The 115343-nt window shown below is 43.4% G+C and carries 92 protein-coding genes and 2 pseudogenes (2 of these 94 running past the window's edge); 77 read left to right on the forward strand and 17 right to left on the reverse strand.

Annotation, left to right across the window (positions count from 1 at the left end):
• From SCB77_RS14345 to SCB77_RS14360, 4 genes are all read left to right on the forward strand, one after another.
• A protein-coding gene (locus tag SCB77_RS14345; protein WP_320182699.1) for a SusC/RagA family TonB-linked outer membrane protein crosses the window boundary here: on the forward strand, positions 1–3075 show its 3' portion. It extends 102 nt beyond the left edge of the window; only the last 3075 of its 3177 coding nucleotides appear in the window; its start codon lies off the left edge, out of view; the stop codon is at positions 3073–3075.
• 5 nt (positions 3076–3080) lie between these two features.
• Positions 3081–4655 (forward strand): SusD/RagB family nutrient-binding outer membrane lipoprotein, encoded by a 1575-nt coding sequence (locus SCB77_RS14350; protein ID WP_320182700.1) that lies wholly within the window; start codon positions 3081–3083, stop codon positions 4653–4655.
• 1809 nt (positions 4656–6464) lie between these two features.
• Positions 6465–9416 (forward strand): SusC/RagA family TonB-linked outer membrane protein, encoded by a 2952-nt coding sequence (locus tag SCB77_RS14355; RefSeq protein WP_320182701.1) that lies wholly within the window; start codon positions 6465–6467, stop codon positions 9414–9416.
• 19 nt (positions 9417–9435) lie between these two features.
• Positions 9436–10914 (forward strand): RagB/SusD family nutrient uptake outer membrane protein, encoded by a 1479-nt coding sequence (locus SCB77_RS14360; protein ID WP_320182702.1) that lies wholly within the window; start codon positions 9436–9438, stop codon positions 10912–10914.
• Positions 10915–11196: 282 nt separating this feature from the next.
• Here SCB77_RS14360 and SCB77_RS14365 read toward each other — a convergent pair whose 3' ends face one another.
• Positions 11197–11664: a hypothetical protein gene (locus SCB77_RS14365; RefSeq protein ID WP_320182703.1), complete on the reverse strand. Its 468-nt coding sequence runs from the start codon at positions 11662–11664 to the stop codon at positions 11197–11199.
• A gap of 66 nt (positions 11665–11730) precedes the next feature.
• Here SCB77_RS14365 and SCB77_RS14370 point away from each other — a divergent pair.
• The 7 genes and pseudogenes from SCB77_RS14370 to SCB77_RS14395 all read left to right on the forward strand — a co-directional run.
• Positions 11731–12099 (forward strand): annotated as a pseudogene (locus SCB77_RS14370) (SusD/RagB family nutrient-binding outer membrane lipoprotein); the annotation flags it as partial.
• Between the two features lie 76 nt (positions 12100–12175).
• Positions 12176–13060: a DUF1735 domain-containing protein gene (locus SCB77_RS14375; RefSeq protein WP_320182704.1), complete on the forward strand. Its 885-nt coding sequence runs from the start codon at positions 12176–12178 to the stop codon at positions 13058–13060.
• A gap of 180 nt (positions 13061–13240) precedes the next feature.
• Complete coding sequence (locus tag SCB77_RS14380) at positions 13241–13585, forward strand: hypothetical protein (RefSeq protein ID WP_320182705.1); 345 nt, start codon at positions 13241–13243, stop codon at positions 13583–13585.
• 848 nt (positions 13586–14433) lie between these two features.
• Complete coding sequence (locus tag SCB77_RS14385) at positions 14434–17544, forward strand: SusC/RagA family TonB-linked outer membrane protein (protein WP_320182706.1); 3111 nt, start codon at positions 14434–14436, stop codon at positions 17542–17544.
• 25 nt (positions 17545–17569) lie between these two features.
• Positions 17570–19174 carry a RagB/SusD family nutrient uptake outer membrane protein gene (locus SCB77_RS14390; RefSeq protein ID WP_320182707.1) on the forward strand — a complete coding sequence of 535 codons (1605 nt, stop codon included), beginning with the start codon at positions 17570–17572 and terminating at the stop codon, positions 19172–19174.
• A gap of 650 nt (positions 19175–19824) precedes the next feature.
• The gene (locus SCB77_RS23160) at positions 19825–19944 is read left to right on the forward strand and encodes a RagB/SusD family nutrient uptake outer membrane protein (protein ID WP_380935716.1); all 120 of its coding nucleotides are present in this window, start codon (positions 19825–19827) and stop codon (positions 19942–19944) included.
• A 251-nt stretch (positions 19945–20195) separates the two neighbouring features.
• Positions 20196–21533: a serine protease gene (locus tag SCB77_RS14395; protein ID WP_320182708.1), complete on the forward strand. Its 1338-nt coding sequence runs from the start codon at positions 20196–20198 to the stop codon at positions 21531–21533.
• Positions 21534–21736: 203 nt separating this feature from the next.
• Here SCB77_RS14395 and SCB77_RS14400 read toward each other — a convergent pair whose 3' ends face one another.
• A complete protein-coding gene (locus tag SCB77_RS14400; RefSeq protein WP_320182709.1) occupies positions 21737–22396 on the reverse strand; it encodes a hypothetical protein in 660 nt (219 codons plus the stop codon).
• A gap of 284 nt (positions 22397–22680) precedes the next feature.
• Between SCB77_RS14400 and SCB77_RS14405 the strand changes: the two genes are divergently transcribed.
• From SCB77_RS14405 to SCB77_RS14445, 9 genes are all read left to right on the forward strand, one after another.
• Positions 22681–25488 carry a TonB-dependent receptor gene (locus SCB77_RS14405; protein WP_320182710.1) on the forward strand — a complete coding sequence of 936 codons (2808 nt, stop codon included), beginning with the start codon at positions 22681–22683 and terminating at the stop codon, positions 25486–25488.
• Between the two features lie 77 nt (positions 25489–25565).
• Entirely contained in the window at positions 25566–26648 is a 1083-nt protein-coding gene (locus tag SCB77_RS14410) for a phytase (protein ID WP_320182711.1), read from the forward strand.
• 227 nt (positions 26649–26875) lie between these two features.
• A complete protein-coding gene (locus SCB77_RS14415; RefSeq protein WP_320182712.1) occupies positions 26876–27415 on the forward strand; it encodes an RNA polymerase sigma factor in 540 nt (179 codons plus the stop codon).
• A 55-nt stretch (positions 27416–27470) separates the two neighbouring features.
• Positions 27471–28616 carry a FecR family protein gene (locus SCB77_RS14420; protein ID WP_320182713.1) on the forward strand — a complete coding sequence of 382 codons (1146 nt, stop codon included), beginning with the start codon at positions 27471–27473 and terminating at the stop codon, positions 28614–28616.
• Between the two features lie 192 nt (positions 28617–28808).
• Positions 28809–32420 (forward strand): SusC/RagA family TonB-linked outer membrane protein, encoded by a 3612-nt coding sequence (locus tag SCB77_RS14425; RefSeq protein ID WP_320182714.1) that lies wholly within the window; start codon positions 28809–28811, stop codon positions 32418–32420.
• 23 nt (positions 32421–32443) lie between these two features.
• Positions 32444–34033: a RagB/SusD family nutrient uptake outer membrane protein gene (locus SCB77_RS14430; protein ID WP_320182715.1), complete on the forward strand. Its 1590-nt coding sequence runs from the start codon at positions 32444–32446 to the stop codon at positions 34031–34033.
• 13 nt (positions 34034–34046) lie between these two features.
• Positions 34047–34937 carry a zinc-binding metallopeptidase gene (locus SCB77_RS14435; protein WP_320182716.1) on the forward strand — a complete coding sequence of 297 codons (891 nt, stop codon included), beginning with the start codon at positions 34047–34049 and terminating at the stop codon, positions 34935–34937.
• Positions 34938–34943: 6 nt separating this feature from the next.
• Positions 34944–36248, forward strand: coding sequence for a DUF4302 domain-containing protein (locus tag SCB77_RS14440; RefSeq protein WP_320182717.1), 1305 nt, complete (start codon positions 34944–34946; stop codon positions 36246–36248).
• Positions 36249–36395: 147 nt separating this feature from the next.
• Positions 36396–36692: a hypothetical protein gene (locus SCB77_RS14445; protein WP_320182718.1), complete on the forward strand. Its 297-nt coding sequence runs from the start codon at positions 36396–36398 to the stop codon at positions 36690–36692.
• Between the two features lie 383 nt (positions 36693–37075).
• Here SCB77_RS14445 and SCB77_RS14450 read toward each other — a convergent pair whose 3' ends face one another.
• On the reverse strand, positions 37076–38026 hold the full coding sequence (locus SCB77_RS14450; RefSeq protein WP_320182719.1) for a hypothetical protein: 951 nt from the start codon (positions 38024–38026) through the stop codon (positions 37076–37078).
• A gap of 371 nt (positions 38027–38397) precedes the next feature.
• Here SCB77_RS14450 and SCB77_RS14455 point away from each other — a divergent pair, with 371 nt between their 5' ends.
• From SCB77_RS14455 to SCB77_RS14465, 3 genes are all read left to right on the forward strand, one after another.
• Positions 38398–38631: a PLDc N-terminal domain-containing protein gene (locus SCB77_RS14455; RefSeq protein WP_320182720.1), complete on the forward strand. Its 234-nt coding sequence runs from the start codon at positions 38398–38400 to the stop codon at positions 38629–38631.
• A gap of 48 nt (positions 38632–38679) precedes the next feature.
• Positions 38680–38976 (forward strand): hypothetical protein, encoded by a 297-nt coding sequence (locus tag SCB77_RS14460; RefSeq protein ID WP_320182721.1) that lies wholly within the window; start codon positions 38680–38682, stop codon positions 38974–38976.
• Between the two features lie 235 nt (positions 38977–39211).
• Positions 39212–40366 (forward strand): glycoside hydrolase family 130 protein, encoded by a 1155-nt coding sequence (locus SCB77_RS14465; RefSeq protein ID WP_320182722.1) that lies wholly within the window; start codon positions 39212–39214, stop codon positions 40364–40366.
• A 21-nt stretch (positions 40367–40387) separates the two neighbouring features.
• On the opposite strand, the gene SCB77_RS14470 is transcribed toward SCB77_RS14465, so the two are convergent.
• Positions 40388–41449 carry an Mrp/NBP35 family ATP-binding protein gene (locus tag SCB77_RS14470; protein ID WP_320182723.1) on the reverse strand — a complete coding sequence of 354 codons (1062 nt, stop codon included), beginning with the start codon at positions 41447–41449 and terminating at the stop codon, positions 40388–40390.
• A gap of 156 nt (positions 41450–41605) precedes the next feature.
• Here SCB77_RS14470 and SCB77_RS14475 point away from each other — a divergent pair, with 156 nt between their 5' ends.
• From SCB77_RS14475 to hpt, 3 genes are read left to right on the forward strand one after another with little or no spacing between them, the layout of a single operon-like run.
• Entirely contained in the window at positions 41606–42241 is a 636-nt protein-coding gene (locus SCB77_RS14475) for a hypothetical protein (protein WP_320182724.1), read from the forward strand.
• Positions 42190–44268 carry a transglycosylase domain-containing protein gene (locus tag SCB77_RS14480; RefSeq protein ID WP_320182725.1) on the forward strand — a complete coding sequence of 693 codons (2079 nt, stop codon included), beginning with the start codon at positions 42190–42192 and terminating at the stop codon, positions 44266–44268. The genes SCB77_RS14475 and SCB77_RS14480 overlap by 52 nt, the downstream gene beginning before the upstream one ends.
• A 1-nt stretch (position 44269) precedes the next feature.
• Positions 44270–44818, forward strand: a complete 549-nt coding sequence (hpt, locus tag SCB77_RS14485; RefSeq protein WP_320182726.1) for a hypoxanthine phosphoribosyltransferase — start codon at positions 44270–44272, stop codon at positions 44816–44818.
• Between the two features lie 28 nt (positions 44819–44846).
• Here the strand turns inward: hpt and SCB77_RS14490 are convergent, their stop codons facing one another.
• Together SCB77_RS14490 and SCB77_RS14495 are read right to left on the reverse strand one after the other, a co-directional pair.
• A complete protein-coding gene (locus SCB77_RS14490) occupies positions 44847–47729 on the reverse strand; it encodes a PD-(D/E)XK nuclease family protein (protein WP_320182727.1) in 2883 nt (960 codons plus the stop codon).
• A 62-nt stretch (positions 47730–47791) separates the two neighbouring features.
• Complete coding sequence (locus SCB77_RS14495) at positions 47792–51172, reverse strand: UvrD-helicase domain-containing protein (RefSeq protein ID WP_320182728.1); 3381 nt, start codon at positions 51170–51172, stop codon at positions 47792–47794.
• Positions 51173–51431: 259 nt separating this feature from the next.
• Here SCB77_RS14495 and SCB77_RS14500 point away from each other — a divergent pair, with 259 nt between their 5' ends.
• The 5 genes from SCB77_RS14500 to SCB77_RS14520 all read left to right on the forward strand — a co-directional run bounded on the left by SCB77_RS14500 (position 51432) and on the right by SCB77_RS14520 (position 58936).
• Complete coding sequence (locus tag SCB77_RS14500; protein WP_320182729.1) at positions 51432–51650, forward strand: hypothetical protein; 219 nt, start codon at positions 51432–51434, stop codon at positions 51648–51650.
• 27 nt (positions 51651–51677) lie between these two features.
• Entirely contained in the window at positions 51678–54296 is a 2619-nt protein-coding gene (locus tag SCB77_RS14505) for a leucine-rich repeat domain-containing protein (RefSeq protein WP_320182730.1), read from the forward strand.
• A gap of 221 nt (positions 54297–54517) precedes the next feature.
• On the forward strand, positions 54518–55048 hold the full coding sequence (locus SCB77_RS14510) for a 30S ribosomal protein S16 (protein WP_320182731.1): 531 nt from the start codon (positions 54518–54520) through the stop codon (positions 55046–55048).
• 83 nt (positions 55049–55131) lie between these two features.
• Entirely contained in the window at positions 55132–55665 is a 534-nt protein-coding gene (rimM, locus tag SCB77_RS14515; protein WP_320182732.1) for a ribosome maturation factor RimM, read from the forward strand.
• A gap of 256 nt (positions 55666–55921) precedes the next feature.
• Entirely contained in the window at positions 55922–58936 is a 3015-nt protein-coding gene (locus SCB77_RS14520; RefSeq protein WP_320182733.1) for a glycosyltransferase family 117 protein, read from the forward strand.
• Positions 58937–59003: 67 nt separating this feature from the next.
• Here SCB77_RS14520 and SCB77_RS14525 read toward each other — a convergent pair whose 3' ends face one another.
• A complete protein-coding gene (locus tag SCB77_RS14525) occupies positions 59004–60674 on the reverse strand; it encodes a glutamine--tRNA ligase/YqeY domain fusion protein (RefSeq protein WP_320182734.1) in 1671 nt (556 codons plus the stop codon).
• Positions 60675–60902: 228 nt separating this feature from the next.
• On the opposite strand from SCB77_RS14525, the gene SCB77_RS14530 reads away from it, so the two are divergent.
• A complete protein-coding gene (locus tag SCB77_RS14530; protein WP_320182735.1) occupies positions 60903–62186 on the forward strand; it encodes an FAD-dependent oxidoreductase in 1284 nt (427 codons plus the stop codon).
• Positions 62187–62225: 39 nt separating this feature from the next.
• Here SCB77_RS14530 and SCB77_RS14535 read toward each other — a convergent pair whose 3' ends face one another.
• From SCB77_RS14535 to SCB77_RS14545, 3 genes are all read right to left on the reverse strand, one after another.
• Positions 62226–62873: a carbonic anhydrase gene (locus SCB77_RS14535; RefSeq protein WP_320182736.1), complete on the reverse strand. Its 648-nt coding sequence runs from the start codon at positions 62871–62873 to the stop codon at positions 62226–62228.
• 69 nt (positions 62874–62942) lie between these two features.
• A complete protein-coding gene (locus tag SCB77_RS14540; protein WP_320182737.1) occupies positions 62943–64478 on the reverse strand; it encodes a SulP family inorganic anion transporter in 1536 nt (511 codons plus the stop codon).
• A gap of 97 nt (positions 64479–64575) precedes the next feature.
• The gene (locus tag SCB77_RS14545; RefSeq protein WP_320182738.1) at positions 64576–64860 is read right to left on the reverse strand and encodes a hypothetical protein; all 285 of its coding nucleotides are present in this window, start codon (positions 64858–64860) and stop codon (positions 64576–64578) included.
• A gap of 327 nt (positions 64861–65187) precedes the next feature.
• Between SCB77_RS14545 and SCB77_RS14550 the strand changes: the two genes are divergently transcribed.
• The 5 genes from SCB77_RS14550 to SCB77_RS14570 all read left to right on the forward strand — a co-directional run bounded on the left by SCB77_RS14550 (position 65188) and on the right by SCB77_RS14570 (position 69718).
• A complete protein-coding gene (locus SCB77_RS14550; RefSeq protein ID WP_320182739.1) occupies positions 65188–65673 on the forward strand; it encodes a mobile mystery protein A in 486 nt (161 codons plus the stop codon).
• Positions 65670–66257: a mobile mystery protein B gene (locus SCB77_RS14555; RefSeq protein ID WP_320182740.1), complete on the forward strand. Its 588-nt coding sequence runs from the start codon at positions 65670–65672 to the stop codon at positions 66255–66257. The genes SCB77_RS14550 and SCB77_RS14555 overlap by 4 nt, the downstream gene beginning before the upstream one ends.
• A gap of 150 nt (positions 66258–66407) precedes the next feature.
• A complete protein-coding gene (locus SCB77_RS14560) occupies positions 66408–67964 on the forward strand; it encodes a helicase HerA-like domain-containing protein (RefSeq protein WP_320182741.1) in 1557 nt (518 codons plus the stop codon).
• A 57-nt stretch (positions 67965–68021) separates the two neighbouring features.
• A complete protein-coding gene (locus tag SCB77_RS14565) occupies positions 68022–68936 on the forward strand; it encodes a nucleotidyltransferase family protein (protein WP_320186627.1) in 915 nt (304 codons plus the stop codon).
• Positions 68937–69019: 83 nt separating this feature from the next.
• Positions 69020–69718: a TIGR02117 family protein gene (locus SCB77_RS14570; protein WP_320182742.1), complete on the forward strand. Its 699-nt coding sequence runs from the start codon at positions 69020–69022 to the stop codon at positions 69716–69718.
• Between the two features lie 54 nt (positions 69719–69772).
• On the opposite strand, the gene dnaK is transcribed toward SCB77_RS14570, so the two are convergent.
• Positions 69773–71680 (reverse strand): molecular chaperone DnaK, encoded by a 1908-nt coding sequence (gene dnaK / locus SCB77_RS14575; RefSeq protein ID WP_320182743.1) that lies wholly within the window; start codon positions 71678–71680, stop codon positions 69773–69775.
• 223 nt (positions 71681–71903) lie between these two features.
• Between dnaK and SCB77_RS14580 the strand changes: the two genes are divergently transcribed.
• On the forward strand, positions 71904–72455 hold the full coding sequence (locus SCB77_RS14580) for a thioredoxin family protein (protein ID WP_320182744.1): 552 nt from the start codon (positions 71904–71906) through the stop codon (positions 72453–72455).
• 2 nt (positions 72456–72457) lie between these two features.
• Positions 72458–72823 (forward strand): MmcQ/YjbR family DNA-binding protein, encoded by a 366-nt coding sequence (locus SCB77_RS14585; RefSeq protein ID WP_320182745.1) that lies wholly within the window; start codon positions 72458–72460, stop codon positions 72821–72823.
• A 47-nt stretch (positions 72824–72870) separates the two neighbouring features.
• Here SCB77_RS14585 and SCB77_RS14590 read toward each other — a convergent pair whose 3' ends face one another.
• The 4 genes from SCB77_RS14590 to SCB77_RS14605 form a co-directional block, all read right to left on the reverse strand.
• Complete coding sequence (locus SCB77_RS14590; RefSeq protein WP_320182746.1) at positions 72871–73779, reverse strand: GLPGLI family protein; 909 nt, start codon at positions 73777–73779, stop codon at positions 72871–72873.
• On the reverse strand, positions 73772–76447 hold the full coding sequence (locus SCB77_RS14595) for a TonB-dependent receptor (RefSeq protein ID WP_320182747.1): 2676 nt from the start codon (positions 76445–76447) through the stop codon (positions 73772–73774). Before SCB77_RS14595 ends, SCB77_RS14590 begins: the two co-directional genes overlap by 8 nt.
• Before the next feature lie 199 nt (positions 76448–76646).
• Positions 76647–78077 carry a pyruvate kinase gene (gene pyk, locus SCB77_RS14600; RefSeq protein ID WP_320182748.1) on the reverse strand — a complete coding sequence of 477 codons (1431 nt, stop codon included), beginning with the start codon at positions 78075–78077 and terminating at the stop codon, positions 76647–76649.
• 129 nt (positions 78078–78206) lie between these two features.
• On the reverse strand, positions 78207–78713 hold the full coding sequence (locus SCB77_RS14605) for an IPExxxVDY family protein (RefSeq protein ID WP_320182749.1): 507 nt from the start codon (positions 78711–78713) through the stop codon (positions 78207–78209).
• A 260-nt stretch (positions 78714–78973) separates the two neighbouring features.
• Here SCB77_RS14605 and SCB77_RS14610 point away from each other — a divergent pair, with 260 nt between their 5' ends.
• The 11 genes and pseudogenes from SCB77_RS14610 to SCB77_RS23170 all read left to right on the forward strand — a co-directional run bounded on the left by SCB77_RS14610 (position 78974) and on the right by SCB77_RS23170 (position 90900).
• Positions 78974–79213 (forward strand): acyl carrier protein, encoded by a 240-nt coding sequence (locus SCB77_RS14610; RefSeq protein WP_189626650.1) that lies wholly within the window; start codon positions 78974–78976, stop codon positions 79211–79213.
• Positions 79214–79235: 22 nt separating this feature from the next.
• Positions 79236–80489, forward strand: coding sequence for a beta-ketoacyl-ACP synthase II (gene fabF / locus SCB77_RS14615; protein WP_320182750.1), 1254 nt, complete (start codon positions 79236–79238; stop codon positions 80487–80489).
• 80 nt (positions 80490–80569) lie between these two features.
• Entirely contained in the window at positions 80570–81322 is a 753-nt protein-coding gene (rnc, locus tag SCB77_RS14620) for a ribonuclease III (protein WP_320182751.1), read from the forward strand.
• A 42-nt stretch (positions 81323–81364) separates the two neighbouring features.
• Positions 81365–82753 (forward strand): histidine--tRNA ligase, encoded by a 1389-nt coding sequence (gene hisS / locus SCB77_RS14625; RefSeq protein ID WP_320182752.1) that lies wholly within the window; start codon positions 81365–81367, stop codon positions 82751–82753.
• 146 nt (positions 82754–82899) lie between these two features.
• A complete protein-coding gene (gene pdhA, locus SCB77_RS14630) occupies positions 82900–83895 on the forward strand; it encodes a pyruvate dehydrogenase (acetyl-transferring) E1 component subunit alpha (protein ID WP_320182753.1) in 996 nt (331 codons plus the stop codon).
• Between the two features lie 45 nt (positions 83896–83940).
• Complete coding sequence (locus SCB77_RS14635) at positions 83941–85578, forward strand: 2-oxo acid dehydrogenase subunit E2 (RefSeq protein WP_320182754.1); 1638 nt, start codon at positions 83941–83943, stop codon at positions 85576–85578.
• A gap of 196 nt (positions 85579–85774) precedes the next feature.
• On the forward strand, positions 85775–86962 hold the full coding sequence (locus SCB77_RS14640; protein ID WP_320182755.1) for a serine hydrolase domain-containing protein: 1188 nt from the start codon (positions 85775–85777) through the stop codon (positions 86960–86962).
• Between the two features lie 15 nt (positions 86963–86977).
• A complete protein-coding gene (locus SCB77_RS14645; protein WP_320182756.1) occupies positions 86978–87337 on the forward strand; it encodes a CoA-binding protein in 360 nt (119 codons plus the stop codon).
• Between the two features lie 173 nt (positions 87338–87510).
• A complete protein-coding gene (locus SCB77_RS14650; RefSeq protein WP_320182757.1) occupies positions 87511–88752 on the forward strand; it encodes a glycoside hydrolase family 88 protein in 1242 nt (413 codons plus the stop codon).
• Between the two features lie 715 nt (positions 88753–89467).
• Positions 89468–90489: pseudogene (locus SCB77_RS23165) on the forward strand (glycosyl hydrolase family 95 catalytic domain-containing protein); the annotation flags it as partial.
• 84 nt (positions 90490–90573) lie between these two features.
• On the forward strand, positions 90574–90900 hold the full coding sequence (locus SCB77_RS23170; protein WP_380935774.1) for a glycoside hydrolase family 95-like protein: 327 nt from the start codon (positions 90574–90576) through the stop codon (positions 90898–90900).
• Positions 90901–90926: 26 nt separating this feature from the next.
• Here SCB77_RS23170 and SCB77_RS14665 read toward each other — a convergent pair whose 3' ends face one another.
• Positions 90927–94784: a hybrid sensor histidine kinase/response regulator transcription factor gene (locus SCB77_RS14665; protein ID WP_320182760.1), complete on the reverse strand. Its 3858-nt coding sequence runs from the start codon at positions 94782–94784 to the stop codon at positions 90927–90929.
• A 203-nt stretch (positions 94785–94987) separates the two neighbouring features.
• Between SCB77_RS14665 and SCB77_RS14670 the strand changes: the two genes are divergently transcribed.
• From SCB77_RS14670 to SCB77_RS14690, 5 genes are read left to right on the forward strand one after another with little or no spacing between them, the layout of a single operon-like run.
• Positions 94988–98272, forward strand: coding sequence for a SusC/RagA family TonB-linked outer membrane protein (locus SCB77_RS14670; protein WP_320182761.1), 3285 nt, complete (start codon positions 94988–94990; stop codon positions 98270–98272).
• A 17-nt stretch (positions 98273–98289) separates the two neighbouring features.
• Positions 98290–100035 (forward strand): RagB/SusD family nutrient uptake outer membrane protein, encoded by a 1746-nt coding sequence (locus SCB77_RS14675; RefSeq protein WP_320182762.1) that lies wholly within the window; start codon positions 98290–98292, stop codon positions 100033–100035.
• Positions 100023–102008 carry a heparinase II/III domain-containing protein gene (locus SCB77_RS14680; protein WP_320182763.1) on the forward strand — a complete coding sequence of 662 codons (1986 nt, stop codon included), beginning with the start codon at positions 100023–100025 and terminating at the stop codon, positions 102006–102008. The genes SCB77_RS14675 and SCB77_RS14680 overlap by 13 nt, the downstream gene beginning before the upstream one ends.
• 8 nt (positions 102009–102016) lie before the next feature.
• Positions 102017–103285, forward strand: a complete 1269-nt coding sequence (locus tag SCB77_RS14685) for a DUF2264 domain-containing protein (RefSeq protein WP_320182764.1) — start codon at positions 102017–102019, stop codon at positions 103283–103285.
• Positions 103286–103302: 17 nt separating this feature from the next.
• The gene (locus tag SCB77_RS14690; RefSeq protein WP_320182765.1) at positions 103303–104559 is read left to right on the forward strand and encodes a glycoside hydrolase family 88 protein; all 1257 of its coding nucleotides are present in this window, start codon (positions 103303–103305) and stop codon (positions 104557–104559) included.
• Between the two features lie 321 nt (positions 104560–104880).
• Here the strand turns inward: SCB77_RS14690 and SCB77_RS14695 are convergent, their stop codons facing one another.
• Positions 104881–105075, reverse strand: a complete 195-nt coding sequence (locus SCB77_RS14695) for a hypothetical protein (protein ID WP_320182766.1) — start codon at positions 105073–105075, stop codon at positions 104881–104883.
• Positions 105076–105144: 69 nt separating this feature from the next.
• Between SCB77_RS14695 and SCB77_RS14700 the strand changes: the two genes are divergently transcribed.
• The 22 genes from SCB77_RS14700 to secY form a co-directional block, all read left to right on the forward strand.
• Entirely contained in the window at positions 105145–105315 is a 171-nt protein-coding gene (locus SCB77_RS14700; protein ID WP_320182767.1) for a hypothetical protein, read from the forward strand.
• 183 nt (positions 105316–105498) lie between these two features.
• Positions 105499–106116: a 50S ribosomal protein L3 gene (gene rplC / locus SCB77_RS14705; RefSeq protein WP_320182768.1), complete on the forward strand. Its 618-nt coding sequence runs from the start codon at positions 105499–105501 to the stop codon at positions 106114–106116.
• Positions 106117–106121: 5 nt separating this feature from the next.
• Positions 106122–106751 carry a 50S ribosomal protein L4 gene (rplD, locus tag SCB77_RS14710; RefSeq protein ID WP_320182769.1) on the forward strand — a complete coding sequence of 210 codons (630 nt, stop codon included), beginning with the start codon at positions 106122–106124 and terminating at the stop codon, positions 106749–106751.
• 1 nt (position 106752) lies between these two features.
• Positions 106753–107043: a 50S ribosomal protein L23 gene (rplW, locus tag SCB77_RS14715; RefSeq protein WP_320182770.1), complete on the forward strand. Its 291-nt coding sequence runs from the start codon at positions 106753–106755 to the stop codon at positions 107041–107043.
• A gap of 6 nt (positions 107044–107049) precedes the next feature.
• On the forward strand, positions 107050–107877 hold the full coding sequence (gene rplB, locus SCB77_RS14720; protein ID WP_320182771.1) for a 50S ribosomal protein L2: 828 nt from the start codon (positions 107050–107052) through the stop codon (positions 107875–107877).
• Positions 107877–108143, forward strand: a complete 267-nt coding sequence (gene rpsS, locus SCB77_RS14725) for a 30S ribosomal protein S19 (RefSeq protein ID WP_037498931.1) — start codon at positions 107877–107879, stop codon at positions 108141–108143. Before rplB ends, rpsS begins: the two co-directional genes overlap by 1 nt.
• A 7-nt stretch (positions 108144–108150) precedes the next feature.
• Positions 108151–108582: a 50S ribosomal protein L22 gene (gene rplV, locus SCB77_RS14730; protein WP_320182772.1), complete on the forward strand. Its 432-nt coding sequence runs from the start codon at positions 108151–108153 to the stop codon at positions 108580–108582.
• Between the two features lie 11 nt (positions 108583–108593).
• Positions 108594–109391, forward strand: coding sequence for a 30S ribosomal protein S3 (rpsC, locus tag SCB77_RS14735; RefSeq protein WP_320182773.1), 798 nt, complete (start codon positions 108594–108596; stop codon positions 109389–109391).
• A gap of 58 nt (positions 109392–109449) precedes the next feature.
• Positions 109450–109872, forward strand: a complete 423-nt coding sequence (rplP, locus tag SCB77_RS14740; protein WP_320182774.1) for a 50S ribosomal protein L16 — start codon at positions 109450–109452, stop codon at positions 109870–109872.
• A gap of 94 nt (positions 109873–109966) precedes the next feature.
• A complete protein-coding gene (rpmC, locus tag SCB77_RS14745; RefSeq protein ID WP_320182775.1) occupies positions 109967–110188 on the forward strand; it encodes a 50S ribosomal protein L29 in 222 nt (73 codons plus the stop codon).
• A gap of 14 nt (positions 110189–110202) precedes the next feature.
• On the forward strand, positions 110203–110457 hold the full coding sequence (gene rpsQ / locus SCB77_RS14750; protein ID WP_037498947.1) for a 30S ribosomal protein S17: 255 nt from the start codon (positions 110203–110205) through the stop codon (positions 110455–110457).
• On the forward strand, positions 110457–110825 hold the full coding sequence (rplN, locus tag SCB77_RS14755) for a 50S ribosomal protein L14 (RefSeq protein WP_037498951.1): 369 nt from the start codon (positions 110457–110459) through the stop codon (positions 110823–110825). The genes rpsQ and rplN overlap by 1 nt, the downstream gene beginning before the upstream one ends.
• A gap of 2 nt (positions 110826–110827) precedes the next feature.
• Positions 110828–111169, forward strand: coding sequence for a 50S ribosomal protein L24 (rplX, locus tag SCB77_RS14760; protein ID WP_380935744.1), 342 nt, complete (start codon positions 110828–110830; stop codon positions 111167–111169).
• Positions 111169–111738: a 50S ribosomal protein L5 gene (rplE, locus tag SCB77_RS14765; protein ID WP_320182776.1), complete on the forward strand. Its 570-nt coding sequence runs from the start codon at positions 111169–111171 to the stop codon at positions 111736–111738. Before rplX ends, rplE begins: the two co-directional genes overlap by 1 nt.
• Positions 111731–112000: a 30S ribosomal protein S14 gene (gene rpsN / locus SCB77_RS14770; RefSeq protein ID WP_093100399.1), complete on the forward strand. Its 270-nt coding sequence runs from the start codon at positions 111731–111733 to the stop codon at positions 111998–112000. The genes rplE and rpsN overlap by 8 nt, the downstream gene beginning before the upstream one ends.
• Positions 112001–112141: 141 nt before the next feature.
• The gene (gene rpsH, locus SCB77_RS14775) at positions 112142–112540 is read left to right on the forward strand and encodes a 30S ribosomal protein S8 (RefSeq protein WP_320182777.1); all 399 of its coding nucleotides are present in this window, start codon (positions 112142–112144) and stop codon (positions 112538–112540) included.
• Positions 112541–112563: 23 nt separating this feature from the next.
• Positions 112564–113118: a 50S ribosomal protein L6 gene (gene rplF, locus SCB77_RS14780; RefSeq protein ID WP_320182778.1), complete on the forward strand. Its 555-nt coding sequence runs from the start codon at positions 112564–112566 to the stop codon at positions 113116–113118.
• A 5-nt stretch (positions 113119–113123) separates the two neighbouring features.
• Positions 113124–113477 (forward strand): 50S ribosomal protein L18, encoded by a 354-nt coding sequence (rplR, locus tag SCB77_RS14785; RefSeq protein WP_189626670.1) that lies wholly within the window; start codon positions 113124–113126, stop codon positions 113475–113477.
• Between the two features lie 11 nt (positions 113478–113488).
• Complete coding sequence (gene rpsE, locus SCB77_RS14790; protein ID WP_380935747.1) at positions 113489–114007, forward strand: 30S ribosomal protein S5; 519 nt, start codon at positions 113489–113491, stop codon at positions 114005–114007.
• A gap of 5 nt (positions 114008–114012) precedes the next feature.
• On the forward strand, positions 114013–114192 hold the full coding sequence (rpmD, locus tag SCB77_RS14795; RefSeq protein ID WP_021071227.1) for a 50S ribosomal protein L30: 180 nt from the start codon (positions 114013–114015) through the stop codon (positions 114190–114192).
• A 111-nt stretch (positions 114193–114303) separates the two neighbouring features.
• Positions 114304–114750, forward strand: coding sequence for a 50S ribosomal protein L15 (rplO, locus tag SCB77_RS14800; protein WP_320182779.1), 447 nt, complete (start codon positions 114304–114306; stop codon positions 114748–114750).
• Between the two features lie 6 nt (positions 114751–114756).
• Positions 114757–115343: the start of a preprotein translocase subunit SecY gene (gene secY, locus SCB77_RS14805; RefSeq protein WP_320182780.1), read on the forward strand. The gene runs 757 nt beyond the window's last position; 587 of the gene's 1344 nt are visible here — the first part of the coding sequence; its start codon is at positions 114757–114759; its stop codon lies off the right edge, out of view.

A 115343-nucleotide genomic window follows, 5' to 3' on the forward strand; every position in this document is an offset into this window, starting at 1 on the left:
GATGGGGCGCCTGTCGGCGGTGTTTCTGTGGCCATCGTTGGAACATCGTCAGCTACACAGACAAATTCGGACGGAAGTTATTCAATCTCTGTAGCAGATGGTGCTACTTTATCTTTTAGCTATATAGGCTATGTTAGCCAAAGAATTTTAGTTGGCGCGCAAAGCGTAGTAAATGTTGAGTTGGTGAATGAATCCGAGGCATTGGACGAGGTCGTTGTAACTGCACTTGGTATCTCGAAAGAAAAGAGAGCACTTAGTTATGCGACTCAGGAAGTGAAGGCTGACAAGTTGACACAAGCTGCAAATAGCAACTTAGCAACTGCTATTCAAGGTAAGGTTTCTGGCGTGGAGGTAACTCCTTCTTCTGGTATGCCAGGAGCGTCTGCGAAAATTACTATTCGTGGATCTCGATCATTTACTGGAAATAATACGCCTTTATATGTAGTCGATGGCATGCCTATATCATCTACTTCTGATGTTTCTACCGGTAACTCTGTCACAGGCTCTGATTATTCATCGCGTGGCTTGGATATCGATCCAAATGATATTGAAAGCATAAATATCCTAAAAGGTCAGGCTGCCTCGGCTTTGTATGGTATGCGTGCGACCAATGGGGTTATCATTATCACAACTAAAAGTGGTAAAGGTGCTGGAAAAGGTAAGGCACAAATCACCTATAATTCCAATGTGTCTTTTGATAAAGTAGCCGTACTTCCAGATTTCCAAAATACCTATGCTCAAGGTGTAAATGGAGGATTTAATCCTACAGCTTCCACGTCATGGGGACCGCTTATTAGTGATTTAAGTAAAGATCCTACCTATGGTGGCGAAACTCAAAATGCCTACACTGATCAATTTGGTCTAAAACCTGGTCAGTACTACGTTAGGCAACGTGCTTTGGCAGGTCTTGATCCTTGGGCTACTCCCCAGTCCTATGACAATGCAAAAGAGTTTTTTGATGTAGGAACTACTTATAATAACTCTTTGAACGTGATTCAAGGTTTCGATATTGGTAGCTATACCTTGTCCTTAGGTTCTACAAATGCAAATGGAATTGTTCCTTCTACTGGTTTAGATCGTTATACGGCAAAATTGGCATCTGAAGTTAATCTTTCAGATAAGTGGAAGACAGGATTTTCAGGGAATTACGTGAACTCTAAAATTACTAAGCAAACCGGTGCGAACAATGGTATTATAGCTACGCTTTATGGCGCTCCAGCATCCTATGACCTTAAAGGAATACCATCACACATAGAAGGAGATCCTTTTACGCAGAATACTTATCGCGGAACAACGGGTTTCGACGGAGCTTATTGGGCTGTCGACAACAACGTTTTCTCTGAAGCGACTCAACGTTTTTTTGGAAGTGGTTATACCCAATATTCTACGCAGCTTGCTGACAACCAAAAGTTAACATTGAAATACCAATTAGGTGTCGATTCATATACGTCAAATTACACCGATCTTTGGGGATACGGCCATGCAAACGGACGAGGTTCTGTCGAAAATTACCACTATTCTGTGACGGAATTGAACTCCTTGGGAACGGCCATGTATAATTGGGAAATTAACGACGATTTAGTGTTCGATGCTTTGATCGGTAACGAAATTGTTAATAGAAATCGTAGACAAGATTATGCCTATGGAGCTAATTTTAATTTTGCAGGATATAATAATATCAATAATGCGTCTACCTATACCGCTAGCCAAAGTTTGAGAGATACCCGTACTTTTGGTACGTTTGCCAATCTATCTCTTGCATTTAGAAATATGTTGTTTTTAAACGCAACGGGTCGTAATGATATTGTTTCTTCTATGCCGAGGGGGAACAGATCTTTCTATTATCCATCTATTTCCGCCGGTTTTGTTTTTACAGAACTTGAGAGCGTTAGAAATAGTATTTTAACGTTTGGTAAGTTGCGTGCTTCTTATGCTGAAGTAGGTCAAGCCGGCGATTATTACGAATCTTATTACGCTACACCTACCTATGGAGGCGGGTTTTCCAGCGGCACCCCAATTATTTATCCTATTGGGTCCACGGTTGCTTTCACTCCATACGATATCCTTTATGATCCGAATTTGAGACCACAGAATACGCAGTCTTATGAAATCGGAACAGATTTGACGTTTTATAATGGTTTAATTGATTTGAACTATACATTTTCTAGACAGAACGTGAAAGATCAAATTTTTCAAGTACCATTAGGGGGATCATCCGGGTACACAAGCCTCATGACGAATGGTGGACGTATTCATACTAATGCGCATGAGTTAACCCTAAATGTTTCTCCATTTAGAGGAGAGGAATTCAAGTGGACGTTTGGATTTAATTTCTCAAAAATTGATAATTACGTGGACGAATTAGCGGATGGTGTCGAAAGTATTTTCTTGGGAGGATTTACTGAACCGCAAATTCGCGCAGGTATCGGAGCTAAATTCCCTGTGATTTATGGTGTTTCTTATTTGAGAAATGATGCAGGCCAAATCGTGGTCGACGAAAACGGCTTACCACAAGCTGGTGAAGAAAAAGTAATAGGTACGGTTGCGCCAGATTTTTTACTTGGCTTTAATACAAATTTAGAATACAAAAAAATTAGATTATCTGCGGTCTTAGATTGGAAGCAAGGTGGACAGATGTATCACGGTACAGCTGGTATTCTTGACTACTATGGTGTGACGCAAAAGTCAGCGGATTTTAGAACAAGTGAGGGGTTTTTGTTTGAAGAGGCAGCTGTGAAAGAAGTTAGTCCGGGAGTATACGCTGATAATGATATACTTATTGATGGAGCCGATGCATTTACATATTTTAATGCTAAAAATGGTATCTCCGAATCTTCTGTGTTTGGCACATCGTTCGTTAAATTGAGAGAGGTGGCAATAGGCTATCCTGTGTATTCCGGTTCTAAATTTAAGGTAGATTTGAATGCTTTTGCTAGAAATATTATCCTTTGGTCAGAATTAAAGGGATATGATCCAGAGGTTTCGCAAGGTAACACGAATATGTCTGGTGCGTTTGAACGTTTTTCGTTACCGGGAACATCTAGTTACGGTTTAGGTGTCAATATTAAATTCTAAGAGAAATGAAATTTAAATTAAATACGATAAAATTTTTAGCCATTGGGTTGTTAACGCTTCCTGTCGTTATCCAATCTTGCTCTGAGGACAGAATGGACGAGATTAATAAAAATGTTAACAATCCCGACGATGTCCAGGCTAAATTTATACTTGCAGACGTTATAACAAGGACTGCATTTAGCAATGTGGGTGGAGATTTTAACACCTATATTTCTTCTTATGTTGAGCATGAGGTTGGTACACATAATCAATTGTGGGACGCCGAACATCGAGTGAATCAGCCCTCGTTGGCGTCTACTTTTAATAATACGTGGGGAAACCTCTACACGACCTTGCGGGATGCTAAAATTATCATAGAGAAATGCTCTGAAGGCGGTCCTCAAAGTGGGAATAATGCAACTTTGGGTATGGGACAAGTGCTCGCAGCCTACAATTTGGCATTACTTACTGATATGTTCGGTGACGTTCCTTTCAGCGAGGCTTTTAATCCCTTTGAAAATAAGACACCGAAGCTAGATAAGCAAGAGGAGTTGTATACCCAAGTAGTTGCTTATTTAGATGCTGCAATCGAAAATCTTCCAAAGGGAGATACACATGGCTCGGGTAATGCGGCTAGCCATGATCTATTGTTCGGCGGTAATGTAAGTCGATGGATTAAATTTGCGTATGGACTTAAGGCGCGTTACGCGATGCGGTTGTTAAATGTCACATCTAATCGTTCGGCTGCATTAGAAAATGTAATCGACTTTGTAGATCAGTCATTTGCAAGCGCTACCGAAGCGGCTTCTTTTAATGTATACGATGCGCAAAATCTTAACCCTCTTTTTGATTTTCAATGGTCAAGAGATGGTTTGGCCGCTAGTCGTAGCTTAGGTAATAAATTGATTGAAAGAAATGATCCTCGCTTACGTAGGAACTTTACAAATCCAGATTGGTCTCAAGTTGGTAATATAGCTACTGGCAATGCGAATTATAATCTTCTCGCGCCCAATGGTGAAAATGATCAAATTCAATATTTCTATTTGACATCCACATTTGTATTTTCGCAAACTGCTTCTACTCAATTGTTGAGCTACCACGAATTAATGTTTTTAAAAGCAGAAGCAATGCAACGTCTAGGCCAATCTGTTTCGCAGATAGAGCCGGTTCTTAAAGCAGCAGTGGTTGCTGCTATTGCAAATTCAGAAGCTTCTGTTGAAGCTGCATTTGTTGCTCCAACTGTGGCCGCATATGGTGGAGTTACCGAAACAACGGCTGATATTACGGGCGAAGAAGCTGGTCAGTATTTTGATACTTCGGTGAAGCCTTTGTTTACAGCAAATCCTTTAAAGGAAATTGAAATACAAAAATATTTGGCATTTTCAGGCGCTTCAGGCGAATCTCCAGAAATTTATAATGATATCCGTCGCTGGAAAGCCTTAGGTGAATCCCATATTGTTTTAGAGAATACGAAAAGATTCCCATTACGATTACCTTATGGTAACTCTGAAACTACTACGAACCCGAATGTTCAAGCAGCATACGGCGACGGGCGGTATGTTTATTCAGAAAACGTTTGGTGGGCAGGCGGAACTAGATAAGTTTTCCTAATATTCACTACAATATTTCCGAGAGTTTTTTGGACGTGGATATTCACGTTCTTCAATAGAATAGATCCCAGAAGTTTTTGAAATCTTTTGGGGTCTTTTTTTTACTAGCTTTTTCACTGTTCCGTTTGCAAAGTTTCATTCTGAGCTATACTATCTTTAAAGTTTTCAACCCAGGTTTAACTTTATGTATTTTTGCAGATTTTTGTTTGACTCTTCAAAAATTACATATGTTTTTTCGTTGGTAATAACGTCTATACGAAAAGAGAAGAAGGTATTGGCACCTAAGTTTCGTTAGTTTATTTCAGATGTGTATCTGCGGTTAAATCTTAAGTTGGATTTTAAGATGTAGAGCGCCCAGCGGTTTTGTAAATGTGATGCGTAAGTATCATTGCCATTAATCATCCAATTGAAGCCTTAGCTTTATTTACCAATATCAACGCGCTATCCCTCATTCGCTTCACAAACTATGTTAACTTGGTTTGCGTTGAAGGTACTGATTTTGTAACGAATTTTAGTTTGTGCAATTATGCAATGTGGAATTTATATGAGGTTTTTTCGACATTCGCAACAGCTGGTGTTCCTAATTTTTTCTGCATCACAGGCCTATGCCGATTTCTACATTGATTCTTAAGGGTGAAAAAATAAACATTAAGTAAGTTGTCTTCTAGGAAGCGAAGATGTGGAAGTGCTGCACATAAATACTTGAGAAATTGTTAGTCGCACGTCTGAAAGGATTGATTGCAGCGGGTGATGGCGCCGATACTTAAATTTGGCGTACGTTCGGTTTAAGTAGCAAAAAAAGAGACATATCAGAGGGGGGATCGTATTGTGGGTAAAGAACTGCTTACGGCTAGCAACTGATTCCTTGTTGCTGATCGAGAAATCGTGATCGAATGCACTAGTTTTGATCACAACTTTTTTAGTTCATTTTAAATTGTAAAAGAAGAGCATTTTGTCTAATGCAAACTTAATATTATTCCTTTTTTGGTTTTTCGCTGGCTATTTTGTTTGGAACCGATAAATTCTAGCTTGATCTATTGCATTTATGTAAGTTTATACTTCTGATCAGTCTCAGGGTTCAGGTTTTCTCTGATGCTTCTGCTGTTAATGAATTAGCTGCTGTTTCCAGATATGTTTTTTTCAGTTTTTCCCTTTCTGGTTAACACTTATCTTGAATATTCTTCGCGATGAGTTAATTGTTTTTTATTATTACAAATGTAAGCCGCATTTCGGCGTTAATTTTATTTTACAGTTCCAGTTATTTCCCTTTTTTTCATTTCGTAAAAAAAGGCTTTTTATGCCCTTAAAGTGCTATTAATGGTATAAAACTTTATTATTCAAATATCTTTGTATTTAATTTAGTAAATTTTATTTTGATTTTGTTGTTTTTGCATTTATATTAGCAAACGTAAATGTTAACGAGTGTTAAAATTCACAGACTACTAACTAGAAATTTGAAAAGCTCCCTTAGACAAGGAGTCTTTATTAACTAAACAACAAACAACGATGAAACAAAATTTACTAACTAAAATCTGTGCCCTGCTGCACTAACAAAAGAAGCTAGATCATTTAAGGTTCAATTCTCGGGCTAGGCGACGATGTATACAAGTGTTCACTTTTTAATCATTCTTGCTTTTCATTGTTTTTCTATTTCTTATACCTGCTTTTTACTGGGTTTGGATGACTATGCTCTTTTTTTGATATCTATTTCAATCTCTATTGAAACTAGCTATTCCAGCGCTAAACATTGCAACTAACAAATCCCGAAAGGGAATTATCTAACTAAACAACAATAATCAAATGAAACAAAAATTACTCAGTATTCTTTTTGTGCTGACCTGCTTCGTAGGGGTTTCGTTCGCACAAAATCGGCAAGTGAGTGGGAAAATTACTTCTGCAACGGACGGGAGTCCTATTTCTGGCGCAACGGTATTATTAAAAGGTACATCGACCGGTACACAAACTGATGTCAATGGAGAGTTTATTATTTACGCACCGGAGGGAGCTACATTAATTGTGCGAAACATCGGACATATAGAAAAATTGGTTTCGGCAAACTCAACTGTTTTAAATATTTCGTTAGTGTCTAATGAGGCCGCACTCGATGAAGTTGTTGTCGTGGGGTATGGCTCAGGTACAAATTTATCAACAACGGTTGGATCAGTAGCCCGTGTTTCTTCTAAGGATATAGAAGGCCGTCCTACAGCGAATGCACTTGAAGCGCTTCAGGGTAAAGTTCCTGGCTTGCAGGTGTTCACCTCTAGTGGAGAGCCTTCTGCTACCCAATCCGTTCGCTTGCATGGCGTCGGGTCCTTAGGTGCTAGCTCAACACCATTGTATGTGTTAGATGGGGTTCCGGTATCGCCTAATTCGATAGTTTCCATGAATCCCAGCGATTATGAAAGTATAACCGTGCTGAAGGATGCGTCAGCAACATCAATTTACGGTGCTCGGGCCGCAAATGGTGTTATTTACTTTACTTCAAAAAAGGGTAAGAGAGGCGAAAAGGCAACTATTTCGTTACGCTCGCAAATGGGGTGGTCGAATCTGGCTACAACGAAAGCACAGGAAAATTTTATGAATGCAGATGAGCTATTGAATTTTTGGCTGGAAACAGGCTATCGTACGCAGGCTCAGGTAGATAAGCTTCGCGAAGATTATCCAAATGACACAAAGTGGTATAAATATTACACCAAAGAAGACGCTCCGATGCAGCAACATGATCTGAGTATTTCGGGAGGTTCTGATAAAACAACATATTTCCTTTCATCAAGTTATTTTGATCAAGAGGGGTTGATGTATAGATCTAATTTTGACCGGGTAACATTAAGAAGTAATATCGATTCACGCCTTAATGACTGGATGCGTGTGGGTTTAAATTTATCAGGAGGCTATGATGTACGCGAACTAAATGGTTGGGGGGCAAATAGTACAAATGGAGGTATCGCTTTATTGGCGCCGCCATTTTATACACCGTTTGATGAGAACGGGAATGAGTATTACGACAAGCAGATTCCGGGCTGGGCACGTTGGTCTCCGCGTTATCTAGCGGATAAGAATCCTGCTGACCGAAAAAGAAAGCAATTTAATCCTACAGGCTATGTCGAGGTAAAGCCAATTAACGGCTTGTCGTTAAAGATTCAAGGAGGTATGGATTATACAGGAGATAGATATAGCTACAGAAGACTCCCTTCCTATGGATCTAATTTAGGAAATGGCGAAGGAGGAGAAGAGTCCGATGAACAGTTAATGCGTACAATTCAAAATACAGTAGAGTACAGATTCTCGGTATCTGAAAAGCATAATCTTGCATTTTTGGCCGGTCACGAATATGTTGACTATACCCGTGAGATATTCAGTGCGTCCTCTACAGGAATGACTGATGACCGATTGATTTTGTTACCAGCTGGGCCTAACAATCGTAATGTAGGACAGTCAAAGGTGGAATACGCATTTAACTCATATTTTGGCAGAGGTAGTTATAATTTCGATAATAAATATTTCTTTGACGCAACAATACGACAAGACGCCTCTTCAAGATTTGGTGTAAATAATCAAACTGCAACGTTTTGGTCACTTGGTGGTATGTGGAATGCTAAATCAGAAGAGTTTCTCAATGATGTCGAGTGGGTCAACGATTTTAAAGTAAGAGCAAGTATTGGTACATCAGGTAATTCGGAAATTGGTAATTACAATAGCTTGTCTACTGTAGGTACATCGATCTATAATGGTGAGACAGCTTGGGGCGTCGGTGCTCCTGGTAATCCTAGCTTAAGTTGGGAATCACAGCGTAAATTGACTATTGGATTCGCTACAACATTGTTTAGTAAAGTGAACTTTGATCTAGAATATTATCATAGAACTACTGATAATATGTTGGTGTCTGTACCACATCCGTACACTACGGGATTTAGTGACATTACTAAAAATGTCGGTTCGTTACAGAATCAAGGTTTTGACTTATCTTTGAGCGTGGATGTTTTGTCAGGTAACGATTATTTCTTTACCCCTTATATTAATTTAAACTATAATAAGGAGAAAGTGACAGATCTGTTTCAAAACAAGGATTATTGGATAGTACCTAATACCGGTGTTTCTTGGTCAGTTGGGCAACCTGTAATGTATTTTTATCCTATTGTTGCAGGTGTCAATCCAGAGACGGGATTGCAACAATGGTTCGTGCCAGGAGAAGATATAGCACAGACAAATAAAGATCCAGAAAACGTCACTTCCGTATTTAATGCTTCAAACCTCCAGCAGAATACGGGAATTAGACGGTATCCACCATTTAACGGAGGATTTGGTTTTGCCTCTGGTTACAAAGGATTTTCCGTAGATGCATTTTTTGCTTTTTCCCAAGGAAAATACCTGATCAACAATGACCGCTATTTCTATGAAAATCCGTATAACTTTGCAGGATTTAATCAATCGCGTGATGTGTTAGATTACTGGAAAGAACCAGGAGACGTGGCTAGATTTCCGAAGTACGGACAAATTAATCAGTTTGACTCAGGTTTGATTGAAGATGCTTCGTTTTTGAGGTTGAAAACGTTGACGATATCTTACCAACTACCGAAACGTATCCTTGATAGATCTAAGTTTTTTACAGGAGCACGTATTTTTTACACAGGTCGTAACTTATTTACTGCAACCAAATATTTAGGTCCGGATCCAGAGGTTGACAGCAACTTGACTTTAGGGGTGAATCCCAACACTAAACAATCTATGTTTGGTCTAGAAATTCAGTTTTAATCATTAAAAATAGAGTAAGATGAAATTTAAATATATAAAATCTTTAATCGCAATCTCAGTGCTGTCTGTCGCATCCTGTGATGTAGAAAGATTTCCCTTCGATGCAATAGAGTCTGGGCAGTCATTTGGAAGTGTGAGTGATGCAGGAAACTGGAGTAATCGTTTGTATGTGCAGATGCGTGGTAATGTATACGGTCTGTTAACCTATTCCCAAGATGTACAGGCAGACCAGCTTAATGCTACGTCCGATTACGGTAACCGAAACGGTGGGCCACATCGTTGGAGCTTTTTGGCTGACGACTATACAATTCGTGATGTGTGGCAATGGCAATACAACGCCTTGACGAACATAAATACCATGTTAGCCGGGTTTGAAACCATTACCCCGGCCAATGCAGAGGAGGAAGCTGAACTGAATTTGTACAAAGGGGAAGCACATTTTGCGCGTGCTTTTTATTACCACAATTTGGTCGTAAGGTTCGGGAAAATGTATGATCCAAATACTGCCACTTCAGATTTGGGAGTTCCGTTAGTGTTAATTCAGGATCTCGACGGAAATCCGGCACGCGCTACCGTAAAGGAGGTCTACGATCAGGTTTTAGCTGACATAGGAGAAGCCAAAAGCAAGCTTCAAGGCGTTACAGGAACTGCTGGTTCAATCAGATTTACCATTGACGCTGTCTTAGCGCTAGAAGCAAGGGTGAAGTTGTATATGCAAGATTGGGCAGGAGCAAAAACTGCGGCAGAGACTTTAATTAACTCAGGCAAATACCCACTTTATTCTACTGCAGATAATGTGAAGAATATGTGGCATAGAGACCTTACGGGTGAAGATATTTTGAATCTTGCTGTAAGTGCACCAAATGAACTGCCTAATACTAATTCTATTTATTTAGGCTATAACGCGGCGCAGGATTTCTTTGTGCCGGATTTTATTCCCTCAAAGTGGGTAGTAGACAGCTATGCGGACAACGACTATCGGAAAAATGCATATTTCCTAAAAGACGACCTGTACATATTAGGCTCTTTAAGATCTGGTTATTGGATGGTGAACAAATACCCCGGAAATCCGAGCCTTTTCACGTCCAACGTAACCAATTACGCGCATAAGCCTAAAGTATTTCGTATTGGAGAGTCTTATTTGATTGCTGCAGAAGCAAGTTTTAACGCTGGAAATGAGGCTGACGCGATCAAACATCTGAATGCTTTAAGAGTTTCTCGCGGACTTTCATCTGTAAATCTTTCGGGAACAGCACTTTTTGATGCAATTAAGTTGGAAAGAACTAAGGAACTAGCATTTGAAGGCTTTAGATTAGATGACTTAAGACGTTGGAAAGAAGGATTTACAAGACGGGATCCGCAGACTACGGAGTTTATACAAACTGGACCGGAGTTTAACACAAAATCAGTTACTGCGAACGATCCTAAATTTACTTGGGGTATTCCTGAGAGGGATAGAACGGTAAATCCAAATATTGTTCAGAACACGGGCTGGTAATCTTTTTCGATTTGCTGACAACTGTTGGTTGACAGGGAAAGCACTTTGAATGAGAATGATTAAATAACCAAAGTAAAGAAAGGGGCAAAAAACATTTGTTTTTTGCCCCTTTTTCGTGTGCCAAGTATGGGTAATAACTCTAGGATTTAGGTCTCGAGTATAGCATTGCCATTGTAAATGTTAGCCGAAAGCAAGAGGACATTGTAACGTAGAATCTGATTCAAGTGGGAGGCTGACTCCCGATCTGACGTACATAAACTAAATTTATGGCGTAGGATGCAGCTACCTCCCAAACCCTGCGGTCAACTGCGCGTAAAAACCGCGCACACGATCGGCAGGCGCTCCTGTTGTCTGCGCGTCAGCAACCTGCCAGTTGCCCGCGTTTAGACCATGTTTATAGCCTATGCGAAAGAAAGGTAGGTAGAGGTTACGCTCTTGGATGTGCCGCTTGAAGGCTATCCCCGCATCAGCCACGGCGCCCTGCTGATCCATCCGTATGCGTTTAGCTCTTGTTTGGAGGAAGTCGTCAAAGGTTCCCGACATATCCTGTTGAACAACATGAACACGCGTATCTTGGTAGTCTATCCCTATTTCGGGAGCAGTAACGATAGATCCGAAGGTCAGGGCATTTTTTGATAGATAAAACGTATATAGTTTTGTCGAAAATCGTTGTCTGAAAAATCGCTTGAAATAGTTTGCTGCATACCGATGATTAACGGCTTGTGCGATAGGCGAGGCCAATGCCTCCACTCATCAAGAAGGCTTCCTGTTTGTTTAGATTATGTGCCTGAAGTCGGGTGTTGAGGTTGGACAACAGAAGGTCCGATAACTGTATATCAGCAAGGAATACGCTTGTCTTTTGAGCAATGGGGTTATACACTATCGGCAGGCTATTTAGCACAGTCGAATGTTGTTCTAGTGGTTGGTGAAGCTGCAAATACAACAAAGATAGCGCGTCAACGATACCTTGCGCATTATCCAGATGGAAGAATGGGATGGAACATTTATAGAGAAACAGGCGTGCCTGCCCTTACTCTTGCACCAGAAGCTGCAGCCGGATCAACTATTCCAAGAAGATTTAGGCATACAACGACAGAATATTCGACAAATCCTAGTGTGAACGAGGATGTAGCACGTCTAACTGGAGGAGATCAAATGTCGTCTAAAATATGGTGGGACCAATAAGATTATACTAACATGAAAAATAGATTAATACAATAATTTGTTCGCCCTAGTACTCGTTAGTACAATGGTGTCCTGTGTGAAGGATTCATTCGATGGAGAAGAAGTTGGCGATCGTGGGACGACTTTTTTGAAAACACCAGATGGTGAGTTCGTGGTGCATTGGTTGTCTCCATTCGATGATGTGCAAAAGGTAAGTCTTTTTACCTTGTTTAAAGATGCACACAATGCTACGGAGTTGAATAGCTCTAATACAGTTAAAGTGGTTCTCGCTCCAAATTTGATTGAAGACTACAATGATGAACACGGAACTGATTTAATGCCGTTGCCAGCAGATTTTTATACGGTGGCGCAGGAAAATGGTGTATCTTTTTCGGGATCGGAGTTCTCTTTGCAATTCGGGGGAGGAACATTGTATTCCACACCGGCAGTAAATTTGGATGGTTCGAAATGGACCAACATATCGCAAAAATATGCGTTAGCTTTTGTGATAACAGATTTAGGTAACATCGTTGCAAGTTCGTCTTTAAATGATACGGTAATTGTTCAGTTAGGGTTGAAAAATCAATGGGATGGGATTTACTCGGTTGAGGATGGTAATGTGCAACGTTATTCTGCCCCAGGTACACCGACTGTTGGCGATGCGCTGAACGGAAGCTTGGCCGGTAATCCAGATGTAACACTTTCAACGGTTAGCGATAACACGGTAGAAATTTCAGGTCTGACATGGGCTGGTGGTACTTCAGGAATTGGTGGTATAAACAACTTGAGAGCGACTATCAATCCTGAAACTAATCAGGTAACTATGTTTGCTTTAGGAAATGCTACACTAGCCAATACAGCTGGTCTTGACAATGTGTATGATCCCGAAACGCAGACGTTTACACTGAATTTCGATTGGAATCCTACAGGTGCTAAACGCGAAGTGACAAATCTTGTCTTGAAATATAAAGGCTCAAGATAGTTTTATCGCGAAGACGCAATAAATTACTAATTTACAGGTGGCATATTTCATGTTTCTGTAGAGAGGTCCCCACTGATTTGGGGACCTCTTTTGTTTGATGGATAGTATAGGAAAGGCTATGCGGGAGGGCTCGCTTTTGGTGACGAATTTATCCATCCCATTAACAAGTTTGATTACCAGATGTATACCCCTTGGCAGCCCATTGGATCTAGCGCAGGAGTCACAGGGAACTCTAATCTATTGAGCTTTTCGCAAAATGGACATAGATTCGTTGTGCTTCTGGGTACCTCTCCCGGTGGCTTTGTAACAAGTTTCGATAGTGGTAAGTATTGGGATGACCTAGATAAAGGACAGTTAAATCCAATTAGATCTTACTTTACTTTGGTTGGGGGCGATGCCAACGGCATAATAACGATAACAGGTAAATTCATGATCAATCATAATGCTCCGTTTGGCGTTTCGATATTCGCGGTAGATGCGCCGGAAGTAGGAGGCGATCTTATTCCAATAGTTGGAATTGAATAATGCTGATTCGATTTTAACCAACAGAGATAGTAAAACTAATAATAAAAGGGCTTTCGAATCATCATTTCGTAAGCCCTTTGTCTTTTGATATTTAGTAATCTCTTTTCATTTCCCCGCCGTTTTCCTGTAGATTTGGCTTGCCAGCTTCATCCGGTAGTTCTATTATTTACATAAAATCTGACAGCTATTGCATTATAGGGGGTAATCATTGCTGAATTAACTGATTTATAGATAAGTTTAAGGCAGATGTTACAAATGTCTAAATAACCTTTGTCATAATTCGGTTACGTGATTTTGTATGGTGTGGAAAATATTTCTTTTTCTTATAACCTTTCCATTATTTATATTGATGCGAATTACGCCTACGGCTTATGTTTTATGTGTTAATGTAATTTGAATTATCTCCTTATGTTTTTTGCTTTAATTTTTATTGGTTAGTTTTTTCTTTATCATAAACTTTGTTTTCTATTTTTTAGAATTTATATTGCTAGAAATATGCATATCCCAAAGGTTAAGTGTGCTCTATTGTTAACTTTTGGTAGTCTGGTGTGTCTATTTTGTGAAATTTTATAACTAAACAATATGACGATGAAACAAAATTTATTTATCCAATTCTTTTCTTATCCCTAAAGAGTAATGCTTTTTTAGGTTCTGGTTTGATGAAATCTTAGCTTTTTCGGCTTCTACAGATGTTTCGCTGTTGTAAATGCGTTTCTGCAAGATGTTGAGCTGCCTTCGAGTTGAGCTTAACCTGAACTGTGATTCTAAGATGCTCGTGTCTAAAACTACCATTTGGCTACAGGGATTTCCTTGTAGGTGGATATTATTTAACTAAACAATAACAAGAAATGAAAGAAAAACTACTTAGTATGCTTGTTGTGCTTATCTGCTTGATAGGTGGGGTCTTTGCACAAAACAGACAAGTGAGTGGAAGGGTGACTTCTGCTCAGGATGGGACGCCCATCAGCGGGGTTTCTGTTACGCTAGTGGGATCAACCACGGCCACGCAAACCGATGCTGCTGGTAATTATTCGATCTCGGTGACCGGTAACGTTTCTTTGGTGTATTCATATGTGGGCTACATCACGCAACGCATTGCTGTCGCAAATCGATCTGTTGTAAATGTAGAATTGTTAGGCGATCGGGCAGCCTTGGATGAGGTTGTTGTTGTCGGTTACGGTACGATTCGTGCAACAGATCTTACAGGTTCGGTTTCGAAGGTAAATGGCGAAAAGTTTCAAGACGTTGCTATTCCCTCATTAGATAAATTCTTACAGGGACAAGCAGCAGGTGTGCAAGCATCTACACCTAGTGGTATGCTCGGTCAAGCTGCGAGAATTCGCATCCGTGGCACCAACTCTATTTCTAACAGTTCAGATCCCCTTTATGTGGTTGATGGTGTTCCATACATCACGGGAAATATGGGTGTAAATACAACAACAAATCCGTTGTCAGATATTAATCCCAATGACATTGCTAGCGTTGAAATTTTAAAGGATGGGGCTTCTACTGCTATATATGGATCTAGAGCCGCTAATGGTGTTGTTTTGATCACAACCAAACGTGGACTACAGGGCACGCCCAAGTTGACTTATGACAATTGGTTTGCGTCCGCTTCTCCTTCGAAAAGATTCGACTTGCTAAATGCGCAAGAATTCATTGAGGTGACAAATGAAAAACTGAGGAATGCCAATCTCCCTGAGGCGGCTTTTCCAACACCTATACCGGGGTCCGAAGGTCAGTTTTATGACACAGACTGGCAAAGTGAAATTCTCCGATCTGCGTTTCAGCACAACCATGCTCTTTCTTTAAGTGGCGGAAGTGAAAGAACAAATTACTTCGTTTCTCTGGGGTACGCGGAGATGGATGGTATAATAAATCCTAACTCACTAAGGCGATACACATTAAGGACGCGATTGGAGCAAAAAGCTTTTGAAGACAGGTTAACGATAGGTGTAAATACGGCGGTCGCTCATACAACAAACAGATCTCTAAATGTGTCTGGTAACGCGCTCTCCGGCAACATCGAAGGTGCTATATACGCTTTCCCAAATGTGCCGGCTATTTGGCCCGACGGAACTTATAACTTAAGTGGTGATTTAGCGTCATTGGGGCAAGGAGCGAATCTAAGGCCTATTCGAGGCAATTATACAAATCAGGCCTACGTTCGCGATAACAATATTTACAAGAATTCCCAGCTTAACCTAACAGGGAACGCTTTTGCGGATGTTCTTATCACGGATGGACTGAACTTTCGTTCCCAAATAGGTATCAACTACCTGCTTGGAGAAGATTATCTCTTTTGGCATCCGGGACATGGAGATGGGCGCGGAGTAGGAGGTCGAGTTATGCAATACTCGGTACCTGTGTTTAGGTACAATTGGCATAATTTACTAACCTATGTCAAGAAAATTGGTGATCATAGTATCAATGTTGTAGCTGGACAGGAGTTACAGATGACTTCCATGCGCAATTTTCTTGCGCATGGAACAGGTATCTCATCAACCTATTTTGGAGAAAACGAGAATATAATTTCCGGGTCATTAAATAATCAGTTTATTGGAGGTGGTGCAACGGAAAATGCAATTGAGTCTTATTTTGTAAGAGCAAATTATTCCTATAAAGATCGCTATCTACTTAGTGGAACCCTTCGACATGATAAGCTATCGGCTTTACCTTGGGGAAATCAGTCTGCGACTTTACCTGGTGTGTCTTTCGGATGGAGGATATCAGAAGAAGATTTTTTCAACAAGTCATTTGTAAATAATTTGAAAATCAGAAGCAGCTGGGCTACAGTGGGCAATACCGAAATAGGTAACTACCCTTTTGCAGGGATCTTTTCAGCGACTCAATATGGTACTGTTAATGCCATTCGCTATTCACAAATTGCAAATCCAGATTTAAGATTTGAAACCAGTCGAAAGTTTGATGCCGGTATCGATGTCGGAATTCTCGCTGATAGGATTACTTTCACTGCAGATTATTTTAGGAACGACATAAATAATCTGATTCTTGCAGTGCCTTTACCTCCTTCATTGGGCGTTCCCCAAAACCAAATTAACAGAAATGTTGGGGAAATGTACAACAGAGGTTTTGAATTCACTTTGAACTCCAAGAATATTGAAAATGATAATTTTTCATGGAATTCGAGTTTCAATATCTCGTTCGTGAAAAACCGTGTACAGAGACTCGTTGACGGTCAGCCCATTAATTTTGTTTATCATACGGTACAGGAAGGTGAATCCATCGGTTCATTTTTCGGGTTTGTGAATCATGGTGTTAATTCTGCCAATGGTAATCCAATCTTTGAGAAAGCGGATGGTACATTGATTCAACAGCAAGTGGGGACGCAAACGTGGGCCTTATACAATCCTAGCAATCCGGAAGATGTTACTCAAACTACTGCAGGTCTAGTACTTGCGGATAAGCGAATTCTTGGCGAATCAAATCCCACATGGTATGGTGGATTTGATAATACATTTACTTACAAGTCATTTGATTTGAATGTATTCTTAACGTTCTCTGGAGGAAATATGGTGTACAACAGGACTCGGCAGGAATCGCTCAACCATCAACAATTTGCTGGTGCTGGTAGGGAGCTGTTAGATCGCTGGACAACACCGGGGCAGCAGACAGACGTGCCAAGGTTATATTGGAATTCAGATCCTTTGGTTCTTCAAACGGGCAATTTGAACAGTAGATTTTTGGAAAGAGGTGATTTCTTGAGGTTGCAGAATTTCGCAATAGGTTATTCATTTCCTCCGAATGTTTTGAGGGCTATTTCCGCTAATAAAATAAGGGTTTACGCGCAGGTGCAAAATGCTTTTGTCTTCACGAGTTATAGCGGTCTTGATCCAGAATTGTCTAATAGCAATACAACAAATTCGCAAGCAAGTCTTGATTTTAGTGTGAATCCGATTCCGAGGACATATACGATAGGTCTAAATGTTGGTTTTTAATATTATCGAAATGAAAATGAATTTAATGATAACTAAAAGAGCATACACATTTGTTGCTGCAACACTTTTGTTTGCAATGAGTGGATGTAAAGATTTTACAGAATTAGAGCCTTTGAACAATCTCTCGGAGACATTAGCTTTCAGTACGCCTGAAAATATAGAATTATCCGTGAATGGTGTTTATCAAGCTGCTGCTGTAGGTGAGTATGAAGGAGGCGCGGGGAGAGGCTACCCTTTTGGTGCGGCTTCGACACAACAAGGAGAAATGCGTGGGGAAGATATGGTAAATCTACAGGCGTTTTACGCATTTACATACGAATCCAATTATACGACGGTTACGGCAAACAACAAGAATCATTGGGAGCAGTTGTATGCTTTAATTAATCAGGCAAATGTGATGATTGAGGGAGTGGCTACAGCGGTTTCTCAAGGCATTATCAGTGCTGATGTTGGTGCGGCATATGAAGCGGAAGGACGTTTCTTACGCGCGCTCTCGCACCATGAATTATTGGTGTATTTTTGTAGGCCATACGCAGACGGAAATGGATCTCATCCTGGGGTGCCATATAGAACCGTAGCTGTTACAAGTGGCACTGCAGTCAATGAAAATACTAGTTTGGGAAGGGGCACCGTCGCTCAAGCATATACAAATATCCTCGCAGACCTAGATTTTGCTGAACAGAACTTACCAACTCAACGAGCTGGTGCAACCCATGTCTCTAGAGCTACAAGTGGCGCGGCGATCGCCTTGAAAACAAGAGTTAAATTGCATCAACTGGATTATGCAGGCGTAATTGTAGAAGCAAATAAATTAGGGGCAACGGGAGCCTCTCCGTTTACGAGTTCTTTGGGGGGCTATCAGTTGGAGGTATCACCGGATGAACCTTTTCTAAACAATAGTGGCAATAGAGAGTCTATTTTTTCTGTAGCAAATAGCGCGGTATCTAATGGTGGAGTAAACGGGGCTTTGGCAAATATGTTTGCAGGATCTGGTGCAAATCCAACCGGTGCAGCAGGAGGACGTGATCTAATTGCGACGAGCCCTATACTTTGGAATGCATCCTTTTGGGTGGATGGCGACCTTCGTAGAGAGCTTCTGCATTTCCGGCAAACCGGTGGGACAGCAGCCTATGCTTTAGTATATACTTCTAAATATAGAAGTTATGGCGTTTTTGCAGATTGGGCACCTATTATTCGTTATGCAGAAGTTTTGTTGAACTCAAGTGAAGCCCATGCCCGTACAGGAAACTCGGTGCAGTCCCTTGCTTTATTAAATGCAGTGCGGGATAGATCTGTTCCCGTTTCGGCATCTTTTGGAACTACGCCTCCGGCTGATTTAATTCAGGCTGTTCTTAATGAAAGGCGGATTGAATTTACTGCGGAAGGACGTAGATGGCCAGATATCCACCGACTAGGGGTGGATCCTGTTTATGGTACGGGTGGAATACCAGCTAAAATAGAATTTGCCAGTTTGAACGGACAGGCAAGCTACAACAACCTGAATCCCCCCACTATCGCTAGAAATATTGTGGCGGTTCCCTACAGTGATTTCCGTTTTATATGGCCGATTCCTCAAAGTGAATTACAGGCTAATCCGACATTGGCCGGGGAACAAAACCCAGAATACTAAAGCTCGATAATGGTCACCCGTTCAGGCAAGGGTGTTTTTATTAAAGTAGTTAAGCTGCATTTTTAATGTTCTTAGGTTGGTATAGTGTCTTCTATACCAACTTTTTTTGCTATTTCTTTTTTTATTTAAATAAAATAGATTTCTTGTTCTTTTTTTTGAATTATTTTGTTTATTTTGGAATAAAAATAGACGGTTTGGTGCTGAAGAGTTTAATCTACTGTCGCTAATACCGTTGGAACTTCCCTGCTAAAGGTTTGTTTGTGCTACTAACTAAACACTAAAATAACTAAACAATGAAACTAAAATTTCAACAACTGATCTGTATATTTCTGATTTAAAGCTACACGTTAAAGTGTCAAAATAGCTCGTGATATCTTGTCATCTTCTGCCAAATATCGACGCTTGACTGCCCTCGTTACGAAACGGCCTGTCTTTTTTAATGATCCTTTGAATCGGGATAGCTTATTGTCTTGTTTTTGGTTGTCGAAATCAAAGTTTTAACGGTGTCTATTGCCGTTGGAGCATAATCGAAGAGTACTTAACTAAACAATAATATCACATGAAACAAAAATTAATCAGTACTTATCTTGTGTTGAGATCGCTAGGGGGCTGATCAGCTGACTAGCGAAGTATATGATGGAAGTACAATTTTGACGCCATCTCACGATGCCGTTCCATATGCGAATTATTTGTTTCTGTGGCCAATACCGCAGACAGAGATCGATGCAAACCCAACATTAAGGGCCGAGCAAAACGACGGTTATCAATAATTTAGAGCACAAAAAAATACTGCAAAGTAGCCTCACAAAAATACATTTGAAGGCGCTTTGCTTTTGTAAGTACGGAGTCCTGTCTGTGGACGAACGACACCAACGTAAACATTTTCTATTTACTAGCGGTAAGCATTTTTATGTGGGCGAGCAATTTGTATTGAAACAAATCAAGAGAGTAAAAGTGGTCAACATATAATCATAGATGTAATCTGCATATTAGTTTCTTTTCTTTATTAAAACCATTTTTTATGAAAAAAATTAGATTTAGAATTTGTATCATGGCTATTTTTTTGTGTGCCATGACCGCATGTCAGAAGGAATTACCAACAGAACGGCCAGAAGAAACCCTAAAGACGGATAACAGTAAAGCCATTATCGGCGGCCAACCAACGAGTATTCAAACCGTGCCCTACCAAGTGAATGTAAATGGGTCGGGCGGCGGTGTTATTATTGGAGATAGATGGATTGTAACGGCTGCGCACGTTGTCCAGTCTTTTGTAAACTCTCCCGGTGGAGTTAGTATTATTGCGGGAGATTCCAAAGTGACGGGAACTCCAGAGTCGACTCGGCAGTTGAGAAACGCCGACGCTGTCATACTACACCCTAGTTGGCAAAATGCTCAGGAATTTGATATTGCATTAATCCGATTGTCGCAGCCGTTAACATTTAATCTGGGTGTTCAGCCGATCGCTTACTCTATTCCCAGCGATCCACTGGCAGTGAACAATCTCGCATATGTTTCGGGCTGGGGCTTGATTAGATTTGATGGATTTGATTCTTTTGGTCGTCCTACAGGTCTACAAACTAATAATTTGTTCGGTACCAATGTACGAATTGCTGACTTGGCAAATCCAAGGATTGTCTGGACCTCCTCCACTTCGGGGTCTCAACAAGCGCCATGTATCGGGGATAGCGGTGGACCATTAACCGTAAATTTCCCAAATATGGGAAAGGTGTTAGTCGGTGTAGTCAATGGATGGGGCGATTGTAACGTAGGACAGAAAGGGTATGCTCGTATCTCTAACTATGCGGACTGGATTTTAGATGTGACCGGGATTGGTAGATATGACATACTTGGCGTTAATCAATTTTGTAACTCTGGAACATATACAGTGAGTGGACTGCCGAGTGGAGCGGTGGTGACATGGAGTGCTAGTCCAACCGCATACGCCCAGTTAACAACAACCGGAAGTACAGCATTACTGACCTACAATTCTTTTGGGGAAGTAGTACTTACAGCACATATTACGAACAATGGGGTTTCGATAGGTACTGCGACAAAGAAAGTTATTTCCGGCGATATTTTTGTCGGTGAAATTTATGGCGCGCCTGATAATGTTATGCTTTGTCCGGGTTCCACAGTAGATTTAAACTTCAGTGGTCCAGCAGCTACGTGGTCTGTGTTGAATGGTACAATATTATCTCAGTCGGGGAATAATATCAGGGTAAGCGTGGGGTCGGCTTTGGCGGGGACTACCGCTGTGCAAGCGATTTTCAGCGATGGCTGTGGTCGGGAGAGGGTAGTACAGAAAACTATTGTAATTTCATCTGATCAAAATTGTGGTGGGGGAGGTGTCACCATGTAAATTATAGAAGCTGATAGGTAAAGAATATCGTTATGAAGCAAACTATTATCCTCACCTGTCCGGTAATAATTTTAAAAAAAAATATTAGTAAAAGGAAGATTGAATTATTGATGTTCAGTCTTCCTTTTTTCAATTTCCTGCACTTAGTCAATTTAAACATTCTAAAAAAGACAGTCGTAAAGTTAAAATGTTTGTGATATAGATCACCTCCCAAATCCCGCTATCAGCTGCGCGTAGAAACCGTGCACACGATCGGCAGGCGCTCCTGTTGCCTGTGCGTCAGCAACCTGCCAGTTGCCTGCGTTTAAACCATGTTTATAGCCTATGCGAAAGAAAGGCAGGTAGATGTTGCGCTCTTGGATGTGCCGCTTGAAGGTTATCCCCACATCAGCCACGGCGCCCTGCTGATCCACCCGTATGCGGTTAGCTCTTGTTTGGAGGAAGTCGTCAAAGGTTCCCGACATATCCGGTTGAACAACATGAACGCGCGTATCTTGGTAGCCTATCCCTATTTCGGGAGCAGTAACGATAGATCCGAAGGTCAGGGCATTTGTTGATAGATAAAAACGTATATCGTTTTGTCGAAAATCATTGTCTGAAAAATCGCTGGAAATAGTGTGCTGCATACCGATGATTAACGGCTTGGTGCGATAGGCGAGGCCAATGCCTCCACTCATCAAGAAGGCTCCCTGTTTGTTTAGATCATGTGCCTGAAGTCGGGCGTTGAGGTTGCTGAAGTTGGCATGCTCCACACCGGCGGCGATGGAAACTTCCAGTGGAAGTTTTTTCCTGTTAAGCCCTTGACCGAATAGCGAGGCTCCACTTAACAGGATGATGGAAATGCTGAGTAGTTTTCTTTTCATAAAGTTGCGTGTAAAGGTTTAAAATGCGTAGCATCAATAGCTAGATGTAATATAGTGTATTTAGAGTTATGTTGTTTGTTGTCAATGCTTAAGGCTTGGATTTTTAACACATTTTAAGGTTTTTTTGCTTGTTACATGTCTATTTCGGCGATATGCATAACCTTTTGCTACCCCCCTATATCCTCTTAACGTTAAGCTATCTTTAATTAATGTTTTGTTAACATAGTAGTTACGTTGGGTTGATGTTAACTTCATAGGTTTGTCGCAATTTCAAACTACTAATCATGAAGTTTTTTACTACACTACTACTGTCTTTTATCGCCCTGCTAAGCTATGGGCAAAGCACCGTGTTGACGGGTAAGGTAACGGATGAAGCCGATCGCTTTTCTCTTCCTGGGGCTACCATTCGTATTACGGAGGGAAACCGCTACACGGTTTCCGGTCAAAACGGAAGCTTCGAATTCCTTGATCTCCCTGAAGGAACCTACACCGTGTCGGTTGTCTATTTGGGATATCAACCCCTAGAAAGAAAAATCACGGTCAAACGCGGACAAAAAAACAACATCGACCTGACTTTGGTTACTGCCGCCAACACACTTTCGGAGGTTGTCGTGATGGGCGATATGTTGAAGGGGCAAGCACGTGCATTGAATCAACAAAAGAATAACCAAAATATTTCCAATATCATATCCTCGGATCAGGTAGGACGTTTCCCGGATGCTAACATCGGGGATGCCTTGAAGCGTGTGCCGGGTATCACTATGCAAAATGACCAAGGTGAGGCGCGTAACATCATTATCCGTGGTTTGGCACCTAACCTGAACTCGGTAACCTTGAACGGCGACCGTATCCCTTCCGCTGAGGGGGACAACCGTAATGTACAGATGGATCTTATCCCTGCTGATATGATATCTACCATTGAGGTGAACAAGACATTAACACCTGATATGGATGCTGATGCGATTGGTGGTTCGGTAAATTTGATCACCCGCGCATCGCCGAACGGCCAACGGATTTCCGCGACGCTTGCTGGTGGTTATGGCCCAATACGCGACAAAGCAAATTATACAGCAGGTTTGGTGTATGGAAACCGCTTTGCAAACAATAAAATTGGTCTTGTTTTCAGCGGATCGTTCAATAATAACCGCTTTGGATCTGATAACGTAGAAGGCGTTTGGGATCAAGACGACAACGGTAATGTTTTCCTTCAAGAGATGGACATCAGAAAATACGACGTACAACGTATTCGCCGCAGCACAGCCTTGGCCTTTGATTATAAAATAAACGAAAAGCACATGTTCTATGCCAATGCGATGTACAACTGGCGTGATGACTTGGAAAATAGATATCGTGTGCGCTACCGCGATTTGGAACCGGTTTACAACGCTACGAATGGCATTACAGGGTACACCGGTAACATACGTCGTGAAACCAAAGGTGGTATCGACAATTCTACCAATAAAAATGCACGCTTGGAACGACAGACTGTACAGAACTACGCTGTAGGCGGGGAGCACTTGTTTGGTTCCAAGCTTGATTTAGACTGGTCGGCGAACTATGCTACGGCTAGCGAAGACAGACCTAACGAGCGTTACATAGATTTCGAGCAGGAAGATGTGGCTATCGGTCAGAATCTTTTAAATACTAGAAAGCCATTTATCACGGTCAACGAGGATCCTAGCAACTTCAGCCTGCGTACCATTAGTGAGAATCATGATTTTACCAAGGAAGAAGAATTTGGTTCGAAGATTAATGTTCGTTTTCCCCTGTCGGTTATCGATGGACAAAAAGGAAGATTGCGTACCGGTGTACGTTTGCGCCTAAAAGATAAGATGCGCGATAACATTTTCTACGAGTACGAACCCATTAACGAAGTTGGTTCCTTAAGTGATGTGCCCAATGTTTACTATAGCGGTCAGGGCTATCAAGCAGGTGAGCAATATGCGCCGGGTTATTTTGTGGATAGAAACTACTTAGGAAATTTAGACCTCACGAATGGAAGCCAGTACACAGAAGAGGCGCAAGCTGCTGAATTTTTAGCGTTGAATTATCGGGCGAAAGAGCAAATTTTTGCGAGTTACCTGCGTTGGGATCAAGATTTCACGGATAAGCTTTCCATGATTTTAGGTGCACGTGTGGAACATACACGAATCAACTACACCGGAAACTTTGTACTTGATGAGGAAGAGTTGTTGGGCGAGGTAAACAACAAGAATAACTATACGAATGTGCTTCCAAATATCTCGTTTAAGTACAAAGCTACAGAGTCGACCGTATTACGGGCGGCTTTCACCACGGCAATAGCTCGTCCAAATTATTATGCACTAGCACCCTATGTAAGCGCTTTGCCTGGAGATACAGAAATTCAAGCAGGTAACCCAGACCTCAATGCGACGTATTCCTACAACGCAGATTTGATGGCTGAGCATTATTTCCGTTCGGTGGGTATTCTTTCGGGAGGTGTTTTCTACAAGAACTTGAAAGACTTTATTTATACATACCGTAACAACCAATATACTACGGCTAATTTTGCGAGCGACTTTCCAAATCAACAAAATCCTATTCCTGCTGGCGAGAACTTTCAGTTTGTACAGCAAAGAAATGGCGATAATGTAGATGTTTATGGCTTTGAGGTAGCCTTTCAACGTCAGTTGGACTTTCTTCCTGGACGTTTCCTTAAGGGTTTTGGGGTATATGTGAACTACACGAATACAAATTCTACGGCACGCGGAATTACGAACTCGGATGGTGATGAACGTACCGATGTGAAATTGCCAGGAACAGCACCTCACATGTTTAACGGATCGCTATCTTGGGAAAACAATAAGTTTACCTCTCGTGTTTCCTTAAATTATACCTCTTCGTATATTGACGAGTTAGGAGGAGATGCCTTTGAAGATAGATACTATGACAAGCAGTTGTTCTTGGATGCAAATGCGGCCTATAAGATTACACCGAAATTCCGCGTGTTTCTCGAAGCCAACAATTTGACCAATCAGCCCTTGCGTTACTACCAAGGTATTTCTTCACGCACTATGCAAATGGAATACTACCAAGCACGTTTTAACCTAGGGGTGAAATTCGACTTGTAGGTAACACCAACAATATAAGAATGAAATTCGCCTAGCAATAGGGCGATCGTATGAATGAACATCATAGCACGCATAACATGAACAAAAATAACAAATTGATATCCGCAGCTCTGCTTGCCTTAGGGCTAATGGCATCCTGCTCGTCGGGCTTGGCACCCGTTGCCAAAGATGCGGTTGTGCCAACCGTCGTTACCGAGCAAACTGAATTTGATACTGATGACCCGGCCATATGGATACACCCTACGGATCCGAGTCAAAGTTTGATCCTCGGAACGGACAAGGAAGTTGGCGGTGGGCTTTACCTTTACAATTTGGCAGGAAAGATTGTGAAAAAAGTCACCGGACTCGAGCGTCCGAACAACGTGGATATTGCCTATAGCTTGGATATCAATGGTAAAAAGGTGGATATCGCCATCGCTACAGAACGCAAAGCCCACAAGATCCGTGTGTATAGCTTGCCAGACCTCACACCTATTGATAATGGAGGGATTTCTATTTTCGAAGGCGAGACGGGAGAAGGCGAACGGGATGGTATGGGTATTTCTATCTACACGAAGAAAGATTCCTTAGGCTCCAGTATCTACGCTATCGTGGGTCGGAAAACCGGTCCTTCGGGCAGCTACCTATGGCAATATAAGATTACCGCTGGTGCGGACGGTATCGCCAAAGGTGAAGTTGTGCGTAAATTTGGTACCTACAGTGGTAAGAAGGAAATTGAAGCGATCGCAGTAGACAATGAGCTGGGTTACGTGTATTACTCCGATGAAACGGTTGGGGTACGCAAGTATTATGCAGATCCCGAAAAGAAAGATGATACCGAGCTGGCTTTCTTCGCGCAGCAGGACGTGAAGTCTGATCATGAAGGAATTGCCATCTACAAAACCACAGATTCCACTGGTTACATTCTACTCTCCAACCAGCAGAATAACTCTTTTGTGGTGTATCCTCGCGAAGGAAACATCGGAAATGCCAACAGCTATACGAAGCTGGCCGATATTCCGGTGTCGGCAATCGAATGTGATGGCGCCGAAGCAACTAGCTTGAACCTAGGGGGCAAATTTCCAAAAGGAATGCTAGTTGCCATGAGCAATGGTAAGGTGTTCCACTATTACGACTGGAACTTGATTCAAGAACGAATTGATAAAGGCGAAGGTAAATAGCGCCGAAAGCGATGAGCTAACGAACAGCTACATATACAAGTGTCAGAAGAGAACGCAGCGACGAGGAGTCGTTGCGTTTTTTTGTAAAAAATCAAATGGAAGTGAAAATTTTAATTTTTTCAACTGTTATATTGAAAAAAAATAATACCTTGGATTCGTAAAGCGTCAATAATCTCAATATGATACTTTTACTAACTGACATTTATTATTATTATTAGCTGTGGAAAATGAATGCTGTAGATCCTGATAAATTATTATTTAGCAAGTACTATCGATCGCTCTGCTATTTTGCTTGGCAAATGGTGCAAGACGAAAATTTAGCCGAAGACTTAGCGCAGGATGCATTTGTCAGTTATTTCCAAGAACGCGGTCGTATAGCTAGTGATGAGAAAGCGATAAAGGCATTTTTATATGCTGCAATTAAATACGCAGTCTACAACTTGAGCCGTAAGAGCAAAACCGTAGAGAAATTTTGGCAACGAACAGGGTATCAGGAAAGTGATGATATAGATTATGAGCATCAAGTAATTCGAGCAGAATTTATGACCGCTATTCATGCTACCTTATCTACGTTACCGGATGGCTGCCAGAAAATTATGACGATGAGTTACGTTGAGGGTTTTTCGAATGAGGAAATTGCCGAACAGCTTAAAATAAGTATCAATACGATTAAGACTCAAAAGAAAAGGGGACTTCGCGTGTTGCGTTCTAAGTTGAGTTCAGACTATTTCTCGATAGTTTTTGCATTATTCCTAAGTAATTTTTAAAAAAAACAAATTTCTTGTCACCCCGAATCCAACTTTAAGTTTCTTAGCTTAAATTATGGATACTACCCCTTTTGATATAGCGGATATTCTGGTCAAGAAATTCAAAATGATTTCTGTTTCTGAGGAAGAAGCACTCTTTTTGGAGTTTTGGTTGAGTAAAAGTGTTAAAAACCAAGCGCTTTTTAATAAATTGATGCAAGATGGAGCTGATTTTGATTCGTTTTGGTTAGATCAATTAAAAGAAGAAGAAGCGTGGAATAGCGTGCAGCGAAAGCGTCAGCCTAGAAAATACCGATTTAAAATTTTTGCAGCTGCGGCATCTATGGCGGTTTTTCTCGCTTTTGCAAGCTATTGGTTTTTTGTACAATCGCAGGAGGAACAAACCCGACATATTGTTGAAAAGGTGGACGGCAAAGAAAAGCATGATGTGCTGCCAGCTAACCTAGGCGCTAAGATTATTTTGGCCAATGGACGTGAACTTCAAGTGGAAGACACTTTAGATATTGTTTCAGACCATAAATTTACGAAGAGTGCAATCGATGGGGACGAACCTATCGAAAGTAATCAAATGGTCTACCACACCTTACTCGTTCCGGCAGCTAATTTTTTTAAGTTGACACTAGCTGATGGAACTGCCGTGTGGGTGAATTCGAAAAGCGAGTTACGTTTTCCAACAACATTTTCTGGATCCGAACGACGCGTATTTCTGCGTGGCGAGGCCTATTTTGAGGTTGCCAAAAATGCTGAAAAGCCTTTTTACGTGAAAACGGAAGATGCGGAGGTAAAGGTATTGGGTACACATTTTAACGTGTCGACTTATGGAAAAGCTAGCAAAACAAGTTTGGAAGAAGGGCGGGTGGAAGTTTCTAGCAACGATAAAACGGTGTTAGTTTTTCCAGGTCAAAGTGTGCAATGGTCGAATGGTGAACTTAAAGTCAAGCCAACAAATTTACAGAAAGATCTAGCTTGGAAAAACAATGAATTTTATTTCAAGGAAGATAATATCCTCAACATTGCGCATCAATTGAAGCTTTGGTACGATTTGGAGGTATCTATTTCTACTGATGTAGCGTTGGATGCCACTTATTCTGGAGAGATTCGTAGAAACGTACGTCTGTCCGAAGTCTTGCGTATGATGGCCTTTGTTAGCGATCTAGATTTCAAACTGAACAAAAATAAATTATTAATCACAAAAAAATAAAACATGACATAATTGTACCAAAGCATCAAAAAAAAACAGGAGTGTTGCAGCACCCCTGTAAATCACTAAGTTAAATTAAAGAATACTAACCCTTAACCATTAACTCAACTATTCAAATGTATGAATAACTTCTCATTTGACAAAAGGCGTGTGGAAGCGTGGAAGCCGCCTATTGTCTTAATCTACCGGATTATGAAAATTACAACATTCTTATTGTTGGTTTTTATGACTTGTGCCTACGCGGAAGGGACGGCACAGAAAGTTACGCTCTCCTTAAAAAATGCAAAGCTGGAGGATGCTTTTAAAAGGATCTCGGATCAAACGGCCTATAAGTTTCTGTATAGCGACGAAGTCCTGAAAAAATCATCCAGAGTCAACGTAGACATGCGTAACGCGAATGTCCTTGATGTACTCAGGGCTGTTTTGCCGGAGGATCATTTTTCCTTTAAAATTATTGCAGAAACGATATCGGTAACCTATAAAGAAGCAGCGGTTCGTACTTCCTTAGCGGCTGTACAGCAAAGCCGTGTAAGCGGTAAAGTGACCGGCGCCAACGGTACAGCGCTCGCCGGTGTTTCCATTGGTGTAAAAGGTACATCGAGTGGAACGACTACCGACGAAAATGGAAACTACTCGATTGCGGCGAGTGAAGGAAGCATTTTAACATTCCGTTATGTCGGCTACATTGCTAGAGAGGTAACGGTTCGTGTGCAGCAATCGATTAATGTTCAACTAGTATCTGAGGATCAGGCGATAGAAGAAGTCGTTGTAACAGGTATGGGACAACGGGTGGACAAGCGCTTGTTCACAGGTGCAACATCGCAGATATCGGGTGACGCGGCGCAGATAGGCGGACAGATTGATCCGAGCCGCGGGCTAGAAGGTCGAGTGGCCGGTGTGTCGGTGCAGAATGTTACCGGAACCTTCGGTACCGCACCTAAAATTCGCGTCCGCGGAGCGACATCTATTTACGGTAGTTCAAAACCTTTATGGGTGGTGGATGGCGTAATTATTGAAGATGTTGCAGATGTAAATGCAGACGCACTATCCTCCGGTGATGCATTAACATTGATCAGCTCGGCTGTTGCCGGATTGAATGCTCACGATATTGAATCATTTCAGATTTTAAAAGATGGTTCTGCCACTTCCATTTATGGTGCACGCGCTATGGCTGGTGTAATTGTCATCACCACCAAAAAGGGTACTGCCGGACGAAGCTCGCTAAATTATACCGGAGAATATACCACGCGTGCTATCCCACGTTATTCGGAGTTTAACATTATGAATTCGCAAGAGCAAATGTCGGTGTATCAAGATATGTATGAAAAAGGATATATCAGATTTGCTAATTTACCTGTTGCGAGTAATACTGGCGTATATGGTGATTTGTACAGACGTATCCAGAGCGGCGAAATATATAATGACTTGTTTGGCGATAGACATCACGTGAATAATTTTTTAAGAGAAGCAGAATATCGTAATACCGATTGGTTCAGCGAATTGTTTCAACCGAGTCTACAACATAATCACTCGGTGAGCATGTCTTCAGGTACTGAAAAATCACAATATTATAGCTCACTTAGTGCGTTGGTTGATCCGGGTTGGACGAAGCGTAGTGGCGTAAACCGCTACACAGGTAACTTAAATGCTAATTATAATATCTCTGATAAACTAAAGCTGAATATTATCACCAATGGATCTTACCGTAGCCAACAGGCTCCCGGAACATTGGGGCAGTCGACAGATGTAGTTTTTGGAGAGGTAAAGCGCGACTTCGACATTAACCCCTATGCCTATGCAATGAATACGTCACGTACCTTGGATCCTAATGCCTTTTACACACGTAACTATGCCCCCTTCAATATTTTGCATGAGTTAGAGAATAACTACATGGATGTGAATGTAGCCGATTTGCGTTTTCAGGGCGATCTAAAGTGGAAAGTTTTCAGCGGATTGGAGTTGGGCGCATTTGGTTCAGTACGTTATCAGTCTACCTCACAACACCATTATGTGAAAGACTTGTCAAATCAGGCGATGGCGTATAGAGCGGGTATCAGCCCGGAAAATGCGACAATTCGAGACCGAAACCCGTTCTTGTATAAAGATCCAGATGATCCATATGCAAGACCAATTTCGGTGTTGCCCGAAGGCGGTATCTATAACCGTACGGACTATACCATGTTCGAACAATTGTTCCGTTTTACCGCCCAGTTTAACAAAACGTTCAATCAAAACCATATCGTAAGTGCGTTTGCGGGTTCAGAGATTACGGCGTCGGACAGAAATAACACTTGGTTTCGTGGCTGGGGACTGCAATACGAACTTGGAGAAAGCCCATTTACAGATTACAGGGTTTTCAAAAGAGGTCAGGAAGAGAACACGCCGTATTACTCCGTTAATAGAAATTCTTCCAATGATCCCTCAAGTATCCGCTATAAACAAGCAGCTTTCTTTACAAACTTGACCTACTCTTTCGCAGGAAAATATACCTTGAACGGAACATTCCGTTACGAGGGAGCAAACAAATTGGGAGAGGCGACTTCCGCACGTTGGATGCCTAGTTACAATATTGCTGGTGCTTGGAATGTGCACGAGGAGGATTTTTTCCAGAGCTTATCACCGGCGCTATCTCATTTGATGCTGAAAGCATCTTACAGCCTAACTGGAGATAGAGGTCCATCAAATGTTACCAATTCTTTCGCTGTGTATGGCTCGTATACCCCTTGGCGTCCGACTGCTGGAGATTCGGAGTCGGGATTGCAGATTCTGGATCTTGCCAACAGTGAGCTAACCTATGAAAAAAAGCATGAGCTCAATATCGGTACCTCAGTTGGATTTTTGGATAATCGCATCAACTTGGAGTTTGATTGGTTTACGCGTAATAACTTTGATCTTATTGGTTTCGTAAATACGCAAGGTTTGGGGGGCACGATTTCCAAAATGGGAAATGTCGCAGATATGAAATCCAATGGCGCAGAGCTTAGCTTAACGGGCAATATCCTAAGAGACGGCCCATTTAAGTGGACATCTGGTTTGATATATTCTAATGTCAAAACAGAGGTAACGCGTTTGGATACCCGCAGCCGTGTTATTGATTTGATAACTGGATCTGGATTTGCAGTAGAGGGCGGCCCAGTTCGTGGATTGTATTCCGTTCCTTTTTCTCATTTGAACGATGAAGGACTACCTGTGTTTGTTGGTCCAGATAACGAAGAGACCATTACGGGGATCTATTTTCAGGAGCGTGATCGGTTAGATTATTTACAGTACGAAGGTTCTATTGATCCTATACATACCGGCGGTTGGAATAACACATTTAACTACAAAAACTTTAGTCTTAATGTTTTTGTGACCGGTTCCTTTGGAAATGTAGTGCGATTGAATCCTGTGTTTAAGCACGAGTACAATGACTTAACGGCTTCTACGAAAGAATTTGCAGACCGTTGGATGATTGCAGGCGATGAAGATCGTACTAACATCCCTAGTATTGCTACAGTGGGACAGAATCGTGCCTACAGCAATAACCTGCAATATGCCTACAATACGTACAACTATTCGTCAGTAAGGACTGCTAAAGGAGATTTTATAAGATTGCGAGATGTTTCCTTAACATATGATCTTCCTAAAGCTTGGTTGAGCGCATGGAATGTCAATTCTTTGGGGCTTCGATTGAATGCATCTAACGTATTTCTAATCTATGCCGATAAGAAGTTAAATGGACAAGATCCTGAATTTGTAAATGCGGGAGGGGTCGCTGCTCCGTTAGCTAGACAATACACCTTAACGCTACGCTTGGGATTGTAATGGAAATTTTAAGATACCTTGAAATGAAAAGAACAAATAAATTATATATAGCCTTGGCCCTGGTTTGTGGCCTTAGTTTTTCCTCATGCAATAAATTTTTAGATGAGTTGCCTGATAACCGCGCAACCTTGGATACGGAAGATAAAATCGACAAGATGTTGGTGTCTGCATATCCGAGTACCGCCTATTTGGTAACGGCAGAGTTTTCATCGGATAATGTTGATGATTATGGGGTTAATAACCCGTATAGTGAGCGGGATTTGGAGCAATTGTTCCGTTGGAACGATGTGACCGAAGAGACGAACGACAGCCCAAAAAGGGTCTGGGAAGCCTGTTATAGTGCAATTGCGAGTGCTAATGCTGCATTGGACGCGATTCAAGAGAAAGGCAATCCAACAAGTTTAAATCCGCAACGCGGAGAAGCACTGGCGGCACGTGCCAACGCCCATTTTATTTTGGTGAATCTTTTCGCTCAGCATTATCATAAGGATCATGCTGCAACGGATTTGGGCGTAACCTACATGATGACCTCGGAAGTTGAACTCGATCCTAAATACGAGCGCAACACGGTTCAACAGGTGTATGACTATATGTTGCAGGATTTACAAGAAGCAATTCCTTTGATCGACGATTCTTCTTATGGATCAACACCGAAATACCATATGAATACGCGCGCGGCCAATGCACTGGCTGCACGGATTGCTCTGTATATGCAAGACTGGGAGAAAGCAGTTAGTTATGCCAACGCTGCTATTGGAGTTAATCCGGCTAGTATCATGCGGAATAATGATGAAATCTCAGCCAATGCTGTAGGTGGTGTAACTGATGCTGCAATTTATTATAATCGCAGTTCAATCAATGCCAACCTTATGCTAGCTACAGCCGGAACAAACCATGGTTTGTACTTCGGTGCATATTATACGGGGTCACGCTTTGCACATGGTAATCTGATCGCCAGTACAGAAACTTTGTTGGCTAACGCTCCATTCGGTAGACGGGCGTCAAATGGCTTCAAACCAAGGGTTTTTGTGTATTCCGGAACAAATTTAGATAAATCACTGCTACCACGTGTTTCCTACATGTTCGAGTATACGGATGTAGTTGCCGGGATCGGTTATCGTCGCGGGGCCTATGCGCCATTTACCACAGAAGAGACCATGTTAGTACGTGCAGAAGCCTTGATTCATTTAAGGCGCTATGATGAAGCCGTTGTAGACATGAAAAGATGGATAGACAATACCTTGGTAAGTCCACCGGCAACGTTTACTGTAGAGGGGATCAACACCTGGGCCAACGGGATGGAATACTTTACCGCTCAACAACCAACACCAAAGAAAAGACTTGATCCGACGATGATTCCTTATGAAAGCGGTACGCAAGAAAATATGTTACATGCACTGCTTTTCATACGTCGCTTCGAGACAATGCACATGGGCTTACGCTGGTTTGATGTTAAACGTTACGGTATAGAGATTGAGCGCCGTTTAGTAACCTCAGGAACAACAATCGCCGCTGTTGAAACGGATACAAAATTGACTGTCCGAGATAAGAGACAGGCTTTGCAACTGCCCTTGGATGTAATCACTGCTGGCCTAACACCTAATCCTAGATAACATGAAATTAACTATGAAATTATATTCAATACTGCTTTTATCTTCACTTTCATTGTTTTCCTGCTCGGAGGACGCTTTGGAAACAGAAAGTGTCTTCGTTGATAAAACGGTCGATAAGAACGATCTGGATAACTATATAGAGAACACTTTTACAAAAGACTATAATATAGCGATCGTTTATAAGTTTGTGGAAGCCGAGTCGGATTTGAACTACAATTTAAGCCCTGCAGATTATGAAAGTTCTGTCCGCATGACCAAGCTACTTTATCACCTAGGCATTGAGCCTTATGACAAGGTTACTGGGAGTAAAGCGTTCATTAACTCGTATTTTCCGAAGCTTTTAAATTATATTGGCTCACCGGCATATCGGAACAACGGAACATTTGTTTTGGGTACAGCTGAGGGAGGGACAAAAATCACGCTGTATGCATTGAACAGTTTGGACGAGTCGTCTGCAGCCGACCCAGATTTTCTGAATGATTTCTATTTCCATACCATGCATCATGAGTTTGCCCATATTCTACACCAAACCAGAGACTATCCATCTGCCTTTAACCAAATAATAGGGGCGGGATATGTAGCAGATTCTTGGAGTGATATCTACGATGATCGGCAGGATTTAGCGACCGTTATCTCAGAGGGTTTTATTTCTGCTTACGCATCTAAAGAAGCGAATGAAGATTTTGTAGAGACCTATTCATTTTACATTACATTATCTCCTGCCCAATGGGAGCAACGCCTTAGCGCAGGTAGTGTGGCGGGGAGGAATAAGATTGAAGCCAAATTGGATATTGTCCGCACATACTTTATGAACGTTTGGAACATCGATTTGGACGAATTGCGGGATGAAATATTGACTAGGCAAGCATCATTGCCCGATTTTGATCAACTATCCTTAAAATAGATAATTATGAAATTTAGATATATATTATTAGCACTATTGCTTCCGGTTTTTGTCTTCAATTCGTGTAAAAGGGAAACCGATCGCATTTTCGAAGAAAATGCTACGGTTCGAGTGAATGAAGCTATTCGCGAAACCTATGAGGTATTGCAATCCAATAAGGGTGGCTGGATGATGAAGTTTTATCCGAGTGATAATCAGGAGTTTGGTGGGTATACCATTTTTACCAAATTTTTGTCAAATGCACAGGTATCGATTGCCTCGGATCCTATCGCGGGAGTCCAAACAAGTAGTTATTCTGTCGTTCAGGAATCTGGCCCCGTATTGACCTTTGATGGTTACAATAAGAGTATACATTGGTTTTCTGAGCCCGGAATGGATAATGGGGGAATTGGGGCAGACGACACGGGGATGAAGGGTGACTTCGAATTTATCGTGTTGAAGGCAACTGCGGATTCAGTAGTGTTAAAAGGTAAGAAAAGTGGCTCACGGATATTAATGCAGCCGTTGGAGGAAGGGCAGTTTGAATCCCTTTCGTCAGAATATCAGGATGCTGCAAATTCATTTATCGAGTTTGGCGTATTTAAGCTGGAGGATGCCTCTGGAGAGATCCATCCTTTGGTTTATGATTCCAAAATGCGTGTGTTTCAGAATACTAAGGAGAACTCTGGCGAATTGCTTTCTTTCCGGGTAGTTCCAGGAGGATTAGAATTCTTTAAAACATACGTAATAGATGGGGTGTCATTTGATAACTTAGCTTTTCGGGAGCCAACCGATGATTATCCCTACGGATATTATACGGATAACGCAAATACCTTCAAGATTATGCCGGATGTTACTCCTCTAAATACTTGGTTCATGTCCAATCTTTGGGGAATGCGGTATAGTGGTCTTGGGGCAGAAGGCCAATCGTGGTGGGACGCGGGCCGCACAAGGTTCACTAATAACAACTACACTCTTAACTACGTTTACCTTGGTCATGTAACACAAGGACGCAGAGGTTTCTATGTAGATCTTACCGTCGGAGGACAAAATTCAACTGCTTATTTTATTTACAACATGACACCGGTTCCGGGCACAGTTGATGAGGTGACGCTGTCTTTTGGTGGCTCCTATTATTCTTCTGCAGCTTTCCAATTGACATATTGGAACAATGCCATTATCTACTTGGTACAGATGTTAAATAGCAAGACCTTCAAGATCACATCAGATGTCTTAGAAAAACCGTCGAAAATTTTATTGACCGATAAAGCCGATCCTGATAACACGATCGTTCTTGAACTTGAAGATTTTAGTAATCCATTAGTCAATTAACAACGTCTCTAGTTTTAACCTCCTGTTTTCGGCTTACGGAAATAGGAGGTTTTTCATCATAATTTATACTTGTACCATGATGATAGAACTGAATTTGCTTCGGATTTTAACTCGTATAATTACTAAAATATAAATGACAACATAAATATGAATAAAATAGAAGCAGAAAAATTAGTTTTGGCCGGTACCATATTTTCCAGCGCTTATATACTGATCTTGATGGCATTGTATTATATACCCTTCAAGATCGAACTCCCTAATTTTTTACAAGCAATAAGCAGTATGTTCTTTGAGCTTTTTACCTTACCTACGATGGTATTTCTGGCAGCAGCGCTACTTTTCGGGATTTATAAACTAGTCCGGAAGAGATTTAATACGCGTGTCTATATCATAACATCACTATCTTTACTTTCGGTATTGCTCATTATCCTAACTTGGGAGTAAGAAGCTGGCAAAAGCATAAAATATGAGAAAATAGACTGTCAATAAACAATATGGACAACAATTAATATTTCTTTTACATGATATCTGGGGGCTAATCGCATCTCGTTAAAAAACTTGGTTTATCGGGAAATAAAAAAGTTAGTTATCAAAAGTATGCTTTTTCCAAATTTTATTCTACAGATAATTAAATATCTATTATTACCGAAAAATTGAGAACGCTTGCAAAAGTAAGGCTAATTCATATGGCTTGCTGAAAAAGGTGCCTCAAAGTATTGTACGAATAACTTTTTCAAGATAATCATCTCAAAGAACGTGTCGTTATAGAACAATAGAAAAAATCCTTAGCCTCACGCCAAGGATTTTTACATAAATGAATATCGATACTAATTTCCGGGGTTAGGGGTAGCGCCTCCACAGTTAGAGAATATGCTTGGGCTAACGGTAGTGGCTGCACTAGGACATGTACTACAGAAAGTGTGATTTATAGTTTCGACAAGTACTCCGTTTTCAATCCTATATACTGGCCTTGTTAACCCAACGTCAATCGTGCTGTAATATCCATTAGGTAATATACAAGTTTTCGCAGAATTGGAATAGTGTATCCCTGATTGAAAATAAATAATCGTTGTTGGCGCAGAGTAATGTCCATTAATGGCTCCCTGTAGATTGTTTAAAGAATTGCCATATAAATAGTTTTGGATTCCTGTATATGGGATTGATTCGTTTGGATTTGAAGGAGTTCCAGAATTTGCTGGAGGGTTTCCTGGTATAACAGTTATGGGGACTGGTTGGTTCTCAGTACATGCTTCTAAGGCGCAATCCGCGGCTATAGGTGCAATACAAGGATAGAAACTAAACGAACATGCAATTTTACTAACTATCCCCATATCATCGATCGCATCAACAACGCATTTTCGTATACCTTCGTAAGTGCATGGGTACTTCCCTCCGAAAGGAAGTGGAGGCTCGTTGTGTGAATAGGTAGCTACACCGTTTGCTATAGTTATAGTGTAAATCGCTTGTCCATCGAGATACATAACTATTTGGCCGCTAATACTATTTAGATTTTGGCTAATAAATTCAAAAAGTTGTTGTTCCGTGTAATTGCTAGGAACTGCAACGTTTAAACTCGTTTGAGAAGCGACTTCAACTTCTGTGCCTGGTCCAACTGGTACGCTTGATGCGGATCCTCCGATTAATTTGACAGATTTCAAATCATAATCAATAATGTTGTTTGATAAATGAATAGTTTCTGCTTTATCACAAGATAGGATAGCAAAAAACGTTAAAAAGGCTAATGCACGTTGCATGAATTTGGTTAATTTGTTTTTCATAATTACAATAAAGGTATTTGTAAAGTGTTTGATAATATATCTTCAACAAAAAAGGCTATTAATTGTTTGTTCAATGTTTCTTTTTTTTGAATTATTTTGGTTTTAGTTCGCTGTTTGTTACTTTTTTTGACGGGTTAGGCTCAAAATGTTCTCAATAATTGGGTCAATACAAGGAAAAAGAGTTTGTCTTGTTAACTAAGTCTCTTCATATCTAAGGCCTAAAAGTAGTACATATGTACCGGTTCGCTAGTAAGTAGTGCTATTCTAGAAGCGACCGAAACAACAGCTAAAAATCAAAAAGGTTCTGGCGTAATATTAAAATTATGGTATGGATTCAGTTTACTGAAGTATTTTGTATATTTAAATAGAATATGAAAATTATGACAACATCCCTATTTATTAATATTGGTGCACAGGAAATTTTTGTTTTGGCGTTCTTTGTTCCTGTATTTTTAGGCTATTTGTATTGTATTTACCATGCACTGACAAACAAGAAATTGGAATTACCTTACCGTTTTGCTTGGGCTGCAGCGATGTTTGTTTTGCCGTTTCTTGGCTGCGTCCTCTATTGGACGATTGGCAAAAATGCTGTTAAAGAAAGCTGAAAACTGTTTTTTAAATGAAAGATTAATCGATTGCATAAACCTTACCTTATGAAAAAAATAGAAGCAGAAAAACTGGTGTTGGCCGGAACTATATATTCCAGCGCCTACATATTGATCTTGATGGCTTTGTATTATATGCCCTTCAAGATCGAACTCTCGAATTTCTTCCAGATGATAAGCAGTATGTTCGTGGAACTGCTTACTATTCCCACTATGGTGTTTCTTGCAGCAGCGCTACTTTTCGGGATTTATAAGCTAGTCCGGAAGAGATTTAATACGCGTATCTATATCATAACAGCGCTATCTTTACTTTCGGTATTGCTCATTATCTTAACTTGGGAGTAGCCATTACACATACTTTATACAACAAGCGGAGCTTTCTTAGGGAAAGCTCTTTTTGTTTTATGCTTGAGCTTATCTCGTTACCTATCGATTAATAATACGGTAATCGATCCAATGAGGACGTCAACATCGGTAACAATATAAAATTCATGAAGATTGCTAGTTGAACATTCTTTTTCATACCGTTCTATAGTAAATCGCTAAGTAATATTTACATTTATATCTACATTGTAAGCCTATGAATACGTATTTATTAAAAAAGCTGTTGCTGTTTTTTGTAGTGGCGCTAGCCGTTGCGGCGCAAGCGCAGGAGAAAGTCAATGCATTGCCTGACTGGGCATTTGGCGGTTTTGTTCGCCCAGAGGGCGTGAATCCAGTTATTTCTCCGCTAGACCACACACTTTTTATGGATCCAATGAGCGGTAAGCAGATCGCGTGGGAATCCAACGATACGTTCAATCCGGCAGCCACAATAAAAGATGGAAGAATCGTGGTGCTCTATAGGGCAGAGGACAAAACAGGCGTGAAGATCGGCCACCGTACATCACGTATCGGCTATGCCGAAAGCAAGGACGGCATAGCCTTCAAGCGCATGAACGAGCCGGTTTTCTATCCGGGAGAAGACAGCCAGAAAGATTTTGAATGGCCGGGCGGAACGGAAGATCCCCGTGTGGCGGTAACAGCAGATGGTCTCTATGTAATGTTCTACACGCAGTGGAACCGAAAGACAGCTCGCTTGGGCGTGGCTACCTCGAGAGATCTTAAGCAGTGGACGAAACATGGACCAATCTTCGCTAAAGCAAAGAATAGCGATATTATAGTCGATAAATTCCATAAGTCGGCATCCATTGTTACCGAAGTTAAAAATGGAAAGCAGCAAATTGCTAAGATCAATGGCAAATATTGGATGTATTGGGGCGAATATGGCGTCTATGGAGCAACATCAGATAATTTAATAGATTGGGAGCCTGTGGTTGATGAGCACCGTGCACTAAAAGCATTCATTTCGCCTCGAAAGGGGTTCTTCGATAGTGACCTGACGGAGTGTGGTCCGCCGGCTGTATTGACAGAGCATGGTATTCTCCTGTTGTACAATGGTAAGAATAATGCAAGTCACGGGGATAAACGGTTTAATCGAGGCACCTACAGTGCTGGCCAAGTACTGTTTGATGCCCATGATCCAACTAAAGTTATCGGACGGCTTGATGTCCCTTTCCTTCGGCCAATGGAAGATTTCGAAAAAAGTGGACAATATGTCGACGGTACGGTATTTATTGAAGGTTTGGTGTACTTCCAGAACAAATGGTTTTTATACTACGGCTGTGCAGATTCCAAAGTTGCGGTCGCCATATATGACCCAGCTACGCATGCTCCAGCAGATGCCTTGCCATGATAAAGTTCCGAGAAAAGTATATTAACCCCTATTCGCAAGAATACTAAGCTCCTGTGCTACACGTCCCGCGATATCCTTATATGCTTGGGAAACCGCTTCATCCGAATCTAATAAAATAGGGAAGCCATTATCGCCTGCATCTGCAATAGATTTAACTAATGGAATCTCGCCAAGGAAAGGCACCTTGTTACTTTCGGCAAGGCGCTTGCCCCCATCTTTACCAAAGATATAGTACTTGTTGTCCGGTAATTCGGACGGCGTAAAGTAAGCCATATTCTCCACAATACCCAAAATAGGAATATTAATACCCTCCATCTGATACATGCCTATACCTTTGATCGCGTCGGCCAGCGCTACATGCTGCGGTGTAGTCACGATGACGGCTCCCGAGATAGGGTAGGATTGTGCCACGGTGATGTGGATGTCACCCGTGCCCGGCGGCATATCCACCACAAGATAGTCAAGCTCGCCCCAATGCGTATCGCCAAATAGCTGCTTAATGGCCGAAGTGGCCATAGGGCCACGCCAAGGAATAGGTTGGTTGGGGTCGGTAAAGAAGCCAATGGATAACAGCTTCAGTCCAAATTTTTCCATCGGCACGATTTTATTCTTGCCTTCGGGTGTCTGCATGGAAGCTGGACGCGCACCCTCCAACCCAAACATAATGGGTAGGGATGGCCCGTAGATGTCGGCATCCAGAAGGCCCGTTTTTGCTCCTGTTTCGGCCAAGGCCAAAGCCAAGTTGCTGGCCACAGTAGATTTACCTACACCGCCTTTGCCCGAGGAGACCAAGATAATGTTTTTGATACCATCAAGCTGTGCCGATTCCGTGCTAATCACACGGGAGGTCATATTGATATCTACCTCTATCTCCTTGCTCACAAACAAAGTGATCGCATTGCGGCAGGCATGCTCAATATGTCCTTTCAGCGGACATGCGGGGGTAGTCAACACAACATCAAACTTCAGTTTATTGGGTAAGATTTCAATGTTTTGAATCATGTTCAACGTAACCAAATCTTTCTTTAGATCCGGTTCCTCCACATGGCCTAATGCGTGCAATACTTGTTCCTTCGTAATCATAATAACATTATCTCGCACAAAGATAGAGATTGAAGGCTAAAAACATGTCATTTGGATGTTTATAGTTCTTTAACTAGGATAAACCTTATCGTGCGAAGTTTATCTCTTACTCTGCCGAAACATGAAAATGGGGCTTTGTCACGTGAAGATGGGGCTTTGTCACGTGAAGATGGGGCTTTGTCACATGAAGACGTGGCTTTGTCACGTGAAGATGCGACGTTGTTACGCGAAGATGTTACGTTGTTACGCGAAGATGTTACGTTGTTACGCGAAGATGTTACGTTGTTACGCGAAGATGTTACGTTGTCACGCGAAGATGCGACGTTGTCACCTGAAGATGTGACGTTGTCACGTGAAGATGTGACGTTGTCACGTGAAGATGCGACGTTGTCACATGAAGATGCGGCGTTGTCACATGAAGATGCGGCGTTGTCACGTGAAGATGGAGCGTTGTCACATGAAGATGCGGCGTTGTCACGTGAAGATGCGGCGTTGTCACGTGACGATGTGACGTTGTCACATGACGATGTGATGCATTCATTTGGCACCGATTCGGAAATGGTAGGCTCGGCGCCCTATAAGATGCCCGAGCGAGATAAGATGATCGTCTGTTGCACCCTCGGTTTTTCCGAAGTCAAATCAAAAGTGTACGAAAATCTTTTCCTTATTTTTGACAAAAGGCAAAAAATAATTTTTGCCGGAAAAATCAAATTGGCTAAGTTTAGAGCGAAATACAGCGTATGGATATTCTTAAGAAAATACCCTCCCTATCGAGGAAGCAAAAAAAGATAGCGTGGATAGTCAGCGGCGCATTGTTGCTGATTTTGCTGATCGGATTGGGTATTGCACTTTCCGTTCGTGGGAAGATGCTCGATCGTGCGATGCTAAAGGCCACGACCGTGTTACGCGAGCGCTACCAAGTCGATTTTAAAGTGAGCGACTACCGGTTTACAGGGTTGGCAACGGTGACTTTCGATGATATCGAGCTGCTGCCCAAAGACCGAGATACGTTAGCACGCATAGCGTCCATGTCGGTATCCGTTCGGTTGTGGCCCCTGCTTTTTGGTGATGTGAAAATCGGCAACCTTTCCCTCAAAAATTCGAATGTAACCTTGGTGAAGCATGATTCCATTAGCAATTACGATTTCCTCTTTCGGAAGAAGGAGAAAGAATCCCTGCCCAAGGAAAACGATAACGAGCGGAATTATGCGGCACTGATTGACGGGCTCATAAAGCAAGTGTTCTTCAAGATTCCGCGCGATATGGATTTAGAGAATTTCGAGCTGTCTTATCGTGATGATAGTCTGCAGCAACGAATACGGCTGCCGGAAGCTATTATCGATGGGGGCGACTTTCAAACAAGCCTTTTCCTGAATGATCACGATGCGCAGTGGAACCTCGCCGGCCATGTAAATCCCGATAGGCAACAACTTCGGGTAGAGGTTTCCTCCGAGAAAAAGGATACAGAGCTGCCTTTTTTACGCGGTAAATTTGGTCTGCGCGTCAGCTTCGATAAAATTATGTTCGAGCTGGATCAGGTTCGTCGCGAGAGCCAAGACTCGCTAACGCTTTCCGGACAGTGGGCCTTTGAAAATCTGCACGTGCAACATCGTAGGCTATCCGAGGATGCCATTGTCCTCCCTGAAGCGGTGGGCGAAGGACAGATAAATATCGGTAAGCTAGCCTTGGAGGTAGATCCATCCAGCACCATCCGCGTCAAAGAGTTTGCCTTCCGTCCGCACCTCAAGTTTGTCCCGAAACCCAATAAAGTTGTTAGCCTTTCCGTGCATACCGGCGAGTTTGAAGCACAAAACCTTTTTGATGCCATTCCGCAGGGCCTGTTCCCGACCTTGGATGGCATCAAGGTAAGCGGTAAAATTGCATACGATCTTGATTTTTCCGTAAACTTCGACGATCCCGACAACATACGCTTTGTGTCGAATATGGACGATAGCCAATTGAAGGTTATCAACTGGGGGAAAGCAAATATACGCGACATGAACGGGCCTTTTGTGTACAAGGCTTTTGAAGATACGCTGCTGATGCGGGAGATAACCCTAGGCACGGCCAACCCAAAATTTACGCCGCTGAATCAGGTGTCGTCCATCCTGAAGAAGACGGTACTGAATACCGAAGATCCCTACTTTTATAAGCACAATGGTTTTGAGGAAGAAGCCTTCAAGCTATCGATCGCAACGAATATCAAGGAAAAGGCCTTTAAGCGAGGAGCCAGTACAATCTCCATGCAGTTGGTGAAAAATATCTACCTGAACCGCAACAAAACCATGATGCGTAAGTTTGAAGAGATCCTATTGGTATGGCTGATGGAGGCCTCCAAGCAGGTCAGTAAAGATCGGATGCTCGAAGTGTACCTCAATGTGATCGAATGGGGCAGAAATGTATATGGCATCCAAGAGGCTGCCGCCTACTATTTTGGCAAAACTCCGGCCGAGCTGAATATTGGAGAAAGCTTGTATCTTTCCAGCATCATTCCGCGCCCCAAGACCGGCTTATCCTCCTTTGATTACACAGGGCATCTAAAGCCGTGGGTACAGCGGCATTTTAATACCTATGGCTATATCATGACCAAACTGCAACAGTTGAATGATGAGTCTGTTCCGGCGAGCTATGGGTTTTATGAGGTCGTTTTGCAGCCCAATTTGCGTCCGCCGCGTCCGAAAGGTTTAGTGGATACAACCTTTATGGAAATAGACCCCGAGCAGGAAGCTATAATGAAAGAATTGGAGGCTGACGAAGCGACACGCAAAAACTTGCTCGAAAAGCTGTTTGGAAAAGATAAAAAAGAAGGAGAAAACTAACATGAAACATATACAGATTGATCACCTGAACTTTGAACTCTTCATCGATTATGAGCAGATCAAGAAACGGATCCGGTTGATGGGAATCGACATCAGCGTGAAGTATGCCGATAAGAATCCGGTTTTCGTAGGGGTATTGAATGGCTGTTTCATGTTTATGGCCGACCTGATGAAGCAAGTGCATGTGCCCTGCGAGGTATCTTTTGTCAAGCTCGCCTCTTATCAAGGCACACAGCAGGATCAGATACAGGAGCTGCTCGGCGTGGGGATGGATCTTACCGGACGGGAGATCATCATTGTTGAAGACATCATCGATTCTGGAAACTCCCTACAGCATACCATCGCCGCACTGGAAAAGCTCAACGTAGCCAGCATAGCTGTTTGTGCCCTGCTGATGAAGCCCGATTGCTTGCAGCATGAGTTCGATAACATCACCTATGTAGGCTTTGAAATCGAAAAGGAATTTGTCGTAGGATACGGCCTCGACTACAATGGGCAATGCCGCAACCTGCCCGATATCTACAAAAATATACCAGCGGTTGGCGAGTAAGCCCTACCGCTGGTGAATTAGCTTACCACTAGTGTTCTTCATCCTCCGGAGTCAGCGCATTTCGATAAAATAGCGTGTAGGGATCGGAAGGATAAACCGTCGCATCCGCCCGATGTCTAAAGGGCACGTTGCGGTCGAATATTTCCTCAAGCGTGGCCCGCAGAAATGGTACGAAAGCTTCTTTAGCAGCTGCGAGTGTTTCGCCTTCCAAGCTTTCTTTTCCATTGTGGAACAAGGTGCCCTCCTCGCGCATCTTACGCGCGACGTAGAGATGCGGTTCCAACTGTCTGCGCCCCGTTACCTGCTCGAAAACATAGGCATAGAAGAGCGTTTGGAGCAATGCTTTGTTTTCCGTGTTGGAGCAGAATACCTTGTCTAGATTTCGGAAAATCACGCTATCGCCACCAGTTTTATAATCCACGATGCGCGTGCTCACGACGCCATCCGCTGTCAATACTTCATCCACGCGGTCAATAATGCCAAAGAGACGCACGCTTTCCGCTTGGCCGTCTATGCTGATAGGGAAATCTAGAACATAATCTTCATCGTTTTCCAACTCGACAATACGGAAGGCCTGATAGTTTTCGATATCGTAATCGATGTACATATCCACATAAGCACAGGCTATTTTGTGCATTATGCGTTGCATGCTGTTCAGGTCATCCGCAGTCGTGTAGGTCGAGAGGTATTGATTGCCGATCTCGCGGATCACCAACTCGTTCACCAGCTGTTTTTTCTCATTTAGCACCTTCGTGCTTGTCCAATCGGAAATGCCTTTGTAGGGCTGGAAGATCAATTCCATCACCTGGTGGATCACCGTACCGAGCCTGTTCATTTCGAACTCATAAGAGATCACCGGCGGTTCTTTTATTTCGGCTACATGTTTAAGAAAAAACTGTAACGGCGATTGTAGGTAGGTGGTCAACGCCGTAGCAGATATTTTTCGGCGTTGTTGTATAAACGTGCGCTGCATCTTCTCCCAGATGGCTGCATCTTTCGCGATGACCAATTCCGGATTAGGCGCCTGAAAGCGAATAGGCTGCTGCTGGCTGTGCAGGATAAACTGAAAATTACTCTCAAACTGCAGCTGCTTGATAAAGCGACTTTCCTCACCGCTGCTACTTTCGCTCACCAAGCTGTTGAAGAAAACATGTATTCCCTCGCTGTACTGAAAATGGCGATAGAAGAGGTATGCCGATAGGGCATCTTGGTTTTCCAGCACAGGAAGTCCGTAGGCCATGCGCAGGCTATTGGGAAGAAAAGTAGGCGAGTTTGCCGTCTTCGGCAAGATACCTTCATTGGCACCAAGAATATACACCTGATCGAAATTCAGACAACGGCTTTCCAGCAAACCCATGATCTGTAAGCCACGGAGTGGATCTCCCTCGATGGCCGAGTTGATGGGCTGTATAGCCTTCCGGATGAGCCCTATTTGAAATAAAATCGATGTAGGACCTAGATTGCCCATACCCAGCTGAAGCTGGTTCAACACTTTTTTGGTCTCTACCAACAGGTTGCTATCAATTTGGCTGATTCGATCTTCTTGATCGCTAGCTACCAACAGTTGATCCAACAGTTCGATGAGTGTAGGGATGAAAAGCGCAGTGCTAGCCACCGGTTGAAAGAAATGAGGCAGCACACTGTCAGACACATGGACGTCTTGGATATCGATCTCAAAAAGTTGTTTTTCAGCCATGCTGTTTAATAACTGCGAACGATGTTCGGTGGCCAGTTTCACCAAGGGATGATTGGCAAATGTTTCCAGTAGCTGGAAGGATATTTTCTTCTTCTTAAGATGCGATAGCTCCTGCTGTACCTCCATCCACAGGTCGAGTAGGCCATAAAGTGGCGACTGAATCAAGGGATAGCCGGTCGTGATATTGGGCTTCACATCAGGGAGGCTCTGTAGCAAGGGAACCAGCAAACTCTCATCCGCCAGTAATATGGCGGCACTGCGATCCTCATCATGCTGCGCCTGTAGGATATCGTGAAGCAGCTTTGTTTGGCTGTTTTTTCCGGCGGCAGCATAGAGATGCACGGCGGAAGTTCGGTTGCCGATGATAGCGGTGGCATCTCCAAGCGCGTTAATCAGGCCGTAGCTCAGGATATTGCGCCGGATGAATAAACCTGCTTCCTGCTGCCCGTCGTCAAGGTAGTAGGTATCTGTATCAAAATAGAAAATAGCATCCTGTTCCTCCTGCCACTTTTTGAATAGGTGCACTTCGGCTCTATTGAGCGCATTGAAACCGACAAATAGGATCTTTTTGTAACGCGTTACAAAGCTTGCATCGGCTACGTTGCCCTCCACCAAGTTTCGGTATAGCGTAGGATAGTTAAGTTGTTTTTCCTGTTTGAGCTTCTCTTTAAATTGTCGGTACAGCACTGGCAGGCGCTTCCACAGCCGTAGAAAGCGTTGCTGCATGCCGCTATGGCCAGCGCTGCTAAACGATTGCCAAAACTGTCGGATAAACTGCTGTTGCTCCTCGGTAAAGTGCTGAAAGGCGATGTCGATCTGGGTGCTGTCATAGAGCTCCATAAAGATTTCGTCGATATTGACCAACTCGTAGTCCAATTGCCCGAAATCACTCAGGATAATTTCTGCAATCGGATAGAACTCCTCCAAGGTTTCCGCTGCAGCACCCTCCTGTAAAAGAAGTTGGTTATGCAGTTCAAATAGATAAAAGAACTGCGTCAATTGACTCGCTTCCGTCTCTTGGGTGGCCTGCCGCAAAAATTCTTGGATCGTAAAGAACTGTGGCGACCATATGGCTCGTCCATACACCGCTGACAAATGTTTTTTGAGGTAGGTAATGGGGCGTTTGTTGTTAAATACAATGGCCACATCGGCCAAATCATTGCCAAATCGTTTTTCGATATCTTCTGCAACTAGGCGCAGGAATGGAGCATGCATAGGTCGTTGTTCAATCGTGATAGGAGTCTGTTAATGTTCGTTGTATCGGGAATGGTATATAATTAATGTACTTCGACAAGTTCGTTTGTTTTCGCATAGTAGAGATAACCACGTACCTGTTGATAGCCTAGGTTGATCAACGCTTTTTTGTAATTGTCTACCTGCCACTGATGGTCAGCGTAATCTCCTTTGGTAAATTTAAAGTCCAATACGATGGTTTCCTCGGGACTGGTGAATACCTTGTCGGGACGAATCGTCTCGCCGCTTTCTAAAATAATACTGGCTTCATTCCACGTTTTATAGGCGCCGGTGAGCCATTGGTTTATTTGCGGATGATGCCAAATGCGATGGATCTCCTCCAGTAAAAACGGACGATCAGCCGCCGTAAGGATGCCCTCCTCGATGTAGCGGTCGATCATCGGGACGATCTCTTTTTCCTGCGATACCTCCGAAATGATTTCATGGGCTAAGATGCCATATTGCGCTGCTTTCTCCAACATCAAAATGCTGTTCACATTGCGTTTGGTAGATTTGTCAAAGGCCTTTTGTAGCTCATGCGATACCGGATAGTGCGTTAGCGCGATATATTGCTGATATGCCGAGGAATGTTCTGCAGATTCTTTTCGATCTTCGCTCGGCGAAGCGGCCTCAGCCACATCAGTATCGAGCAGAAGCTGATTTTCTTCCAAGTGGAAAGGAGCATCGGCCAGCTTTAAGGCCTGAAAGAGCAAATCGCTGATGTATTCGCTTTTAAAGTCTATGCTGATCTCACCGCTTTTTTTATCGACACTTTCCTTGAAGGAGGGGGCGAGGATATACAAGTGCTGTATGGCTCTTGTGGTAGCGACATAGAAGGTGTTCAGTGCATCCATATAGTTGAAGAGCATTTCTTCAAAGTACTGCTTATAGAAAATAGATTTTCCTACACTGCTATTATATTTAATAGGAATCTTGCCCAAGCTATGGAAAGCTGTCTCCGCGGTATCTATCCAAAAGTCGCCGTTTAGCTTGCCGTCCAAATCCCAAGAACAGAACGGGAGCATCACCACCTCATAGGCTAAACCTTTGGATTTATGGATGGTCGTTACCTCAATGGCCTCAACCTTTCCGTTGAAAGGTAAGGAGCCTGTTTGTCCGTCTTCTTCCCAGTATTGCAAGAATTGCGTGATGCCACGTTCCCCATTGGCCGAGAAATTGGATACCATATCTTTGAAGGCCAAGATATAGGGTAAATGTATGTTGCCCGCCTCATGCAGCCCAAATATTTCGATCAATTGTTCGATAAGATGCACCAGAGGCGAACGCTGCAGTGTTGCCCATTGTTCAATCAGAGCCGTCGGCAGCATGCTGCGCAACGTTTCGATATCATTTTGCTTGAAGACAAGCCAGTACGCCGAATCAAAGGCTTGCCCATTGTTGATGAGCTGATAGAGGTAGGCCATCTTTGCCCGATGGATGATATGTTTGTCCGAACTGTAAACAAAGGCTTTCAATGTTTCCAAGAGGAGCAGGATAGCATCGTTGGCCGCCAAGGAGAGCGCATCTCCAGAGATCACCTCGAAGCTGTATCCTGTTTGGTTTTTGTAGTCCATCAACCGTTGGATAACTTGTTTTGCCTGTACATTGCTACGCACTAAAATACCGATCTGTTTCGGCTGATAGCGCCCTGTCGTTAGCCAGTTGCCTATCTTTTCACAAAGCAGCTCCAATGCCGCATCGACAACTTGGTTTCGGCGCCAGCGTCCATCTTCAACCGCGAGATACTGTATTTCTATGCTTCCCTGCTTGTTAGGATCCTCCAAGCGATGCGCAGGGATTTCTTGTTCACTTTGGGCATAGGCTTTTAAGAGCATAGCGCTATTGCCCGATGTCTCCCACCATGTTTGCGCCGCAGCATCGCCGGAAAGGCTTTCGGTTACCTTCTGATTGAGCACTTCTTGGAGCAAGCTGGGAAGGCTGGAAAATAGGTGGTTATTTAAGCGGATGATACGCGGGTAGCTGCGGTAGTTGATCGCTAGCGAACCGTTTTCAATAAATTGGGATTGTTGTTCCGGAGCGAGGTGAAAGGCGGTGGCCACCTGCTGTTCTACCTGCTGCAGCAGAATGCGCCAGTCGCCATTGCGCCAGCGGTAGATACTTTGCTTGACGTCGCCAACCACCAAATGCTCACTGATCTTTTGTTGTGCATTCCCCAAGGCATTGATCAGCAAAGGGCTATAGTTTCTCCACTGTATCCGTGAAGTATCCTGAAATTCATCGAACAGAAAATAGCGGTAACGGTTGCCGATCTTTTCCCAGATGAAGGTGGGGTCGTTGTGTGCATCAAGCCCCAGGCGGTTCAATAATATTTGCGAATCGGAGATAAGCTGTGCGGCGTTATCCTTTCTCCATTGGCGCAAGAGGTCACTCATTTCCTTCAGCAATCGAAGGTAATACAGGTTGTTCTGTACGGCCTGATACGCAATAAAAGAAGGAAAAAGACGATGTAGCTCCTCCATCTGCTTCAATACGGGTGCGAGCGCTTGGCGTATGTCTTCACGCAGGCTCTTGTCGGCCATCGTGAAGGCATCGTCATTGCTGGGCAACTCGAGGTATTTTTCGAAAATCTTTTGCAGCGAACTAGCACTTTCCTTATGGATTTTCGCGTTCGTTTTGCTGGCCGAAAGTAGTTTGTTGCGCGATTTTCCTTTCAGCTCGTCTGCCGACAGTTGGAAGCCAGCGAAGATCTGTGCAAAGGTTGCTATACTGCTGCTCAGGCTATCCAAAAAAAGATCGATTTTTTCTTGGATATCGGTGTTGAGCAAGGTAAAAAGTTTGTGCGGGTTGGCAACGCTCAGGTGCGCATCAAATTCTTGGAAATTTTCCGTGAAGATAAGTCCTGCCAAGCTGAGCAGTTGCTGCCTGTAGTTCCAGTTTTCGTTGTTGGCGATCTTCTTGTCGGCGTAGTCCATGATCCAATTGAGTAGATCAGGACGCTCATCAAGCAACTGGTTCAGCATAATGGAAAGATCCTGCTTTACCTTAGCTGTATTAATTTCGATCTTATAGGCTGCATCAAGGTTCAGCTCATAGGTGAAGCTGCGGATCACCTTTTGGGAAAAACCATCGATGGTGCTGATCGTGAAGTGCCCATAGTTGTGCAAGATCTTGCGGTATACGCGCTGTGCTTTCTCCTGTAGCTGCTGCGCATTCCATTGTGGAGATTGCTGCAACAGCAGCTGCCGGAAATCGTTGATTTTACGCTGCTGATCGCCCAGAGCCAAGCCCTGCAGTACGCTCAGGATACGTTCCTTCATTTCAGCGGTAGCCTTATTTGTAAAGGTCACAGCAAGGATTTCCCGATAGCTGTTTTCATTGGACAGCAGCAGGGTAATGTAATGCAGCGTTAAGCTGAAAGTCTTTCCAGACCCTGCCGACGCCTTCAGTATTTTTAATGGAGCCACAGCATTCATGCTATGAAGGTAAGAAGTTAACGCTACATTGAGAAGTGTGCCAAGGCCAAAGTTGTTCGATACTTGTCCACAGTCCAGCTGATCTAGCAGGAAATCAATGCTTATAACGGTTGCCGGTAAGCAAGATGTTTTTACTGATCCTTTGTGTTTATTTTTTTTATTTAATGATTGAAATATCTATTTTTAAACCGGATAGAAGCTATTAGAGATGTTCGTAAAAAAGTTTTTGCTGTTTTTTAGCTGTTTTTGTGTGTTCGCTTTGGTAAGTACTGTAGCTAGTGCGCAAAATCTATTGGAATATCGAAAGATGTTGAATAGCGGATTTGGCTCAATCCGGGGTATTCATAACCACCACCCGAGCGATGTGCTTCGCAAAACGGGCATGGACATGCACGATGTAGCGAGCATTCCCCGCGTTAAAGACAGTCTGCTGAAGATTGAATATTTAGAGGTTTCCTTTAAGACGTAGCAGGAGTTGGATACCCTGTGTAGCTTTTTGCCATTATTCCCAAATCTAAAGGCTATATCATTCAATGAATTTCGGCCTTTTCAAGATCATTCAAATGGGCACACCACGCTGCATCTTCCTGTTGAATGCTATGAGCTTAGACGCCTTGCGGCAATAGAATTTAAAGGGCGGTCAACCATCAATGTCGAGCGTGAACTACCGAGGATAGCCGAATTGCCTGATCTGCGCTACTTAATATTCACCGCGTCTAATCCAGGTGATTTTCCCCGAAATATCCATGATCTGAAAAACCTTCGGGGCATATCCTTTGGCTATGATGCTAGCTTGGCAGGGGTAAAGGTACCCAGTACACTGGAAGAGATCGAAATCGTTTCCGTCAACGATAGTGCCCGTGTAGAGGAAGCTCTCCAGATGATCGCCAATCCAAAAACAGTTAAGGAACTAGGTCTTTCGTACTTTAAGATTGGTCAAGGCGTCAACAACTCGATCAAATTTCCCATGCTACGCAGCGTCTATCTTTACGCCAATAAAATTCAAGATCTGGGAAGCTTTCTTTCTAGTTTTAGGGGGAGTAGACATTTACGCAATCTTCATGTGGAGCGGGGAAGCATCGTTTCTATCTCCAGCGCATTATACAGTTTTCCTGCACTTCGATACCTCACCGTCTTTAATACCCGCGGAGGGGTGACAATTCCCGACGGAATTTCCAAGTTGAAGAACCTTGTTCATTTAAATTTATCCTCCAATGAGCGGGTGGCTATTCCAAAGGATCTTTGTCAGCTGGGAAACCTGGGGCGGCTGGATCTATCGTATAGTGGAATGGCAGAGCTGCCCAAGGATGTAGGTCAGCTTTCCAATCTTACAGATCTTAAATTGGAGGGTAATCGGATAGCTATGCTTCCTAATAGCGTAGCAGATCTGAGGAAGCTGAAAAATTTGGATCTACACGCCAATCCGCTCGTACAATTGCCCTCCCTAGGGAGTTTGACCATGCTTGATTCGCTCGACCTCTCTTATTGCAACCTGATTATGTTGCCTGAAGATATAGGAGATATGAAAAACCTCCGCTACCTATCTGTTGAGAATAATTTCCTTAAACAGCTTCCTTCAAGTATAATGCAGCTGAAGAATCTGCACAAATTGGTCTTGGCCTATAATCTATTAGCGGAGCTAAGTGAGGATATCGGATTGCTAGAAGAACTGGAAAATTTGGATGTAAGCGTCAATCATCTGAAACAATTACCGGCTTCTATCGGTAGTCTAAAAAGATTGAAAACGTTGAATGTTAGCCATAACTTATTGACTACGATGCCAGATGAAATCGGGACGCTTTCTAGTTTGGAGTATTTGCAGGCACAAAATAACGTTCCTACGCATCATTCATTGTACGATGGATCTAGAAAAATATATAGAAAGGATGATCCGAAAACGGATCGAGAGGTCTTCGTTAGCTCATTAAATTCTTTTCCGAAAGACCTGAGTTCATGGAGCAACATGAAATCAATCAACCTTTCCCATAACGACTTTTCGTCATTCGATGTTATGAAAGCGCTACTTACCATTCCAGCTAAGGGCTTTAATATTGATTTAAGCAATGCGCATGTGAGGACGTTGCCTGATTCTGGATGGGATAACTTTTTGGTTACGGCACTTAGGCTGAATGGTAATCAGATCGATACGCTCCCCGAAGACATCGTTAGCGCGCCAATCCTGTCAGTCCTGAATTTACAAAACAATAATTTGCCAAAGACGCCTAAAAACTACAATACCCACGCAGGAAAACGAAATGAAGTCCTTTTATACTTCGAACAGGTAGGCTTGCTCCATGAAGAAGAGCTGCCTAAAAATAACGATATGGCCGTTGCCTTGATGGAGAAAAGCTACCAGTATTTTCTGTACGACAAAGATTATAGGTCTAGTCTGGAGATGTACCAAAAAGCACTCCGCTTCGATCCAGATGTGGTGCTCAGGAGTTTAGATGTACGAAATTTAGGTGAAGCCTACTATCACATGCAGCATTACCGAGAAGCTATCCACTACCTAACACGAGCCATTCAGCAGGATACAGTAGGCCCAGTGCGGATTATGAACTTTGTAGTTCCCGATTTTGAATATCGCGCAAAAAGCTACCTCGCACTTCAAGATACCAGCAGCGCGCTGCAGGATTACCTCGAACTGGCGCAACGTTTCGACAGAGCATACTGGACCCACATCGGCATGTTGTATCAGCAGATGTCCCTGAAAAATAGTGCATCGGAGGCGTACCAGCGGGTGATCGATTATTATCAAACCCAGATTGATCATCCGGATGTTAACAAAGACCAGAAAGAACTAGCTATGCTCTGCATTATGGAGACCTATATCCTTTCCCATAAATATGATGCTGCTGGCCAGTATGCCAAAGCGATTGACGGTAAGTTCACGGAGGAAAACCTATTGCCAATATTCGATTACCTAAAAGCGGTTACCGATTTAGCGTTAGGGAAACAAACTGATTTTTCTCCAGCGCTGTTCAAAGGAAAGGTCAGTCGGCGTTGGGGCTACGACCTGCTGTTGTCATGGTTGAAAACGGCTAAGTTAGAGGATAGCAAATCCTCCCTTATCAACGATATGACTGCAACAATGCTTGCCAAAAGAACGAAATAGTACGGTCGCCAAGGATAGTTTAGGTAATTGTATTCTCAGAATTATCCGAGGATATTCACGGAACAACGTTGTTAAGTAAAACAGATTCAAGTCTTTTACTACGCGTATGATCGTCTGCTTATGTTTTTTTACTTTTTAATTTTCACTTTTTAATTATTATCTTTGCATCCCCTCTTGCATGAAGCACGGGGGATATGTTGAATACATAACACAAAGAAAACATGGCAACTAAAATCAGATTGCAAAGACACGGTAAAAAAGGAAAACCTTTTTACCACGTAGTAGTAGCAGATTCACGTGCTCCACGTGATGGTAAGTTCATTGAGCGTATCGGTTCTTACAACCCAAACACAAACCCTGCAACAATCATCTTGGATTTTGACAAGGCGTTGGATTGGGTAAACAAAGGTGCACAACCTACAGATACTGCTCGTGCCATCCTTTCTTACAAAGGTGTACTTTACAAAAAACACTTACAAGGTGGTGTTAAAAAAGGTGCATTCGATGATGCTAAAGCTGAAGAACTATTCACGCAGTGGGTAGACGGTAAAGACGCAAAAATCGAAGGTAAGAAAACAGGTTTAGCACAAACAAAAGAAGATGCTAAGAAAGCTGCTCTTACTGCTGAAGCTAAGAAAAATGCAGACAAAGCTGCTGCGGTAGCTGCGAAAAATGCACCTGTTGCGGAAGAAGTTCCTGCTGCTGAAGAAGCAGAAACGGAAGCTCCTGCTACAGAAGAAACTGAAGGATAATTACTATTCATACAGATTCAAGAAAGCCGAACCCCTAGGATTCGGCTTTTTTAATGTTGACTTTTTAAATTTTAGTACAAATAATGGAACTGAACGAAGCTTTCTACATCGGATATATTACCAAGACGCGCGGATTGAAAGGCGAGCTGCAGCTATTCTTTGAGTTTGAAGATTACATGGACCTCGACGTTGATGTGCTATTCTTGGAGATGAACAAAAAGCTTGTTCCCTACTTTGTAGATACCATCAAATTACAGAAAAATAGTACTGCATATCTCAACCTAGAGGATGTTGACCATATCGATAAGGCGCAGCCCCTAGTGAAGAAAAAAGCCTATCTGCCACTTGATAAAATGCCGGAGCGTGATCCAGAAGATTTCAGATATTCCGACTTGATTGGCTATTTGGTAATTGATGAAGAAGAAGGGGAGATTGGTGAGATCACCCATGTACAGGAGCTTCCTCAGCAATTTATGGCGACGGTAGATTTCAATGGACAAGAATTGTTGTTCCCTTTGAATGACGATTTGATACTAGGAATCGATGCCGAAGAGGAAATTATCGAAGTAGATTTGCCTGAAGGGTTGATCGACCTCTACCGCGGAACAGAAGAATAGTGGTTAACTGCTGAAATTTGACTTTTGTCATTTCTAATCAGGTGCAACAGGTTGCCCATATGAATCGAGGACGCTGTTAGTCGGTATTACAATTTACAGCATGGGTAATCCCGACCCAACGAAATAGATCGTAGAAAGATTGGCCTAGCTGCAACTATATAAGCAGATGCGCGGTATCGTTAAAAAATGTTAACGATACCGCGTTTTTTTTTATAGTTCGTAATTTAAAGTGGAATATAACCTTAATACATTGATTATGAAATATGAAAAGATCAATAACCTCGTCGGATGGTTGTTAGCTGCACTGACCACAGCCGTTTATATCGCTACCGCAGATCGCTATACAAGCTGGTGGGATACCGGCGAATTTATCGCTTCGGCCTATAAACTCCAGATAGTGCATCAGCCTGGCGCACCTCTTTTTCTTATGATCCAAAATGTATTTTCCAATCTTGCATGGGGGGATGTCACGCGCATAGCATTTTTTATGAATGTAGGTGCTGCGGTATGTAGCGGATTGACCATCTTGTTTTTGTTTTGGACAATCACCGCCTTGGCGCGGAAAGTCGTTGTAAAAAAACAACAGGATATGGAGCAAGGACAAGTGCTGCCTATCATGCTGGCCGGATTAATCGGCGCGGGAGCCTATGCTTTCACCGATTCATTTTGGTATTCCGCTGTGGAATCTGAAGTGTATGCCATGTCTTCACTGTGTACCGCCGTGGTCTTCTGGTTGGTCTTGAAATGGGACCGCCGGGCGGATGAGCCGGGAGCCGATCGCTGGTTATTGCTTATTATGTATATCATGGGGCTTTCTATTGGGGTTCACCTGCTCAATTTATTAACTATTCCGGCGCTTGCCTTGCTGGTGTATTTCCGGAAATCAGGAAAGGCCTTCACCGTAAAAGGTATCGTGGCTACGCTTTTTGTTGGCATGGGGATACTCGCCTTTATTTTATGGGGCGTGATCCAATACCTCATCCGGTTTGCGGCAAAGTTTGACTTGTTCTTTGTCAATACCTTGGGCTTGGGCTTCGGAACAGGCGTGCTTGTTTTCGCGCTCTTGCTTATCGGCGGATTAGTTTATGGGCTTCACTACAGCATTAAAAAACAACGTCCCTTGTTGAACTCCGCCCTATTGGCTGTCTGTTTGCTATTATTTGGCTATGCATCGTTTGCCATGATTGTCATCCGCGCTTATGCAGATCCTTCACTCAACAATAATGCGCCCGATAATGTATATTCCTTCCTAGGCTATTTAAGTCGAGAACAATATGCTAGCGAACCGCTATTCAAAGGACCCGCGTTTGATGCTAGGGTCGTCGATGCGGAATACAGCAAAACCTATAAAAAAGGAAGCTCCACCTATGAAGAAATGAGCGGCACGCCGTCTTATAGCTATGATAAAGAGATGCTACTGCCGCGCGTGTACAGCGAAAAGCACCAAGAATATTACCGCGCATATTTAGGGTTAAAGCCTGGCGAATCGCCGAGTTTTGCGGACAACTTACGCTTTTTGTTTTCCTACCAATTGAGCGACATGTATGGTCGTTATTTTATGTGGAACTTCGTGGGACGTGAAAATGACAAGCAACAGTATGCAAACAACATCAACGGAAATTGGCTGTCGGGCGTGTCCGCACTCGATGTGATGCGTCTATCAGGAGAAGGAGACTTATCCGCCGATATGCATGTCAATCCAGCCCGCAATACCTATTACTATCTGCCTTTATTGATCGGTATACTTGGGATGCTTTGGCACTTTCGTAAAGACCGGAAGCAGGCAGCCATTGTGGGCCTCCTGTTCTTCTTTACGGGTATAGCCATTGTGCTTTACCTCAACCAGACACCAATGCAGCCTAGGGAACGCGACTATGCATATGCCGGATCCTTTTACGCTTTTTCCATTTGGATCGGATTTGGCGCCTTAGCAACAGCAGATTTTTTACGCCGCAAGATGTCTATGTCTGCGGCCACCTTGAGCGCAGGACTAGTCTGTGCCGCAGCAGCGCCGGTGCTGCTTTTCTGCGAAAATGTAGATGATCACGATCGTTCCGAGCGTGATTTCGCCAGACAGGTAGCGCATAACTACCTGAATTCTTGTGAACCCAACGCCATCCTGTTTACCTATGCCGATAACGATACGTTTCCGCTTTGGTATGCACAAGAGGTAGAAGGTGTTCGTAAAGATGTGCGTGTAGTGAATGTTAGTTACCTAGCTTCGCATTGGTATGTCAAACAGTTGAAGAATAAGGTTAATGAGGCCGCTCCAGTCGACACCTCCATTGCAGCGGAAAAACTAGCGCAAGGCGTGCGCGACTACCTACCGTATATCGATAAGGGAATCGAAGAAGCTGTGGATTTGGATATGTTGATGACCTTTCTACTGTCCGATAATCCGACAAATAAAGTCGCGATGCAGGATGGCAGTTTTATCAATTATTTGCCAGCAAAGCATATCAAGATGCCTGTTGACAAGGAATCGGTGCTGGCCAATAAGGTGGTTCCTGCAGGCTGGAAAAAAAATGTGGTAGACGAAATGGATTGGACCTACGACGCAAACCATATGACGAGGGCAGAAATTGCGCTACTCGGCATTTTGAAAACCAATAACTGGAAGCGGCCAATTTATTTTACAAACTATACGCCTGACGATAAGATGGCTGGCCTGAGTAAATATTTGGTTGACGAAGGCTTGGTTAAAAAGCTGATGCCGGTTGCTGGAGTACCACATGATCAGCATGAAAGTTTGGTAAATCTCGAGAAGCTGTATGAACATGCTCGTGGTAACCTAGACTGGGGAAATTACGGGAAACAGGGCTTTGTCGATGTAGACTCACGAAATTACATGACCAATTTTGTACTCCCGCAAATCTATGAGCGGACGACGCAATTGCTGAAGGCTGCGGGGGAATGGGAGAAGGCCAAGGAAGTGGCACTAGTAGCTGCCTCTATCTTGCCGCAACGTGTTTACGATGCGGAGGAGGCTTACCATTACGGTGAAATTGTCGATACCCTATATAAAGTGAAAGAAACTACCTTGGCGAACCATATCGTAGATCGACATGTGCGCTTTTTGGATGATAACCTGCCCTATCAAATGGCGCTGGCGCGTGATCAACCCCAGGCTCTTGACGTACGTAGCATACAGTTTGGTATGGCGGCGCTGGAGCGATATAGATCGATTGTCGATAATAGAGGCAATGCGAAGCGTTATGCTTATGTCGATCAGGTCTACAAGCAGTATCGCGATCGTTTCTTTGCCGAGTAACAAAAAGGCTAGATTCTTTCCGCCTTTGCGGATGAATCTAGCCTTCCTCTTTTATTAGGTATCCTTTTTAGCCCTTCTTAACCTCTTTTGCCCAAGAGTCTTTCAAAGTCACCGTTCTGTTGAATACTAAATTGTCGGTAGTCGACTTGCTGTCCAAGGTGAAATAACCGAGACGTATAAATTGATAACCTTTTTTCGGTGTTGCTTCGATCAAATCGGGTTCGATATATGCTTTTTTGATAATTTCCAAGCTGTTTGGATTGATGGACTGCTTAAAGTCTTCTGCTGCAGCGGGGTTTTCATCATTGAACAAACGGTCGTATAAGCGTACTTCTGCCTCTTTGGCATGTTCTACGGATACCCAATGGATCGTTCCTTTTACCTTCAAGCCAGATGTGTCTTCGCCTGATTTGGAATTGGCAACATAGGTACAGTGAATCTCCGTTACCTTGCCATTTTCGTCCTTCACAAAGTCATTGCAGGTCACAATGTAGGCATGTTTCAACCGTACGGAAAGACCCGGACCCAATCGGAAGAATTTCTTCGGCGGCTCTTCCATAAAGTCATCGCGCTCTATCCAAAGCTCTTTGCTGAATGGGATAACACGGGTGCCTTCGCCACCTTCCACTTCCGGATTATTCTCGCCAACAAGTTCTTCAACTTGATCGTCGGGGTAATTCGTGATTACCATTTTGATCGGATCAAGTACGGCCATACGACGCCATGCCGTTTGGTTCAGATCTTCGCGGATACAGAATTCCAACAAACTGACATCAATCATGTTCTCGCGTTTTTGCACGCCAATGCGGTCGCAAAAGTTGCGGATAGAGGCAGGGGTGTAGCCGCGTCTACGCAAGCCAGAGATCGTCGGCATGCGCGGATCGTCCCAGCTTTCTACAAAGCCCTCGTTCACCAATTGTAAAAGCTTACGCTTGCTCATCACGGTGTATGACATGTTCAAGCGTGCAAATTCATATTGCTTGGATGGAAATATCTCCAATTTATCGATGCACCAGTCGTATAAAGGACGGTGGGGGATAAACTCTAGCGTACAGATAGAATGTGTTATTTGCTCGATGGAATCAGACTGTCCATGAGCAAAATCATACATCGGATAGATGCACCAAGCATCACCCGTGCGGTGGTGGTGTGCATGCTTTATACGATACAATAAAGGATCGCGCAGATGCATGTTTGGACTGGCCAAATCAATCTTCGCACGTAGCACCTTCTCGCCATCTTTGTACTTCCCTTCGCGCATTTCTTGGAAGAGCGATAGATTTTCATCAATGGATCGATCACGATAAGGCGTCGGGACGCCCGGCTCCGTTGGTGTACCTTTGGCTGCCGCAATTTCTTCGGCTGTGCTGTCATCTACATACGCTAAACCTTTCTTGATAAGGTCTACTGCATAATTATATAAAGTCTCGAAATAGTCAGATGTATAAAGCTCTTGCGCCCATTGAAACCCCAACCACTGTATATCCTGTTTGATACTCTCTACGTATTCTGTATCCTCGGTAACCGGATTCGTATCATCAAAACGAAGATTTGTTTTGCCGTTGTACCGCTGTCCTAAACCGAAATTTAAACAGATCGATTTGGCATGGCCAATATGGAGATATCCATTTGGCTCGGGCGGGAAGCGCGTCAGGACTCGTCCATCATGCTTGCCGTTGCGGAGATCTTCTTCGATGATCTCCTCGATAAAATTCAGTGGTTTTTCTTCATTCAACATGCTACAAAGTTAAAGATTTATGCCTGATTTATAGCGCGATCCTAGGAAAAATATAGCAGTCTTTAAAATGGATCAACATCTTGTTTATCAGTGTTTTGTTGCGCTGTGTTGTTGGATACCTTGACAACTGTTTTCGAAACGGGTAAATGTAGCCGCTTTTTAACAAAACTTACATGCAATAGCTATTTATAATATGTATTTTTAACCATTTAGATCCATTCGTTAACAATGAAATACATTTACGCACTCCTTTATCTTTTTGTTTTAGCCGCTACGCAGGAGGCCGCCGCCCAAAAGAATAAAAAACCGCAGGTATTGGTCTATGGATCGGATATCTTGGCCTACACTGCTGCGCTGCAAAGCGTACAATCGGGTGTGCCGACATTGTGGGTGGCCGATGTAGATACCTTGGTTCCCGAATTTTCCACGCGTGCCGTACGGATTGATGAACCGAGGGATCTTGATGGAGGCCTGTGGCTCCATCTATTGATGGATATGGCGCTCTCCAAAAAAAGAGACGATTCGCTGGCAAGTGTAGTCAAACTTGATATGAACCCGCGGCTCTTTTTGAATGCCATGGAGCGAAGCCTCACGAAGTACCCTGATCTACAGATAATCCGAAAGCAGAAGCTGCATGCACTAAAGTATGATGGAAAAACTTGGGCGGTGCAACTTGATAATAAGCAAAAGTACAATGTCCGCTGTATTATCGATGCGTCGGCTGGTCAAAGGCTAGGTGCAATCGCTGGAATAGGGGGGAAGGATATAAGCGACGTCCCTGCATTAACCTCATTGCATGAAGCTTCCTTGGAGACGCTACGCACCTTGGTTGCCGCAGGGTCGGTTGATCAGGAGACCTATGGTATTAGTTTGGCGCAGCTGCTGCAAGGAGAGCAAAACGGCTTCTTTTCGTTGGCTGAAGTAAAGGCGTTCTTGGATTCCACACCGGCAGATGCCGCTCGACGGTCGGCCCTGGGGCAAGCGCTCGGGGCAACAGCGGCATACTTGGCCTTTTTTAAAACGGATGCGGCAAAGATCGATGTGCGAAAACTGCAGAGCGAGCTGATGACGTATGGTATGCGTATTATGCCCTATGCCGATGTGAAAATCGATGATCCACATTATTACGCATTGCAGCGTTTTGGGTTATCGGCTATCTTTCCACTGCAGGGGCATGATGGTCAATTTTTGCTGGAGCGAGAGGAGACGATTTCTTTGCAAAGTATTCAGCCGGTATTTCAACGTTTATATTCCCGCAGTCAGCTCTGGTTTGCCGATAATAAGGGCGATTTGTTAAAATGGGATGATTTTTTGTCGTTGCTGCGCTTTGTTGGACTAAGGGGAGAAGAGGTGGATCGTCAGGTGGAGAAAGATTGGACAACAAAATTGAAATTCGCTGGTCATTTCGATCGGGCGGCCTACGTCAGCCGATATCAATTCGCGGTTGTACTTGACCTTTATGCGAGCCCATACGTTAAGGCGGTGAGCCAAGAGGGTATGTTTATTAATTGATAAATTGCGCGGCTGCCTCAGCAACCGCGCAAAAATATATTATGCGAAGGCGAAAACCTGACCTAGCGATTCGTTGCTTGAAATAGATTCCTCTAAGCTGAGCAATTCGCCAGTACCGATGTTGATCACCATACCATGCACGGCAAGATCTTGTCCACTTTTCCATGCATTTTGCACGATAGAAGTAGTACATAAATTGAAAACCTGCTCTTTCACGTTCAGTTCGATCAAACGATTTACTTTCGCTTCCTCGTCTTCGATAGCATCAATCTCCTTGGCATGCAAACGGTATACGTCTTTGATGTGGCACAGCCAGTTGTCGATAATACCGAATTGTTTGCGGCTCAGCGATGCGGCAACACCGCCACATCCATAGTGTCCAGCAACCACAATATGCTTTACCTTCAGCACGTTCACCGCGTAATCCAATACCGATAACATGTTCATGTCGGAATGTATGCACATGTTGGCAATGTTACGGTGCACAAATACTTCACCCGGCTTCGTACCTGTAATTTCGTTGGCAGGCACACGGCTGTCCGCACAACCGATCCATAAGATTTCCGGATTTTGTCCTTTGGCGAGTTGTTCAAAACGACCAGTTGTGTCTTTTGCGACAAAATCGATCCATCCTTTGTTGCCATCTAATATGCGCTGAAAACCTAATTCTAATTCTTTTTTTCCCATGTTTTTTTAATTAAGGTGGTTGACGTTTCCGGCAACCAAGTTAATAGTTTACTAATTTGTTATCAATTTTTATTTTTTGTACTGTATAGATTGTAGCTGTATATCAATCCCTTTGCTTACTGCATTGAGCTCGAAATCTTTCAACACCTCTATCACGTCCTTGTCGATAAACTTGCTTTGTTTGCCGTCGATCTGTATACGGTCTACGTTTTTTGGTAGGCTGTACAGCATTTGCTGTATAGGTACCTTGTTCAGAAACGACACCTCCTCTGCCAATGTGATAATAACAGTTTGTTTGCCATTTTGTTCACTGGTTTCCATTCGGAAAGCGTTTTGCATATTGGTCCTGATGATGTAAAATATAGCGACCATAATACCGATACCGACCCCCATTAATAAGTCTGTAAGAACAACCGCAACGACGGTTATTGCGAAGGGCACAAACTGATCGAGACCTTTCCTAAACATATGCTTAAATAACGTGGGGTTGGCCAGTTTGTAGCCTGTGTGCAGCAAAATTGCAGCTAGACAGGATAGAGGAATCAAGTTGATCACCATCGGAACCGCCAAGACTGCTAGCAACAGCCATACACCGTGCAACATGGCCGACTGTCTGCTGCGTCCGCCAGCCTGTACATTGGCTGATGAACGGACGATAACCGACGTCATCGGCAGGCCACCCAATGCGCCGCTCGCTATATTGCCCACTCCTTGCGCAATAAGTTCTCTATTGGTCGGTGTGTTGCGCTTGAACGGGTCTAATTTGTCGATAGCCTCAATGCTCAACAAGGTTTCTAAACTAGCGATAATGGCGATAGTGACGGCCACGATCCAAACTTGTTTGTTCCCTATTTGTGTGAAATCGGGAAACACAAACAAGCCTGTAAATTCCTGAAAGGACGAAACGACAGGTATCTGCACATAATGTTTACCCGTAAGCTGCAAACCGGTTCCCTGAAAGAGAAATCCTGCAAGCACTGCAAGGACTACAACCAGCAGCGGAGCAGGTATCCGTCGGGCGCCCTTTATTTTTGGCCAATAGATTAATAGGGCAAGGGATAGGATGCAAATAATTGTGGCGCCCCAATTGACGGCAGACAAAACCGTGTCGCCAAAGGCCGCAATTCCGCCACCATTATCGATCTCGAAGGCGTGCGCCTCGGTCATCCCAAATGCCAAAGGCAACTGTTTCAGGATGATGGTGACGCCGATGGCCGCAAGCATACCTAGAATCACTGCCGACGGAAAGTAATTTCCGATTAGGCCGGCCTTGATGATGCCCAGAATAAGTTGCAAGAGGCCGGCAATGAACACCGCCAAAAGAAATGTCTCATAGGCACCCAACTTTTCGATGGCGCTGAGCACCACAACGGTCAATCCGGCCGCAGGGCCACTGACGCTTAAAGGCGATTTGCTGATGGCGGCCACCACGATACCACCGATTACACCGGTCAGAATGCCGGCAAACAATGGCGCTCCCGAGGCCATTGCTATACCCAAACAAAGCGGTAGTGCTACAAGAAATACTACTACACTTGATGGGAAGTCATATTTTAAGTCTCTTTTCGATAATTTCAGAAAAGCCGACGTACGCGTTCCTAACATAAGATTCAACTTAGATGTTTACCGTTATCTGTCTATTCCACGGCATCTTGGTATACGACAAAGCGCATTCATGGAGCCATCGAAGCCTATATAGCGGTTACACGTTGGGAGGTGGGGTCGGCACGGCAGGGTGGAAGGCCTGAATCAACTTCTCATTCTTGAGGTAATGTTGCTGCTTGCCGTAGTGCTCCTCGAAGGGATAGAATTGGAAATAATCGGAGCTTGTCGCGTTAAAAAACTTGCAAGAGCCTTCATGTGCATCCTCGCATACATTGTTGGCCTTGCTACTGTTCTCGATTTCCAATTGTAAAACAACCTGTAGAACGGTGCCTTTATCCAACACATTCACAAACATAGGTATAGCTGCTATGAACATCTTCATAAAGAAGACGAACAAACAGCATTTTGCAGCGGCCCTATGTGTGATCTTGTTCAGCACAGTAATTACTTTTGTTTCTATCAAAAATACAAATTTTCTTTAGATAATAAAATGTTAGACATATCATCCGGATTGAATTTTTTTACTATCAAAAGCCGAATGGCACCAAGTATAAGATAAGGGATCCTAAAAAAAGTATATTAATGCAATTAGCACATTTTTTTTCATTTATATAATGCATATAATAGGTTATATTTATACTAAATTATGCGATATTTGAATTTTATAGAAGTTTAATGATGCGATTTTTGCATAGTAATTTGTATTTTTGTGAATAGAAATAGAGCTATTATGGACTATTGGGATATAAAACTTATGCGAGAGCAACTGGATAGAAAGTTGAAAAAGCTGTCTATACTGTTATCACCCGACCTGCCTGACAGAGGCTGGGTAAAACTTATTCGAGAATCGTTAGGTATGTCAGGTCAAGAGTTGGCAGATAGGGTCGGCTTAGACCAATCTAATATCTCTCGATTGGAAAATTCCGAATTATCTGGAGAAGCAAAGCTATCTTCCTTACGCAAAATAGCTGAAGGACTGAACATGAAATTTGTTTACGGATTTGTTCCAAAGGAGAGCTTAGAGAGTATTGTAAGAGACCAAGCGCAAAAAATAGCGAAGGAACGTATGGCAAAGGTGTCACACACCATGCTCCTAGAGGCACAAGAACTGTCTATAGAGGAAAAAGCACGGATGTTTGATGATCTTGTTCAAAAGATCCTGATTGAAAAGCCGAAGAGATTCTGGAAAAAATGATACCATTTGATTATCCCGAGGGCGCAACACCACTTGATCCTGAAGAAACAGAGGACCTGAAGTTACGTCATATCACAACCCGTAGCGAACTTGATCGTTGGGAGCAAGAAAACATTCAGGATGCGATAGCATGGCTGGAACGCACACGTAAAATGGATGTTCTGACCGAAGAATTTATCAATTTACTTCATAAAAAAATGTTCGGAAAGATTTGGAAATGGGCAGGAACATTTAGGCGTTCGAATAAGAATATTGGTGTTGATAGGTTTAGGATAGTTACAGAGTTAAGGCAACTCGTAGATGACGTAAGATACTGGATAGAAAACAACTCTTTTGCAGCGGATGAAATCGCCTATCGGTTTCACCATAAACTTGTGTGGATTCATTTGTTCCCGAATGGCAATGGGCGACATGCAAGGTTGATGACAGATGTTCTACTAACACGAATCTTAAGGCAGGAACCTTTTACATGGGGAAATGATACCCTGATAGATGCCAACCTCACGAGGAGACAATATATTTCGGCATTACGTGCTGCAGATCACAATGACTATACCGAATTATCAACCTTTGTAAGATCATAGATTTTATAGCATCTGGGCAGGACGCAATCCGTCTTGCCCTGTATTTTTTTATACGGTCAGTCGGTTTTTTTTGTTAAATTTCGTCATAAAGCTATCTTTAAATATAAATGTTACAGAAGCGCTGTCGTGTGCTGTTAATAGGATGATCTTATGGAGGATATCAAAAAACAATTTGTCGATGCTATAACAGCATCCTACAGTCCGAAAGGGGCGGCTATACAACTGGGTGCCGGTATTCTACAGGGGCAGGTGCTGGCCGAGGCGAAGGTCAATCTCGCATTGAAGATGATGAACCGACACGGGTTGATTGCCGGCGCTACGGGGACGGGAAAGACGCGTACGTTACAGCTTATCGCCGAACAATTGTCCGATGCGGGCGTCCCCGTGTTTATGCTGGATGTCAAAGGTGATTTGTCAGGGCTCAGTCAGCCGGGGACGACCAACGAGGCGTTGCTTGAGCGGGGTAAATTGGTGGGCGTTCCCTTCGAGCCTACGTCGTTTCCTGTCGAAATATTTTCGCTCAGCGGTAAACTGGGCGCTCCAATGCGCATCACGATCGAAGATTTTGGTCCGATACTCTTGTCGCGCATTTTAGATTTGAATGATACGCAGTCGGGGGTATTGGCTGCTCTATTTAAATATGCTGCAGACCAAAGTTGGCCTTTGGTGGATTTTGCAGACGTGAAGAAGCTTTTGTCCTACTTGAGCGAAGGGCCTGGCGCAGCAGCTATTAAAGATGACTATGGTAAAATAAGCACCGCGACATCGGGTACTATTTTGCGCAAGATTGTCGCCGTGGAACAACAAGGGCTTGCGTCTATTTTTGGCGAAAAAGAATTTGATATTGAAGACTTGTTCGAGCGAATCGATGGCCGCGGGGTGATCAGTTTGTTGAATATCGCGGATATCCAAGACCAGCCGGTGCTGTATTCAACCTTTTTATTGAGCCTCCTGTCGCAGCTGTTTAAGCAGCTGCCGGAGGTGGGGGATCTAGAAAAACCGAAGTTGTTGTTCTTCTTTGATGAGGCGCATCTTTTGTTTAATGGTGCCTCGAAGGCCTTTTTAACCCAAGTGGAGCAGATTGTCCGCTTAATCCGTTCAAAGGGTGTCGGCGTTTTCTTTTGCACGCAGGCCGCAACGGATATTCCCGAATCGGTGCTTGGGCAGTTGGGAAACCGCGTGCAACATGCCTTACGTGCATTCACACCCAATGATGCAGAGAATCTGCGGAAGACAGTACGCACGTATCCCCATTCTAAATTTTATGAGATCGATAAAATATTGACCTCGCTGGGCACAGGTCAGGCCTTAATCACTGTGCTGAATGACAAAGGGATCCCGACAGAGGTGGTGGCGACACATCTGGTGGCGGCGCGTGCCGTGATGGGGCCATGCAGCGCGGAGACCTATAAAGCGCTGATCAACGCTTCGATATTTACCAGCAAGTACCAGCGAGCCGTAAACCGACGTAGTGCAAGCGAGATCGTCGATGAAAAGATGGAGGCAGTGGCGGCACAACAGACAGCGCGCGATGAGGCAGCAGCTTCGAAATCGAAAGCGGGGAAGGATGGTGGCACGAGAAGTCGTCGGCAGACGCCGCTAGAGGCTGCGCAAACGCAGGCCTCACGTGCATTGGCGCGTGAAGGTGTAAAAATATTGAGCAAAATAGCTTCAGGCATCTTGGGTGCCATTTTTAAAAAGAAATAAATAATATGTTTATCTTTGCCGAGCTAAGATTGTAATCATTACTAAAAAAGATAAATGATGAGTAAACCAACATTGTTAATTCTTGCCGCGGGGATGGCAAGTCGATATGGATCCTTAAAACAAATTGACGCGTTTGGCCCACATGGTGAGACCATTATCGACTATTCTATTTACGATGCCATCAAAGCTGGGTTTGGTAAGGTCGTCTTTATTATTCGTGAAGAATTTCTGGACAAGATGCGCGAAGTATTTGATGCTAAACTGCAGGGTAAGATTGAGGTGGACTATGCTTTTCAGAGCTATGATTTAACGAAATTTGGGATCGATAAGGTAATCGAGCGTAGTAAGCCATGGGGCACAGCACATGCCGTGATGAGCGCAAAGGAGCAAGTGAACGAGCCTTTCTGTGTCATCAATGCGGATGACTTCTATGGAACAGATTCCTTTATGAAGATGGCTAAGTTTTTGACTACGGAAGTTTCCGATGACAAGATGGCGTTGATGGGTTTTCAAGTAGGCAATACCATGTCTGATTTCGGCTATGTTTCCCGTGGCGTTTGTGAAGTAGATGCCGAGGGGCATATGGAGTCGGTGACCGAACGCACCAATATCTATTATGTAGATGCGGAGCAGGGCGGACGCAAAATCGTATACGAGGAAGATGCCGTACAACATGATCTTGATCCCGAAACCCGTGTTTCCATGAATTTTTGGGGATTTACGCCCAAGATTTTCGAGGTGGCAGAGGGGATGTTCCATGATTTTGTAGCGGCAAACGCCGATAACCCAAAGTCGGAATTTTTTATCCCGTCGGTGCCCGATTACATGGTGAAAAAAGGAATGGCAGACTTTAAGGTAATACCTACCTCTTCAAAGTGGTTTGGGGTGACATATAAAGAGGATAAGGCTATCGTGCAAGAGTCTATTTCTAAGCTCGTTGCCGAAGGCGCCTATCCGGAAAAATTATTCTAGAAACGACCGTAAGATCGTGTTTAAGCTGTCTTCCGTCCTTATTGTATCGGAGACAGCTTTTTTGTTTTGAGAGGTATGCTGTTATGTTAAAAAAGAAACTGTTAAAATCAATGGCGGTGATCGGCTATATTATCTTGGGGCTGCTTCTATTTGTTGTTGTCTATTTCTCCGGAGACTTCATCCTGTCCCGCATTCCGGCGTCGCGCTCGGCAATGGGCTATGCGAAGGATGGTATTACCGTTTACGTGTTGTCTAACGGTGTACATACGGATATCGTCCTGCCGGTGCGTCAGGATAGCATTGATTGGAACGATATCTTCCCCTATGGAAATACCAAAGGACAGGACAGCCTGCAGCATTGGGTGGCTATTGGATGGGGAGACAAGGGTTTTTACCTGAACACACCCGAGTGGAAAGACCTGAAACTGAAAACAGCGCTCGTTGCTGGTTTGGGAGTCGGAGAAACGGCCTTGCATGTTACCTATTATAAGCGGATGCAAGAAAATCAATATTGCCGTAAAACGATGATCACCAGAGCGCAATACAGCCGACTGGTAAGTTATGTGCTAACGAGCTTAGAAAAGGATGGTCAAGGGAAGCCCATACTGATCGAAACCAACGCGCAGTATAACAACGATGATGCTTTTTACGAAGCAAATGGTGCCTATAGCCTATTGTTTTCTTGCAATACTTGGACGAACAAGGCGCTGAAATATGCTAACATGCCCGCCGGAGTCTGGACGGTATTCGATAAAGGAATCCTAAGACATTATCCACAATAAGAAAGCCCGAAGTTTGACAACTTCGGGCTTTGCTTTATCTAAACGAAGGGGGGATTATTTTACCTCTTCAAATTCTACGTCTTGAACATCATCACCACCTTGCTTGCCGCCTTGTGCTTGGCCAGCATCACCTTGAGGCTGTTGTGCTCCTCCCTGTTGTGAGGCAGCATACATTTCTTCTGATGCAGCATTCCATGCATTTTGCAATTCAGCGGATGCCGTATCGATATCGGCAAAGTTACGTGCGGCGTAAGCTGCTTTCAACGTCTCTAAACCTGCTTCGATAGGTGCTTTCTTGTCTGCAGAGATTTTGTCTCCGTATTCTTTCAATTGCTTTTCCGTAGTAAAGATCAAAGCATCTGCTGCGTTGATTTTGTCAGCTTCTTCTTTCACTTTTTTATCAGATTCCGCATTTGCTTCCGCCTCTTGCTTCATTTTTTGGATTTCCTCATCAGATAAACCAGAAGAAGCCTCGATACGGATGTTTTGCTCTTTACCAGTCGCCTTGTCTTTCGCTGAAACCTTGATGATACCATTGGCATCGATATCAAAAGTAACTTCGATTTGAGGCACACCACGTGGTGCAGATGGGATGCCATCTAAGTGGAAACGACCAATCGTACGGTTTTGCGAAGCCATTGGACGCTCACCTTGTAGGATGTGTATTTCAACAGAAGGCTGGCTATCTGATGCGGTAGAGAACACCTCTGATTTTTTAGTTGGGATTGTTGTGTTAGACTCGATCAACTTGGTCATCACACCACCCATAGTTTCGATACCTAAAGAAAGTGGAGTAACATCCAACAACAACACATCTTTTACTTCACCTGTCAATACACCACCTTGGATAGCTGCACCCAATGCAACAACCTCATCAGGGTTAACACCTTTTGAAGGCTCTTTGCCGAAGAAGCTTTTTACAGCATCAACGATAGCAGGGATACGTGTAGAACCACCGACTAGGATAATTTCGTCGATATCTGCTGTCGAGTAACCTGCATTTTTCAACGCCGATTTACAAGGGTCAATAGTACGTTTGATAAGATCCGCCGCCAAAGACTCGAATTTAGCACGAGAAAGGCTACGCACCAAGTGTTTAGGACCTGTCGCATCAGCAGTGATGTATGGAAGGTTGATCTCTGTAGATGTTGTGCTAGACAACTCGATCTTTGCCTTCTCTGCAGCTTCTTTCAAGCGTTGCAATGCCATCGCATCTTTCTTCAAATCAAATCCACCATTTTCGCTAGCAAATTCTGCTGCCAACCAGTTGATGATTACGTTGTCGAAGTCATCACCACCCAAGTGTGTATCACCATCGGTAGATTTTACTTCGAATACACCATCACCAAGCTCTAAGACAGAAACGTCATGTGTACCACCACCACAGTCAAACACAACGATCTTCATATCTTTGTGAGCTTTATCAAGACCGTATGCCAAAGCTGCTGCAGTAGGTTCGTTAATGATACGTTTTACCGTAAGTCCTGCAATTTCGCCCGCTTCTTTGGTTGCTTGACGTTGTGCATCGTTAAAATAAGCAGGAACCGTAATAACAGCTTCTGTAACTTCTTGACCCAAGAAATCCTCTGCCGTTTTCTTCATTTTCTGAAGAATCATTGCCGAGATTTCCTGTGGTGTATATTTACGGTCGTCGATCTCAACACGCGGGGTGTTGTTATCGCCTTTAACGACGTTGTAAGGCACTTGTTGCGATTCTTTTACCGATTCATCGAATGATAAACCCATGAAACGTTTGATAGAATAAACGGTTTTGTGTGGGTTGGTAATGGCCTGACGTTTTGCTGGATCCCCAACTTTACGCTCTCCACCTTCCACAAAAGCAACAATAGAAGGAGTTGTGCGTTTTCCTTCATTGTTTGCGATAACTACGGGCTCGTTACCTTCCATTACAGCAACACAGGAGTTCGTAGTACCTAAGTCGATTCCAATAATTTTTGACATATCTAGTTTTGTTATTATTTTACAAATTTATTACCGGTAACTTCTTATCAACAGCTATGCCAAGCTCTAAATCGTCACTAAAACGTAATTAATGTCTTTTTTTTGCCTGACGATTCTGCCAAACTGTCATTTTGGTTAGCCGCCAGTCATAGTTTGGCCGGATTTGCCCATTTTTTTTGTAAGCGGGAATTAATTGCTAAATTCGTCGTGTAACACAAATAACATGACCTTTCAGGAATACTTAGATTATTTCGAACAGATTTTAGCGTCGCCCAAGGATTTTTCCCCCTATGATAACGACGAGTATCTGAACTACACAAAGCTTAACTGGTCTCGTATGAACCGTTGGTTAAAGCGTTTTGAACCTACCGCTACAGTCAAGAACCTTATAGGTTCGATCACCGAGCATCAGCACTGGATTGTGATTACCGAGCCTTGGTGCGGTGATGCTGCCCATTCGGTGGCGCAACTTTACCAGATGGTGAAAAACAATCCGAATATCGATTTTGATATACAACTGCGCGATACGGAGCCCTTTCTTATTGAAGACTATCTGACCAATGGCGGAAAGTCGATTCCGAAATTGATCATCCGCAACGACGTGGGGCATGACAAGGTGATCTGGGGCCCAAGGCCACAAGCACTACAGGCTATTTTTGAGACCATGAAGGCCGAAGGAAAAAGCTTTGAGGAAACCAAGGAGCTGATGCAAAAATGGTACAACGAAGATAAAGGCGAGGCGCTACAACAGGAGCTCATCGCAGAACTTAGCTAACGATGAACATTGAACTGCTCCGCGAATACTGTATCCGCAAAAAAGCGGTCACCGAAGAGTTGCCTTTCGGTCCGGACACCCTTGTGTTTAAGGTTGGCGGAAAGGTTTTTCTCTTAGTTGGTCTTGATCAGGTGGATCAACTTACCTTCAATGTAAAATGTGATCCCGAGCGAGCGGTCGAGTTACGCGCGGATTATCCGCAGACCGTGTTGCCCGGATACCATATGAATAAGAAGCATTGGAATACCGTGCATTGTAACCGCGAGCTGTCGGATAAAGCCGTTGAGGAATTGATTGACCATAGTTACCAATTGGTCTTTCATTCGTTGACGAAAGCGGTCAAAGACAGTATCGCTTTATTGCCGTAAAGCCACCACAATAGAAGGCTTTACGGTTATATAAACGAACAGCTCTATTAATAGATCAGGTTTTCCAATAGGTTCCGTTTGATCTGATTTGGATTGGAGCCGCCGCCAAACATGCGGTTGTTGCCCAACGAACGAAACAGGTCCTGCATCCCCATTTCCTTTGCCTTTTTGTCTTTCCAACTTTGGGACACGTTGTCCACGGTGAAATCTATTTTGCGCGCCCAATAATTAATGTGCATTTCCGGGATCACCAATCCGAGGATCATGCCGGGTAAACCGTGAACCAGTGCTGGGCCGCCCGAAACAGGTATCTGATCGGTGTAGAAAGCAATAATATAGAGCGAATCTGGCGTTGCGCCGTTTACGCGTCGGCACTCATATCCCGCGATATCGCGATACTCATCCGTGAAGCGCCACGTGATTTGCTGTAGACTGTCTTGTAACAGATATTTTTCGTCAAGCTCCATCTGTAGCAGGGAGGTTCCTTCTTCTATATTTTGGTAAAATATTTTTTCCTGCCCGCCGCCGCGCATTCCGCCTCTCGCCATGCCTTCGGGGCGCCGATTATTGTTCTGCTGTGTCCTGCTGCCTCGCGCCTGCCCAGCAGCATTACCCCGCGCTTGCCCACCAGTATTGCGTGTTGCAGAGCTAGCAGTCTGTTCTTCCGTTTCAACGGGACGCATAAGCGTTTCGTTCTCATCAAACTGCAGCGTGAAAAAAGCGGAATTCTTTTCCGGTATATCGTCGATATTTCCACCAAAGCGCATCATCATACCTCGGTTTTGCCCGCGGTTTTGCCCTGCCGCATTGTTGGACATCTCCCGCACACGTGCACGTAAGTAGACCTCTTTCTCGAAACTGATGACGCCCTTATTGGGGAAGTAAGCGTGTTGTGCCTGTAGCGTACAAATAAAGCCGCATGCCATAGCAAGCGATGTGTAGATCTTTCTAATCATTTTTCTTGCCTAAATTTTTATTGAAATCCCATTTCAAGCCCACCATAAAATATTGCGATAGCATGGCCTGCTGGGATTCCGAGAAGCTGCTGTTGCCCGTAGATCGGCTGGTATTGTTGAAACTGTTGAAAACGTCGAAGGCCTTGAGGCTTATCAGCAGGGCCTCGCTTTTCAATAGTTTTCGGGTGAGCTCCAAATTCATGTAGAACTGCTGTATTGGCTCTGGAAATACCTTGGTCTTGCCGGTGTAGCTGTAGAATATGACCTGTGTTAAACTGAATTTGTAGGGTAGGATATACTTCAGATCCGCATTGGTCGATGACCGGAATGCTGTGTTGTTGAACTGCGTTTGTATAGTGTTGGCCTCGTTGTTCAGACCGATACCAATATTGAAATTGAAGTCCACGATCTTCGAGTTCTCTTTGTTCGCATTTATCCCGACGTTTGCATTGGCGGTGTTGTTTTTGTTGAGGTCGCCATTGATGTATTGGTAGTTATTGTCATAGGATAACGATGCAAAGGGTCCAAATTGTACGACACCATTGAAAATGGGACGTCCGTAATTCACGTTCATACGGGCATTCCAGTTGGTGTTGTCGCTGATGTTTACATACGATGCCGTGGTTCGGCCTACTGAATCGATAATCGAACGGTTCACGATGGCATTATTGGTGAACGATGCATTGGCGTTGACGTTCAACGAAGAAGCTTTCAGCAGACTGAATTTACTGAAATTAAAATTTAGGCTGTTGTTGATCTCTCGTGTCAGATCCGGATTCCCGAGCTGTCGATACAAATCGTTGGTTGGCGGTTGTAACGGCTGTAATTGCCCAAAGCTGGGTACATTTGCTGTATTTTGGTAGCGCAACGCGAGGCTTTTGCTATTACTAATTCGGTAGGAGATATTCGCATTAAGGTTGTTCTGCCAAAAATTTCTGTTTAGATCAATATCGCGGTAGCTGTCTGTCAATTCTTGGTAGCGATAGGAAACCCTATTGGATAGGTCGATATTCAGCTTCTCTGTGTGATAAGAAAGGTTTAGATCTAGTCCATTGTTGCGCGACAGATCGTTTTGATTTTTGGAATACAAGGTGTCCAGCTGCAGCTCGTCAGTTTCGCTGTTGTTGTAAGCATCAACCAAGCTACTTCGTTTCGAGCTGTTAAAGGAGTAGCCAACAGTGAGGTTCAGCTGTTTGCTAATGGGTTCGCTGAAGTTGATTGACGCTCCCAATCTGTTGTTGCTATTTTCCGTTATACGGGTTTGATCCACGATCACCGATCGCTCGAAATTGCCAATGCTATCGTAGTAGTTTGTCGTTTCGTCCACAAGATTCGTGGCTTCGGCATTATCAAACTGTGTGTTCAGGTGGAGGTTCATGCTACGCCCATTTTTGTTGAGCCTTCTGCGGTAGTCAGCGCGCAGATCCATGCTTTCGGAATCCGACCGGCTGCTGTTGTCTTTGTTGAAGTCGTTGGCGCGTGTGTTTTCGTTTCGTATGGTGCTGCTCGTTGATTGACTCGCCGATTCCCCCATGCCGCGGTTGCCGCTCAACTGTATGTTCAGGTTGCTAACCGAATCGATTTTGTAACGCATTTGGGCACGTAGTACGTTGTTTTTATTGTCGGAAGAGGAACTTTCTTCTTGGGTGGTTTCCTGGGTGATATCGTTGTTCAGTACACGCTTATTATAGCTGTTGGATTCGTTGGCCAAGCTATTGTTGTTGAAGTTGTAGCTGGATGTAAGGTGCATCTTGCGCTTCAGGAAGTTGTTTTCGTAGTTTACACCTGCACTTTTATACATGGGGTCGCCAATGATCTGGTTGTTCATCCGTATTCTGCTGGCGTCACCCGCGTTCCCCATATTGTTCCAGTTCCCTGTTACGCCGATACGTTCGGTTTGGTTGAACTTGGCCGCAAACAAATTGGCATCAAACAGAGATTGTGTGCCAAAACTGGCGTTGGCATTTCCGAAAATTCCCTTGCGGGCTTCTTCTTTAAGCACGACATTCACCGTTTGTAAGCGTACGCCGTCATCCACGCCGGTCAGCTCGGCTTCTTCCGATTTGCGTTCATAAACCTGTACTTTATCTACCGCGTCGGCCCGTACATTGCGGATAGCGATCTTGGGGTCGTAGCCGAAGAACTCTTCGCCGTCAATCAATACTTTGGAAACGGTCTTTCCTTGGGCGGTGATGTCTCCCGATGCCGAAACTGTTAAGCCGGGCAATCGCCGCAGCAGATCCTCCAGCTTGGCATTCTTTTCTGTTTCAAAGCTGCCTGCATCGTATTCTATGGTATCGCCTTTGATTTTGATAGGTATCTTTTGATTGATCACCACCTCTTCGAGCAGGTTGGACTGCGAGCTGATTTTGATGCTGTCCAGTTGAATTGCCCGCTGATCGATATTAACTTTTTGGCTGTGTATCTCGAACTTGGGATAGGTAGCTAGTAGGAGATATGTTCCTTTAACGACTTTGTCAATTTTGAATTTACCTTTTTCATCTGTTCGCGTGAAATAGCGCATAATGGAATCGGTGTCGAGAAGTACAATAGAGGCGTTGCTAAGCGCCGCGTTATCGGCTTGGTCAACCACAATTCCTTGTATGGTCTGCTGGGCAGACAATTGCTGCACCAAGAAGAGTAAAAACAGTAAAAAAGTTCCTTTCATAATTAACGTTGGTAGCGCAAAGAAAGAAAGAAATAGAGTAAATTAGTGTTAAAAAATAGCTTGTAATAGCTTTGATACAAAGCGTTATACATGTTTTTTTTATCCGGTTTGTCCCGGTCTAATAGCTGTTTTTTGCAATTGGGATAAAAAAAAGACATCTCGTTGGAGATGCCTTTTCATATGCTGTATCGTTATATACTTATTTTACTTCAGAAACACGGATCGTATTTGTTCTTCCTTTTTCATGCAAAGGAGTAGATGAAGTATTGATCACGATTTGACCAGACGTTACCAAATTGTTTTCTTTCAATAAGGTATTTACGTCTTGGATTGTGCCGTCTGTGCTCTCAAATTTTTCGTAGATGAATACGCGCACACCCCAAACAAGGCTCAATAAGTTCAAAAGCTTTTTATTGCCAGTGAATACATAGATATCTGCATTTGGACGGTAGCTCGAAATTTCAAGCGCCGTGTAGCCAGAAGAAGTCATAACAGCAATAGCTGAAGCCTCTGTGCTAGCCGCAAGGTGGATCGACGATCCGCAGATTGCATCTGGTATACGTGTTTTTGTAACGTGTACGCTTGCTTTTGCGCTATAATACGGATAAGACGTTTGCTCAACATGGGTAATGATCTTAGCCATTGTTTCGATAACGATTTCTGGGAATTCGCCCACAGAAGTCTCACCGCTCAACATCACCGCATCTGCACCATCCAATACCGAGTTGGCCACGTCATTCACCTCTGCACGTGTAGGGCGAGGTGTGGTGATCATACTTTCTAGCATTTGCGTAGCAATGATAACCGGTTTTGATAGGTCGCGACATTTCTGTACGATCATTTTTTGTAAGCCTGGAACTTCTTCCATCGGCATCTCCACACCAAGGTCACCGCGAGCAACCATAACCGCATCTGTTGCTTCGATAATGGCGTCGATATTGTCTATTGCTTCTGGTTTTTCCACTTTCGCAATAACCAAGGCATGGCTACCTTTTGCCTTGATAATCTCTTTACACTGGTAGATGTCTTCTGCTGAACGCACGAATGACATCGCGATCCAGTCAGCGCCGTTGTCCAATGCAAAGTTTAGGTTGTCCAAATCTTCTTCCGTTAAGGAAGGAATGGATACTTTGGTGTTAGGCAGGTTAACGCCTTTACGCGAGGTAAGGACACCACCGTGAACCACTTCACATTTTACCGAATCCTTGTGGTTTGTGGATAATACGCGCAATTGCAATTTTCCATCGTCCAAAAGGATGATCTCGCCTTCCTTCACATCGTTAGGGAAGTTTTCGTAAGTAATATAGATACGGTTTTCATCGCCAATCAACTCTTCTGTTGTCATTTCAACCTCAGAGCCATTGATCAACACAGCACCGCCTTCTTTCATTTTACCAATACGGATTTTTGGACCCTGCAAATCTGCTAGGATACCAACGTTGAAAGGGTGCTCATTATTGATTTCTTTGATGGTATTGATCACTTTTAAATGGTCTTCTTGACTTCCATGGGAGAAGTTCAACCGGCAAACATCCACACCCTTGGCAATCAAATTGGTCAATATAGTCTTGTCCGACGATGCTGGACCAAGTGTGGCAACGATTTTTGTCCTTTTTTGAATCTTATTCATTTACAGTATTTTATTAATGTATGTTCGTTTGTGTTCGTTTTTGTGAAAACTTATGACGCAAAAATAGCAATCTGTTTTTAAGTTAGGTTTACTAAAGTGTAAAATTTACACTTTGATTGTGTTAAAGTGCTAAAATATAAGATTTTCTTTGGATTTCAATGAGGTGGGGTCTAATTCTTTTGCCAACATCACCTCGTTGATTCCCTTTAGCTCGTCTAATAGTAACCTCAAGTCGTCCGGATCGATATAGTGCTTGACCATCAAAAAATAATCGAAGGTAGGGAGCTCGGGTATCAATATGTTTCCCTCCACACTACGGTTATTGAGGAGATAGAACTCATATTCGAAATTACTTTCGCAGTAGCGATAGATGGTATAATAATGCTTAATAAGCCCTTTTTGCCTTGTTTTTTCGAAGATGATATGGTAATCCATTTCATCGCGTTCCTTCTCTTTTACATAGCCCTTATGATCCAGGTAATCTTCCTTGCCTCTGCGAAATGCTAGACCAGTATGTTTATAAATAAAATGGCACAGCCGATAGTCGCGCAGGGCGGAGCTGATGCCCACCAACACAAAATCCAGCTCCAAGTCGAAGTCAAGATCGAGGGTTACCTGTTTTTTTATCGTGCTCAAGCTAATCGAAATGAACTTCGAAAATAGTAAAAAATACCCGACATCACCGAATTTAATACCTAAAAACGAATGTTGGACAAAGTTCTTGGATGATAAAAAAAAAATTATTAATATTGGGTATATGGCTGTTAGCGGCGGTTTTTAAAACAAAGCTGATGTAAAAACGTTCTTATTTCAAATCTTCAATCCAAAAAGGTTTGATATTTGGGGAAATTTATTTTTCTTTGCACAGATTTATTAAACAATTAAACTATAAAATCATGTCAGATATCGCATCAAGAGTAAAAGCAATTATCGTTGAAAAGTTGGGTGTAGACGAAAACGAAGTAACACCAGAGGCTTCCTTCACGAATGATTTAGGTGCAGACTCACTTGATACAGTTGAGTTGATCATGGAATTCGAAAAAGAATTTAACGTAGCTATTCCTGACGACCAAGCTGAAAACATCAGTACTGTAGGTCAAGCTATCTCTTACTTAGAAAAGAACGTTAGTAACTAATTTATTAGGCCAAACATATTTAATGGAGCTTAAAAGAGTAGTTGTAACAGGATTAGGCGCTCTTACACCACTAGGCAACACCGTCTCAGCATATTGGGATGGTTTGGTTAATGGTGTAAGCGGCGCTGCTCCTATTACGCATTTCGATGCATCAAAATTTAAGACCCAATTCGCTTGTGAAGTGAAGGGATTTGATCCACATGATTTTATGGATCGTAAAGAGGCTCGCAAAGTCGATCCTTTTGTTCAGTATGCTATAGCTTCCACAGATGAGGCGGTTAAAGATGCTGGGCTACAATTTGACCAACTGGATACCAACCGAATTGGCGTAATTTGGGGGTCAGGAATCGGTGGTTTAAAGACTTTTTTGGATGAAGTAGTAACCTATGCTAAAGGCGATGGTACCCCGCGGTTTAATCCGTTCTTTATTCCAAAGATGTTGGTGGATATCGCTCCGGGGCACATTTCTATGCGTCACGGCTTGCGTGGGCCTAACTTTTCAGCGGTTTCAGCCTGTGCATCTTCTACCAATGCCATGATTGATGCGTTCAATTACATCCGTATGGGTATGGCTGATATCATCATCACGGGTGGATCGGAAGCAACGGTTAACGAGGCCGGTATTGGTGGTTTCAACGCTATGCATGCCTTGTCGACACGTAACGATGATCCGACAACAGCTTCTCGTCCTTTTGATAAGGATCGCGATGGTTTTGTGTCTGGTGAAGGTTCTGGCGCTATCATTTTAGAAAGTTTAGAGCATGCATTGGCACGTGGTGCTAAGATTTATGCAGAGGTTGCTGGTGGAGGAATGAGTGCAGATGCTTATCATATCACGGCTTCTCATCCAGAAGGTTTGGGAGCGAAGCTGGCGATGAGCAAAGCAATTGCTGACGCGAATTTTAGTTACACGGATATTGATTACATCAATGTGCATGGTACATCTACGCCTGTTGGTGATATCAGTGAAACCAAAGCGATCATCGATTTGTTCGGTGAGCAAGCGTACAAATTGAACATCAGTTCGACGAAGTCGATGACGGGACATTTGCTAGGTGCTGCCGGTGCAATCGAAGCGATAGCATCCATTCTTTCGGTAAAGAATGATATCGTTCCACCAACTATTAACCACTTTACCGATGACCCGAATATCGATAACAACCTCAATTTTACATTCAACACCGCTCAAAAGCGCGTTGTGAATGCAGCATTGAGCAACACCTTCGGTTTCGGTGGTCATAATGCATCCATCATTGTGAAAAAGTATCACGCCTAACTCCGGTTAACGTGATCATTTAGATACAGTGCAATAGGTAGTTTCGAACAGAAACTGCCTATTACTTATTTTATTGCAGAATGCCTTTCTCAAGGATTTATTATTTATATTTTTCACCACACAGGGCTTACATCCGTAAACTAAAGAACATTCTTGGTTTTGTTCCCGGCAACGTCAAGTTGTACCAAATGGCCTTTCGCCATAAGTCCGTGGCAACAGCCATCAAGGATGGAGTGAAGAATAGTAATGAGCGCCTTGAGTTTTTGGGTGATGCCGTGTTGGGCTCGGTGGTTGCAGAATTGCTTTTCAAGTTGTATCCCTACAAAGATGAAGGCTTCTTAACCGAACTGCGTTCGAAGATTGTAAGCCGTGTTAATTTAAACCAGCTGTCCCGCAAGCTGGGGTTCAATGAGTTTATCGAGTACGATGCGCGCATGATCAGCTACCCCAATAAGCAAAGCTCGCTTTTGGGCGATGCCTTTGAAGCCGTTATCGGTGCGGTATATGTGGATAAGGGCTATAAATTTACGCGGGAGTTCCTGCTTACGCGCATTATTAAGCCTCATGTCGATATTCATATGCTGGAGGTTACCGAAACCAACTTTAAAAGCCGCCTGATCGAATGGTGCCAACATTACGGTAAAGAAATCCAGTTTGTGCAGGTGCTCAATCCGCCAAACGATTCCTCAAAATTATTCTATGTTGATGTCGTCATCAACGGGCAAGTTTGCGGACAAGGTCGCGATTTCAACAAGAAAAGTGCGGAGAAGCTTGCTGCAGAAAAGGCCTGCGAGCTGCTCAAAATATTCGAGTCCGAAGAGTTTTCCCGCTAATCTAAGCTTTCGCTTTTCATCCGTATATCTTACCTTTGCCGTATGGCAACGATCAAACCTTCCTTGGCTAAAGGAACACGCGATTTTTCCCCCTTAGAGATGGAGAAACGCAATCATATATTTAATACCCTTAAAGCTGTCTTTAAAAAATTTGGATACAATGAGATCCAAACGCCGTCATTCGAGAATCTATCTACATTGACCGGAAAGTATGGCGAGGAAGGTGATAAATTGATTTTCAAGATACTCAATTCTGGCGATTACCTAGCGAAAGCGCCATCCGATTTGTTGGACAGCAAGAATGCCCTTAAACTTATTCCGCATATTTCAGAGAAGGCTTTGCGCTATGATTTAACGGTGCCTTTTGCGCGCTACGTCGTGATGCATCAGCATGAATTGGCATTGCCTTTCAAAAGATTTCAAATTCAACCTGTTTGGCGTGCAGATCGTCCGCAGCGCGGTCGTTATCGCGAGTTCTACCAGTGTGACGTAGATGTCGTGGGTTCTCCTTCTTTGCTGAATGAAGCGGAATTTATCCTGATCTACCATGAAGCGCTATTGGCGCTAGGCTTGACGGATTTTACGATCAAACTCAACAACCGAAAAATCTTGAGTGGTATAGCCGAGGTTATTGGCAAGCCCCAGCTGATCGTAGACATGACAGTGGCTATTGACAAGCTGGATAAGATCGGGTTGGATGGCGTGAACAAAGAGCTGCTAGAGCGTGGTTTCACGGCGGAAGATTTAGATCTCCTTAAACCTATTATCCTGCTGGAAGGTACAAATAGCCAAAAACTGCAGGCCTTGAAAACGGTGCTCGCATCCTCCGTTGTGGGCTTACGCGGTATCGAGGAGATCGAAGAAGTGTTTTCCTATGTCGAGCATTTTGCTGCGGCTTCCCTATTGGATAAAGTTGTCGAAGTTGATATCACCTTGGCCCGTGGCCTAAACTACTACACCGGTTGTATCTTTGAGGTGAAGACCAATGAAGTGGCGATGGGGAGCATCGGCGGGGGAGGTCGTTACGATGATTTGACAGGGATGTTCGGCTTGAAAGATTTAACAGGCGTTGGTGTGTCCTTTGGCGCAGATCGTATTTACGACGTGCTGGAGGAGCTGGGACGTTTTCCTTCATCCGCCGCTGCTACAACACAACTGCTGATCGTGAATTTTGACAAATCCATCGAGCCCTTTACGCTTCGTCTGTTAGCCGATCTGCGTGCCGCAGGCATCGCAGCGGAGCTTTATCCTGCCGCCGTGAAGCTGAAAAAGCAGATGGGCTATGCCGATGACAAGAAGATTCCATATGTACTACTCGTCGGTGAAGAAGAAACCACATCCGGCGACCTTTCATTGAAGGATATGCAAAGCGGTGAGCAGCGCAAAGTGCGCGCCGAAGAGTTGATTGACATATTGCGAAACAACGGGTAATCGATCGTTTTTCTTAACGAATCGAAGGACTGCATGAAACACATTTTTGACAAAAAAGCGCCATTTCCTGCCGTTATTTTATCCGAAATATCGTATTAAATGATTAGATTTGTGGTCGTATTAGTAAAGAAATTCAATACTTTAAAATGAGTTCAACACCTATAACAAAAGAAACATATCTAGAGTGGTATAGATCTATGCTGCTTATGCGTAAATTCGAAGAGAAGACAGGCCAGTTATACGGGCAACAAAAAATCCGTGGTTTCTGTCACTTGTATATCGGCCAAGAAGCTGTTATGGCGGGCACGATGTCGGTTATTAAACCTGAGGATTCCGTTATTACGGCCTATAGAGATCACGCACACGCTTTAGCAAAAGGTGTTTCTGCAGACGCGTGTATGGCCGAGATGTTCGGTAAGATCACGGGTTGTTCAAAAGGTAAAGGAGGCTCTATGCACTTCTTCTCGAAAGAGCACAAGATGATGGGCGGTCACGGTATCGTGGGTGGTCAAATTCCATTGGGTGCTGGTATCGCATTTGCAGAGAAATATTTAGGCAATACCAACGTGAATGTATGTTATATGGGTGATGGCGCTGTACGTCAAGGTGCTTTCAATGAAACGCTTAACATGGCGATGACTTGGAAATTGCCTGTGATTTTCGTTTGTGAGAACAACGGATATGCCATGGGTACTTCTGTAGCACGTACAACAAACATGATGGATATCTACAAAATGGGACATGGCTTTGATATGCCTAGTGCTGCAGTAGATGGTATGGATGTTGTTGCTGTACACAATGCTATGGACGAGGCTGTACAACGTGCACGTGCGGGTGAAGGTCCTACATTCTTGGAAATCCGTACTTACCGTTACAAAGGACACTCGATGTCCGACCCAGCTAAATATCGTACGAAAGAGGAATTGGAAGAATTCAAAGGTAGAGATCCATTGTTGTCAACCAAAGCGGCTATCGTAGAAAACAAATACGCAGATGATGCTTGGTTTGCGGAAGTGGATGCCGAGATCAAGAAAATTGTAGAGGATTCTGTTAAATTCGCAGAAGAATCTCCTTATCCAGATGCTTCTGAAATCTACAAAGATGTCTATGTACAAGAGGACTATCCTTTTATAATGGACTAATTAATTCGAATTACTTTAACTTAAAGATATAATCTACTATACAACATGGCTGAAGTAGTAAAAATGCCTAAAATGAGCGACACCATGACCGAAGGTGTGATCGCTAAGTGGCACAAAAAAGTCGGTGACAAAGTAAGCTCAGGCGACTTGATCGCTGAAGTGGAAACAGATAAAGCAACGATGGACTTTGAGTCGTACCAAGAAGGTACGCTATTGTACATCGGCCCAAAAGAAGGCGAAGCGGTTGCTATTGATGCCGTGATTGCTGTTTTGGGCGAAGAGGGTGAGGATTACCAAGCGTTGTTGGACGGTGGTGATGCCCCTGCGAAAGAAGAGAAAAAAGAAGAAGAAGCTGCTCCTGCCGAAGAAGAGGAAGAAGCGTCTGCGGATAGCGACGTGTCTGCCGATGACCTAGGCTGTACGGTAATCACGATGCCGTTATTGAGTGATACGATGACTGAAGGCGTAATCGCGCAGTGGAACTTCAAAGTTGGTGATGCGATCAAATCTGATGATGCCATCGCTGACGTAGAAACCGATAAAGCGACTATGGAAGTAACGGCTTATGCTGAAGGCACCTTGTTGCATATCGGCGTTGAAGCTGGCCAAGCGGCGAAGGTAAATGATATCATCGCTATTGTAGGCCCTGCCGGAACAGATGTTGCTCCGTTATTGAAGCAGAAGTCGTCGGGCGCAGCACCGAAGGCGAAAGCAGAAAAATCGGAAGAGAAAGAAGTTTCGGCTAAAGAAGAAACTACAAGTGCGGAAACGAAAGCTGATGATGACAGCCGTGTGAAAGCGTCTCCTTTGGCACGTAAAATCGCCAAAGATAAAGGCATCAACCTAAACGACGTTAAAGGTTCTGCTGATGGCGGTCGTATTGTGAAGAAAGATGTGGAAGGATTTGTTCCTGCAAAAGCGGAAGCGCCTAAAGCGGCGGCTGCAGCGGCAAGTGCTGCTCCTGAAACAAAGTCTATTACATTGCCACAGTTTATCGGCGAAGAGAAATATACCGAGCAAGGTATTTCGCAAATGCGTAAAACCATTGCACGCCGTTTGGGCGAATCCTTGTTCACTGCTCCTCACTTCTATTTGACGATTTCTATCGATATGGACAATGCTATCGCAGCACGTGGCCAAATCAATACGGTAGCACCGGTTAAGGTGTCTTTCAACGATATCGTGATCAAAGCAGTTGCTGTTGCCTTGAAGCAACATCCTGCTGTCAACTCTTCTTGGAGAGGTGATAAGATCCGTTTCAACGAGCATGTAAATGTAGGTGTTGCTATGGCGGTAGAAGATGGTTTATTGGTACCTGTAGTACGTTTTGCAGATGGTAAGTCACTTTCTCATATCTCTGCTGAAGTGAAAGAATACGGACAAAAAGCAAAAGCAAAGAAATTGCAACCTGCTGATTGGGAAGGTTCTACCTTCACGGTTTCCAACCTAGGGATGTTCGGTATTGATGAGTTTACCTCGATTATCAATTCTCCGGATGGAGCGATCCTTTCTGTAGGTGCTATTCAACAAGTACCTGTTGTTAAAGAAGGAGCTATTGTACCGGGTAATATCATGAAATTAACGTTAGGCTGTGACCACCGCGTAGTGGATGGTGCAACAGGAGCTGCATTCCTTCAAACATTGAAAGGTTTGTTGGAAGCGCCAATCCGTTTGTTAGCATAACATAGAATTTATAGATGTTTGAAAGCACCTTGGGAAAACCCAAGGTGCTTTTGTTTTAGGGTGCCTATCGATCCTCTGTAAAAATTTCGTCTTGAAGGAATAAAGAATTTTCTTTTTTATTGACTTTTATATGAATAAGTGCTATTTTGGATAAATCGGTATTTCAATACGATATAAACATATTCGAGGAAGCATAGTGAGCATAAATTTTTTACGCGCAGTGTATTTTACTGCATTTTTGGGGTTGGTGGGCTGTTCCTCACCGGAAGCAAAACAGAAAGAAATTGTACAGAAGCAGGGCGAGAAGGATAGCATAGCCTTATCATACGACCCGGCAAATGCAGATAAGGACATCGACGCCTTTATGCAGAACCTACATAAGAAGTCGGCCTTTAATGGGGCGGTACTAGTGGCCAAGGCAGGCAAGATTATCTATCAGAACACGTTTGGTTGGGCTGACTATCTGCTGAAGGATAGCTTGAATATTCATTCCAAATTTGAATTGGCTTCGCTTTCGAAACCGTTGACCTCGCTGGGTACCCTAAAGCTCGTGGAAACCGGCAAACTGCGACTCGATCAAACCGTCAACGACTTCTTTCCTGACTTTCCCTATCCGGGTGTAACGATCAAGATGCTGTTGACCCACCGTAGCGGGCTTCCCAACTATGTTTACTTTGCCGAGGACGTGTGGCCCGATAAGAAAAAGCCCATGAGCAACATGGATGCCATGAGCTTACTTGCGCAGCATAAGCCGGCACGCTACGGCGCTCCCGATGGAAGGTTCCTGTATAACAATTCCAATTTTATGGTGTTGGCCTCTATTATCGAAAAGATTACAGGCAAGGATTTTGGCGTCTACATGAAGGAAACGGTGTTTGACCCGGCAGGGATGAAGCATACCGCCGTGCTCTCTAAAGCGGTTTACGAAAAAATTCCGACCAATGTCGTTGGACATGACAAGGTATGGCGCCGATCGGTGGTGCAAAACTTTCTAGATGGCCCGGTAGGCGACAAGGGAATATACAGTACGGTGCAGGATTTGTTTTTACTGGATATTGCCTTAAAAGAAGGGCGTGTTTTGGATAAGGCGTTATTGGATTCCGCTTATGTGCCGCGTAGTGATGCCAAACGAAGCCTGTTTAGCTATGGCTATGGCTGGCGTACATTTTCGCCTAAAGAAGCACAAATTGTATACCACACGGGTTGGTGGCACGGCTTCCGTAACCTCTACGTGCGCGACCTGACCGATGATATCACCATCGTGCTCCTCTCCAATATGGCCAATGGCAGTTTGGTGAAGCTGGACGACTTGTATAAGATCTTAAAAATGCCTATTTTGAGGCAAAATGCGTACAACGCAAATGGTGATTTTATCGTTAATTAAATTTAGAACAAGGTTATGAAGAAAACGCTTATTTTAGGGGCAAGTACCAATCCGGCGCGATATTCCTATTTAGTAGCCAATAAGTTGGCGAGAAAGGGCTATCCTATCGTTAACGTAGGACGTAAAGTAGGCGCGGTGGCGGGTGTAGATATCGAGCAAGCAGGAGAACCCTATTCCGACATTGATACCATCACCCTGTATGTGGGGCCGCAAAACCAAGCTCCCTATTACGACTATATTTTAAATACAAAACCCAATCGCGTAATCTTCAACCCGGGAACGGAAAATGAAGAGTTGCGTGCAAAGCTTAGCGCTGCCGGAATCTCAAGTATCGAAGCTTGTACGCTGGTGATGTTAAACACAGGACAATATTAGCACGCTAATTCAACGTGCTTGAAAACCACCGGATGATCTCCATCGTCAGGTGGTTTTTTATTTTAGGCAATCGTTTGCGCACTGTTTTCAATCGTTTTCGCTGATTTACTTGCTATAACGGCCTTTGTATCTGTATGCATAATGCTTATGTTTAACCTCGTAAACATTAAATTATGCGAATTCTATATTATATTTTTATTCTTTTTATTACGGCGTTCCATGTCGGCTATGCGCAACAAAAAGCTATGCTGCATTTGACCTCAGATTTTATCGATACGCAGCTGCTTGCGGCCTCCCAACAGATTATGCTGTTGGCCGAGCATACGCCGGCAGATAAATTTCCGCGTACCTTCGAAAATGGGGCATACAAATTTTCCAGTTCCTCGTGGTGGTGTTCGGGATTCTATCCAGGAACGTTGCTCTATCTTTACGAAGGAACGGGAGAGAAAAAGTTGCTGCGATTAGGACTTAACAAGTTGGTGCCGCTAAATAAGGAACAGCACAATAGGGGTACGCACGATCTCGGCTTTATGCTGTTTTGCAGCTTTGGCAACGCCTGGCGTTTGTCAAAGGATTCTATCCAATATCGAGATGTTTTGCTGACTGGTGCAGAGTCTTTGGCAACGCGTTTCAATCCTACGACCAAGACTATTCGATCTTGGGACCATCAACCTTGGCAGTATCCGGTCATCATCGATAATATGATGAACTTGGAGTTTTTGATGGAGTTGTCGAAGATCAGCGGTGACAATCGATTTCGTGATATCGCGATCGCACATGCAAATACGACCCTAAAGAATCATTTTCGCAAAGACTTTAGTTCGTATCATGTGCTAGATTACGATGCGCGTACCGGCGATGTAATAGCGAAGAAAACACATCAAGGGGCATTTGATGAATCGGCTTGGGCAAGAGGACAGGCTTGGGCGCTGTATGGCTACACGATGATGTTTCGAGAGACTGCTGATCAACAGTACTTGGTACAAGCAAATCATATAGCAAAATTTATCTTAACGCATCCCGCGCTACCAAGCGATCTCATTCCTTATTGGGACTTTGATAAAGATAAGATTCCTTCCGACGCCAAGACCTATGCAAATAGAAATCTGCGTGATGTATCTGCTGCTGCGCTTAATGCTTCGGCCTTGCTGGAATTGTCGCAGTATGTGGATGCCAACACCGCGGAAAGCTATCTACAGTCGGCAGAGACCATTTTACGCAATCTTTCTGCAGCACCCTATCTTGCTCCGCAGGGATCGAATGGTGGATTTATCTTAAAGCATAGTGTGGGTTCCATACCCGGAAATTCCGAAGTGGACGTTCCCTTAACCTACGCTGATTATTATTATGTGGAAGCATTGATCAGATACCAGCGTCTTTTGCAAGGTAAGCCAATTATAGCAAGCATCAATTGATATGAAAAGATATTTGCTATTTTTTCTAGCTGTGGCGGCATTCTTTCATGCTGCGGCGCGGGACAATTTTCCCGTAAAATCTTTAGGGAAAACGATCTACACGGGTGCCTTCGCGGGAAATGGACTGTTGGGTTCAATGACCTATTTGAAAACGAGCAACGCCTTTCGGGTAGACATCGGGCGCACGGATGTATACGATCACCGCGAAAATAAAGAGTCGGCGCTTTTCGATAAGGCGAGGCTGCCGATTGGCCACTTTGAATTTGTATTGCCCGATAGCATCCGTCAGGCATCCGCAGAGATACAATACAAAAAGGGCATCGCTGTCGCGAAAATCGAAACGGCTTCAGGTGCATTCCACGTGAAAACGGTTACGTTTGCGCATCGAAATCTGATTTATCTCGAAATATCGCCGTTGAGCAGCGGCTCACTCCTCGAAACAGTGAACTGGATTCCGGAAGAGGCAATCAGTCCGCGAACTAAATTTGCCCATGCCCAACAACCTGACCACTATCCGGCAAATCCAAAGGGCTCTTTTTTGGAAATCGACGGTGTCAGCGTATATAAGCAACCCCTTCTTGCAGGTGGTGGATACGCTACGGCATGGAAAGCTTTTCGAAAAAAGGATAAACTGCTGTATGTGATCAGCGTTGGTTACAACTCGGGTTCGGAGGATTATATAACCGAGGCCGTCGCGCAAGTCAATGCGTTTCGGATGAACAAACTGGATGATGAACTCGCCAAACATACACGGCATTGGACGGAGTATTATGAAAAATCTAAACTGCTCGTGCCCGATGTGGCGCTGCAGCAATTTTATGATATGCAACTGTATAAGCTAGCTTGTGCTACCCGTGAAGATAGACCTGCTATGGATCTACAGGGGCCTTGGACAGCGAGCACGCCATGGCCCGCCTATTGGCACAATCTAAACATTCAGCTTGCCTATTCGCCCGTGTTCACCGCTAATCATTTGGAAATCGCCAAATCCTTAAAGCAAATGATTGATCGTAATGTCGATAACCTGATCGGCAATGTGCCGGAGGCTTACCGATACAATAGTGCAGCGATTGGGCGAAGTTCTGCTCCCGACATGATTAGTCCCGTATGGTTAGAACGTGGTAAAGATGGTAGCACTTGGGAAGACGGTAAAAAAGAACTGGGAAACCTGACCTGGATGATGCATAGTTACTATCAATACTATCGTTATTCTATGGATCCGAAAGTTTACGATACCTTGTTTCCCTTGTTGAAACGGGCGGTTAATTATTACCTCCACCTGTTGGAAAGGGACGAACAGGGGAAGTATCATGTAGCCGTTAGAACACATTCGCCGGAATACCCCAAGTCCTACGATTATGATACCAATTACGACCTGTCTATATTAAAATGGGGACTAACAGCGCTGATTTCTTTGGATGAAGAACGGGGTGGGAAAGATGCTTTAAACCAACAATGGAAAGATGTATTGTTGAATTTACGGGAGTTTCCTCAGAATGAAGATGGATTTATGATTGCAAGGATCGGCCTTATGCGGAATCCCATCGACACTATTCCCACTTGATGATGATATATCCTTTTTATTTGGTCAATTGGGATCAAGAGGAAAATCGCGAACTGATCAGCCGATCGATTGCTCATTGGCAAAGCAAAGACCGGTTTCTTCAGGGATACTCATTCTCTGGTGCCGCCTCGATGTATGCCATGATGGGAAAGGGGGATGAAGCGCTCCGTTCCTTGAAAGTGTTGCTCAACAAATATGTGAAACCGAATACGCTGTATGCCGAGACAGGGCCTGTCATAGAAACTCCCTTGGCTGCCATGTCTAGTATACAAGAACTATGTTTGCAATATTGGAATGGCACTGTTCGCGTTTTTCCGGCTATCCCGGAGGGCTGGCAGGATGTATCTTTTGAGCATTTTAGAACGGATGGCGCTTTTTTGATTTCTGCAGAAAGAAAAGCCGGCAAGAATGTACATGTTAGGATTTTTAGTGAGCAAGATGGACAAATCAAGATCAAACCCAATCTCGATGGACGGCTAAGCTGGAAAGGAACAAAAAAAGGTATCAAGCTATTGGAAAACCAAAACGGCATTTACCTATTTGAAATTCCCAAGGGCGCTACGCTGCTGTTGCAGGGGAATTGATCCACGAACATGATGATCGCTTTTGGCTATTGCCGTTCGTTGGCTAGATAGACGGACGGCGTCATGCCGAACTGCTTTTTAAATTCTTTACTAAAATATTTCCGATCGGAGAAACCAACGGCATAAGCCACCTCACTGATGTTGAGGTTTGTTTTGAGTAGCTCCTTGGCCTTTGTTAAACGGTAGGTCTTTACATAGTTGTTTAGCGATAAGTTGGTCATTGCCTTTAATTTACGGTAAAGGATAGGCGGGCTCATACCCATTTGTTTGGAGATGAATTCTACGTCGAAATGCTCGCTGAGCAGGTGATTTTCGATAAGTGTATCTAAGGACTGGATAAACTTATTGTCGCTCTCGTTGCTGCTGACCGTGGCCTGCAGTCTAAAATTCTCCCTATTTCTCTGGCTGATCTGTAGAAGGTTGTACACGGAAAAGAAAAGATGCTTTTTTTCAAAAGGCTTAACGAGGTATAGGTTTGCGCCATATGTTAAGGTGCTCAGTTGTACATTGGAATCGTTAACAGCTGTCAGGAGTACAAAAGGGATGTGACTCGTTTTGATATCGGTTTTCACGGCCTGACAAAGCTCTACACCATTCATATTGGGCATCATAATATCCGACAAGATGATGTCTGGCAGATGCAAGCGTGCTTTTTCAAGTGCGTCCACGCCGTCGGTAGCGGTAAGAATGGTGTAATGCTCTTCAAAAAGATGAATTAACAGGTCAAGCATTTCTGGGTTGTCCTCTACTAAAAGGATGATTTCCTGCACATCATGCTTGCGGTACGTTGCCAAGGGCAGAAGCGCTGTGCTGGGCGCAACGAAATCAATAGAATTGGGCTGATCGATTTGATACTCTTTTCGAAGCGTAACCGTAAATATAGTCCAACGTTCGTTCTTTCTCTGCAGCGATGAACAAAATATTTCTCCGTTATGTCTGTGCACAATCTCTTTGCTGAGTGCTAGCCCTATACCAGTGCCTATGACGTCTTCCGTATGAGACTCTCGATAGTATTCTTCAAAGATTTTAAACTGGTTTTCTTCCAATACACCTATTCCGTTGTCGACAACATGGATTTCTATGCTATCGTTCGCGTCTATGAGTTCCAAATAGACCGTTCCACCGGTAGGTGTGTATTTCAGCGCATTGGATAGTAGATTCAGCAAAACCTTATCAAATTGCTGTACATCCAGCCAAAATGTACCCACGGTGTCAATTCTTCGAATGTAATAGCGAATGTTCTTGCTTTGCGCAAGATCGTGCAATAGATAGAAATTATCTTCGATGTACGCCTTTAGCGGCACCTCTGTTTTCCGGAGCTGTTGTTTCAGATCATCAAACCTTTTGAAGTCTAATAGCTCATTGATGATCAGCAATAATTTATCCGCATTTTTCTTCACGCGACGCACTTTTTGCTGCGTCTCCGACTGCTGGGCGGTTTCGTTAATAATTTCATCCAGCGGAGCGGTGATCAGGGTTAGCGGTGTGCGGATTTCGTGAGACACCTGCGTGAAGAACTTGATTTTTTTCTCGTATTCTTTTTCGGAATTGATAAGTACCTCACGCTCCACAATAAATTTAATCAGAAAATGTACTGCAGCTGCTGCAAAGACTGCATATACAAGATAAGCCCACCAGGTTTTCCAAAGTGGTGGACGGATAACCAACATAATTTTAAGCGGGCTCTTGCTCCACCGCATGTCGTTGTTGCTGGCATAAATCAATAAGCTGTGTTTCCCCTCCGGAATATTGGTGTAGCGTATCTTTCCAGAATTGGTTTCTATCCAATCTTTGTCAAATCCCTCTAATTTGTAACGAAATCTATTCTTTAGCGGCTTGATGAAATTGGAGCTGGAAAAGTCAATGGCAATGATGTTTTCATCGTGGGCAAGCACGATCTCATACATTGTGTTTTCTTTGTCTTCGACTATGCGATCTACAGGAAGTACAGATTCATTTACCGAGATATTTCGGAGAATAACATGCGGGATAGTGTTATTGAAACGAATGTCTTTGGGCATAAACGATACTAGGCCGTTCAGCGTCGTGATAAAAATACGGCCGTCTTTTGTCAAAAAGCCTCGTGCACTTTGTAGGTTTTTTACAGGAAGGCCATCATGTTGGTTCAAGATGGTGCTGTATTTTGTTTTGACATCATAATAGACCAGGCCATTTTTACTGGTAATCCATAGTTTATTGTCGTAATAAATTGGCGAGCCGAGCATGTTCTCGCGAAAGCGCGCTACCTGGATAAGCTCGCCGTTTGTCGATTTTTTATACACGGATTCCGCGGTCGTCAACCAAAGGTTGTTGTTGTCGTCGATACAGAAACCTTGTATAGCAAGATTGTTTAGGCTGTCTCTTAAGAAGGTTTTTCCGTACAGATCTTTGTAGTATAGCTGGGTATTTAAAAGGAAGTAAGCGCGTTTGTTCTTGTCTTCCTGCATATCTGCGACCGTGAATGGGCTTAGTTCTGGAATAAGGATCGGTTTTTCCCCTTCCTCAACGCGGAAGGTGCCGAGGTTGGTGCCCAGGTATATGGTATGTTTTGCGTCCACATATATGCTAAATACATTATTGAAGATATGATGGGCGTCCTCGTGCAACGAATAATGCTTACTTTCTCGAGTCGCGATGTCTAGTGTCGCATATCCTCCGGCATATTGTGCAATGTAAAGTTTACCATCGCGTACATACAGGTCTTTGACGAGGTTGGATTTTGCCACTTGTGGACGTGCTACGATTCGACGCGTGTCCTTATCCATTTCACTGATACCTTCTTCTTCGGTGCCAATCCAATAGGCATCTGCTGACTCGGCAAAGCTGCCCACAATATCGCTATTGAGTTGAAATGGCGCCGGCGATCGTGTGGCGTATACATCGAGCTTGATTAGGGGTGGAAAGAGCGCATTGATGCCGCCAAAGTATGTACCTATCCACACGATCTTTTGATTATCGATGAAAAGATCATAAATGGAATTTTGACTTAATGAGTTTCCCCATCGAGCGTGATGTTTGAAGTTGTTGAATTGAGCTCCATGGCCTTTTACAGAGAGTCCCTTTAACGTTCCAATAAGCAGCCGCCCCTCTGGATCTCTTATTATTTTTCGCACATTATTGCTGAGCAGGTTACTGTTGTTCTCGTTGTAATTTGTCCATATACCTTTTGTTAGGTCGTAATGAAAAAGGCCTCGAAATTTGGTAGCTACCCATAGGCTCTTGCTTTCCGAAAATATACAGGTCATAACCCGCTCCCTTTCAAGCCCTATGGGCATATGAAGGTTTACCATATCCTTCACTTGCTTTTTATGGTAGGTCAAGAGTTCTACGCCATTACTGCTTGTCACGGCATAACGGTCGTTCTTCAGGGCGACTATGCTTTGCAGGTTCTTTCGATCCAAGATCTTTTCAAGCCGATAGGAAGCTGCCTGTTGATGAAGAACATAAAGGCCGTCGGAAGTGCAGAGAAAACTGTGTTTATCCGTTAATACCATGTCAAGAACAACTAGTTTTTTATCAAATGGTTGGTCGCCATCATAAACGGCTTTTCGGCTGTTCAGGTCGTAAAGACGAAAATTCGTGGCTGTAGCAACCAACAGATGGTTCTCTTTGTTTATTTTGATTTTTGTGATATAGCCTATTTTTTGAAAAGCGCTATCGCGAACGGCTGCATCAACAATGTGTTCCGAATCGTAGGTGTAAATTCCGTATTCTCCTGCAAACCATAACTGACCTCGTTGGTCTTGTGCAATGCTGAGTACCGGCTGCTTGTCGAATACATTTTCTTCGGTAAGCGACGTGAAACGAAGTGTCTGTGCATCCACCTGTAGAGCGTACATTAGATATAGAATTGCAGCGATACGCAGATATAGAAAAAAGTGCATCTTCGGAGTATGTATGGTTATAATCTAAATTCTGAACGAATTTATGATTTTCACCAATTAATGAATAGCCTTTCGCCGTAAATGGCATTTTATTTACGATTTTGCCCCCAAGTATTTAAGATTATCCCCCTCCCACATACCGTAAATAGGTGAATTTTGAGCCATTAAGTAACCAATCTTATACAGTTAACAAAACCAAAAGTATGATGAAGATTTACAAAATGGGGCTATTAATGCTCTTGCTATGTGCTACACATCTCAGTATGGCTCAGCAGAAAGTGACTGTTTCGGGGCGTGTGACCGACAAAGGCGGGCAGGTTGTTCCTGGTGTGTCGATTAAAGAGAAGACAGGAGGGACTTCTACATCCAGCAACGTATCTGGAACATTTACTATACTCGTTCCTGACAATGCAATGCTGATCGTTACGAGTGTTGGCTATGAGAGCCAAGAGATTCCGGTCAATGGACGGAACACGCTGGATATCATCCTAGCGTCCACAGACACCGATCTTGAAGAAGTTGTGGTTGTTGGTTATGATACGCGAACGCGCTCCAAGGTATTGGGCTCTGTAGCCACTATTGGCGGGGAACAGCTAGCTAACAGACCCGTCACCAATGTATCAACGGCTATATCGGGACTGGCTGCTGGCGTGCAAGTGAATCAGGGAAACGGAAGGCCCGGAAGCGACGGTGCAACGATCCGCGTTCGTGGATCGGGGAGTTTAAACTACGCCAGCTCATTAATTATCATCGATGGCATCCAACAACCTTCTATGGATTTGGTAAACCCAGAAGACATTGAAACGATTTCCGTTTTGAAGGATGCCAATACGGCGGCTATTTATGGTGCCAGAGCTGCCAATGGCGTAATTATGATCACCACAAAAAAAGGTGCAAACCGACCTTCGCAAGTTAGCTATTCCACTATTTTTTCCCGACTAAACCCTTCCGTCAAGCCTACTTTTGTAAGTGATTATGTAAGGCATATGCAGCTTTATAATGAAGCGGCAGAAAATGTTGGAGTTGCAGGACATTATACCCAAGATGCGATCGATTTGTGGACACGGGCAACTGCAGATCCAAATGGTATATTGGCTCCATCCGGACTGCCCAACTATGTTGCTTATCCCAACGTAGACTGGGGTGAATGGATATACAATGAGAATTGGCTACAAAATCACAACCTGCGTATGGATGGTGGCAACGATAACACTACCTATGGTGTTTCCACACGGTATCAAAACAATCCTGGTATTATGCATAATACGGGGATGAAGAGGTATGATGGACGTGTTAATTTGCAATCTAAGATTAAAGATTTTTTAAGTCTCGTAACCAATACGTTTTTATATAACGAACGTAGGGATAGAGGTAGCGACGCAAATCTGTATAACTTTTTACGGCAGACCACGCCCGGGATTTATCCGATGTATGAAGGACAATTTGGTGGTGCCGTGGCTTCTTCTAATGAATCTTCTCAACTGAATAATCTCTTGCTCTATCTTTATGATAATTTAGGGAGCAATGAACGTACGTATTTAAACACAACTTTGTTTGCGCACGTTGACATTTTGGATGGCCTTAAATTTGAAACTAGTTTCAACTATAATGCTCGTTTTGATGAAGTTAATACTTTTGCAAACCCTTCGTTGCGCTATGATTTTTCTACCATGGAACCTGTCAATACGGCGGCGGTTCCTGCACAGATGACCACCTCACAATCTGCAGCAAAGCAGTATAGGAAAACCTTCGATAACGTGCTTCGCTACAACAAAGCTTTCGATGTACATAATCTCGGCGTCATATTGGGGCATAACGAATATTACTTTAAAAGTAGTAGTTTCGGAGCTACGCAACGCGGCTTGATAGATCCTACTATCACCAATATTGGTTCTGCCACAGAAATGGTTTCCATAAGCGGAGGGGAGGTCGACATGGCCATGCGTTCCTTTTTCGGGCGCATTACCTACGATTACGACAGCAAATATTTGGTCGAGTTTAATTTAAGGCGAGACGGATCTTCCAAATTTGGAGCAAACTATAAATACGGTAATTTTCTCTCTGTAGGTTTAGGCTACAATATCTCTAAGGAAGCATTTATGAAGCCACTAGAACCCTATGTTCAAAATTTGCGACTCCGCGGATCTTGGGGGCGGTTGGGGAATGATCTGGGAGACGATTTGAATCACTACGCATGGCATGGCGTGTACGGGTCTAATAGTTATTCTTTCAATGCTGCGCCGGTGAATGCACTGCGCGAGTCGCAGTTTGGTAATCCTAATTTGCGTTGGGAAGGTACAACCAGTACAGAGCTTGGGCTGGAGTTTGCTACCTTAAAGAACCGCGCAACGGTACAGGTAGATTATTATAATAAGCAATCTTATGATGGAATACGTCGTGCTCAGGTACCGCTGACGGCCGGATTTAGAGCGGCTCCATTGTACAATCAGTCGGAAGTAAGAAACAGAGGGATTGAACTAAGCTTGGCTTGGAGAGATAAACGAGGTGACTTCAGTTATAGCCTAGGGGGAAATTTTGCGCTCAACGCGAATATGGTTACCAAATTTGAAGGAGCATTGCAAGAGGGCTGGGTGGATAATGCGGATGGTACACGCACCTGGACAAGTAACCTAGGTCAGGTGTCTACAGGAGGAACTAGCCGAGTGTTGGAAAATCATATGATCAACGAGTACTACCTTCGACAAGTGTATCGCGGTGATGGTAGTTATTTCAACGCTGACGGATCGGTCAACGTGAACGGTGGCCCCACCACTGGGATGATACGGTCAGAAGGTGATTTTGAATGGGTGAGGGCGATGAAAAATGCGGGTTATGCATTCTTGACAAGAACCATGAATCCTGCGGAGAACTATGGTAGCGCTAGCCTTTATTATGGAGATCTTATTTATGCGGATTTGAACGGAGACGGTCTTTACGGGGGAACTGATGATCAATATCTCACCGGGACAGCGTCTGCACCACGGTATATTTTTGGATTCAATGCCAATTTTTCATACAAAGGCTTTGATATGTCCATGATATGGGCTGGAGAGTGGGGCGGACAGTACTATTGGACAGACCATGGTTATAACAGTAACATTATGATAGCTGGAAATCAGGTCACCACGCGGATTGCGGAAGACCATTATTTTTATAATCCCAATAACCCAACTGATCCCAGAACAAATACGCAAGGTTACTTTCCGCGCTTAAAATATGGCGCCAATAGCGAAAATATCAATAACGTTGCGAGCGATTATTGGCTCTATGACAATGGATTTATAAAACTGCGCAATTTGCAGCTTGGTTATACCTTCCATTCGAACTTGACGGAGCGTATAAAAATACGAAATCTTCGGGTATTCTTCTCGGGGGAAAATCTCTTGCTGTTCACCAAATTCCCGGGAGGCGATCCCGAAATCGGAAATTCCACGGCGGAATACCCAACGATGAGGCAGTACGCTTTCGGACTTAATATCGGATTTTAATAGAAAGGATCAATACAATGAATACAATATATAAAAAGTTGATAAAGGCTGTTGCCGCTTTTTCTTTGGTAGTTGCCTTGTTTTCCATGATAGGATGCGAGAAGGGATTACTGGATACTTTGCCACGGACACAGGTGCTCACGGCCAATATGTGGAACACCGATAATTTGACCGATCTAGGTGTTAATGGCGTATACCAAGCGCTGAGATTGGGACAAACACTTTATAAATACGATCAATACGTAACCTTGCAGCCGAGAGACAACCAAGTGCTGCTCAATGGAACGGCGACATCGAGCTCGGGACTTTTTTCATCGGAATGGCAAGGCCTATATGAAGGTGTGCATGCCGCCAACAATGCCATTTGGGGAATCACGAACGTTTCGCCTTCGGCCACCGAGAAAAAACAACGTTATCTGGCAGAAGTCAAGTTTTTACGTGCTTTTTTTTACTATAGGCTGAATCAGTTGTACAAGGGCGTGCCGATTTACTTGGAGCCGATAGAATGGGATAACGTCTTACGTGGACGAAATACCGAACAAGAAGTATGGGATCAAATTTTGGCAGATCTTAATGACTGTATTGCGGAATCCAATCTTCCTGATCGGTACAACGCTGGTAACGTTAATTATGGAAGAATCACGAAATCTGCGGCCTACGCCCTAAGGGGAAAAGTATACATGTATCTTCAGCGTTGGGACGATGCAATCGCTGATTTTCAAACGGTACAGAACTTGGGGCATAGCTTGTTTGCGAACTATGCCAATCTCTTTAAGGGCAGCAACGAACAGAGCCCTGAAGTTATTTTTAGCATACAGAATATGGCTTTGGCCGGATATGGATCGGATTATCAGTTTGTGTTCGGATCGCGATCAGCGTTTGGGTCTAATTGGAATACCATACTCGTTCATCCCGATGCGGTGGATCGCTATGAAAATATCGATGGGACAAAGTTTAGCTGGGATAATATCCTTCCAGGATTTACCGCGATGACGGCAGCGCAACGTGAAGTGTTTTTCCTGCGTAACAACCTCACGGATGCAGAAAGAGCATCTGCCGCTGCACGAGGTGCCGACATGTCACGCTACTTGCCTACCGGAAACGAAGGACGATTGCAGTCGGCGTTTTCAAATAGAGATCCGCGCTTGGCGACTAATGTGATACTACCCTATAGTACATTTGTTGGAAATAATGCAGGTGTCGACCAACAGTTCACGATGCGTTGGCCATTTAGAGCCGAATTTGGTAACACATTTGATCTGCGGACAGATATCCCTGCTAGATTTTATTATTTACCACGTAAGTTTGTTTATGAAGGTGCTAATCCCGGAATCCCTGATCGGTCAAACGGAGCCTATGATTACATCGTGATTCGATTTGCCGACGTATTACTCTTATGGGCTGAAGCCTTGAATGAACTCCCAGGAAGAACAATGGAAGCTGTTGCTAAAGTAAATGAGGTAAGAGCTCGTGCCGGTGTTGCCGCTATCGCGATATCATCCAACCAAACTGAAATGCGCCAGCTGATACGTGATGAGCGACGTCGGGAATTGATGTGTGAAGGCATTATCTTTTTTGATGAGATGCGCTGGAAAACTTGGAGGGAAACGTCATTTTATACGGGGAATGGAATTAAGCAGGCATTCGGGAGGATCGACGCACCATACAGTTGGGCGGGCGACCACCTTTATACCTGGCCGATTCCCCGTACGGAGATTCAACGAAATCCAAACTTGGAACAAAATGAAGGATGGGTGGATTAACAATCTTATCCGTTTGGGCACGGACAAGGTTTGGCGAAGGTAAATTATGCATGATGAAAAAGCCGCAAATCTTTGTTTTAGTGATCTTCTTGTTGTCCCTACCTGCTGTTTATGGGCAAAGTATTTTATCGAAGAAAATCAATCCTGATCTTTCGAGTTACTCCATGTCGCATATACAGGATTGGAGGAAACAGACGAAAGCAGATTTGGAAACCATGCTTGACGATTTGGACGCTGCGCAAAAGGAGTCGTTTATCAAAGTGGCGGAAAGAGCCAACTCCTTTAGCTGGCCGCCCTTACTGGCCACTGTCTACTTGGAGTTTCAGTCGACAGGTAATCGAACAAATTATGAGCGGCTGGTCGATGAACGAAGGAAGATACTTTGCCAACTGGTGCTTGGTGAGCTTATGGAAAAGAGGGGGCGGTTTTTATCTCAAATTGCCAATGGATTGTGGCTTACCTTGGAAGAAAGCACTTGGGTTAGCCCTGCTCATATCGTTTCGCAACGCAGTGGAGCAGGGCTGCCGGATCCCACTGATCGGTATATCGATTTGGTTGCCGCTCGAACTGCGGCAGACTTATCTTTTCTCTATTTCCTGATGAAAGATGATCTGGATATGGTGTCGCCGCATCTTGCCCGGAAGATAAAGAAGGAATTGAGTGATAGAATTATTAAGCCTTATATAAAGGACTCCTATTGGTGGATGAGTTTCGACACGGATTTTATCAATAACTGGAATATTTGGATTAATACCAACGTGCTGAAAACTATCTTGCTGGTCGAAGATGATGAGCAACAGCTGCATGCCGTTTTACGTAAGCTACTGCTTAGTGCTGATCGTTTTATAGATAGTTATCCGGAAGATGGTGCTATAGATGAGGGGGCATCCTATTGGAGCCATGCCGGAGGAGAGCTAGGACAACTATTGTTGTGGCTTACCTCATCATCGGCCGACAGGCTGTCCTTTGCTGACCAACAGAAAATCAATAATATTGGTCACTATATACAGCATACCCACATAGCCGATAATGTGTTTGTGAATTTTGCTGACGCAAGTTACCGACAAATTGCTTCGGCAGCAAAAATATGGACCTACGGGATGTTATTTGACGACCCGCAGAGGAAAAGTTTATCGGCTCAAATGTATGCGCTTGACAAGGCCAGCTTTAATACCAGCTCGCTCCACACGTTCTTTATGTACCTGCCCTATATCCATGAACTGGACACCTGGAAGATCGGGCAGGAGGAGAAGGAGTCCGTTTTTTATGAGAGTTTGGGCCTATCGGTAATCAGCGCTGATACGAAGGGAAAAGGTATCGCTTTTGCCGGAATGGGTGGGCATAATGGGGTTAGTCATAACCACAATGATGTGGGTAGTTTTATCCTGTATCATGACGGTGTACCGGTGCTTATCGATGTCGGCGTTGCCACCTACAATAAGCAAACTTTCAGTGCGGCGCGCTATTCCTTGTGGCACACGCAGTCGCAGTGGCACAACCTGCCGTTGATAAATGGGGTAGGACAAAGGGACGGCAAAGCGTTTAGAGCGACAGATGTGCGTTATAGGGAAGATAAAGGGAAAGCGTTTTACTCGTTGGATATCGCGAAGGCTTATCCCGAGTCGGCAAAAGTTCATACATGGAAACGTTCTTTTGAGCTGGATAAGCGAAAACAGAAAATTAACGTTGTCGAAGATTTTGAATTAACACAGTGGCTGAAGCCTAGCGAACTGATGTTCATCAGTCAGATAAGGCCTACCGTGCAGGGTGGAGCGCTAATCTATGCGCTACCGGACAATCGAACCATGTATCTTCGTTTTGACGGCGCAAAGGTTCGACTGAAGGTTGAAGAAAAGTCTACGGCGGATGAGCGTTTACGTCAGCAGTGGGGAGACTATGTGTATAGGTCAAGCGTTGAGATTATCGGGAACAGCAAAAAGGAAAAAATTGCCTACACCATGGAGATTAAATAAACATACTTATGAATAGAAGATTGCTGTTAAAGGCCATAGGAATTTTTGGAGGAGCTGTGGCCATGCAAAGAAATGTTACGTTGGCAGCGGCTGAGCCAGAGCATCTGCTGAAAAATAGAACGCAGTTGGATGACCGTGCTTACTGGGTTTCCATAATTAGTAGAATGGCTACACCGATCTTGGAGAACATCAGTAAGCAGCAACTGCGCCAAAACATGCCCATGGAGGTCAGTCCGACCTTTGATACAAGAGATCCTGGTGTAGGGTATCTTGAGGCGTTCGGCAGATTGCTTGCCGGCATAGCGCCTTGGTTGGCTTTGCCAGACGATGCGTCGGCGGAAGGTGTTCTTCGTAAGAAATTCAGGGAGCAGGCTTTGTTGGGCATTCAATATGGTGTAGACCCCCAGTCTCCCGATTATTTTACATGGCGGGGCTCATCGTCGCAAACATTGGTTGATGCGGCTCACTTGGCACAGGCTTTCTTACGTGCGCCACAAGTATTATGGGAACCTTTGGCGGGGGAAACTAAAGCGCGGGTAATCGAAGAGTTCAAGCTACTGCGCCGTATCAAACCTAACGAGAGCAATTGGCTGCTGTTTGCGGCAATGACCGAAACATTCTTGTATGCGGTAGGTGAGGAGTGTATGCGGGAAAAGATTGATTATGCCGTCCATAAGTTTGACAAGGAATGGTACGTGGGCGATGGTTGGTACAGTGACGGCGATCGTTTCAGTTTTGATCATTACAACGGCTATGTCATCCATTGTATGCAGGTCGAGTCGCTTCGGCATAACATTAAGGCAGGGGCCATCTACCAGGAGATGTATGAGCGCGCATATTTGCGTATGCAACGCTACGCCCATCATTTGGAACGACTAATATCGCCCGAGGGATATTACACCGTGGTGGGACGATCTTCGACCTATCGGAATGCGGCATTTCAGCCCTTGGCTGCCGTAGCGCTAGACAATAGGTTGCCGGAAGATATAATGAAAGGACAGGTGCGTGCGGGGTTAACAGCCATCCTTCGACATATTTACAGGGATGAGACATTCCGTCAATCAGGTTGGCTAAGCATGGGGCTGGTTGGAGATAAGCAGCAAAACTTAGCAGATTACTATACTAATGCGGGCTCTATGTATGTAGGCTCCTTATCATTCCTGCCTTTAGGGTTGCCCGCGGATGACGAATTTTGGACCTGTAAATCCGAGAAATGGACCTCGCAAAAGGCATTTGCAGGCGAACCTTTTCCGAAAGACTATTATGTAACGTATTAAAAGATCTGTATAATCAAATGATAAGAATATTTATGCTGCTGGCAGCACCATTGATCCTAGCGGGGCTGTCTCCTGAAGCGGTAGCACAGGAAAGGAAGTTAAGGCTCTCCGAACAGTTCGTGCAAACGAATCTGCAAGAAGCGGCTAATCAAATAAAGTATCTAGAATCCCAAATCGAGGAGTCGGATATACCGACAACCTTTCAGAACGGTAAACATGTCAATTGGGGAACATCTTGGTGGTGCTCTGGCTTTTATCCCGGAACAGCCTTATACCTCTATGAAGCCACGGGAGATGATGGTTTATTGGCTATTGCAAAATCAAAGCTTCGTTACCTTGAAAAAGAGAAAGCGAATACAGGCACCCACGACTTGGGTTTTATGCTGTTCTGTAGTTTCGGTAATGCGTTGCGGTTGACGGGAGATTCCTCGGCATATGTTCCGGTGCTGGCAACGGGTGCCGCTTCACTGGCTTCTCGCTTCAATCAAAATACGAAAACCATCCGCTCTTGGGACGGTGGGAAAAACTGGGATGGTCAGCCCTGGCAATATCCAGTGATCATTGATAATATGATGAATCTGGAATTTTTGACGCAGGCATCGAAGCTAACCGGCAAGGTGGTATTTGCTGATATTGCGAAAACACATGCCAACACGACCATGAAGAACCATTTTAGAAAAGACTACAGTTCATACCATGTGGTCGATTACCGTGTCGAAGATGGATCCGTGGTTGCCCGCAAAACGGCCCAAGGCGCATTTGATGAATCGGCTTGGGCACGGGGACAAGCTTGGGCACTGTATGGCTATACGATGATGTTTCGCGAAACAGGCGACAAGCGCTATCTAAAGCAAGCGCGAAAAATAGCCGCTTTTTACCTTAACCACCCCAACCTTCCGGCGGATTTGGTTCCCTATTGGGATATGAACCAAGATCGGTTGGAAACGGACAGCAAATATTATGCACAGCGTAATTTACGCGATGCGTCAACCGCGGCCATTGTGGCCTCGGCACTACTCGAACTGAGCGACTATGTAAAGTCGAACAAGGAAATAAAGTGGTATATCGCTAAAGCTGAAGACATGTTGATGAGCCTTTCCAAAGCGCCGTATAAAGCGGCCTATAAAAGTAATGGTGGATTTATTTTGGAGCATAGTGTAGGATCAATACCACATAAAACCGAAGTAGACGTGCCGTTGACCTATGCAGACTATTATTATGTGGAGGCTTTGCTGCGTTATAAAAGATTATTGGATGGCTTATCCGTGCTTTAGACTTTCTGATTATAGTGCTGGCTGTTGGAAAAAAAGAGATAGCTGTTTTGTCCGACATGCTAGCTGTTGAAATAGATAAGCTAGCAAAGAAGGTAGGAATGCTAGCATATGAATAATAAGTGTAAGCATGTAGGTCTGAAGTGCTAGCTTTTTAACCAGAAAGGCTAGCACTTTTTTTGGAGATGCTAGATGATAGGTTTCACATGCTAGCATTTCTGTTGTACATGCTAGAACTTCTAACAGAAGTGCTAGAACTTCTAACAAAAGAGCTAGAACTTCTAACAAAAGAGCTAGCACTTCTAACAAAAGAGCTAGCACTTTTTACAAAAATGCTAGCATTTCTGCGAAAAGTGCTAGCATTTTTGATTGGCGATTTTTCGTTTTTTCGCATGTGGAGAAATGTTGCTCAGAAGGCTCTTGGAGGCTGTTTTTAGATGAATAATAATGCGTTTTTTCGTTAAAAAGTAGGAAAAATGAGCCAATCATTTTTTTTGAGCAAGCCGTTTTTTGGCTCATATATCCTATTTTTTGCACGGCTGTGATCCGATCTTTGTAGAACAGAATTGTTTACTAAAAACTAAGAAAATGGCGAGAACAGTTTTTAAAAGCACAGGTGCAACCGGGTTGTTGCGCTATGCGGCGCGCATCTTACTCAAGATGAGTCGGGATGAGGATCTTTTTATACGGGCTTTCACACGATATAGATGCCGACGCGATGGGCAATGTAGTGAATTTCTGAAAAGGGGCTGTCGTTAAGGATCAATAACTGGGAAACGATTCCCAAATTGTTGATGCTGCCGATGGAAAAAATAAAAAAATAATGTACTAACTGTTTGGTAGTTACAAAAAATACTTTACCTTTGCAGTCCCTTAGGGGAAATTGTGTCTTGAGCGAAGCCCTACTGCTTCGAAGGACGTTTAATTAATTTTATTTATAACATGTCAGGAATTATTGGTAAAAAAGTAGGAATGACCAGCCTGTTCGATGCGGAAGGGAAGAATATCCCTTGTACAGTAATTGAGGCTGGGCCGTGCGTGGTAACGCATATACGTACGGTAGAGAAGGATGGCTATGCGGCTCTTCAACTTGGCTATGATGATGCTAAGGAAAAGAACACAACAGCGCCTTTAAAAGGACACTTCGCAAAAGCGGGCGTGACTCCTAAGCGTAAACTAGTTGAATTCAAAACTTTCGAAGATGAGAAACAACTAGGTGACATCGTGGATGTAACTATTTTTGCTGAAGGCGAGTACGTAGACGTAGTCGGTACTTCCAAAGGTAAAGGTTTCCAAGGTGTAATGAAGCGTCACGGATTTGGTGGTGTAGGTGGTGCGACTCACGGTCAGCACAACAGACTACGTGCTCCAGGTTCATTGGGTGCTTCTTCTTGGCCTTCACGTGTATTCAAAGGAATGCGCATGGCGGGTCGTACAGGTGGTGACAGAGTAAAAGTTCAAAACTTACAGATTTTGAAAGTTTATGCTGATCAAAACCTAATTGTTGTTAGTGGTTCCATTCCAGGAGCTAAAGGTTCATATGTAATCGTAGACAAATAGTAGAGATGGAAGTTAACGTATTAAATTTATCAGGTAAAGAAACAGGTGCCAAGGTGCAACTGCCTGAGTCAGTATTCGGCGTAAAGCCTAACGACCATGCGATCTATTTGGATGTGAAACAATACTTAGCGAACCAACGCCAAGGAACTCACAAATCTAAACAACGTAATGAGATCGCGGGTTCTACGCGTAAATTACACAAACAAAAAGGTACTGGTGGTGCTCGTGCGGGTTCTATCAAATCTCCATTGTTTAATGGTGGTGGTCGTGTATTCGGTCCTCAACCACGTGACTACAGCTTTAAATTGAACAAAAAATTGAAGCAAGTAGCGCGTAAATCAGCATTGAGCTACAAAGCACAAGAAAACAATATTTTGGTGTTAGACGCGGTAAGCTTCGAATCCATCAAAACTAAAAACTATGTGTCTTTGATCAACGCGTTGAACGTAGCTGACGAAAAAACCTTATTGGTGTTGCCAGCATACGATAACAATGTTTATTTATCAAGCAGAAACTTGAAGAAAGTAAAAGTAATCGCAGCTTCAGATTTGAACACATACGATGTGTTGAACGCGACAAAACTTTTGTTAACTGCAGATTCTGTTAAAACTTTGGAGGAAGCATTCGCTAAATAATATGGAAATTATCAAAAAACCTATTTTGACTGAGAAAGCTTCGTTGTTAACGGAAAAAGCAAACCGTTACTCTTTCAAAGTTGATCACAGAGCTAATAAGATCCAGATCAAACAAGCTGTTGAAGAAATGTTCGGTGTAACTGTATTGTCAGTAAACACTGCGGTTGTAGCTGGTAAAGCAAAAAGCCGTTACACAAAAGCAGGTTTCGTTTCTGGAAGAAGCCCTAAGTATAAAAAAGCCATCATCACGGTGAAAGATGGCGAAACTATTGACTTTTACACTACACTATAATAAGAAATGGCAGTTAAAAGATTCAAACCGGTTACCCCTGGTACGCGTTTCAGAGTAGGCGCAGACTACTCTGATGTTACTACAAACGTTCCTGAAAAATCGTTGGTAGTAGGTAGCAACAAGAGATCAGGTGGTCGTAATAAATCCGGTAAAATGACTATGCGTTATATCGGTGGGGGACACAAAAAATCATACCGATTAATTGATTTCAAACGCGATAAAAAAGATATCCCTGCAAAAGTAGCTACTATCGAGTACGATCCAAACCGTACAGCACGTATTGCTTTGTTGCACTACGCTGATGGTGAGAAACGTTACATCGTAGCTCCAGCTGGTTTAACAGTTGGCCAAACGGTTGTTGCAGGTGATAAAGTAGCCCCAGAAGTTGGTAATACATTGCCACTTGCTAACATTCCACTAGGTTCGATCATCCACAACATCGAGTTGAACCCAGGTCAAGGAGGTTCAATTGCACGTTCCGCAGGAACATATGCGCAATTGTCAGCACGTGACGGTAAGTATGCCATCATCAAATTGCCTTCAGGTGAGACTCGTATGATCTTATTAACTTGTGTTGCTACCATTGGTTCAGTATCCAATGCTGAAAAAGCAAACCAAGTATTAGGTAAAGCTGGTCGTAAACGTCACTTAGGTCGTCGTCCTCGCGTTCGTGGTGTTGCCATGAACCCAGTAGATCACCCTATGGGTGGTGGTGAAGGCCGTACTTCCGGAGGTCACCCTCGTTCACGTACAGGTGTGTTAGCTAAAGGCTTCAAAACACGCTACAAGAAGAAAACATCGAATCGTTACATCATTGAGAGAAGGAAAAAATAATGGCTCGTTCAATTAAAAAAGGTCCTTATATCGATCACAACTTAGAAAGAAAAGTTCTTTCTATGAATGAAACAAACAAAAAATCAGTAATCAAAACATGGTCTCGTAGATCAATGATTTCACCTGATTTTGTTGGCCATACCTTCGCAGTGCACAACGGGAATAAATTTATCCCTGTTTATGTAACAGAAAATATGGTTGGTCACAAGCTTGGTGAATTTGCGCCTACGCGTACATTCAAAGGCCACGCAGAAAAGAAAAAATAATTAGGTAATGGAAGCAACAAAAAAACTCAAAAAGTCTGTCCTTATCAGACAGCGTAAAGAGCAGGAAAAAGCTCAAGTAGGAGGAGCTTCTACTGCCAAGTTATTGAACTGCCCTACTTCGCCTCGTAAAATGCGTTTAGTGGTAGATCTTATCCGTGGCGAGAAAGTGGAGACCGCTCTTTACATCTTGAAACACACAGGTAAAGAAGCAGCTGCTCGTGTTGAGAAATTATTACTATCAGCTATCAAAAACTGGGAAGCAAGCAACGAAGGAGCTTCTTTGGAAGACAGCGCGCTATTCGTAAAGGAAGTGTCTGTAGGTGGTGGTCGTCAATTGAAAAGATTGCGTCCGGCTCCACAGGGTCGCGGTTACAGAATTCGCAAGCGTTCAAACCACGTTACTTTGGTAGTAGACAGTTTAAAAAAAGTAAACAACTAATTTAAATAAGAATGGGACAAAAAGCAAATCCAATAGGTAGCAGATTAGGTATCATCAAAGGATGGGATTCTAACTGGTTCGGAGGCAACAACTATTCTGATAAGTTAGTTGAAGACGAAAAAATTAGAAAATATCTTTCTGTACGTATCGCAAAAGGTGGTGTAGCAAAAGTTGTTATCGAAAGAACTTTGAAACGCATCACGGTTACTATCCACACTGCACGTCCAGGTATCGTTATCGGTAAAGGCGGTCAAGAAGTTGACAAGATCAAAGAAGAGTTGAAAAAATTGACGAAAAAAGACGTTCAAATCAACATCTTCGAGATCAAACGTCCTGAATTGGATGCGAAATTGGTAGCAGAAGGTATCGCAAAACAACTTGAAGCGCGTATTTCATTCCGTCGTGCAATGAAAACTACCATTGCATCTACAATGCGTATGGGCGCTGAAGGTATCAAAGTAATGTGTTCTGGCCGTTTGGGTGGTGCTGAGATGGCACGTACCGAGCAGTACAAAGAAGGAAGAACTCCTCTACACACATTGCGTGCAGATATCGACTACGCTTTGGCAGAAGCATTGACGACTTACGGTAAAATCGGTGTTAAAGTTTGGATCTGTAAAGGTGAAGTTTACGGTAAACGTGATCTTTCCCCTAACATCGGCCAAACATCTAACACGAAGACCCGTGCCGGCAATGAAGGTGGCGAGCGTCGCGAACGCGATAACCGCAAAGGTGGACGCGGCGGTAACAACCGTGGCGGAAACAACAACCGTGGCGGTAATAACCGTGGTGGTGCAAACAGAGGATAATAAGTTTAATAGATTACAATAGTTGTCCGCCGGACGGCGGATTAAATAAAATACGAACATGTTACAGCCAAAAAGAACGAAGTTCAGAAAGATGCAGAAAGGCCGTATGAAAGGTAACGCTTCTCGTGGAGCGGATTTAGCTTTCGGTTCTTTCGGTATCAAGTCACTGGAGCCAGCATGGATCACGAGCCGCCAAATTGAGGCAGCACGTATCGCCGTAACACGTTATATGAAACGTGAAGGTCAAGTGTGGATCCGTATTTTCCCTGACAAGCCTGTTACCAAAAAACCTGCAGAGGTACGTATGGGTAAAGGTAAGGGAGCTCCAGAATACTGGGTAGCCGTAGTGCGTCCAGGCCGTATGTTATTTGAAGCAGAAGGTGTGCCTTTGGAAGTTGCCAAAGAAGCATTACGTTTAGCTGCTCAAAAATTGCCGGTTCAAACTAAGTTTGTTATACGTAGAGATTACGTAGAAGCATAAAAATCGCTGGTAATGTCAATAGTTTAGCCTTGTGGCCGTTACCCACAAGGCACCTTATAAACAGAATTGATAACCCTGCACAAACTGAAAGAAAATGAAAAATTCAGAAATCATCGAATTATCACAAGAGGAACTTGTAGCTCGTCTTAAAGAAGAGAAAGCTGCCCTTAACAAGTTGAAATTTGCACATGCTGTTTCTGCTGTGGAGAACCCTAATGTCATCAAAGCTGCGCGCAAAAACATCGCTCGCATCGCGACAGAGGTTTCTAAGCGTAAAAATGAAGCTAAGTCACAGGAAACAGCCTCTGAGGCGTAAAACGTAAAGTCGAAATGGAAAGAAAATTAAGAAAAACAAGAATCGGCTTAGTAGTTAGCAACAAGATGGACAAGTCTATCGTCGTAACGGTTGAACGTAAAGTAAAACACCCGATCTACGGTAAGTTCGTTAAAAAAACTACTAAATTTAAAGCTCATGACGAAACAAATACCTGCGGTATCGGCGATACGGTATTAATCATGGAAACTCGTCCGCTGAGTAAGACAAAGAACTGGAGATTAGTTGAAATTTTAGAAAGAGCTAAATAATGGTACAACAGGAATCAAGATTAAATGTGGCCGACAACTCAGGAGCTAAAGAAGTTTTAGTAATCCGTGTATTGGGCGGTACGCGCAAGCGTTATGCATCTATCGGTGATAAGATTGTTGTTACCGTAAAGAGCGCTATACCTTCAGGAAACGTGAAAAAAGGTTCCGTTTCTAAAGCAGTTGTTGTTCGCACGAAAAAAGAGATCCGTCGTAAAGATGGTTCATACATTCGTTTTGACGATAATGCAGCAGTATTGTTGAATAATAACGATGAACCACGTGGAACACGTATTTTCGGGCCTGTGGCTCGTGAATTGCGTGAGAAACAGTTCATGAAGATTGTATCACTAGCACCGGAGGTTTTATAATTATGGCACAGAAAACAAAAACAACTCACAAAATCAAAATCAAAAAAGGTGATTTAGTGAAGGTTATCGCTGGTAACTCTAAAGGTAAGCAAGGGAAAGTATTGCAAATTTTAGTGGACTCTAACAGAGCTGTCGTTGAAGGCGCTAACATCGTTAAAAAACACACTAAACCTAGCGCGGCTAATCCTAACGGTGGTATCATCGAGAAAGAAGCTGCAATCACCATTTCCAACTTAGCGTTGATCGACCCTAAAACTGGCGAGCCTACGCGCGTTGGTCGTCGCTTGGACGCGGATGGTAAAATTGTTCGTTACGCAAAAAAATCAGGGGAGGAAATTAAATAATGACTTACGTACCAAGATTAAAAGCGAAATATGCGGAGGAAATCCGTACAGCGCTTAAAGAAAAATTCCAGTATAAAAGCGTTATGCAAGTTCCTAAACTGGAGAAAATCGTAGTATCCCAAGGTGTTGGTGCAGCTACTTCTGACAAGAAATTGATCGACAACGCGGTTTCCGAGTTGACATTGATCACTGGTCAGCAAGCAGTTTCTACTAAATCTAAAAAGGATATCTCTAACTTCAAATTGCGTAAAGGAATGCCTGTTGGTGCACGTGTTACATTGCGTGACAACAACATGTATGAATTCCTTGACCGTTTGATCGCTGTATCTTTGCCTCGTATCCGCGACTTCCGTGGTATCAATGACAAAGGTTTCGATGGAAGAGGTAACTACAACTTGGGTATCACCGAGCAGATCATCTTCCCAGAGATCAACATTGACAAGATCAACAAGATCCAAGGTATGGATATTACATTCGTAACTTCTGCAGGCAACGATATCGAAGCATTGGAGTTATTGAAACAGTTCGGTTTACCATTCAAAAATCAAAATACAAACAACAATGGCTAAAGAAGGATTAAAAGCGCGTGAAGTAAAGCGTCAGAAATTGGTAGCTAAGTTTGCTGAAAAACGTGCTGCACTAAAAGCAGCTGGTGATTATGCAGCTTTAGACAAATTGCCAAAAAATGCTTCACCAGTACGTTTGCACAACCGTTGTAAATTGACTGGTCGTCCAAAAGGATATATGCGTCAATTCGGTATCTCTCGTGTAACATTCCGCGAGATGGCCTTAGACGGAAAGATCCCGGGAGTGAAAAAAGCTTCTTGGTAATCAGAAAAAAAACTTTTACTTTTGCCCGGATAAACCCGTAAGGGGTTTATCGGGTTTTTTTCGTATTGCAAAATTTATGTACAGACAACAGGTCCGGGAGTTAGGTTAGTTCAGGAAACCATTGTCATAATTTAATATCTAATGAATACAGATCCAATAGCGGATTACCTTACACGAGTAAGGAATGCCATCAAGGCCAACCACAGGGTTGTTGAAATTCCTGCATCGAACCTTAAAAAAGAGATCACTAAAGTTCTTTTCGACAAAGGTTACATTGCTAATTACAAATTCGAAGAAAACGGTCCTCAAGGATCTATCAAAGTTGCTTTGAAGTATCACCCAGTTAGCAAAATTCCGGCTATTCGTACGTTGACACGTGTGAGTAAACCTGGTTTAAGAAAGTATGCAAGTGTGGAAGACATGCCGCGCGTTTTGAATGGTTTGGGTATCGCTATCTTGTCAACTTCTAAAGGAGTAATGACAGATAAAGAAGCTCGTCTACAAAATGTAGGTGGTGAGGTTTTATGTTACGTTTATTAATCTAGGTAAAAAACACAAAAGAAATGTCAAGAATTGGAAAAGCGCCTATCGCTATTCCTTCGGGAGTAACGATTACTGTATCAGATAAAAATCTGGTTACAGTAAAAGGACCAAAGGGCGAATTAACACAACAAGTAGATCGTGACATTACCATCCAACAAGAAGAAGGTAATGTAGTTGTAACACGTCCTACTGAACAAAAGAAACACAAAGCATTACATGGATTGTACCGCGCCTTAATCAATAACATGGTTGTAGGTGTTACAGAAGGTTACAAAACTACGCAAGAATTGGTGGGTGTAGGTTACCGTGCTTCAAACACGGGAAATACATTGGAGCTAACCCTAGGTTTCTCTCACCAGATAGTTTTCGTGTTGCCAAAGGAAATTACAGTATCAACTACGGCTGAAAAAGGTAAAAACCCAACGATCATTTTGGAGTCAGCAGACAAACAATTGATCGGACAGGTTGCAGCAAAAATCCGTAGCTTCCGTAAGCCAGAGCCTTACAAAGGTAAAGGTATCAAGTTTGCGGGTGAAATTTTGAGAAGAAAAGCAGGTAAATCAGCTAAAAAATAATAACCATGGCAGCAAATAAAACATCTCGCAGAGAGCGAATCAAAAAAGGAATCAGAAAAAGCCTTGCTGGATCGGTTGAACGTCCACGGTTATCTGTTTTCAGAAGCAACAAAGGCATCTACGCACAAATTATCGACGATACAAACGGTAAAACTTTGGTATCTGCATCTTCGATTTCGAAAGAATTCGCAGCATCAGGAACAAAAATTGACCAGTCTAAAGCAGTTGGTAAATTGGTAGCAGAAAAAGCTGTTGCAGCAGGAATTAGCAAAGTAGTTTTTGACCGTAATGGGTACTTATACCATGGCCGTGTGAAATCATTGGCTGAAGGTGCTCGCGAAGGCGGTTTAGACTTTTAATCAAGAAAAACATGGCATTAAGCAATATCAAAAGAGTAAAATCAAGCGAAATCGAATTAAAAGATCGCTTAGTAAGCATCCAACGGGTGGCAAAAGTGACCAAAGGTGGTCGTACCTTCAGTTTCTCTGCTATCGTTGTTGTGGGCGATGAAAACGGTATCGTAGGATACGGTCTTGGAAAAGCGAAAGAGGTAACCGAGGCTATCACAAAAGGTATCGATGATGCAAAGAAGAACTTAATCAAGGTTCCGATCATTAACGGTACAGTTCCTCACGAGCAATACGGTAAGTTCTCTGGTGGTCGTGTGTTGGTTCAACCAGCAGTACACGGTACAGGAGTACTTGCAGGTGGTGCTATGCGTGCAGTACTAGAGAGTGCTGGTATCAAAGACGTATTGGCGAAATCTTTAGGTTCATCCAATCCACACAACGTGGTAAAAGCAACGATCGATGCGCTAGGAAGCCTTCGTGATGCATACACGGTAGCGCAGAACCGTGGCGTCGATTTAAACAAAGTATTTAACGGTTAATTATCATGGCAAAAATCAAAATCACCCAGATAAAGAGCGTTATCGACAGAAGCGAGCGCCAAAAGAAAACTATCGAGGCTTTAGGTTTGAAAAAAATCAATCACTCCGTAGAAGTTGAAGCTACTCCAGCCATCATTGGTATGGTTAGAAAAGTAAACCACTTGGTAGCTATCGAAACTATTTAATAGGACATGGAAAGAGTCATCACGGCTCTTTCCATTCCCGTTTATTATTTCTATTTTTAATCGTTACGACCTGTTTAGTGAGAGCGAAGGCGTAACACAATCTTAAACAAAATGAATTTAAGTAATTTAAAACCAGCTAAAGGTTCTGTAAAAAGCAAGAAACGTATCGGTAGAGGTCAAGGTTCTGGCCGTGGTGGTACATCCACTCGTGGTCATAAAGGAGCTGGTTCACGTTCAGGTACATCGACGAAAATCGGTTTCGAAGGTGGTCAAATGCCGTTGCAACGTCGTGTGCCTAAATTTGGTTTCAAAAACATCAACCGCGTAGAATATGTAGGTGTAAACCTTGATGTTCTTCAGGAGTTGGTTACGAAACACAATTTGACGGTAATTGATTTCGAAGCGTTACGCGTACATGGCCTAGCTTCAAAGAACGACTTAGTCAAGATCTTAGGTCGTGGCGAGTTCTCGGCTAAAGTTGAAGTGAGTGCACATGCATTCTCTGCTTCAGCTCAAAAAGCTATTGAAGCTGCAGGTGGTTCTATCGTAAAACTTTAATATTACATGAAGAAACTAATCACAACCTTAACCAATATATGGAAAATCGAAGATTTACGTAATCGTATCATTACGACTTTACTACTTCTTCTAATCTACCGTATCGGTTGTCACGTGGTTCTACCAGGTGTCAACCCCGATGCACTAGGCGCTAAGAGCAACGACAGCAACAGCATATTAGATTTGATCAATATGTTTGCCGGTGGCTCTTTCTCGCGTTCGGCAATATTTGCTTTGGGCGTGATGCCTTATATATCTGCATCGATCGTTGTTCAGTTATTGGGGATTGCGGTTCCTGCATTTCAGAAGATGCAGAAAGAGGGCGAATCTGGTCGTAAGAAAATGACCCAGATTACGCGTTACCTAACATTGGCCATCACCTTGGTGCAAGCCGTTGCTTATGTGAAAACACAAGTTCCTGCTGAAGCCAAAACGTTGCCTGAGCCTATGTTTACGATTCTTTCTGCTATCGTATTGACTGCGGGTACTTTGTTTGTGATGTGGCTCGGTGAAAAAATTACCGATAAAGGAATTGGTAACGGTACTTCGTTGATCATTATGGCGGGTATCATTGCGCAATTGCCAGGCGGTAT

Source organism: Sphingobacterium bambusae (assembly GCF_033955345.1).
Taxonomy (GTDB): domain Bacteria; phylum Bacteroidota; class Bacteroidia; order Sphingobacteriales; family Sphingobacteriaceae; genus Sphingobacterium; species Sphingobacterium bambusae.

Excerpts from the sequence above, each read along its gene's own strand:
- SCB77_RS14350 (WP_320182700.1), top strand. The coding sequence starts at position 3,081 with ATGAAATTTAAATTAAATACGATAAAATTTTTAGCCATTGGGTTGTTA.
- SCB77_RS14355 (WP_320182701.1), top strand. The coding sequence starts at position 6,465 with ATGAAACAAAAATTACTCAGTATTCTTTTTGTGCTGACCTGCTTCGTA.
- SCB77_RS14360 (WP_320182702.1), top strand. The coding sequence starts at position 9,436 with ATGAAATTTAAATATATAAAATCTTTAATCGCAATCTCAGTGCTGTCT.
- SCB77_RS14380 (WP_320182705.1), top strand. The coding sequence starts at position 13,241 with ATGTATACCCCTTGGCAGCCCATTGGATCTAGCGCAGGAGTCACAGGG.
- SCB77_RS14385 (WP_320182706.1), top strand. The coding sequence starts at position 14,434 with ATGAAAGAAAAACTACTTAGTATGCTTGTTGTGCTTATCTGCTTGATA.
- SCB77_RS14390 (WP_320182707.1), top strand. The coding sequence starts at position 17,570 with ATGATAACTAAAAGAGCATACACATTTGTTGCTGCAACACTTTTGTTT.
- SCB77_RS14395 (WP_320182708.1), top strand. The coding sequence starts at position 20,196 with ATGAAAAAAATTAGATTTAGAATTTGTATCATGGCTATTTTTTTGTGT.
- SCB77_RS14400 (WP_320182709.1), bottom strand. The coding sequence starts at position 22,396 with ATGAAAAGAAAACTACTCAGCATTTCCATCATCCTGTTAAGTGGAGCC.
- SCB77_RS14405 (WP_320182710.1), top strand. The coding sequence starts at position 22,681 with ATGAAGTTTTTTACTACACTACTACTGTCTTTTATCGCCCTGCTAAGC.
- SCB77_RS14410 (WP_320182711.1), top strand. The coding sequence starts at position 25,566 with ATGAACAAAAATAACAAATTGATATCCGCAGCTCTGCTTGCCTTAGGG.
- SCB77_RS14415 (WP_320182712.1), top strand. The coding sequence starts at position 26,876 with ATGAATGCTGTAGATCCTGATAAATTATTATTTAGCAAGTACTATCGA.
- SCB77_RS14420 (WP_320182713.1), top strand. The coding sequence starts at position 27,471 with ATGGATACTACCCCTTTTGATATAGCGGATATTCTGGTCAAGAAATTC.
- SCB77_RS14425 (WP_320182714.1), top strand. The coding sequence starts at position 28,809 with ATGAAAATTACAACATTCTTATTGTTGGTTTTTATGACTTGTGCCTAC.
- SCB77_RS14430 (WP_320182715.1), top strand. The coding sequence starts at position 32,444 with ATGAAAAGAACAAATAAATTATATATAGCCTTGGCCCTGGTTTGTGGC.
- SCB77_RS14435 (WP_320182716.1), top strand. The coding sequence starts at position 34,047 with ATGAAATTATATTCAATACTGCTTTTATCTTCACTTTCATTGTTTTCC.
- SCB77_RS14440 (WP_320182717.1), top strand. The coding sequence starts at position 34,944 with ATGAAATTTAGATATATATTATTAGCACTATTGCTTCCGGTTTTTGTC.
- SCB77_RS14445 (WP_320182718.1), top strand. The coding sequence starts at position 36,396 with ATGAATAAAATAGAAGCAGAAAAATTAGTTTTGGCCGGTACCATATTT.
- SCB77_RS14450 (WP_320182719.1), bottom strand. The coding sequence starts at position 38,026 with ATGAAAAACAAATTAACCAAATTCATGCAACGTGCATTAGCCTTTTTA.
- SCB77_RS14455 (WP_320182720.1), top strand. The coding sequence starts at position 38,398 with ATGAAAATTATGACAACATCCCTATTTATTAATATTGGTGCACAGGAA.
- SCB77_RS14460 (WP_320182721.1), top strand. The coding sequence starts at position 38,680 with ATGAAAAAAATAGAAGCAGAAAAACTGGTGTTGGCCGGAACTATATAT.
- SCB77_RS14465 (WP_320182722.1), top strand. The coding sequence starts at position 39,212 with ATGAATACGTATTTATTAAAAAAGCTGTTGCTGTTTTTTGTAGTGGCG.
- SCB77_RS14470 (WP_320182723.1), bottom strand. The coding sequence starts at position 41,449 with ATGATTACGAAGGAACAAGTATTGCACGCATTAGGCCATGTGGAGGAA.
- SCB77_RS14480 (WP_320182725.1), top strand. The coding sequence starts at position 42,190 with ATGGATATTCTTAAGAAAATACCCTCCCTATCGAGGAAGCAAAAAAAG.
- hpt (WP_320182726.1), top strand. The coding sequence starts at position 44,270 with ATGAAACATATACAGATTGATCACCTGAACTTTGAACTCTTCATCGAT.
- SCB77_RS14490 (WP_320182727.1), bottom strand. The coding sequence starts at position 47,729 with ATGCATGCTCCATTCCTGCGCCTAGTTGCAGAAGATATCGAAAAACGA.
- SCB77_RS14510 (WP_320182731.1), top strand. The coding sequence starts at position 54,518 with ATGGCAACTAAAATCAGATTGCAAAGACACGGTAAAAAAGGAAAACCT.
- rimM (WP_320182732.1), top strand. The coding sequence starts at position 55,132 with ATGGAACTGAACGAAGCTTTCTACATCGGATATATTACCAAGACGCGC.
- SCB77_RS14520 (WP_320182733.1), top strand. The coding sequence starts at position 55,922 with ATGAAATATGAAAAGATCAATAACCTCGTCGGATGGTTGTTAGCTGCA.
- SCB77_RS14525 (WP_320182734.1), bottom strand. The coding sequence starts at position 60,674 with ATGTTGAATGAAGAAAAACCACTGAATTTTATCGAGGAGATCATCGAA.
- SCB77_RS14530 (WP_320182735.1), top strand. The coding sequence starts at position 60,903 with ATGAAATACATTTACGCACTCCTTTATCTTTTTGTTTTAGCCGCTACG.
- SCB77_RS14535 (WP_320182736.1), bottom strand. The coding sequence starts at position 62,873 with ATGGGAAAAAAAGAATTAGAATTAGGTTTTCAGCGCATATTAGATGGC.
- SCB77_RS14540 (WP_320182737.1), bottom strand. The coding sequence starts at position 64,478 with ATGTTAGGAACGCGTACGTCGGCTTTTCTGAAATTATCGAAAAGAGAC.
- SCB77_RS14545 (WP_320182738.1), bottom strand. The coding sequence starts at position 64,860 with ATGAAGATGTTCATAGCAGCTATACCTATGTTTGTGAATGTGTTGGAT.
- SCB77_RS14555 (WP_320182740.1), top strand. The coding sequence starts at position 65,670 with ATGATACCATTTGATTATCCCGAGGGCGCAACACCACTTGATCCTGAA.
- SCB77_RS14560 (WP_320182741.1), top strand. The coding sequence starts at position 66,408 with ATGGAGGATATCAAAAAACAATTTGTCGATGCTATAACAGCATCCTAC.
- SCB77_RS14565 (WP_320186627.1), top strand. The coding sequence starts at position 68,022 with ATGAGTAAACCAACATTGTTAATTCTTGCCGCGGGGATGGCAAGTCGA.
- SCB77_RS14570 (WP_320182742.1), top strand. The coding sequence starts at position 69,020 with ATGTTAAAAAAGAAACTGTTAAAATCAATGGCGGTGATCGGCTATATT.
- dnaK (WP_320182743.1), bottom strand. The coding sequence starts at position 71,680 with ATGTCAAAAATTATTGGAATCGACTTAGGTACTACGAACTCCTGTGTT.
- SCB77_RS14580 (WP_320182744.1), top strand. The coding sequence starts at position 71,904 with ATGACCTTTCAGGAATACTTAGATTATTTCGAACAGATTTTAGCGTCG.
- SCB77_RS14585 (WP_320182745.1), top strand. The coding sequence starts at position 72,458 with ATGAACATTGAACTGCTCCGCGAATACTGTATCCGCAAAAAAGCGGTC.
- SCB77_RS14590 (WP_320182746.1), bottom strand. The coding sequence starts at position 73,779 with ATGATTAGAAAGATCTACACATCGCTTGCTATGGCATGCGGCTTTATT.
- SCB77_RS14595 (WP_320182747.1), bottom strand. The coding sequence starts at position 76,447 with ATGAAAGGAACTTTTTTACTGTTTTTACTCTTCTTGGTGCAGCAATTG.
- pyk (WP_320182748.1), bottom strand. The coding sequence starts at position 78,077 with ATGAATAAGATTCAAAAAAGGACAAAAATCGTTGCCACACTTGGTCCA.
- SCB77_RS14610 (WP_189626650.1), top strand. The coding sequence starts at position 78,974 with ATGTCAGATATCGCATCAAGAGTAAAAGCAATTATCGTTGAAAAGTTG.
- fabF (WP_320182750.1), top strand. The coding sequence starts at position 79,236 with ATGGAGCTTAAAAGAGTAGTTGTAACAGGATTAGGCGCTCTTACACCA.
- rnc (WP_320182751.1), top strand. The coding sequence starts at position 80,570 with ATGCCTTTCTCAAGGATTTATTATTTATATTTTTCACCACACAGGGCT.
- hisS (WP_320182752.1), top strand. The coding sequence starts at position 81,365 with ATGGCAACGATCAAACCTTCCTTGGCTAAAGGAACACGCGATTTTTCC.
- pdhA (WP_320182753.1), top strand. The coding sequence starts at position 82,900 with ATGAGTTCAACACCTATAACAAAAGAAACATATCTAGAGTGGTATAGA.
- SCB77_RS14635 (WP_320182754.1), top strand. The coding sequence starts at position 83,941 with ATGGCTGAAGTAGTAAAAATGCCTAAAATGAGCGACACCATGACCGAA.
- SCB77_RS14645 (WP_320182756.1), top strand. The coding sequence starts at position 86,978 with ATGAAGAAAACGCTTATTTTAGGGGCAAGTACCAATCCGGCGCGATAT.
- SCB77_RS14650 (WP_320182757.1), top strand. The coding sequence starts at position 87,511 with ATGCGAATTCTATATTATATTTTTATTCTTTTTATTACGGCGTTCCAT.
- SCB77_RS23170 (WP_380935774.1), top strand. The coding sequence starts at position 90,574 with ATGTCTAGTATACAAGAACTATGTTTGCAATATTGGAATGGCACTGTT.
- SCB77_RS14665 (WP_320182760.1), bottom strand. The coding sequence starts at position 94,784 with ATGCACTTTTTTCTATATCTGCGTATCGCTGCAATTCTATATCTAATG.
- SCB77_RS14670 (WP_320182761.1), top strand. The coding sequence starts at position 94,988 with ATGATGAAGATTTACAAAATGGGGCTATTAATGCTCTTGCTATGTGCT.
- SCB77_RS14675 (WP_320182762.1), top strand. The coding sequence starts at position 98,290 with ATGAATACAATATATAAAAAGTTGATAAAGGCTGTTGCCGCTTTTTCT.
- SCB77_RS14680 (WP_320182763.1), top strand. The coding sequence starts at position 100,023 with ATGGGTGGATTAACAATCTTATCCGTTTGGGCACGGACAAGGTTTGGC.
- SCB77_RS14685 (WP_320182764.1), top strand. The coding sequence starts at position 102,017 with ATGAATAGAAGATTGCTGTTAAAGGCCATAGGAATTTTTGGAGGAGCT.
- SCB77_RS14690 (WP_320182765.1), top strand. The coding sequence starts at position 103,303 with ATGATAAGAATATTTATGCTGCTGGCAGCACCATTGATCCTAGCGGGG.
- SCB77_RS14695 (WP_320182766.1), bottom strand. The coding sequence starts at position 105,075 with ATGAGCCAAAAAACGGCTTGCTCAAAAAAAATGATTGGCTCATTTTTC.
- SCB77_RS14700 (WP_320182767.1), top strand. The coding sequence starts at position 105,145 with ATGGCGAGAACAGTTTTTAAAAGCACAGGTGCAACCGGGTTGTTGCGC.
- rplC (WP_320182768.1), top strand. The coding sequence starts at position 105,499 with ATGTCAGGAATTATTGGTAAAAAAGTAGGAATGACCAGCCTGTTCGAT.
- rplD (WP_320182769.1), top strand. The coding sequence starts at position 106,122 with ATGGAAGTTAACGTATTAAATTTATCAGGTAAAGAAACAGGTGCCAAG.
- rplW (WP_320182770.1), top strand. The coding sequence starts at position 106,753 with ATGGAAATTATCAAAAAACCTATTTTGACTGAGAAAGCTTCGTTGTTA.
- rplB (WP_320182771.1), top strand. The coding sequence starts at position 107,050 with ATGGCAGTTAAAAGATTCAAACCGGTTACCCCTGGTACGCGTTTCAGA.
- rpsS (WP_037498931.1), top strand. The coding sequence starts at position 107,877 with ATGGCTCGTTCAATTAAAAAAGGTCCTTATATCGATCACAACTTAGAA.
- rplV (WP_320182772.1), top strand. The coding sequence starts at position 108,151 with ATGGAAGCAACAAAAAAACTCAAAAAGTCTGTCCTTATCAGACAGCGT.
- rpsC (WP_320182773.1), top strand. The coding sequence starts at position 108,594 with ATGGGACAAAAAGCAAATCCAATAGGTAGCAGATTAGGTATCATCAAA.
- rplP (WP_320182774.1), top strand. The coding sequence starts at position 109,450 with ATGTTACAGCCAAAAAGAACGAAGTTCAGAAAGATGCAGAAAGGCCGT.
- rpmC (WP_320182775.1), top strand. The coding sequence starts at position 109,967 with ATGAAAAATTCAGAAATCATCGAATTATCACAAGAGGAACTTGTAGCT.
- rpsQ (WP_037498947.1), top strand. The coding sequence starts at position 110,203 with ATGGAAAGAAAATTAAGAAAAACAAGAATCGGCTTAGTAGTTAGCAAC.
- rplN (WP_037498951.1), top strand. The coding sequence starts at position 110,457 with ATGGTACAACAGGAATCAAGATTAAATGTGGCCGACAACTCAGGAGCT.
- rplX (WP_380935744.1), top strand. The coding sequence starts at position 110,828 with ATGGCACAGAAAACAAAAACAACTCACAAAATCAAAATCAAAAAAGGT.
- rplE (WP_320182776.1), top strand. The coding sequence starts at position 111,169 with ATGACTTACGTACCAAGATTAAAAGCGAAATATGCGGAGGAAATCCGT.
- rpsN (WP_093100399.1), top strand. The coding sequence starts at position 111,731 with ATGGCTAAAGAAGGATTAAAAGCGCGTGAAGTAAAGCGTCAGAAATTG.
- rpsH (WP_320182777.1), top strand. The coding sequence starts at position 112,142 with ATGAATACAGATCCAATAGCGGATTACCTTACACGAGTAAGGAATGCC.
- rplF (WP_320182778.1), top strand. The coding sequence starts at position 112,564 with ATGTCAAGAATTGGAAAAGCGCCTATCGCTATTCCTTCGGGAGTAACG.
- rplR (WP_189626670.1), top strand. The coding sequence starts at position 113,124 with ATGGCAGCAAATAAAACATCTCGCAGAGAGCGAATCAAAAAAGGAATC.
- rpsE (WP_380935747.1), top strand. The coding sequence starts at position 113,489 with ATGGCATTAAGCAATATCAAAAGAGTAAAATCAAGCGAAATCGAATTA.
- rpmD (WP_021071227.1), top strand. The coding sequence starts at position 114,013 with ATGGCAAAAATCAAAATCACCCAGATAAAGAGCGTTATCGACAGAAGC.
- rplO (WP_320182779.1), top strand. The coding sequence starts at position 114,304 with ATGAATTTAAGTAATTTAAAACCAGCTAAAGGTTCTGTAAAAAGCAAG.